Annotated in this window: 108 protein-coding genes, 3 tRNA genes and 1 pseudogene (1 of these 112 running past the window's edge); 20 read left to right on the top strand and 92 right to left on the bottom strand. The window is 46.2% G+C overall.

Going from position 1 to position 115,343, the window contains the following annotated elements; translation table 11 throughout:
* From BN3656_RS08880 to BN3656_RS08820, 16 genes and pseudogenes are all read right to left on the bottom strand, one after another.
* Positions 1 to 654 carry the start of a hypothetical protein gene (locus BN3656_RS08880; protein ID WP_066546853.1) on the bottom strand. Its footprint begins 2,352 nt before the window's first position, so only the first 654 of its 3,006 coding nucleotides appear in the window; its start codon is at positions 652 to 654; its stop codon lies beyond the left edge, outside the window.
* Positions 655 to 743: 89 nt separating this feature from the next.
* The gene (locus BN3656_RS16985; RefSeq protein ID WP_278283957.1) at positions 744 to 878 is read right to left on the bottom strand and encodes a hypothetical protein; all 135 of its coding nucleotides are present in this window, start codon (positions 876 to 878) and stop codon (positions 744 to 746) included.
* Between the two features lie 8 nt (positions 879 to 886).
* Positions 887 to 1,384, bottom strand: coding sequence for a hypothetical protein (locus tag BN3656_RS08875; RefSeq protein ID WP_066546830.1), 498 nt, complete (start codon positions 1,382 to 1,384; stop codon positions 887 to 889).
* A 261-nt stretch (positions 1,385 to 1,645) separates the two neighbouring features.
* Positions 1,646 to 2,542 (bottom strand): hypothetical protein, encoded by an 897-nt coding sequence (locus BN3656_RS08865; RefSeq protein ID WP_066546821.1) that lies wholly within the window; start codon positions 2,540 to 2,542, stop codon positions 1,646 to 1,648.
* The gene (locus BN3656_RS08860) at positions 2,539 to 2,751 is read right to left on the bottom strand and encodes a hypothetical protein (RefSeq protein WP_066546813.1); all 213 of its coding nucleotides are present in this window, start codon (positions 2,749 to 2,751) and stop codon (positions 2,539 to 2,541) included. The genes BN3656_RS08865 and BN3656_RS08860 overlap by 4 nt, the downstream gene beginning before the upstream one ends.
* A gap of 28 nt (positions 2,752 to 2,779) precedes the next feature.
* Positions 2,780 to 3,148, bottom strand: coding sequence for a hypothetical protein (locus BN3656_RS08855; RefSeq protein ID WP_066546811.1), 369 nt, complete (start codon positions 3,146 to 3,148; stop codon positions 2,780 to 2,782).
* Entirely contained in the window at positions 3,149 to 3,325 is a 177-nt protein-coding gene (locus BN3656_RS16670) for a hypothetical protein (protein ID WP_167544871.1), read from the bottom strand.
* 168 nt (positions 3,326 to 3,493) lie between these two features.
* On the bottom strand, positions 3,494 to 4,036 hold the full coding sequence (locus tag BN3656_RS08850; protein ID WP_066546808.1) for a hypothetical protein: 543 nt from the start codon (positions 4,034 to 4,036) through the stop codon (positions 3,494 to 3,496).
* A gap of 56 nt (positions 4,037 to 4,092) precedes the next feature.
* Complete coding sequence (locus tag BN3656_RS16840) at positions 4,093 to 4,299, bottom strand: hypothetical protein (protein ID WP_066546805.1); 207 nt, start codon at positions 4,297 to 4,299, stop codon at positions 4,093 to 4,095.
* Positions 4,300 to 4,410: 111 nt separating this feature from the next.
* Positions 4,411 to 4,491, bottom strand: a pseudogene (locus BN3656_RS16835) (phage antirepressor); the annotation flags it as partial.
* 138 nt (positions 4,492 to 4,629) lie between these two features.
* Positions 4,630 to 4,851 (bottom strand): hypothetical protein, encoded by a 222-nt coding sequence (locus BN3656_RS08840; RefSeq protein ID WP_143331341.1) that lies wholly within the window; start codon positions 4,849 to 4,851, stop codon positions 4,630 to 4,632.
* 37 nt (positions 4,852 to 4,888) lie between these two features.
* Entirely contained in the window at positions 4,889 to 5,659 is a 771-nt protein-coding gene (locus BN3656_RS08835; protein WP_167544870.1) for an ATP-binding protein, read from the bottom strand.
* On the bottom strand, positions 5,619 to 6,338 hold the full coding sequence (locus BN3656_RS08830; RefSeq protein ID WP_081422914.1) for a helix-turn-helix domain-containing protein: 720 nt from the start codon (positions 6,336 to 6,338) through the stop codon (positions 5,619 to 5,621). The genes BN3656_RS08835 and BN3656_RS08830 overlap by 41 nt, the downstream gene beginning before the upstream one ends.
* Complete coding sequence (locus tag BN3656_RS16435) at positions 6,268 to 6,486, bottom strand: hypothetical protein (RefSeq protein ID WP_066546788.1); 219 nt, start codon at positions 6,484 to 6,486, stop codon at positions 6,268 to 6,270. The genes BN3656_RS08830 and BN3656_RS16435 overlap by 71 nt, the downstream gene beginning before the upstream one ends.
* Positions 6,486 to 6,692: a hypothetical protein gene (locus BN3656_RS08825; protein WP_066546785.1), complete on the bottom strand. Its 207-nt coding sequence runs from the start codon at positions 6,690 to 6,692 to the stop codon at positions 6,486 to 6,488. The genes BN3656_RS16435 and BN3656_RS08825 overlap by 1 nt, the downstream gene beginning before the upstream one ends.
* Before the next feature lie 160 nt (positions 6,693 to 6,852).
* Positions 6,853 to 7,053: a helix-turn-helix transcriptional regulator gene (locus tag BN3656_RS08820; protein ID WP_242962975.1), complete on the bottom strand. Its 201-nt coding sequence runs from the start codon at positions 7,051 to 7,053 to the stop codon at positions 6,853 to 6,855.
* A gap of 165 nt (positions 7,054 to 7,218) precedes the next feature.
* Here BN3656_RS08820 and BN3656_RS08815 point away from each other — a divergent pair, with 165 nt between their 5' ends.
* From BN3656_RS08815 to BN3656_RS08790, 6 genes are all read left to right on the top strand, one after another.
* A complete protein-coding gene (locus BN3656_RS08815) occupies positions 7,219 to 7,821 on the top strand; it encodes a helix-turn-helix transcriptional regulator (RefSeq protein WP_066546783.1) in 603 nt (200 codons plus the stop codon).
* Between the two features lie 85 nt (positions 7,822 to 7,906).
* A complete protein-coding gene (locus tag BN3656_RS08810) occupies positions 7,907 to 8,443 on the top strand; it encodes a hypothetical protein (protein ID WP_081422913.1) in 537 nt (178 codons plus the stop codon).
* 53 nt (positions 8,444 to 8,496) lie between these two features.
* A complete protein-coding gene (locus BN3656_RS08805; protein WP_066546780.1) occupies positions 8,497 to 9,045 on the top strand; it encodes a Uma2 family endonuclease in 549 nt (182 codons plus the stop codon).
* A gap of 1,073 nt (positions 9,046 to 10,118) precedes the next feature.
* Positions 10,119 to 11,153, top strand: coding sequence for a site-specific integrase (locus BN3656_RS08800; RefSeq protein ID WP_066546777.1), 1,035 nt, complete (start codon positions 10,119 to 10,121; stop codon positions 11,151 to 11,153).
* A gap of 498 nt (positions 11,154 to 11,651) precedes the next feature.
* Positions 11,652 to 11,723, top strand: a tRNA-Glu gene (locus BN3656_RS08795).
* 51 nt (positions 11,724 to 11,774) lie between these two features.
* Positions 11,775 to 11,846, top strand: a tRNA-Glu gene (locus tag BN3656_RS08790).
* 293 nt (positions 11,847 to 12,139) lie between these two features.
* Here the strand turns inward: BN3656_RS08790 and smpB are convergent.
* The 4 genes from smpB to BN3656_RS08770 form a co-directional block, all read right to left on the bottom strand.
* Positions 12,140 to 12,604: an SsrA-binding protein SmpB gene (gene smpB / locus BN3656_RS08785; protein WP_066546774.1), complete on the bottom strand. Its 465-nt coding sequence runs from the start codon at positions 12,602 to 12,604 to the stop codon at positions 12,140 to 12,142.
* A gap of 80 nt (positions 12,605 to 12,684) precedes the next feature.
* The gene (gene rnr / locus BN3656_RS08780) at positions 12,685 to 14,901 is read right to left on the bottom strand and encodes a ribonuclease R (RefSeq protein WP_347460873.1); all 2,217 of its coding nucleotides are present in this window, start codon (positions 14,899 to 14,901) and stop codon (positions 12,685 to 12,687) included.
* 79 nt (positions 14,902 to 14,980) lie between these two features.
* Entirely contained in the window at positions 14,981 to 15,232 is a 252-nt protein-coding gene (gene secG / locus BN3656_RS08775) for a preprotein translocase subunit SecG (RefSeq protein WP_066546771.1), read from the bottom strand.
* Between the two features lie 120 nt (positions 15,233 to 15,352).
* Complete coding sequence (locus BN3656_RS08770; RefSeq protein ID WP_066546770.1) at positions 15,353 to 16,324, bottom strand: hypothetical protein; 972 nt, start codon at positions 16,322 to 16,324, stop codon at positions 15,353 to 15,355.
* A gap of 436 nt (positions 16,325 to 16,760) precedes the next feature.
* On the opposite strand from BN3656_RS08770, the gene BN3656_RS08765 reads away from it, so the two are divergent.
* Together BN3656_RS08765 and BN3656_RS16665 are read left to right on the top strand one after the other, a co-directional pair.
* Positions 16,761 to 17,900, top strand: coding sequence for an RtcB family protein (locus tag BN3656_RS08765; RefSeq protein ID WP_066546769.1), 1,140 nt, complete (start codon positions 16,761 to 16,763; stop codon positions 17,898 to 17,900).
* A gap of 2 nt (positions 17,901 to 17,902) precedes the next feature.
* Positions 17,903 to 18,079: a hypothetical protein gene (locus BN3656_RS16665; RefSeq protein ID WP_167544869.1), complete on the top strand. Its 177-nt coding sequence runs from the start codon at positions 17,903 to 17,905 to the stop codon at positions 18,077 to 18,079.
* Here BN3656_RS16665 and BN3656_RS08760 read toward each other — a convergent pair.
* The 35 genes from BN3656_RS08760 to BN3656_RS08585 form a co-directional block, all read right to left on the bottom strand.
* The gene (locus BN3656_RS08760) at positions 18,061 to 19,053 is read right to left on the bottom strand and encodes a hypothetical protein (protein ID WP_066546764.1); all 993 of its coding nucleotides are present in this window, start codon (positions 19,051 to 19,053) and stop codon (positions 18,061 to 18,063) included. The two genes, BN3656_RS16665 and BN3656_RS08760, sit on opposite strands and share 19 nt — an antisense overlap.
* 26 nt (positions 19,054 to 19,079) lie before the next feature.
* Positions 19,080 to 19,865, bottom strand: coding sequence for an HAD family hydrolase (locus tag BN3656_RS08755; protein WP_066546762.1), 786 nt, complete (start codon positions 19,863 to 19,865; stop codon positions 19,080 to 19,082).
* On the bottom strand, positions 19,858 to 20,481 hold the full coding sequence (locus BN3656_RS08750) for a Maf family protein (RefSeq protein WP_066546760.1): 624 nt from the start codon (positions 20,479 to 20,481) through the stop codon (positions 19,858 to 19,860). The genes BN3656_RS08755 and BN3656_RS08750 overlap by 8 nt, the downstream gene beginning before the upstream one ends.
* 140 nt (positions 20,482 to 20,621) lie before the next feature.
* On the bottom strand, positions 20,622 to 21,080 hold the full coding sequence (locus tag BN3656_RS08745) for a divergent PAP2 family protein (RefSeq protein ID WP_066546759.1): 459 nt from the start codon (positions 21,078 to 21,080) through the stop codon (positions 20,622 to 20,624).
* Between the two features lie 55 nt (positions 21,081 to 21,135).
* Positions 21,136 to 22,578, bottom strand: coding sequence for a glycogen synthase GlgA (glgA, locus tag BN3656_RS08740; RefSeq protein ID WP_066546758.1), 1,443 nt, complete (start codon positions 22,576 to 22,578; stop codon positions 21,136 to 21,138).
* A gap of 100 nt (positions 22,579 to 22,678) precedes the next feature.
* Complete coding sequence (spo0A, locus tag BN3656_RS08735; RefSeq protein ID WP_066546756.1) at positions 22,679 to 23,509, bottom strand: sporulation transcription factor Spo0A; 831 nt, start codon at positions 23,507 to 23,509, stop codon at positions 22,679 to 22,681.
* 214 nt (positions 23,510 to 23,723) lie between these two features.
* A complete protein-coding gene (gene spoIVB, locus BN3656_RS08730; RefSeq protein WP_347460869.1) occupies positions 23,724 to 25,013 on the bottom strand; it encodes a SpoIVB peptidase in 1,290 nt (429 codons plus the stop codon).
* Between the two features lie 68 nt (positions 25,014 to 25,081).
* Positions 25,082 to 26,758: a DNA repair protein RecN gene (gene recN, locus BN3656_RS08725; RefSeq protein WP_066546752.1), complete on the bottom strand. Its 1,677-nt coding sequence runs from the start codon at positions 26,756 to 26,758 to the stop codon at positions 25,082 to 25,084.
* 5 nt (positions 26,759 to 26,763) lie between these two features.
* Positions 26,764 to 27,216 (bottom strand): arginine repressor, encoded by a 453-nt coding sequence (gene argR / locus BN3656_RS08720; RefSeq protein WP_066546748.1) that lies wholly within the window; start codon positions 27,214 to 27,216, stop codon positions 26,764 to 26,766.
* A gap of 54 nt (positions 27,217 to 27,270) precedes the next feature.
* Positions 27,271 to 28,110: an NAD(+)/NADH kinase gene (locus BN3656_RS08715; protein WP_066546742.1), complete on the bottom strand. Its 840-nt coding sequence runs from the start codon at positions 28,108 to 28,110 to the stop codon at positions 27,271 to 27,273.
* 20 nt (positions 28,111 to 28,130) lie between these two features.
* Entirely contained in the window at positions 28,131 to 28,958 is an 828-nt protein-coding gene (locus BN3656_RS08710) for a TlyA family RNA methyltransferase (protein WP_066546740.1), read from the bottom strand.
* Between the two features lie 18 nt (positions 28,959 to 28,976).
* Entirely contained in the window at positions 28,977 to 30,890 is a 1,914-nt protein-coding gene (gene dxs / locus BN3656_RS08705; protein ID WP_066546737.1) for a 1-deoxy-D-xylulose-5-phosphate synthase, read from the bottom strand.
* A gap of 29 nt (positions 30,891 to 30,919) precedes the next feature.
* Positions 30,920 to 31,831, bottom strand: coding sequence for a polyprenyl synthetase family protein (locus BN3656_RS08700; RefSeq protein WP_066546735.1), 912 nt, complete (start codon positions 31,829 to 31,831; stop codon positions 30,920 to 30,922).
* Positions 31,824 to 32,045, bottom strand: a complete 222-nt coding sequence (xseB, locus tag BN3656_RS08695; RefSeq protein WP_066550643.1) for an exodeoxyribonuclease VII small subunit — start codon at positions 32,043 to 32,045, stop codon at positions 31,824 to 31,826. The genes BN3656_RS08700 and xseB overlap by 8 nt, the downstream gene beginning before the upstream one ends.
* 20 nt (positions 32,046 to 32,065) lie before the next feature.
* Positions 32,066 to 33,331 carry an exodeoxyribonuclease VII large subunit gene (gene xseA, locus BN3656_RS08690; protein ID WP_066546733.1) on the bottom strand — a complete coding sequence of 422 codons (1,266 nt, stop codon included), beginning with the start codon at positions 33,329 to 33,331 and terminating at the stop codon, positions 32,066 to 32,068.
* 21 nt (positions 33,332 to 33,352) lie between these two features.
* Positions 33,353 to 33,871, bottom strand: coding sequence for a transcription antitermination factor NusB (gene nusB / locus BN3656_RS08685; RefSeq protein ID WP_081422912.1), 519 nt, complete (start codon positions 33,869 to 33,871; stop codon positions 33,353 to 33,355).
* Positions 33,872 to 34,040: 169 nt separating this feature from the next.
* The gene (locus tag BN3656_RS08680; protein ID WP_066546722.1) at positions 34,041 to 34,421 is read right to left on the bottom strand and encodes an Asp23/Gls24 family envelope stress response protein; all 381 of its coding nucleotides are present in this window, start codon (positions 34,419 to 34,421) and stop codon (positions 34,041 to 34,043) included.
* Positions 34,422 to 34,657: 236 nt separating this feature from the next.
* Entirely contained in the window at positions 34,658 to 35,668 is a 1,011-nt protein-coding gene (locus tag BN3656_RS08675; protein ID WP_066546720.1) for a GGGtGRT protein, read from the bottom strand.
* Positions 35,669 to 35,695: 27 nt separating this feature from the next.
* Entirely contained in the window at positions 35,696 to 36,388 is a 693-nt protein-coding gene (locus BN3656_RS08670) for a hypothetical protein (protein WP_066546717.1), read from the bottom strand.
* Between the two features lie 290 nt (positions 36,389 to 36,678).
* Positions 36,679 to 48,963: a SpaA isopeptide-forming pilin-related protein gene (locus BN3656_RS08665; protein WP_066546713.1), complete on the bottom strand. Its 12,285-nt coding sequence runs from the start codon at positions 48,961 to 48,963 to the stop codon at positions 36,679 to 36,681.
* Positions 48,964 to 49,301: 338 nt separating this feature from the next.
* Complete coding sequence (locus BN3656_RS08655) at positions 49,302 to 50,432, bottom strand: hypothetical protein (protein WP_066546706.1); 1,131 nt, start codon at positions 50,430 to 50,432, stop codon at positions 49,302 to 49,304.
* A gap of 18 nt (positions 50,433 to 50,450) precedes the next feature.
* On the bottom strand, positions 50,451 to 51,641 hold the full coding sequence (locus BN3656_RS08650) for a TolC family protein (protein WP_066546704.1): 1,191 nt from the start codon (positions 51,639 to 51,641) through the stop codon (positions 50,451 to 50,453).
* Between the two features lie 18 nt (positions 51,642 to 51,659).
* Positions 51,660 to 52,871, bottom strand: coding sequence for an ABC transporter permease (locus BN3656_RS08645; RefSeq protein ID WP_066546702.1), 1,212 nt, complete (start codon positions 52,869 to 52,871; stop codon positions 51,660 to 51,662).
* A complete protein-coding gene (locus tag BN3656_RS08640; protein WP_066546700.1) occupies positions 52,840 to 53,607 on the bottom strand; it encodes an ABC transporter ATP-binding protein in 768 nt (255 codons plus the stop codon). Before BN3656_RS08640 ends, BN3656_RS08645 begins: the two co-directional genes overlap by 32 nt.
* Before the next feature lie 2 nt (positions 53,608 to 53,609).
* Positions 53,610 to 54,971, bottom strand: coding sequence for an efflux RND transporter periplasmic adaptor subunit (locus BN3656_RS08635; protein WP_066546693.1), 1,362 nt, complete (start codon positions 54,969 to 54,971; stop codon positions 53,610 to 53,612).
* Positions 54,972 to 55,134: 163 nt separating this feature from the next.
* The gene (locus BN3656_RS08630) at positions 55,135 to 56,724 is read right to left on the bottom strand and encodes a potassium/proton antiporter (RefSeq protein WP_066550640.1); all 1,590 of its coding nucleotides are present in this window, start codon (positions 56,722 to 56,724) and stop codon (positions 55,135 to 55,137) included.
* 148 nt (positions 56,725 to 56,872) lie between these two features.
* Positions 56,873 to 57,826 carry an ROK family protein gene (locus tag BN3656_RS08625; RefSeq protein WP_066546692.1) on the bottom strand — a complete coding sequence of 318 codons (954 nt, stop codon included), beginning with the start codon at positions 57,824 to 57,826 and terminating at the stop codon, positions 56,873 to 56,875.
* A gap of 39 nt (positions 57,827 to 57,865) precedes the next feature.
* Entirely contained in the window at positions 57,866 to 59,509 is a 1,644-nt protein-coding gene (locus tag BN3656_RS08620; RefSeq protein ID WP_066546690.1) for a hypothetical protein, read from the bottom strand.
* A gap of 15 nt (positions 59,510 to 59,524) precedes the next feature.
* Complete coding sequence (locus tag BN3656_RS08615; RefSeq protein ID WP_066546680.1) at positions 59,525 to 60,361, bottom strand: carbohydrate ABC transporter permease; 837 nt, start codon at positions 60,359 to 60,361, stop codon at positions 59,525 to 59,527.
* Complete coding sequence (locus BN3656_RS08610; RefSeq protein ID WP_066546670.1) at positions 60,361 to 61,248, bottom strand: sugar ABC transporter permease; 888 nt, start codon at positions 61,246 to 61,248, stop codon at positions 60,361 to 60,363. The genes BN3656_RS08615 and BN3656_RS08610 overlap by 1 nt, the downstream gene beginning before the upstream one ends.
* Before the next feature lie 24 nt (positions 61,249 to 61,272).
* The gene (locus BN3656_RS08605) at positions 61,273 to 62,376 is read right to left on the bottom strand and encodes a glycoside hydrolase family 88 protein (protein WP_066546667.1); all 1,104 of its coding nucleotides are present in this window, start codon (positions 62,374 to 62,376) and stop codon (positions 61,273 to 61,275) included.
* 234 nt (positions 62,377 to 62,610) lie between these two features.
* Positions 62,611 to 63,933, bottom strand: coding sequence for a sugar ABC transporter substrate-binding protein (locus BN3656_RS08600; protein WP_066546664.1), 1,323 nt, complete (start codon positions 63,931 to 63,933; stop codon positions 62,611 to 62,613).
* Between the two features lie 169 nt (positions 63,934 to 64,102).
* Positions 64,103 to 67,321, bottom strand: a complete 3,219-nt coding sequence (locus tag BN3656_RS08595) for an alpha-mannosidase (RefSeq protein WP_066546661.1) — start codon at positions 67,319 to 67,321, stop codon at positions 64,103 to 64,105.
* A 34-nt stretch (positions 67,322 to 67,355) separates the two neighbouring features.
* A complete protein-coding gene (locus BN3656_RS08590) occupies positions 67,356 to 68,510 on the bottom strand; it encodes an MFS transporter (RefSeq protein ID WP_066546659.1) in 1,155 nt (384 codons plus the stop codon).
* Between the two features lie 19 nt (positions 68,511 to 68,529).
* Positions 68,530 to 71,589, bottom strand: a complete 3,060-nt coding sequence (locus BN3656_RS08585) for a glycoside hydrolase family 2 TIM barrel-domain containing protein (RefSeq protein ID WP_066546656.1) — start codon at positions 71,587 to 71,589, stop codon at positions 68,530 to 68,532.
* A gap of 173 nt (positions 71,590 to 71,762) precedes the next feature.
* Here BN3656_RS08585 and BN3656_RS08580 point away from each other — a divergent pair, with 173 nt between their 5' ends.
* Both BN3656_RS08580 and BN3656_RS08575 read left to right on the top strand, forming a co-directional pair.
* Positions 71,763 to 72,704: an AraC family transcriptional regulator gene (locus BN3656_RS08580; RefSeq protein WP_081422911.1), complete on the top strand. Its 942-nt coding sequence runs from the start codon at positions 71,763 to 71,765 to the stop codon at positions 72,702 to 72,704.
* Between the two features lie 145 nt (positions 72,705 to 72,849).
* Entirely contained in the window at positions 72,850 to 74,616 is a 1,767-nt protein-coding gene (locus BN3656_RS08575; RefSeq protein ID WP_066546650.1) for a phosphatase PAP2 family protein, read from the top strand.
* A gap of 115 nt (positions 74,617 to 74,731) precedes the next feature.
* Here BN3656_RS08575 and BN3656_RS08570 read toward each other — a convergent pair whose 3' ends face one another.
* From BN3656_RS08570 to BN3656_RS08525, 10 genes are all read right to left on the bottom strand, one after another.
* Positions 74,732 to 76,222, bottom strand: a complete 1,491-nt coding sequence (locus tag BN3656_RS08570; protein ID WP_066546642.1) for a D-alanyl-D-alanine carboxypeptidase family protein — start codon at positions 76,220 to 76,222, stop codon at positions 74,732 to 74,734.
* A gap of 215 nt (positions 76,223 to 76,437) precedes the next feature.
* Positions 76,438 to 78,060, bottom strand: a complete 1,623-nt coding sequence (groL, locus tag BN3656_RS08565) for a chaperonin GroEL (protein WP_066546631.1) — start codon at positions 78,058 to 78,060, stop codon at positions 76,438 to 76,440.
* Positions 78,061 to 78,105: 45 nt separating this feature from the next.
* Positions 78,106 to 78,390 (bottom strand): co-chaperone GroES, encoded by a 285-nt coding sequence (locus BN3656_RS08560; protein ID WP_066546627.1) that lies wholly within the window; start codon positions 78,388 to 78,390, stop codon positions 78,106 to 78,108.
* A gap of 247 nt (positions 78,391 to 78,637) precedes the next feature.
* The gene (locus BN3656_RS08555) at positions 78,638 to 79,849 is read right to left on the bottom strand and encodes a tyrosine-type recombinase/integrase (RefSeq protein WP_066546624.1); all 1,212 of its coding nucleotides are present in this window, start codon (positions 79,847 to 79,849) and stop codon (positions 78,638 to 78,640) included.
* A 188-nt stretch (positions 79,850 to 80,037) separates the two neighbouring features.
* Complete coding sequence (locus tag BN3656_RS08550; RefSeq protein ID WP_066546621.1) at positions 80,038 to 80,232, bottom strand: hypothetical protein; 195 nt, start codon at positions 80,230 to 80,232, stop codon at positions 80,038 to 80,040.
* Positions 80,233 to 80,367: 135 nt separating this feature from the next.
* Complete coding sequence (locus BN3656_RS08545) at positions 80,368 to 81,396, bottom strand: hypothetical protein (protein ID WP_207653715.1); 1,029 nt, start codon at positions 81,394 to 81,396, stop codon at positions 80,368 to 80,370.
* 203 nt (positions 81,397 to 81,599) lie between these two features.
* The gene (locus BN3656_RS08540) at positions 81,600 to 82,358 is read right to left on the bottom strand and encodes a hypothetical protein (protein WP_096807414.1); all 759 of its coding nucleotides are present in this window, start codon (positions 82,356 to 82,358) and stop codon (positions 81,600 to 81,602) included.
* A gap of 10 nt (positions 82,359 to 82,368) precedes the next feature.
* Positions 82,369 to 83,163, bottom strand: coding sequence for a hypothetical protein (locus BN3656_RS08535; RefSeq protein WP_066546618.1), 795 nt, complete (start codon positions 83,161 to 83,163; stop codon positions 82,369 to 82,371).
* Positions 83,163 to 83,519, bottom strand: a complete 357-nt coding sequence (locus BN3656_RS08530) for a hypothetical protein (protein WP_066546615.1) — start codon at positions 83,517 to 83,519, stop codon at positions 83,163 to 83,165. The genes BN3656_RS08535 and BN3656_RS08530 overlap by 1 nt, the downstream gene beginning before the upstream one ends.
* The gene (locus tag BN3656_RS08525; protein WP_066546612.1) at positions 83,516 to 83,860 is read right to left on the bottom strand and encodes a hypothetical protein; all 345 of its coding nucleotides are present in this window, start codon (positions 83,858 to 83,860) and stop codon (positions 83,516 to 83,518) included. Before BN3656_RS08525 ends, BN3656_RS08530 begins: the two co-directional genes overlap by 4 nt.
* A gap of 303 nt (positions 83,861 to 84,163) precedes the next feature.
* Between BN3656_RS08525 and BN3656_RS08520 the strand changes: the two genes are divergently transcribed.
* Both BN3656_RS08520 and BN3656_RS08515 read left to right on the top strand, forming a co-directional pair.
* Positions 84,164 to 85,222, top strand: a complete 1,059-nt coding sequence (locus BN3656_RS08520; RefSeq protein ID WP_066546607.1) for a helix-turn-helix transcriptional regulator — start codon at positions 84,164 to 84,166, stop codon at positions 85,220 to 85,222.
* A gap of 57 nt (positions 85,223 to 85,279) precedes the next feature.
* Entirely contained in the window at positions 85,280 to 86,038 is a 759-nt protein-coding gene (locus BN3656_RS08515; RefSeq protein ID WP_066546599.1) for a transglutaminase-like domain-containing protein, read from the top strand.
* Positions 86,039 to 86,453: 415 nt separating this feature from the next.
* Here the strand turns inward: BN3656_RS08515 and BN3656_RS08510 are convergent, their stop codons facing one another.
* Complete coding sequence (locus BN3656_RS08510) at positions 86,454 to 87,884, bottom strand: glycoside hydrolase family 2 TIM barrel-domain containing protein (RefSeq protein ID WP_066546596.1); 1,431 nt, start codon at positions 87,882 to 87,884, stop codon at positions 86,454 to 86,456.
* 150 nt (positions 87,885 to 88,034) lie between these two features.
* Here BN3656_RS08510 and BN3656_RS08505 point away from each other — a divergent pair, with 150 nt between their 5' ends.
* The 3 genes from BN3656_RS08505 to BN3656_RS08495 all read left to right on the top strand — a co-directional run bounded on the left by BN3656_RS08505 (position 88,035) and on the right by BN3656_RS08495 (position 89,656).
* A complete protein-coding gene (locus BN3656_RS08505) occupies positions 88,035 to 88,319 on the top strand; it encodes an AraC family ligand binding domain-containing protein (protein WP_066546594.1) in 285 nt (94 codons plus the stop codon).
* Positions 88,320 to 88,364: 45 nt separating this feature from the next.
* Entirely contained in the window at positions 88,365 to 88,853 is a 489-nt protein-coding gene (locus BN3656_RS08500; protein ID WP_066546583.1) for an AraC family transcriptional regulator, read from the top strand.
* A 140-nt stretch (positions 88,854 to 88,993) separates the two neighbouring features.
* Positions 88,994 to 89,656, top strand: coding sequence for a hypothetical protein (locus BN3656_RS08495; RefSeq protein WP_066546580.1), 663 nt, complete (start codon positions 88,994 to 88,996; stop codon positions 89,654 to 89,656).
* Positions 89,657 to 89,707: 51 nt separating this feature from the next.
* Here BN3656_RS08495 and BN3656_RS08490 read toward each other — a convergent pair whose 3' ends face one another.
* The 3 genes from BN3656_RS08490 to BN3656_RS08480 form a co-directional block, all read right to left on the bottom strand.
* Positions 89,708 to 90,583 carry a hypothetical protein gene (locus BN3656_RS08490; protein ID WP_066546574.1) on the bottom strand — a complete coding sequence of 292 codons (876 nt, stop codon included), beginning with the start codon at positions 90,581 to 90,583 and terminating at the stop codon, positions 89,708 to 89,710.
* A 45-nt stretch (positions 90,584 to 90,628) separates the two neighbouring features.
* Entirely contained in the window at positions 90,629 to 92,032 is a 1,404-nt protein-coding gene (locus BN3656_RS08485) for a PLP-dependent aminotransferase family protein (RefSeq protein ID WP_331467850.1), read from the bottom strand.
* A gap of 127 nt (positions 92,033 to 92,159) precedes the next feature.
* Complete coding sequence (locus tag BN3656_RS08480) at positions 92,160 to 93,854, bottom strand: glutamine--tRNA ligase/YqeY domain fusion protein (protein ID WP_066546569.1); 1,695 nt, start codon at positions 93,852 to 93,854, stop codon at positions 92,160 to 92,162.
* Between the two features lie 212 nt (positions 93,855 to 94,066).
* On the opposite strand from BN3656_RS08480, the gene BN3656_RS08475 reads away from it, so the two are divergent.
* The 3 genes from BN3656_RS08475 (at position 94,067) to BN3656_RS08465 (ending at position 95,277) form a co-directional block, all read left to right on the top strand.
* Positions 94,067 to 94,771, top strand: a complete 705-nt coding sequence (locus tag BN3656_RS08475; RefSeq protein WP_066546562.1) for an AzlC family ABC transporter permease — start codon at positions 94,067 to 94,069, stop codon at positions 94,769 to 94,771.
* Positions 94,768 to 95,109, top strand: coding sequence for a branched-chain amino acid transporter permease (locus BN3656_RS08470; protein WP_066546559.1), 342 nt, complete (start codon positions 94,768 to 94,770; stop codon positions 95,107 to 95,109). Before BN3656_RS08475 ends, BN3656_RS08470 begins: the two co-directional genes overlap by 4 nt.
* 95 nt (positions 95,110 to 95,204) lie before the next feature.
* Positions 95,205 to 95,277, top strand: a tRNA-Thr gene (locus BN3656_RS08465).
* A 99-nt stretch (positions 95,278 to 95,376) separates the two neighbouring features.
* On the opposite strand, the gene BN3656_RS08460 is transcribed toward BN3656_RS08465, so the two are convergent.
* The 8 genes from BN3656_RS08460 to BN3656_RS08425 all read right to left on the bottom strand — a co-directional run bounded on the left by BN3656_RS08460 (position 95,377) and on the right by BN3656_RS08425 (position 101,610).
* Positions 95,377 to 96,621, bottom strand: coding sequence for a tyrosine-type recombinase/integrase (locus tag BN3656_RS08460; protein ID WP_066546556.1), 1,245 nt, complete (start codon positions 96,619 to 96,621; stop codon positions 95,377 to 95,379).
* A gap of 358 nt (positions 96,622 to 96,979) precedes the next feature.
* A complete protein-coding gene (locus BN3656_RS08455; RefSeq protein ID WP_066546553.1) occupies positions 96,980 to 98,050 on the bottom strand; it encodes a hypothetical protein in 1,071 nt (356 codons plus the stop codon).
* A 145-nt stretch (positions 98,051 to 98,195) separates the two neighbouring features.
* Entirely contained in the window at positions 98,196 to 98,924 is a 729-nt protein-coding gene (locus BN3656_RS08450) for an ATP-binding protein (protein ID WP_066546551.1), read from the bottom strand.
* On the bottom strand, positions 98,917 to 99,702 hold the full coding sequence (locus tag BN3656_RS08445) for a hypothetical protein (RefSeq protein ID WP_066546549.1): 786 nt from the start codon (positions 99,700 to 99,702) through the stop codon (positions 98,917 to 98,919). The genes BN3656_RS08450 and BN3656_RS08445 overlap by 8 nt, the downstream gene beginning before the upstream one ends.
* Before the next feature lie 18 nt (positions 99,703 to 99,720).
* Entirely contained in the window at positions 99,721 to 100,065 is a 345-nt protein-coding gene (locus BN3656_RS08440) for a hypothetical protein (RefSeq protein ID WP_066546547.1), read from the bottom strand.
* Positions 100,066 to 100,155: 90 nt separating this feature from the next.
* Complete coding sequence (locus BN3656_RS08435) at positions 100,156 to 100,428, bottom strand: hypothetical protein (RefSeq protein ID WP_143331339.1); 273 nt, start codon at positions 100,426 to 100,428, stop codon at positions 100,156 to 100,158.
* A gap of 155 nt (positions 100,429 to 100,583) precedes the next feature.
* On the bottom strand, positions 100,584 to 101,045 hold the full coding sequence (locus tag BN3656_RS08430) for a hypothetical protein (protein WP_066546541.1): 462 nt from the start codon (positions 101,043 to 101,045) through the stop codon (positions 100,584 to 100,586).
* Between the two features lie 238 nt (positions 101,046 to 101,283).
* Positions 101,284 to 101,610 (bottom strand): helix-turn-helix transcriptional regulator, encoded by a 327-nt coding sequence (locus BN3656_RS08425; RefSeq protein WP_066546538.1) that lies wholly within the window; start codon positions 101,608 to 101,610, stop codon positions 101,284 to 101,286.
* A gap of 195 nt (positions 101,611 to 101,805) precedes the next feature.
* On the opposite strand from BN3656_RS08425, the gene BN3656_RS08420 reads away from it, so the two are divergent.
* Positions 101,806 to 102,888: a hypothetical protein gene (locus BN3656_RS08420; protein ID WP_066546536.1), complete on the top strand. Its 1,083-nt coding sequence runs from the start codon at positions 101,806 to 101,808 to the stop codon at positions 102,886 to 102,888.
* Here the strand turns inward: BN3656_RS08420 and BN3656_RS08415 are convergent.
* On the bottom strand, positions 102,856 to 103,110 hold the full coding sequence (locus BN3656_RS08415) for a helix-turn-helix transcriptional regulator (protein ID WP_081422909.1): 255 nt from the start codon (positions 103,108 to 103,110) through the stop codon (positions 102,856 to 102,858). The genes BN3656_RS08420 and BN3656_RS08415 overlap by 33 nt on opposite strands.
* A gap of 189 nt (positions 103,111 to 103,299) precedes the next feature.
* On the opposite strand from BN3656_RS08415, the gene BN3656_RS08410 reads away from it, so the two are divergent.
* Complete coding sequence (locus BN3656_RS08410) at positions 103,300 to 104,052, top strand: hypothetical protein (RefSeq protein ID WP_066546533.1); 753 nt, start codon at positions 103,300 to 103,302, stop codon at positions 104,050 to 104,052.
* Positions 104,053 to 104,585: 533 nt separating this feature from the next.
* Here the strand turns inward: BN3656_RS08410 and BN3656_RS08400 are convergent.
* From BN3656_RS08400 to BN3656_RS08335, 14 genes are all read right to left on the bottom strand, one after another.
* Positions 104,586 to 104,897, bottom strand: coding sequence for a Uma2 family endonuclease (locus BN3656_RS08400; protein ID WP_066546526.1), 312 nt, complete (start codon positions 104,895 to 104,897; stop codon positions 104,586 to 104,588).
* A 182-nt stretch (positions 104,898 to 105,079) separates the two neighbouring features.
* Positions 105,080 to 106,024 (bottom strand): L-lactate dehydrogenase, encoded by a 945-nt coding sequence (locus tag BN3656_RS08395; protein ID WP_066546516.1) that lies wholly within the window; start codon positions 106,022 to 106,024, stop codon positions 105,080 to 105,082.
* 78 nt (positions 106,025 to 106,102) lie between these two features.
* Complete coding sequence (locus tag BN3656_RS08390; RefSeq protein ID WP_066546506.1) at positions 106,103 to 107,164, bottom strand: PilT/PilU family type 4a pilus ATPase; 1,062 nt, start codon at positions 107,162 to 107,164, stop codon at positions 106,103 to 106,105.
* Between the two features lie 15 nt (positions 107,165 to 107,179).
* The gene (locus BN3656_RS08385; protein ID WP_066546494.1) at positions 107,180 to 107,653 is read right to left on the bottom strand and encodes a hypothetical protein; all 474 of its coding nucleotides are present in this window, start codon (positions 107,651 to 107,653) and stop codon (positions 107,180 to 107,182) included.
* Between the two features lie 25 nt (positions 107,654 to 107,678).
* Positions 107,679 to 108,089, bottom strand: coding sequence for a hypothetical protein (locus BN3656_RS16830; protein WP_066546492.1), 411 nt, complete (start codon positions 108,087 to 108,089; stop codon positions 107,679 to 107,681).
* On the bottom strand, positions 108,086 to 108,616 hold the full coding sequence (locus tag BN3656_RS08375) for a DUF4860 domain-containing protein (protein WP_066546491.1): 531 nt from the start codon (positions 108,614 to 108,616) through the stop codon (positions 108,086 to 108,088). Before BN3656_RS08375 ends, BN3656_RS16830 begins: the two co-directional genes overlap by 4 nt.
* An 11-nt stretch (positions 108,617 to 108,627) precedes the next feature.
* Positions 108,628 to 108,960 (bottom strand): hypothetical protein, encoded by a 333-nt coding sequence (locus tag BN3656_RS08370; RefSeq protein WP_066546482.1) that lies wholly within the window; start codon positions 108,958 to 108,960, stop codon positions 108,628 to 108,630.
* A gap of 12 nt (positions 108,961 to 108,972) precedes the next feature.
* On the bottom strand, positions 108,973 to 110,031 hold the full coding sequence (locus BN3656_RS08365; protein WP_066546480.1) for a type II secretion system F family protein: 1,059 nt from the start codon (positions 110,029 to 110,031) through the stop codon (positions 108,973 to 108,975).
* A gap of 17 nt (positions 110,032 to 110,048) precedes the next feature.
* Entirely contained in the window at positions 110,049 to 111,017 is a 969-nt protein-coding gene (locus BN3656_RS08360) for a transglutaminase-like domain-containing protein (protein WP_066546478.1), read from the bottom strand.
* Positions 111,018 to 111,040: 23 nt separating this feature from the next.
* Entirely contained in the window at positions 111,041 to 111,784 is a 744-nt protein-coding gene (rlmB, locus tag BN3656_RS08355) for a 23S rRNA (guanosine(2251)-2'-O)-methyltransferase RlmB (RefSeq protein ID WP_066546476.1), read from the bottom strand.
* A 14-nt stretch (positions 111,785 to 111,798) separates the two neighbouring features.
* Positions 111,799 to 112,254: a ribonuclease III domain-containing protein gene (locus BN3656_RS08350; protein WP_066546474.1), complete on the bottom strand. Its 456-nt coding sequence runs from the start codon at positions 112,252 to 112,254 to the stop codon at positions 111,799 to 111,801.
* Positions 112,239 to 113,648 (bottom strand): cysteine--tRNA ligase, encoded by a 1,410-nt coding sequence (cysS, locus tag BN3656_RS08345; RefSeq protein WP_066546472.1) that lies wholly within the window; start codon positions 113,646 to 113,648, stop codon positions 112,239 to 112,241. Before cysS ends, BN3656_RS08350 begins: the two co-directional genes overlap by 16 nt.
* A gap of 38 nt (positions 113,649 to 113,686) precedes the next feature.
* Complete coding sequence (gene ispF, locus BN3656_RS08340) at positions 113,687 to 114,235, bottom strand: 2-C-methyl-D-erythritol 2,4-cyclodiphosphate synthase (protein ID WP_066546470.1); 549 nt, start codon at positions 114,233 to 114,235, stop codon at positions 113,687 to 113,689.
* A gap of 76 nt (positions 114,236 to 114,311) precedes the next feature.
* Positions 114,312 to 115,238 (bottom strand): diacylglycerol kinase family protein, encoded by a 927-nt coding sequence (locus tag BN3656_RS08335; protein ID WP_066546463.1) that lies wholly within the window; start codon positions 115,236 to 115,238, stop codon positions 114,312 to 114,314.
* Positions 115,239 to 115,343 lie beyond the last annotated feature (105 nt).

The raw sequence follows: 115,343 nt of genomic DNA, 5'->3' as shown, positions 1-115,343 counted from the left end.
TGTCTGTACAAATTGCAGCCTTAATGCAACTTTCTCCTGCTCCGTCATTTCATTTGTCGTTTTTCCAACCCCATTGGCAAGGGCATATTGATCCAGCGCTGTCTGGGTCATAACAACCCCCAGCTCCTTCAAGGTTTCCGTTTCCCCAGTAAATACGCTTTTTAATTTGGTATAAGCCTCTTCCTGAGATAAATTATAAAAAGATGCCACATCCCCAGTCAGTCCCGTCAGGGCTGTTGCCATATCATAGGCCGCCTTTTCTGAGTAGCCGAATGACTTTGCCATACTTCCAAATGTACCAACATATTGCTTTGCCATTGTCTCAGACAAACCAAATGAATCTGCTGCGCTTCTGGCGAATTCCTCGACCTGTGCACTCATTTCCGGAAATGTTACATCTACAACATTCTGTACCTCCTGCAAGTCCGATCCAAGCTCCAGGCATTCTTTCCCAAACTGCACGATCTGTTTTACTGCAAATACCGCCGCTATCGCAGAACCTACCTTCTTTGCAGCTCCTCCCAGCCTGGATATAGAATCCTGTACATCGCCGATTTTTCTTGTCATTGAGGTTTTAAGCTCGTTTACCCCAGCTTCCACACCATCTGTCTCGATATTGGTGTTGATAATAATACTTCCATCAGCCTTACTCATTCTGTCATTTTCCTATCTAATAAAAAAAAGAGCCGCCAACCTGCATCCAGCAGGCTAACAGCTCCTCTCAGCTCTTAATAGGTACCTTTTTACCCATTGTCCTGATATGTAATTTTTCTGTTTACTTCAAGAACGATTATTCCGTCCTTTCTCTGTTTGACTTCTGCGGTATTCCCGCGTTCTAATATTTCCCGAATCGCCTTAAGCATACGTTCATTATCCATACTCTCATTTACTCCACCGGAAACGGATATTTTTTCCCATTCATCTCTGCTTTTTTATAAGCTCCGCTATATTTTGCTGCTCTATCCTCCATACTTTTTGCAGCTTCCTCCAAACGTTCTTTCACGGCCTCCAGCGCCGATTCTAAAAACACCTCAAATAAAAAGCGGTTATCCCTGCCGGACAAAGACAGCGGGGACTGCCTTCCAAAAGCTGCACTTGTCACATCCGCATTAAAAATATAATTCAGCTTCTGATTGATGGATTCATTAAACTCCTGCAGCCTCCTTGCATTCTCTGAAAGTTTTGAATGCTGCATTTCCGCAAGACTCCCGTCCGCTCTGACCTCAATATCCGATATACTGGAGCTCTCTTCCTTCAATTCCTTCATGCTTTTTTCAAAACGTGCCAAGATGTTCACATCCTTGGGATTAATGCGAATAACCCGCTGTGGATCGCCATTGATTGTAAATTCTTCAAACCCATCATCAAAACGAATATCAGCCATTTCCGCATCCCTCCCTCTCGTTTTCCTGTTCCCTGCAAGCCATGCTTTCACACATAGAAGCCAATCCCAAACGCATAATTTCTACCTGATGCTCTGCCTTCTCTAAAGCATTCTCTGATAACTTTGCGCACCCACATACACAGTCCTTAATTATTGATATCTCTCTGCTCATTTTTCATTTCTCCAATCTTCTCATAAATTGCCGCCAATTCACACACAATTACAAACAGCAAAATTCCTATTATTATCACTGTCGCCCCCCTAATCTACATTCGGGCGTATTGGAAGCGCCTGAACACTTGTTACAACCTTCTCCGCCGCCTCATTAAACGCCTGCTCATAAGTCGGGGACATACCCTTATCGCGAATGACTTTTGTGGCAAACTCCCGCAGATTATCAAAATATTCCATCTCTGTCTTTCTGCCATGGTTAATATAATATTCAAGGGTCGAAATCAGATCGGAGCGCAGCCCATTTTTTTTAGCATACTGTATCAGTATACGGAGCATAGTAGGATTATCTGTATATCTGGCAGCCAAACGGTCCAATTCCTCTTTTTTAAACGGGAATCCAATATTCAACAGCTTCATTGTCATATCATCAATCCGGCTTCCGTTAGGATCATAAAAATCATTCAGATGCTCCTGTAACTGCTCCCTCACATTGTCAAATGCCTTACCCGCTTCGGATTCCAAATCTGCAATACCCTTCTTAAAATTCTCTTCCTCCTGCAGGTACTCTGCTTTCCAGGATGCCTTGGAAACCTCGCTTGCGTCCCTATCATTACATACCTTTTCCCATTTAGACCGGGCATTCTCCACTGTGCTGCGGATTTTCTCAGCCCTGGGCCTCATATCTGCCTCTATCTTCTGTACATCCCGCATATATTCAGAAAAATCCTTGTGTATCATCGTTTTGTACTCCTTTCTGCCGTCCCTTGAAGAATAATATTCCCTGATTTCTGCTTTTACCTGTTCTGTAATCTCCTTACATCGGTTTTGAATCTCCGGATATTCTTCCAGATCCCTAGAATTTGCATAAATAATTACCGTTTCAAGCGGCAGGTTTTTAAATTCCTGTGTAACATCATATCTCCTTGCCGTGAATGTTTGGTACAGTTCATCGTCAACCGTAACCCCCGCCAGCATCCTGCTCATAAAATAAGCTCTCCTTTTTCATTGAATCTTGGTAAATTGTTAATAATGGCTACCTCTGCCCCACACCCATGCATATAATCCTTTAAGTCTGCAATGGGTTCTCCGTCAACATAATATTGACCCTTATAAAACCGCGGAAAAACAATATACTTCCGACGTTTCCTCTCCTGTTTTTCTTCCAGTTTTTCTATTTTCTGCCTTAAATTCATTCTGCATAGCACCCCCTAAGTCCGTCAATTATTCCTCTTGGCTCTGCCTTTCTAATGCTTCTACCCGTTCTGCCAGATCTGCCGTTTCTGTCCAGGACTTACACTGTGACATCATAATCTGAATTGCATTCACTCTTATTTGGGGAGAAATGCTGTCATCAGCGATAATGCGATTCAATACGTTCACGCAGTCCGTCAATGACTGCTGCATCTTCTGGACGCTTCTTCGGATAACCTGAACCCTGCGCTGATTTAAAATATCCTGAAATTGTGGATCATCCCGGTACCGCGTCACAGTATTCCGGCTTAAGCCTGTTGCCCGCATAATATCTGAGATCTTATCATGTTCCAGAAAGGCCGCTATCATACTCTCTGTAAAAACCCGTTTTCTTGCCACTCAATCAACCTGCCTTATCTCTCCGATTGCCCTCAATATTTCCTCTCTGCGTTTTTCCGGGAGTTCATGCCGCATCATTCGGTAAAATGTACTTTCAGCCACATTGAGCGCATCTGCAAGCTGCCAGCAATAAATACCTGACCGCTTCATTTCCTGACGAATTTTTTCATTGCACATGATTTTCCTCCTTCAACTTCTGCCACTACTACTATTTTACTACCTTTTCAGTAATCATCCATCCCCACATTTTCAGAGAAAACAGGGCCAGATTCACACTGTTTTAAGTATTTTCACTTATACAGCCAGAATCCGGCCCCATAATATCCGTGCTACGTCTATCAGCCGCTATTTAATAATATCTTTCAGCGCTCCTGATCCCAGGAGATATCCAAAATAAAATTCATACATATTACCATAATTTGTTAGCCTGTTTGGAGTGGGTCTGTTGAGGTCATATCCCTGTTTCCATATTTCATGGGCAAGAAATTCGTCATATTTCACTATCGGATTTTCGTTATTTATTTCCTTTTCAATCAATGGGATAATCTTTCCGGCGGTTTCCGCTGCCCGCCTCTTCTCTTTCTGCTCCATACGCCACGCATGGGCCTCTGTTAATGCCATGTATACATAATGTCCATATTTTTTGTACACATAATCAAGGATTTTTCCTGTTGGGGATTCATCATCACACACCCAATATTCAGGAAACGTAATTATCTTTACAAAGCCGTCAATATCCCTCTGCGGAACCTCTTTATTGACGAACAGAATTTCTTTCCTGTCATCTACCATCACGATAAATTCGCTTAATTCCACATGATAGCGATATTCTAAATAAAATACATACTCTGATGGAAGTTCTTCCGGTGCTATTCTTTTTATATACATTTTTTTCATCCTTTCTCTGATCCAGTTAATAAGGCATCTCCAATGGGGCCTCATACTTAATTGTTTCTGCCTGTATTGCTTGTCCTTTCTGACTGCTCGCTGTTGGTTTTTGTTACTCTTCTCATCCCTGAAACTCTCATAACCTGCTCCTGCAGGGCATATGCAACTTTCTTACGCTCCTCAGGGGTAAGAGAATCCATAGGAACGTCATTCCCCGTGTTGCCTATATCAATGTAATTCGTAAATCCGTATTCCTTCACCATAATCACCTCCTTCCTAAATTTTATGCGTTGTAGGTTGTTTTTGCGGATTGCCGGAAGGACCTCAGATGTTACCCAGCGTTTAAAGCGTTTAGCTGATTCCAGTTTGCTTCCAAAGATTAAAGAATAAAGGCCGGATTCGTTAATGATATACATTTGTCTGTTCTGACCTGAGTCGGCAAAACACCGAGTCAGCTTATCCTCATCGCTGACATGGTTCGGGACTGCATTTCTTGCATTTGCCTAACGCTTCTGCAGCATCCTTGCCAACGAAATAATTTTCTCCATCAACCTCAATTTCAAAGCTATATCGTCCATTTATAAAGCCTTGTTTTATCCTCTGCCTAATAACCATAGTGGATTGATAACCGCAGCCATACAAGCGGCAACGTAAGCCATCAGGAACGCCACAAGGCCATCAGCCTGAAATACCATTGCCGTTACCATAAAAGCCACTGTTCCAGCCCCGGCAGAGGCCAACAGCGTGTTAATAAATAATCCTGCCTTTTCTTTGCTTCTTCTCTTCTCGTTTCTGATCCGTGAAATTCTGTCCATAATATCCTCCTTCCCCCCTCCTGCATCAATGGGGGCTTTATCCATTCTGCAATATGCTCTGTATAAAGTTCCGATTTTCTTCCTCTGCCGTTTTGGCCCTTATGCTTTCCTCCGGGAAATGCAGAGGGATGCAGAGCCGGTTTAACCGGTCTGAAATCCTTGTATCGCATTTCAACTCCGAAATTGGAAGATTAGAGGTCACAATCAGCAGTTTCCCGTGATTCATGCGGTAATCAATCAGCCGGAATAGTTCCTGATCCTGCCACTCTCCCCTTTTTTCACTCCCAAAATCATCCAGCACCAAAAGGTCGCAGTTCATATAGGCGTATAAGCCATCCTGCTGCCATGGCTCCCTTTTGTACGCTTCGGAAACTCTGGAAAGGTACTCCGGGGAAGAAATGAACTTTATACGCCGCCTGTATTTCACCTGTACAGAGGATGAAAGGCAGCAGGCCAGAAGCGTTTTCCCACTCCCCCTCGTTTGGCTCCAAAGGTACAACCCCTTATTTCTCTGTTCCCAGCGTTCAAACTGTTTCCAGAAGCTGGAGGTTACTTTTTCAAAGTTCGGGTTAATGGCTTTATACCGCCCGAAATCAAAATGCCTCATATCTGCCTCAGAAAATACAGCCGGGATTCCCGTTGCATCATCCTGACAATGCCCTTTGCATACCGGGCACGGATCACCGATCTCTACTGGCGTTTTAGGATCGTACTCCGGTACGATTGCCGACCGGATAACGTAACCTGTATCATGGCAGAGGCGGCAGTTATATGTATGAATCAATGTATCCCTGTTTGTTTTCTCCACTGCGTACTCCTGTCTGCTGGCCGTTTGTGCCTCTGCTCTGGTTCTGGCTCCGATCCAGCCATGAGTTAATAAACTTTGTAACACCCCTTCGGGTTTTCCTCTTTGTGGGATTGGCATCACACCAGGCAATTATCTTTTTCAGTTCCTGATCTATGTTTACAGCCGGATATGCCTGCTTCCATAGCGGTATTTTATCCTCTGGAACGTCAAAATAAGTGCCGTCTGCTAACGGAATCATAATTCCGGTTCCGCTCGGAGCAGATTTTTCCGGCTCTGAGCAAATAGTATTTATATTATTATTATTTGTATTGTTATTATTTATAGTATTATTATTACTACCCACATTTTCTACACTTAGGTTTTCTACACTTTCATTTTCTACGGGTTGAAAATGGATATTTGGAGTTAAGACATAAAGGTTATTTGACCTTTTTCCGTTTTTTCTACATATCTGCTTTTCTACAATTCCTGCACCTATCAAAAGATTCATGTGAGTATAAAAACGTCTTTCGCTGATTTGTAATGAATTACAGATAAATTCTACACTTGGGTAAGCTGTTCCGCCTGTTCCAGCATAACTACACAACATACCATAAATAGCCTTTGCTTCAATGGTGAGGTTGTCCATCAAATAAACATCCTGATAAGTCAAACCCCATCCCCCTTTCTTTTCTTTCATTCATTGCATGATTTCCTTTCTGATTTGAATACACTACCTCTGCAAATCCCGGCCACGTAAGCTCATAGCCATAAATTCGCAGAAAAAACCATTTATCAAGCCTCATATCTGGCCCAATGCTCTGCAACAGTTCTTCACGGCTTGCCATCAGTATTTCCCCTTTGCTTCTTTAAGCATTGACTGCACTTTAAGAATCAAAGCGCCGTTTACGCTGCTGGGATTCCGGCGCATATTGCCGACCGTCCGGGCCGTAACTCCTAAACGCTTCCCCAGTTCTTCATCTGTCCAACCTTTGTACTCTTTCAATGCGTACAGATCCACTTTAAACTCTATCGCCCACGCTGGCATTTTCATGTAATCACTCCTCGTATTCTGCCTGAGTTATATTTTAAATTCTTTATCTATCAGACCGACCAGAACGGCCAGCCCTTACCCGATCGGGAACCGACACAGAGTTGCACCGGTACGATGAAGGGATGTTTCTTCCCCTCATCCATGCGCCCCAGCCCGGAGCTTATTCCGTTTCTAAAATCTCAGTCACATCAACCCCAAGGGCCTTGGCAACCCTACCGATGGTTCCTGGCCTAACATTTCGACCAGAAATAACTCCATTAAGTGTGGGTCGAGGAATTCCTGCCTTTTTTTGCAAGTCCTCAGTGTTCATACATACTTGTGCCATTGCAATTTCTAGTTTTCTTCTGTCTGCTCTCATCATTTCACCTCTCATTCTCAGTAGAGTTATTACACTCTGTTTTATTGCATTTTAAACGATAGTTTTGACTCTGTCAAGAACAAAAATAAATAGTTTTGACTCTGTTAAAACCTTTCGGATTATGTTATACTGAATTTATTTAATAAATTGTAAGTAAGAGGTTCTTATATGAGTATAGGAGAAAATATCCGATATTTAAGAAAACAAGCCAAACTCACACAAAAGCAACTAGCTCAAATGGTAGGGGTTAATGAAGTTACTATTAGAAGTTATGAAAGAGGAAAGTACGAGCCTAAAACAGATGTATTGTACCGTCTAGTAAAAGTTCTTGATTGTAACATCAACGAACTTTTAGATAAACCAATTATCCCTCCTGACTTTTTGATGGATAATTTTGAAAAACTTGAAGGTACAGAAGGTATAATGATTAAAAAAAATTTTCCATCAGAAGAAAAAGAAGAAATCAAAAAATTATTTTTAAAGCCTACTCAGGAAATTGACAAATCTGTGCCCAAACTATCATCTAAACCACTCGTACAAAAACAAGATATACCAAACAAATATCTTAATGCCTCAAAAGTCAACAAAGGATCTACACATACAATAGCCACAAACTCTAATTTCACTGGTGATTTAATAATAAAAGAAGAGGATGAAAATTTCAAAAAGCGCCTAATTGAAGCACTTGCAAAAATGAATGAAGATGAGTTGAAAGTTCTTGAAAAGTTAGTTACACAATTAAGCAAAAAACAGCCAGAGGAAAATCCTTAGAGCCATAACATCCTAGTGAACCGATATGCTAATCCAAGAATTTCGATATTACAAAAATTTCAAAAATAAATAAAAGGGGGAGAAAATGAGTATTAAAGGCAAATCGCAGGAACTCTTTATTGGGAAAACAGAAATAAATATACGAGATTATCAATGGACATACAAATTGAAGAAGTTCCGTTATGAAGATATTTCCCGTATAGAATACTGCTTCCGTACTATGACAGAAGGGGGATATATGGATTTTCATGATGAATATGGGCATTTTGAACGTTTCTTCTTTCCTCAGAAATCCAATGCTGCTATACAACGGGCTGTTGATTTTATATCTGAGCATTATCCAGATCTTCCCGTAGAAATGCATGATTTGTCAGAAGACCCGTTTTACTCTAAAAATGTTTTTATCGGGGTAGTATCATTGTTTATTTTCTGGCCCGCTGGTTTAGCGTTATACTGGTGTACTGGAAAAAGAACACTAATGGAACGAATAGTTTTTACTAGTGTAATTCTTCTGATACACTTTTTTGCTTTTTGTATCGCCTATTTAAATGCCACTATACAGATTCAAAACGCATTCGACGAAGCTCGCTATTTTATCGATCAAATCAGAACATTAAATTAAAAACTGCCCCTGCGCCAACAGGAACGGTTCAAACAAAGAAAGGACGGTACTTCATGCCATTACCCAAAGAACAGTACACCTCAAAAGACTATTGGGCTCTGCCGGAAGGTTCACGGGCTGAGCTGATTGATGGACAGCTTTACAGCATGGCCCCACCCAGCCGAATCCATCAGGAAATCACATTCCAGTTAGCTCGTAAACTAGCGGATTATATTGATTCAAAAGAAGGAAACTGCAAAGTATATCCCGCCCCCTTTGCTGTAAATCTGGATGCTGATAATAAAAATTGGGTGGAACCGGATATTTCTGTTATCTGTGATCCTGATAAGCTGACTGACCGGGGATGTTCCGGTGCTCCTGATTTTATTGTTGAGGTGGTATCTCCCAGCAGCCGCCGCATGGATTACGCCCATAAAGTTTCCCTTTATCTGGATGCCGGGGTCCGTGAATACTGGATTATAGATCCCTTAAAAAAATATACTACTGTATACCTCAATGAGCAGGATCCGGCAGAGTTTGCCCCCATTATCTTCCCGTTTGAAAGCAGTATAAAGGTCGGGATCTTCTCCGATCTGTCTATCAATATCAGTCAGCTGCTGTGATTGTTGCGACGTCGCAACACCATGGAGTAACAAAACGTTACCCCGTCGAGAAGATCTACACCCTTTCGCAAATGCGGCGCCACTGAATAACAAAACGTTATTGAGCTGTCGTGAAACGCGACACCTTTTTTGCTGAGGTTGCCATATGCCCCTACCGTTTTGGTGCCTGAGGCTGCCAGAACGAAACGTTATAGCCCTGTTCTCCTCCAAGGGTAGGACATTTGTGGGACACCCTTTAGAAAACGAACCAACTCAATTTTGAGCGGGTTGATTCTGAGGGGCAGAGGCCTAAAAGTGGCAGCTGAATTTTCAGCCGAGCGCAATTTTGCGTCCAAGTGCGAAACCTTACCACCAGTAGCAGGCTGAGCGAATCGTTCACCCAGTCGAATCCAGAAATGGACAGAGCTCTATACCTGTACCCCAAAACAAGGGACAGGTATTGCAGATCCCGGAAGTTGGTTCAACCAACCTCCCAAAGGGTATACGGTATTTTACCGCATACTTTAAAGTCGGTATTCCAGACCTTAGACTTTCGGATGGACTAATAGTAACAGCTCAGCTGTCAATACTGTTGACACCCCAAGAGGGTCCAAGATCTGGACACCCGACACATTGACAATATAATATACTTAACCAGGGAGCTGCTGGGGCGTTATGTCAGCCGCCGGACGTTTTTACAGAAGGAGGCTGGTGCTGATGGTTACATACTCCGATTTATTTCAGTTTGTAATTATGCTTTGCGCTGTTATAACTCTTGTGATCTACCTTACACGCAAAAAATAGCGCCCTCGTCCTGGTAAGATAAGGCGCTATTTTTCATAACTCTTTATTTTGCCGGCGGTCAGGTGTACGCTGACCAGCAGCTCTCTTGTTAAGTATATTATATGCTAATCATACTTATTTGTCAATTTTGTTCTTCCTTCCATCCATGCGCCCCAGCCCGGCAGAGGATCAGGAGGAACCGCATTGAAACACCATTACAACGTATACAGGGGGCCTCTGCCCTTTTGTAGAACTATTACGCTGTCTTTGCCGTCCTGTGCGGCTCTCCCGATCAGAAAGGAGCAACGCACATGACAAACGCAAAGAAAAAGAACACTCTTCCATCTGGAAACTGCCGGGTACAGGTATACGATTATACAGACCTGGACGGGAAGAAGCATTATAAGAGCTTTACAGCTCCCACTAAGAAGCTGGCGAAAATGGCTGCTGCTGAATGGAAGGCAGCCAAGGAGCAGAACCGCATCACGCCGGACAATCTAACGGTATATGATGCCGCAGGGCGTTATATCGCAGCCAAAAAAGGCGCGCTTTCCCCTTCAACCATAGTCGGGTATGAAAAGATACGCCGGAACTATTTAAAAGGCCAGATAGGCATGACACGGCTTCCGGAGATAGACAGCGCAACCGTGCAAATATGGGTAAGTGAATTATCTGCCTGTTTAAGCCCCAAGAGCGTAAGAAACGCCTACGGCCTTCTTTCTGCTGTTCTGGATATGTTTTCCCCAGATACCCAGCTGCACATCAAACTGCCAGCCGCCAAAAAGCCGGCCCTGTACTGTCCAAATGATACGGATATAAAAAAGCTGCTTGCCAGTATCCAAGGGACCGATCTGGAACTTGCTGTACTGCTGGCAGCCTTTGGGCCGCTTAGACGGGGTGAGATCTCTGCTCTTGATTCGGATCATATCCGGGGGAATACCGTAACTGTAGAGTTTTCTATGGTTCTGGACGAAAACAAAAGCTGGGTTATCAAGCAGCCTAAAACCTCCGGCGGGTATCGCACCATTGAAATGCCATCCTTTGTCATTGAGCGTCTGAAGCAGAAAAAGGGCCGGGTGGTAAACCTTACCCCGAACCAGATCACGCAGCAGTTTGGGCGCAGGCTTAAACAGCTTGATGTACCTCACTTCCGCTTTCACGACCTCAGACATTACGCCGCCTCGATCATGCACGTGATCGGCGTACCGGATCAGTACATACTACAGCGGGGCGGCTGGGCTTCTGATAACGTAATGAAAACCGTATACCGGAATGTGATTGATCTGGAAACTGCCCGGCAGAATAAGAAGATCAATGAGCATTTTAAACAGTTCAAAATCATGTAAGTATCACACGAAATATCACACGCGGCCCAGAAATGCTGATAAATACTAGGGGTTTTTAGGGGTTCGATTCCCCTCAGCTCCACTTTTTAAAAACCGCGTAAATGCTGGAAAAGCCAGTGTTTAGGCGGTTTTTTCGTAGCCCGTTTTCCAGATCTGCCAAGGTTTTATCCTGCATTTCAGACCTCTCACAATTTCCATTCACAAACTTCTTACACTCTGTTCATAATTCTGTTACAGATTGATCAAACTCTCTTCATGTTTGCTTTCTATACTGAACATTGTAAAGAGTTAATGCTATTAAACTTTTTTTCATAATACTCGGCCGGCTGAAAAGAATTCAGCCGGCCTCCTCCTTTTTTAACAAAATGAATTTTCTGAATATTGTCTTTATTTTTATCAATTAAACATCTTTATTTTTTTTACAAAAAACACTGGACAAATCGAAAAACTCATGGTAGACTATACGAGTTCTCAGCGATGAGGATACAGTATTAATAAGGCCTGATGGTCAAGCGGTCAAGACGACGCCCTCTCACGGCGTAAACCCGGGTTCGATTCCCGGTCAGGTCATTTGAAAGTGTTTTATAATTATACTTTCGTATTTATGTGTCAATTTAATAAGGCCTGATGGTCAAGCGGTCAAGACGACGCCCTCTCACGGCGTAAACCCGGGTTCGATTCCCGGTCAGGTCATTTGAAACAAGCAGTGTAATTTTCTGCTTGTTTTTTTGTGTTTTTACCATCTACAGATAAGAGGACGTGAAAAAGGTCAGCGCCTTCAATATTCCCATGCTGTTTCTGTTAAATGCCGTCTTTGGCATGTATGGCCTTGTCTGGTCTCAGTTTACAGCTGATATATTTACAGTAATCCTGTCCTTCCAGGTCTACAGAAAACATTTTAATAAACTGTAAACAAAAACGTACAGCCTTTCGGAGCACAAGCTTCCTGCAGCTGTACGTTTTCATTTGCATAAACTCTTTTCAGATTAATACAGATTCCTCACCTTGAATTCTTTTTCCAATTCTCTGCGCTGATCCTTTTTGGCAATATCCGCTCTCTTATCGTAAAGCTTCTTTCCCCTTGCCAGTCCGATCTCCACCTTTACCAGACTTCCCTTAAAGTATACCTGAAGGGGCATCAGGGTGTATCCTTTTTCGGATATCTTTCCATTCAGCTTCATAATTTCTGATTTATGAAGAAGAAGACGGCGGATCCGCAAAGGATCTTTATTGAAAATATTTCCCTTTTCATAGGGGCTGATATGCATTCCGTAAATGTAAACCTGTCCCTTATCAATCTTTACAAAAGCTTCCTTCACACTGCACTTTCCCATGCGGATCGATTTGACCTCTGTACCGAAAAGCTCAATTCCGGCTTCATATTTATCATCAATAAAATAATCATGGTAGGCTTTTTTATTATTTGCTACCAGCTTAATACGATCGTTCACCTTTTACCTCCCTCTGCCTCTCTTTTGCTCAGACAGATGTTATTATCATACCACAGGCCCACAGTGAAGTAAAGAAATTGTTACAGATCTCGATCCAGCACAAAATCCACCGTTCGAAGCATCCGGTCCGTCCCTGATACGATCACGCGCACCGGCTGTCCCAGCTTGTATGTTTTCTTTTTCAGTTCTCCTGTAAGCTCATATCGGCTCTCATCAAAAATGTAGTAATCATCCCGGAGCTCGCTGATATGAACCATTCCCTCCACCGTGTTGGGCAGCTCCACATAAAAGCCCCAGTTGGAAACGCCGGAGATCACCCCCTCAAAGGTTTCTCCTATATGCTTTGCCATATACTCGCATTTCTTTAATTTCTCCGTTTCCCGCTCTGCTTCCTCTGCACGGCGCTCTAACGCAGATGTCTGGACTGCCACCTGAGGAAGAAGCTGCTCATAATGCGCCTGTCTTTTCTCCTTTAACTCTCCATGGATCGCTTCCTTTATAATGCGGTGGATCTGAAGATCCGGATACCTGCGGATAGGAGAGGTAAAATGGGTATAGTAGCGGGCCGCCAGTCCAAAATGGCCCGAACATTCCGTTGTGTATTTTGCCTGTTTCATGGAACGCAGCGTCAGCCTTGCTAAAAGCGGTTCCTCCGGTGTTCCTTCAATTTTGTCCAAAAGTTTCTGAAGCTCCTTTGGATGGATTTCTCCCTGCTGCATACGGATAAAATAGCCGAAATTATTGATAAAAACACTCAGCTGCTTCATTTTTTCCGGATCCGGCGTATCATGCGTCCGATAAAGAAAGGGTACGGACTGCCAGTAAAAATCCTCTGCCACCGTTTCATTTGCCAACAGCATGAAGTCCTCTATGATCTTTGTAGCTGTATTGCGCTCATAGGGACGAATCTCCAGAGGGCGTCCTTTTTCATCCAGAAAAATTTTACTCTCAGGGAAATCAAAGTCAATAGCCCCTCTTTTCCTGCGCCGTTCTCTCACAATTCCCGAAAGCTCTTCCATCCGTTTAAAAAGCGGTACAAGCTCTGCATGTTCCTCCTGAAGCCCTTCCATTTCTCCAGTCAAAATTCCGTTCACCGCAGTATAGCTCATCCGCCTGTCTACGCAGATTACTGTTTCGCAGATTCTGTGGTCTGTCACATTCCCCTGGCCGTCTATCTCCATGATACAGCTTAACGCCAGACGGTTCGTTCCCTCATTTAAGGAGCAGATTCCATTAGAAAGCTTGTGCGGCAGCATAGGGATCACGCGATCCACCAGATACACGCTGGTTCCTCTCCGAAGCGCCTCCCGATCCAGAGCGCTGTTCTCCTTTACATAGTGGCTTACATCCGCAATGTGGACTCCCAAAATATAATTACCCTCCGGTGTCCGTCCAAGCGTCACCGCATCGTCCAGATCCTTGGCGTCTTCCCCGTCAATGGTCACAGTCTGAAGCCCGCGAAGATCCAGCCGTCCTCTGCAATGCTCCTTCCACCCGTCATTAGAGACCAGATCATCCAAATAATACGGCATATCCTCACGAAAGCGTTTTCCTTCAGGCGCTGCTTCTGTCTCCAGCTCATCCGGTATCGTTTTTAATTCCTCCATCACATCCTCAGAAAATGATTCTGCAAGCCCATAGGCCCGCACCAGGGATAAAATATCCGTGCCGGGATCATTGACATGTCCCAGGATCTCTGTAATCCGTCCCTCCGGCTTTCTTCCCGGACCGCCAAAATCTGTAAGCTGCACCACTACCTTATGGCCCGTTACAGCCCCCTGGCTGCAGCCCTGAGGGATAAATATATCCCTGGAAAGCTTCACATTATCAGGCACAACAAAGCCAAAATTTTTACTTTTCTGAAAATATCCTACAATCTCACGGTTTGCGTGCTCCAGCACCCGGATCACCGCCCCTTCCGGACGGCGTCCTTTCTGTCCATCGGATGTGATCACGATCTGCACCCGATCTCCATGCAGGGCAGCCCCGGTCTTGTCCTCTGGAATAAATACATCCCTCTCCATTCCCTCAACTGTAACAAATCCGAACCCTCTGGAATGGCCGCTAAAAAGGCCGTTCACAGAAAAAGTCTCTGATCTAGCATATTTCCCCTTTTTTGAGACTCCGATCACACCATCCTCCACCAGCTTATCAAGGACCTCCTGAAGCTCCTCTCTTCTGGATTTTGGAATATCAAGCAGCATGGCAAGCTCTTTTGCCTTCATAGGCACATATGCTTTGTCATTCATCAGCTCTGTCAGCATTTTCTTTCTCTGTTCCAATTGTTCTTTTTCCATGTATCCTCTTTTCTGTCTATTCATTTAAAAAAACACCCTTCAATGCGATACATGAAAGGGTGTTTTTGTGTCCGTATTATTATCCCTGAACCTTTAAAATAATATTCAGGATCAGTGTGATGATCATAAATACAATAGCGCCGTATCTTGTAAAGTGCTCTAATGCACCCTCCATGGAACGGCCTTTATTTTTGCTCCAATAGCTCTCAGCCATGCCGCCGATAGCGCCGCCCAGTCCATTGGACTTACCCTCCTGCATCAGAATTACGATTGAAATAGCGATGCCAAGGAGTACATATATGATCGATAAAATAACCTGAATCACTGCCATGACCTGTACCTCTTTCCGTTTCCTTATAGTCAAACAAAATTAATATATCATACTTTTTCTGTAAACTCAAGGCTTTTCTTGCGGTTTTACCCGAAAAGACCGCCTTATATCCCGAAAAAGCTATGGAAGGATCTTAGCGCCGTCTTCTCCTACCGAATATCCATCCGGCGTTGTACAAGATACCAGCATAGCTCCTGATTCGCTGCAGAAATAGGATTTTCCGTTCCAGTCAATCCATCCTGTTTTCATATAGCCTTCACTGTCAAAAAAGTACCAGTCTGAATCGATCATCTGCCAGCACTCCTTCGGCCAGGAGCCGTCCCTGTTTTCATACCACCAACCGCGCTCATTCTGCTTCCAGTTTCCCTTCCACTCAGATAAATCCTCCTCTGTCACCTCAAACCATGGAGATTCTTCCCAATCGCCCAGATTGTCCCTGATATCAACGGCTCTTACTTTAAAATAATAATTTCCTGCCTTGGGAATCTGCTCTGCAAAATCAAAGCTGTTTTCTGTCACCGTATGAACCGAGCCCACGCCATCCTCCGTGGAGCTTCCTCCCCGGCCCCGGCACAGACGCACCTTATATTTTTTTGCAATCCCATTCTGATCCCAGTGAGCAATGGCATTGTCCTCATCCCAGATAAGTCCTGATACCTCCAGATCCTCATCCTCTTCATCCAGCTTGTCAAGCGTTACCACCAGACGCATCATTTCCCTATCATACTTGGTAGAGCTTGAAACATACTTTACATCATCCCCCGTAAAGGTAAACGCACTTTTTCCTGATTTTTTAAAATAACAGTCGCTGTCTGCCTCCAGCCATATTTCCACTTTGGGGCGAACGCCTCCTGCCCAGTATTCCTGCTCATTGACAAAATCTGCGCTTTCCACGGAGCAGCTTCCATCTTCTACCGATACATCGATGTACGCCTCTGAGTCTCCCGCCTGAATATCCGCGCTAAAATTCAGCGTAATGCGGCCTACCGGCGTCCTCTCCTCTTTCGCCGATGCCGGAACAGCAAGAAGACAGGATAATACTGCTGCCGTAAAAATCCCTTTCCACAGTCTATGCACGTTTACTGCTTTCATTGTGTTTTCCCCTTTCCATTTCTTATGTATTTTTGCTTTTCTAAGTATATCATAATCCACTCATTTAAGCTACCTTAACCCATTTCATCAAAAACCGAAGAGTTCTTTCAATCATAACGCATTTTTGTTTTGCCATTTTCTCATATTGACAAATCCTATCTTTCCCGCGTATAATGAGGCCATAAAACAGGAGCACGACTGTTTGCAGCTATCAACCCGGACGAAAGGAGGATTTACTATGAATGCAGCTATAAACAACGATACAGCAGTCAAATTTCTCAGAGGTTCTAAACTCCATATCTGATTGGATATTTCTGTATTCACAGGCAAAGTCCATTCCAAATATTTCCAGTTTCCCGCCTCTGAGCCTAACCGTTTATGAGGTGTTTTTTGCGCCCTTTTTCAGGCAAAACACCCTTACAGAGAAAGGAATACAATGAAAACAGTAACTGGAATCTATACATCCGCTATCATTTATCACACAAATAACCCCAAAACCTCCATTGAGCCATATGCTCTGGCCCAGATCCAGATGCTCTGTGACAATCCAGCCTTTGAAGGCAGCAAGATCCGCATCATGCCGGATGTCCATCCCGGAAAGGCAGGCACCATCGGTTTTACTGCCACTGTCGGAAAACAGATCTTGCCGCAAACGGTAGGAATTGATATCGGCTGCGGAATTACCATGGCCAGACTGTCCGGCAAAGTCCGAACGGATCATTTTCCCAAGCTCGACTCACTCATCCGGGAACAGATTCCCTCTGGCTCACAAATCCGCAGAACACTCCACCGATACGCAGATCACTTCCATCCGGAAGCCTTCTGCTGCAAAAACAGCATCAATGAGGTAAAAGCCGTTTTAAGTCTGGGAAGTCTGGGCGGAGGAAACCATTTTATTGAACTGGATCAGGATGAAAATGGCTGTTTTTACGTTATCATTCATTCTGGAAGCCGCTGTCTCGGAAAGAATATTTTCGATCATTATATGAAAAAAGGCCAGAAATACTTAAAAAAACAGGGCCTTCACGTTCCATATGAGCTCACATGGCTGGAAGGCGGTTTAAAAGAGCAGTATTTAAATGATCTTGAACTGACACAGCAGTTTGCCGCACTGAACCGGAAGGCTATTCTGGATGAACTTCTCCGCGGAATGAAGTGGAAAGCGGATACGGTCATTTCCTGCCAGCATAACTATGTGGATCAGACCCAAAATCCCCCCATCCTGCGCAAAGGCGCCATTTCGGCCCAAAAAGATGAACCTGTTATTATTCCCATTCATATGAAAGACGGGGTTATTCTCGGAAAAGGTCTGGGAAATCCTGACTGGAACTGTTCCGCCCCTCACGGCGCAGGGCGGATCATGAAAAGAGTAGATGTGGGAAAACACTGGACTCTTTCTGATTACAAAAAAGAAATGAAAGGGATCTATTCCCCCAGCATCTCCAGGAGGACATTAGATGAAGCCCCCTTTGCCTACCGGTCTCTGGAGGAAATCCGTTCGGCGGCGGCTGATGCCGTATCCATAGAAAAAATCCTGCGCCCGGTATACAACTTCAAAGCAGGAGAGGAGGCGTAAAAATGGCTAAGTACAGAGAAATCCCCTGTAAGTATTATGAAGCGTTTGGCCTCTGCCAAAAAGGGCGGAACGCCTGCCACAAAACCTACTGCCAGCACTGCGGCAAATATGTTCCCCGGGCAAAGGTTCGCTGTATCAACAAAAAGAAGGAATTTCGCTTTCATTCCCCCATCTCATGATACAGCTGAAAAAAATCATCGGAGGTGCACTCTTCTCCCTGTGAAAAGTCCACGCCCTCCCAAATCCCGTTTTTTAGGCGGATCGGATGGTTCTGAATAAACGGCATATAAATCTGGTCAAAGGCTCTGGCTTTTTTTTCTTCCAAAAGCCGGAGCTTTCTGGCAGCTGTAGCTTCCTCATCATAGGCCGATATGCATTTTTGAATATAAAATTTCCCTTCCCAGGAAATAATTTCGCTGATCTGATCCTGTTCCAGAGAAAAAGCCGTCTCCTCCAAAGCATTTAATGTATCGCTCCACTCCAGCTGAAACTCGACCTGGCTGCCGCCCGACTCTTTTTCAGCGATAGAAGCAAAATCAGCTTTTGGCTCATTGACCTTTTTCCACAGCGTCTCCGCCTTTTCTTCTGTATCTGTTTCAATCTGCAGGATCCGGATCACTTTTGCCTCTGCGTCACTTACCTCCAGCGCTTTTTCATCTGTCAGCTGAGATACGGTTTTATCCGCCAGATAATATTTGCTGTATAAATCGTAGATTTCATCCTTGGATACCTTCATATAATCCAGATCCTCCGGTGTAAGGGATGAAAAATAGGTATCCGTCAGGCTCTGCACCTGCGTCTTTTCCTGATTGGTAAGCTCAACCCCTTTTTCTTCTGCCAAAAGATTTATGGCTGCCAGTTCTGTCAAAAACTGCTCCATCTGGCCTTTTAAAAGGGATTCAAAAGTGGTTCCCGATCCATCAGCCGCAACAGACCAGAGCTGTCCGGTGTAGATGTTCTGATAGCGGTTGCGCTCCGTCGCCGCAACAGTCATGATCTGCCCCGGCGTGTACTCTGCTGCAGAACCCTTTGCGTTCTGATAGGATGCCGTCTGTCCGCAGGCCGCCAGACATCCCGCTGAAAACGCGATCAGAAATCCCTGCTTTAAAGGCCGGAACCATTTTCTTTTTTTATCCTTCCTTCTCTGGTCCAATGAAGTCTCCTTTCCAGTCGTACATTCTACAGAAGATATTTAAGAATTTTCAAAACTCCGTCATTTACATTGCTATCCGCCTGAAATCTGGCAGCCCGGCGCACTTCCTCTCTGGCATTTGCCACAGCAAAGCTGTAGTATGCCTGATCAAGCATCTCAAGATCATTGAGCTGATCGCCAAACGCCATTGTTTCTTCCGGGCGGATATCCAGACTCTCCTGAATGGTTTTTACAGCATTTCCCTTATTTACCCCCAAAGCCATGCAGTCCATCCACATATCTCCGGCACAGGCAAGCTTAAGCTCTGTTCCAAATTCATCAAACACAAAACGGGTGGCCTCCTCGATGCCGTCCGGCTTGTAAATAGATATTTTTACAGGGGGCTCCTCAAGATCTAATAAATCTTCCACCCGGTTCAGCTTAAATTTATACCCATCAACAAGCCAGCGCACAAGGTCTTCATTTTTTGAATCCACATAATCTCCTCCGGCACAGGCATAAACAAGCTCAAGCTCCGGATGACGGCGGACGGAGCGGATCACCCGTTCTGCCAGTTTCTTATCAATCGTATAGGTATAAAGACTGCGGCCATGGCAGCCAATATAGGAACCGTTATTGGAAATATAAAAAATCTTTTTCTTTACCGGGTCAAAGGTATGCTCTACACTGGACCAGGGCCGTCCGCTGGCTATGGCAAACTGAATCCCCTTTTCTCTCAGTTTCAGGATCACCTCAAACAGTTCCGGATTGATATCGGCAGATCCGTCCTCTACCAGTGTTCCATCTACATCGGATACTATAAGTTTAATCATCCTGTGTTCCTCCATTTTCTGTCAAAAGTGTGTTCATCTCATGGACCAGACGCCCTAAAGGCAGTCCTACCACATTGGTATAATCTCCCTGTATCCCCTTTATATAGGCCGCAAAACTGCCCTGTATCCCATATGCGCCTGCCTTATCAAGCGGCTCCCCGCTCTGTGCATATGTAGAAATTTCATCCTCTGTCATGGGCCAGAGTTCTACATTTGTGCGCTCCGCAAAGGATGTTCCGTGCAGTTCTCCATTCTCCATACACAGGATTACCGTAACACCGGTATAAACCTGATGTTCCCGGCCCTGAAGCTTCTGTATCATTTCGACAGCCCTCTCCGGGGTCTGAGGCTTTCCAAGAATTTTCTCATCCAGGACAACCACTGTATCGGCTCCAATGACTAAGGTTCCAGACTCACAGCCTGCGGCAATATCCTGCGCCTTTACAGCGGCCAGTTCCATCACCAGCTCCTCCGGCGTCTCAGCCTGGGACTTTTCCTCCTGCACGCTGGGCCTGATCCGGGCTTTGATCCCAATCTGTTCCAAAAGTTCTTTTCTTCTGGGAGAACCGGAAGCTAAAACCACCGGATGACCCTTAAAATATTCTGTCATTTTCATTTCTATTCTCCTGCTCTTATCTGTAAATATGGGAATATGCCTGTACGCGGGAAAATACCTACGACGCAAAAGGGGCCATGGCAAAAGCCACGGTCCGCATCTGCTGGTTCATATGAATGTAAGGGGCTGCTGATGATCTCTCAATAATAGGAATCCAGAAGCAGAGACAGGCCAATTCCCAAAATCGCTCCGGCCAGAACCTGAAGGGGCGTATGGCCCACATACTCCTTAAGTTTCTCCTGAAGGACCTCCGCATTGAGCTTCAGAGGATTTTCCATCAAAATGGAATTTAAAAGCTTTGCCTGTTTTCCCGTCTCTCTGCGCACTCCGATGGCATCATACATGACGACCATGGCCAGAACAAAGGATACGGCAAATTCAAAGGAGCCTGCGCCGTATTCCAGCGCCGCAGCCGTCGTCAATGCACAGACCGTAGCTGAATGGGAGCTTGGCATACCGCCCGATCCCACCAGACGTTCCGCATTAAAGCTTTTGTTTAAAGCGCAGTCGATGAGCGTCTTTAAAACCTGGGCTACTGTCCAGCCTACTACGGCACTTACAAGGATCTGATTGCCAAGCATATCGTTCCAAACATTCATAGTGTAGTTTCTTTCCCCTTTCTTCGGGTATTTATCTGTTTAAATGCAGTGTCTCTCAGCCGATCAGCCAGTCATAAAGCTCCTGATACTTAGCTGCTGAGGTCTTCCATGAAAAGTCTGCCGCCATGGCACGGTCGATTATCTTGTTCCACTCCCGGCGTCTGCTGTAATATACATACTTGGCATAGCGTATGCTGCCTAGCATCTCATGCGCATTGTAATTGGCAAAGGAAAATCCCGTTCCAGTACTCTCATATTCATTATATGGCTGAACCGTATCCTTCAAACCGCCGGTTTCCCGGACAATGGGTACCGTTCCGTAGCGCAGGGCCATAAGCTGGCTTAAACCGCAGGGTTCAAACAGGGACGGCATCAGGAATGCGTCACAGGCTGCATAAATCTTGTGAGACATGGCCTCAGAATAATAGATCTGGGCGGAAACCCTGTCGTGATACTTCCAGTCATAGTGACGGAACATATTTTCATAGCGTTCATCACCCGTTCCAAGAACCACCAGCTGCATGTCGTCACTGCAGAGCTCATCCATCACACACTGGATCAGATCCAGGCCCTTCTGGTCTGTAAGACGGGATACAATACCCACCATAAACTTCTTCTCATCCACAGGAAGTCCCAGCTCCTGCTGGAGCGCCTTTTTGTTTTTCGCCTTTTCCTTGCGGAAATTCTTTGCATTATATTTCTGGGCGATAAAAGGATCGGTCTCCGGATCAAAATCATCATAATCAATTCCGTTTACGATTCCCCGAAGACTGTTGGCCCTGGCCCGCATCAGGCCATCCAGGCCTTCTCCGTAAAACGGCATCTTGATCTCCTCTGCGTATGTATTGCTTACCGTGGTAATGGCATCCGCATATACAATACCGCCCTTTAACAGATTGCCGTCCTTATAGGCCTCCAGCTTATCCGGAGCAAAATAGTAATCTGGAAGCTCTGTAAAACGCTTGATGGTCTTTACATCCCACACCCCCTGGAACTTTAAGTTGTGGATGGTGATAACAGACTTCATATTGCGGAAGAAATCACCTCCCCGGAAAGTATCCTTTAATAGTACAGGAATCAGGCCTGTCTGCCAGTCATGGCAGTGGACCACATCCGGCTGGAAGCCGATTACAGGCAGGGCAGAAAGAGCAGCCCTGCAGAAAAAGCAGAACTTTTCCAGATCCCAGTACCAATCGCCATATGGCTTTTCTCCGTTAAAATAGCTTTCATTATCAATAAAATAAAATGTGATCCCCTCATGGACATACTGTAAAATGCCTACATAACGGCTCTGTCCCAGATAATCCATGTAAAAATGATCCACATACTGCATCCTGTCTCTCCACTCCTGCTTGATGCACAGATATTTGGGAATCATGACTCTTACGTCAAAATAATCCTTATCAAAACATTTTGGCAGAGAACCTACTACATCTGCCAGTCCCCCGGTTTTAATAAATGGTACTGCTTCAGAAGCTGCAAATAAAATCTTCTTCATCCAAACCTCCCTCTCCTGACGTATCCAGACGGCGTTTTGCCTTACCATATAGTATAGCGTACTTTTTCAAAATTAGGAAGCTGTTTTCTTAGGATTTGTCTTAAATTTTTTTGTATTCCAGGAATATTTTATCAGAAATCAGAGCAATGAATTCAGAATTGGTAGGCTTTCCTTTTCCCGTACTGATGGTGTATCCAAACAGCTCATCAATCGTTTCCATTTTACCTCTTCCCCAGGCCACTTCAATCGCATGGCGGATCGCGCGCTCTACGCGGCTGGCTGTAGTCTGATTTTTCTTGGCAATCGCTGGATAAAGAATTTTTGTAACAGAACCCATCATTTCCTGATCCTTTACAACCATAATGATCGCATCTCTTAAATACTGGTAGCCCTTGATGTGGGCGGGAATTCCCAGTTCATGAAGCATCTTTGTGATATCTGCTTCCAGATGTTCTTCCATATACTCTTCCTTTGTAACCGCAGGTTCTTCCATCACAGCCGGCCTTGGCACTTCCATCATCTTTCCTGCCGTGATCCGGCGCGGAAGATGGCCTGCGTGACGGATCTTCCTCATGAGGATATCCCGGTCAAAGGGCTTCATCAGATAATAATTTACTCCGGCCTGAAACGCTTCCTCCGTAACCAGCTCACTTCCGGCAGCACTGAGCATGATAAAAACAGGATGCTTGCGAAACGTGTCTCTGTGATTGAATTTCTCAACAATTGTAATCCCGTCTACTTTTGGCATAACCATATCCAGAAGCACAATATCTGGTGTAGTGTCCTTTATCATATCAATGGCATCCTCTCCATTGTCAGCTTTTCCAATGACCGTCAGCCCGTCCTCGGCATTGATCATCTCATCCAAAGTACTTAATACCATGGGATTATCATCCACAATTACCACGTTTAATTGTTCCTGCTTTTCCATTTTTCCTCCTTATTACATCAGGACCGGGAGTATTATCCCCCCCTTGTCCAAACTAGCACAAAGGAGCCGCCCATTTACGGCCCCTTTGTCTTTAAAAGTAACATTTTATATTATACCGTTACTTATTGTCATTTGACAATATATGGTAATCGCAAATTTAGACACAAAATTTCGACCATTTTTAGTGTTTTTCGACTATTTGTAACCCATCTTTTCATTCTTCCCCATATTTCATCATATCATCTGCCAGTATTCCATAGCCTCTTGATGGATCCTGGACAAACACATGTGTTACAGCTCCGGCCAGTTTTCCATTCTGAAGAATGGGAGTACCGGAAAGTCCCTGGACAATACCGCCTGTAAGCGAAAGAAGCTCTGGATCTGTTACCTTAAGAACCATTGCCTTATTTCGTTTGGACGGGCTTTGATCCACCTTCTGTATTTCTACTGTATAGTCCTTTACTTCACCCGAAACAGCCGTTCGGATGACTGCCGGCCCCGGCTTTACCTCCTGACATCTGGCGACCTCCATCGGTTCTCCCTGGATCTGCTTTTTAAGCTGCTGATCGACCATTCCAAAAATACCGTCCTCCGTATTAGCGGTAATCTCTCCCCTGCAGGACTGCGGACCATAGTAGATCACCCCCGAAAGAAGCCCCGGCTTTCCCGCCTCTCCCTTTTCCACTCCCATAATCTTAGCTGTGTAGAGAGCGCCTGTCTCTATTTCCACCAGTTCTCCCGTATCACTGTCGCTTATCCCATGGCCCAGGGCTCCGAAATGTCCGTTGGGATCCACATAAGTGATAGTACCGATCCCCTGGGTATCATCCCTGACCCAGGCCCCCAGCTTATAGCTTCCGTCCTCTCCCTTTACCGGAGACAGGGCTACCTCCATGTTTTCTCCTCTGCGCCGTATGGTAAGACTTGCTTCTCCCCCGTTCCACTTCCCCACTTCCCTAACCAGATCCTCCTTGGTTGACAGCGGCGTTCCGTTAAACGCTTCAATGTAATCCCCTGATTTTAATTTGCCGAAAGCCGGCTCGGTCTCCCGGCCGTCTTCCCTGGTAATCCGTCCGGTTCCTACCACCATGACTCCCTGAGATTTCAGATAGATTCCGATGGGACTTCCGCAGGGTATGGCATACCTGGTATCCACTACATCCACCTGTATTTCTTTCAGCTTGATCAGCCCCAGAAGCTTCAGATTCATCTGATAACTTCCCTTTTTTCCCGAAAAAACATGAAATGGCTCGCTGCTGTTTACAGTGATCTCATCCCCCGGAATATTGCTTTCATTTCCCAGGGATACCTCTGCGCTTTCGCTGGAAAGCGTAGCCCGCCAGGGCAGAGAAAATGAAAATTCCTCTTTCTGGTTTTCAAGCATACTGATCTGATCGGGTACTGCCCGGTATGCAAGATGCCACACAAAGGCCCCTCCGGCTATGGCTGACAGCCAGAACCCCAGGGCCAGCTTCCGGTAAAATCCCCCTGTTCTCCTCATCATATGCCCTGCCTCCTTTTCTAATGATCCTGTCATTAGTATGAGTCTGCATGGCATATTTCAATCTGGTTTTATCTTTCCATCCATGGCTTTTTTGTCTGGTCTGCCAAATCCTTCATTTCGTGTGCATTTTTAAGAACTGCCTCTGTGATCTGCGCGCCGCCTAACAATCTGGCAAGCTCTCTTATGCTTTTCTCCCGTCCAAGACGTTCAATGGTGGTAGCAGTGGAACCCTCACTGGCCGATTTAAGTATTTCAAAATGGATATCCGCCATAGCTGCGATCTGAGGCAGGTGGGTGATACAGATCACCTGGTGGCTGCCTGCAATATAAGAAAGCTTTTCTGATACTTTCTGGGCTGTGCGTCCGCTGATGCCTGTATCAATTTCATCAAAAATAAGCGTGGGGATCTCATCTGAATCCGCCAGCACCGTCTTGATCGCCAGCATAATACGAGAGAGCTCGCCTCCGGAAGCCACATCCTTTAAAGGACGCATAGGCTGTCCCGGATTGGTGGAAATAAGAAACTGAACCTCATCCCAGCCATCCGGCGTAAAATGATCCAGCGTTTCAAATTCCATATCAAATTCCACATCCAGGAAATTTAAATCAAGAAGCCCGCTCCGGATCCGTTTTACAAGCTCCACCGATGCTTTTTTACGTATTTCTGATAAGTCTGTACAGAGTCTGCAAAGATGATCCGTGGAAATTTTCAGCTTCTTTTCCGTCTGTTCCCTAAATGCATCATAATTTTCCAGTTCTTCCAGGCGTTTCCTTTTTTCTTCCAGACTGGCCTGGATTGCCAAAACCGAAGCTCCGTATTTGTTTTGGAGGCTGTGGATCTGATCCAGACGCTCCTCCGTCTGTCTCCAGCTTTCCTCATCAAACTCCATACTGCTTATATAAGCTGAAATTTCCCTTCCGGCATCACTTAATATGGCCTCTGCATCATAAAGCTGATCTCTTATGCTCTGCAATGCTTCATCATACTCTGTCACCTGCTCCACCGACCGAAGGGCTCTTGTAACTGCATCTGCCTGAAGGCTGTCATAGGCTTCATTCAGATTTTCAGCAATGCGTCTTGCATGGGAGAAACGGCGGTAACGAGCGGTCAGCTCCTCCTCCTCCCCTTCTTTTATATTGCCCTCTTCAATCTCCTGGATTTCAAAACGCAGGAAGTCCGCTTCTCTGAGTCTGGCGTCATGATCCATCTCAAAGGAGGATAGCCGTTTCTTTAGAATACAGTAATTTTTGTATTCCTCTTCCATCTTCTTTTTTGCCGGTTGGGTTTGAGCCTTGACATAGGCATCCAGGATTTCAAGATGTTTTGATTTATACAGCAGAGACTGATGCTCATGCTGACCGTGAATATCTAAAAGCAAGCCTGTGATCTGTCTCAGCCTTGCTGCCGTAACTGTCTCATCATTGATGCGGCTGATACTGCGTGACGGGGTGATTTTCCTTGAGATGATCACCAGGCCATCCTCGGTAGGTTCTGTATCCAGTTCCCGCAGCGCCCGCAGCCTGTCTTCTCCCTTGACTGAAAAAACGAGCTCTATATAGGCATAATCGGCTCCGTGGCGTATGCTGTCTCTGGAAGCCTTTCCTCCCAGAGCCATACTCACGGAGCCGATTATAATGGATTTACCGGCGCCGGTCTCGCCGGTAAGAATATTTAGGCCCTCGCCAAACTCCACATCTGCTCTTTCAATAAGGGCCAGATTTTTAACGTGCAGCTCTAATAACATATCGATCAGTCCTCCACCATCTTTTTGATCTTTTCCATCACGATGATCGTGTCATCCACACTGCGTACCGCACACATGATGGTGTCATCCCCTGCAATACAGCCTACTACCTCCTGAAAATGGATGGCGTCCAGGGCGGCCGCCACTGCCATTGCCATACCGGCTACGGTCTTGATCACAAGAATGTTCTGTGCCATATCCATGGACATAAAACCATCCTTTAAAATACGGATATATTTGATCGCAGAGGTTCCTCTTGGACTTTCAAGAACCATATACCGTTGTCTTCCGTTTTCTCCCTGAATCTTTGTAAGCTTTAATTCACGGATATCTCTGGAAACAGTCGCCTGAGTCACATTAAAACCAGACTGGTTAAGCTTTTCAGCCAGTTCCTCCTGCGTTTCGATCTCATATTTCCCGATCAGTTCCACAATTTTACTGTGGCGTTCTACCTTCATCTATCTTTCCTCCTTGTTAAGCTCTGCAAAGCGCAGAGCTTTTGTGGCTGTTTCTCAGATTCCGCTTAAATGATCGCTTAAATTCTGCATAAACGACTGCTTTTTCCTTCGGATCATCACTGTCTCCAAAGCGGAACGCTCTGCGATCAGGCAGTCCCCCGTCTCCAGATCTGCCCAGGAATCTCCGTCAAAGGAAACTCTTCCGCTGCTTAATACCCCGATCTGGATCCGATCCTCTGCTGCGAGCACAATGCTTCTCGCATTTAGGGAATGAGGACACACCGGAGTCAGGGCCATCATCCGGCCTGCCGGAGCCATCACTGGCCCACCGGCGGACAGGTTGTAGGCCGTGGAACCGGTGGGCGTTGCCACCAGGACTCCATCTGCGCTGTAATGGTTTAAGTATTCATCATTCACTGATACCTGATACCGGAGTACCCGCAGGGGAACCCGGCTGGTAACAGCGATTTCATTTAGCGCAATATCTTGAAATACGGGTTTTCCCTGATGAAACACTGTTCCCCGTATCATCATTCTCCGCTCCAGCTCAAAACGGTTCTCGATCAAAGAAGCAATGGCTTCTTCAATCTCATCCTGAGAGCTGATCTGGTTTAAAAATCCCAAATGGCCCCGGTTTACTCCCAAAAGAGGGATATTCCTGCCTGCCAGATCTCTGGCCGCCTGGATCAGGGTGCCGTCTCCGCCAATGGTTATCACACATTCTGTATCCTCCGGAACCAACTCAGAAGGCGTATGCTTTCCGTATTTATTATGCTGAGCCAGGGTGAGAAAACGGCACTCAGCCCCTCTTTTTTCCAGGCATTCCCGGATATACGCCCTGGTTTCAGGAACAAACTCTTTCGCCAGATTGGCAATCAAAAAAAATCGTTTCATCTGCCACTTACCGCCATTTCCTATGAACGATCCAGAGTTTGATGTGCCTCAGCTACCACTGCCTTCGGATCGGCAGCCGCTTCCCGGCGCACCGCATACTCTGCCTCCTGATCCTCTGGATGCTTCTGAAGATAGAGCAGGTACTCAATATTTCCTTCCGGCCCCTTGATCGGAGAAAATTCCAGATTCAGGGCCTCAAATCCGATGGAAAGCGCATAATCGATCACCATGTCGATCACTTCCAAATGAACGGCCGGCTCTCGAACAACGCCTTTTTTTCCTACTTTTTCCCTGCCTGCTTCAAACTGCGGTTTAATCAGGCAGACGATCTGCCCATTGTCCTCTAAAAGAGCCTTCACAGGTCCCAAAACCTTAGTAAGTGAAATAAAGGACACATCAATACTTGCAAAGCCAATAGGATCTGCAATATCCTCCGGAGTCACATAGCGGATATTGGTTTTCTCCATGCAGACCACACGCTCATCATTGCGCAGCTTCCAGGCAAGCTGTCCATGGCCCACATCGACAGAATACACCTTCACCGCTCCATTCTGCAGCATACAGTCTGTAAAGCCGCCGGTGGAAGCCCCTACATCCATGCAGATCTTTCCATCCAGGCGGACGCCAAAACGATCCATGGCCTTTTCCAGCTTCAGCCCTCCGCGGCTTACATATTTTAAAGTACTGCCTCTGACCTCAATGGGCGCCGTTTCCTCAAAAGTCGTTCCGGCTTTATCCTCCTTCTGCCCATTTACATACACAATACCGGACATGATCAAGGCCTTTGCCTTTTCCCGTGACTCTGCCAGATTACGCTTTACAAGCAGTACGTCTAATCTTTCTTTCATCTGTATTTCTCCTGTCTTTCATTCAGACGGTCTCTGCCGTTCTTCTCCGTTTTCTTCCCTGTGGATACCGGAAAGCCAGCCCTCTTCCTTCAGTCTTCGGATAATGGAATCGCTGTCAATTCCCAGTCCTTTCCGAAGAAGCGATACATTTCCATGCTCCACATATGCATCCGGAAGAGCAATATTCACAACCTTAACCTCCGGATAATGGCTGTGGATATAGGCAGTCACTGCAAGGCCATATCCGCCCTGAAGCACATTTTCCTCCAGGGTCACAAGCAGACGGTGGTTTTTTGCCAGGCGTTCTGTCAATTCTTTATCAAACGGTTTTACAAAACGGCCGTTTGCCAGGCTGCAGGAATACCCCTCTTCCTTAAGCTTTTCCCTAATATGCTCTGCCGTACTTACCATGCTTCCAACCGCCAGAAGCGCAATATCACTTTCCTCACAGAGCAGCTCTCCCTTTCCGTAGATAATGGGCTGCCTGTATTCCCTAAGCCCCCTGTAAGCGGTTCCTCTGGGATAACGGATCGCAAGGGGTGCATTGTAATCCATGGCAAATTCCATCATAGCGCGCAGCTCCCAGAGATTTTTCGGAGCCATTACCGTCATATTGGGGATGGAGGTCAGATAGGAATAATCAAAGATTCCCTGGTGGGTCTCTCCGTCGCTTCCCACCAGTCCTGCCCGGTCTACGGCAAAAAGGACCGGAAGATTCTGGATACATACGTCATGAAGCACCTGATCGTATCCTCTCTGCAAAAAGGAGGAATAGATTGCCACCACAGGACGCAGGCCCGCAGCCGCCATGCCCGCAGCGCTTGTCACTGCATGAGCCTCCGCAATTCCCACATCAAAAAAGCGGTCCGGAAACTTTTTTCCAAAAGCTGCAAGTCCCGTACCGTCAGGCATAGCCGCTGTCACGGCTACCAGCTTTGGATGGGTTTCCCCAAGCTGGCACAGCTTTCTGGAAAATACCTCTGTATAGGAGGGTTCCTTCTTTTTCCCATTTTCTTTTCCCGTTGCAATATCAAAAGGACCCACACCGTGAAATATGGAAGGATTCTTCTCCGCAGGTTTATATCCCTTTCCCTTTTTTGTGATCACATGGATCAGAACTGCGTGGTCTAATTTCTTAGCCTCTTTAAGAACCTTGCACAGGGCAGGTATATTGTGGCCGTCCACAGGACCCAGGTAGGTGATCCCCATATTTTCAAAAAGCATTCCAGGAATAAACAGCTGCTTAATGCTGTCCTTGGTGCGCTTTAGCTTGTCGATCACCGCATTTCCCACCAACGGTACCCGCTCTAAAGCCTCCACGATATTCTTTTTTAAATCATTGTAGCCGGTTCCGGTTCTGAGTCCGCTTAAATACCTGGACATACCGCCTACATTTTCTGATATAGACATTTCATTATCATTTAAGATAACAATGAAATTCTTTTTCATACGGGCAGCATTATTTAAAGCCTCGTAAGCCATGCCGCCGGTGAGCGCGCCGTCTCCGATCACGGACACCACCCGGTAATCCTCTCCCAACAGATCCCGGCCCTGGGCAATACCAAGGCCGGCAGAAATAGAGGTAGAGCTGTGGCCCGTGTCAAAGGAATCATAGGGGCTTTCCTTTCGTTTAGGAAAGCCGCTGATCCCTCCATACTGGCGCAGCTCATCAAACTCAGCCATGCGTCCGCTTAATATCTTATGGGTATAAGACTGATGGCCCACATCCCAGATAATCTTATCCTGAGGCAGATCAAATGTTTTAAACAGAGCAATTGTAAGCTCCACCACGCCTAAATTAGAAGCCAGATGGCCTCCCGTACGGCTGATCTTTTCGATCAGAAAGGTGCGTATCTCTTCTGCCAGAATGGCCAGTTCACGGGATGAAAGCTGCTTTAATTCCTCCGGCCCCTTTATCTGTTCCAATATCATAGGCTCGCACTTCCTTCATTTTTATTTCATTATCTCTCTCTGTTTACCAGAAGGCGGATCAGCTGCTCCAGAAATTCATTATTTCCGGGAAGCTTATCCAGATCCCCAATAGCGGCTGCTGAAAGAGCCTCTACCTCTTTCCTGGCCTTTGAAAGCCCTTCTAAAGTTACATAAGTGGTCTTCTGGTTCTTCTCGTCGCTTCCTGCCGCTTTTCCGGTGACAGAGGCATCTCCGGTCACATCCAGAATGTCATCCTGAATCTGGAAAGCAAGTCCTACCTTTCCAGCCAGATCCTCTACAATCTTACAGTCCTCATCTGCGGCTCCTCCAAGAACAGCTCCTATGAGCATCGCTGCCTGAAGCAGGGCTCCCGTCTTTAAGCGGTAGATAAAATCCAGCTTATCCTTGGGAACGGGACCTCCTGCCAGCTCTACATCTACCGTCTGGCCTCCGATCATACCGTAAACGCCCGTCTTTGCTGCCAGGATCCCCATTGCCTTTCCGGCTCTCAAAAGCGCATCTGCATCCTCTGCCGCATCAAAGGCCTTGGATGCCGTCTCAAAAGCGTACATCATCAGAGCATCTCCCGCAAGGACGCCAATGTCCTCGCCATACTCTGCCCAGGTACTGGCTTTGCCTCTGCGGATCATATCATCATCCATACAGGGCAGGTCATCATGGACCAGAGATGAGGTGTGGATCATCTCAATGGCAGCCATAAAGGGCTTTACAATCTCAGACACCTCTCCTGTAAAAAGACGGCACACTTCCTGCATCAGCAGCGGGCGCAGCCTCTTTCCTCCTGCATTCATGCTGTAGTTCATGGCCTCAAAAATCGTCTTCTGGCAGCCCTTTTCCTCTGGAAGATACCCTGCAATGCCTGCATTTATCTCTTTTACTCTCTCTTCCAGTTCTTTTTTAAATGCTGTATTATCAATCATTATCTTCACCCTCGCTCAATATCTGAATCTGTTTTTCTACTTTATCAATCTGTCCGTTTAAGGACTGTACAAGCTTCATGCCTGCTTCATAGCCCGCAAAGGTCTCCTCTAAGGACTCTTCTCCTGCTTCCAGCCTTTTTATAATTTCCTCCAGCCGGGCGAAATTTTCCTCGATGCTGGCAGCTTCCTGCGGCTCTGCTTTCTTTCGCGGCACGGTCATCCCTTCCTTTCCTGCTATGAATATTCCACTCTTTTTACGATCCCGTCGATCCTGCCGTCTGCGGCATAGATCCGTATCTCTTCCCCTTCTTTTACCTGGCCTGCGGAGCGCAGGCACTTTCCCCTCTCATCCTGAATAAAGCCATAGCCCCCACCCAGCTTTTTTAAGGGCGAAAGGCCGTCTAAACGGCTGGATGCCAAAGCCAGCCTATGTTTTTCTTTTGTAACAGCGGTTTGCGTCAAACGTTCCAGAACAAGTCTGTCCTTTTTTAAACGAATTTTTTCCGTTTCCAGCAGATCCTTCATCTTACGCTGCAGCGCCTGCTCCAAATCAGCCAGCCTCTGCCTCTTATCATTTACCATACGGACCGGATCCTTTAACTGCAGACGCATCCGGCACTGCTCTAAAAGGAATCGCGCCTTTTCAATCCTGCGGTAAACGGAACGTTCCAAAACCCGCTTATAAAGAGCTGTCTGTTCCTCAAACTGGCGATGATCAAAAACCGCCAGCTCTGCTGCCGCAGAAGGCGTAGGCGCCCTTAAATCTGCCACATAGTCTGCAATGGTAACATCTGTTTCATGGCCCACAGCCGATATCACCGGAGTCGTACAGTTAAAGATGGCTCTTGCTACGATTTCCTCATTAAAAGCCCATAAATCCTCAATGGAACCTCCGCCCCGGCCTACGATCAGAAGATCCAGTCCCATCCGGTCCAGAGTCTCGATTCCCTTTGCAATACTGTATTTGGCCTGCTCTCCCTGCACCAGAGCAGGATACAGCACCAGCTGTACATAGGGATTGCGTCTGGCCGCAATATTCATAATATCCCGGATGGCAGCTCCGGTTCTGGCTGTCACGATTCCAATCGTTCTGGCATATCTGGGAATGGGGCGCTTATAACAGGAATCAAACATCCCCATTTCTTCTAATTCCGTGCGCAGCTTTTCATATCTGGCAAAAAGATCACCGATTCCTTCTCTTGTAATCTCTCTGGCATAGAGCTGATAGCGGCCGTCCCGTTCATATACGTCTACCGTTCCCTTTACCACTACCTCCTGGCCCTCCTGCAGTGTAAAAGAAAGTCCCTTTCTCTGTCCTGCAAACATGACGGCGGCAATCTGAGCGCCGCCGTCCTTTAACGTAAAATATATATGACCGGAGGTATGGTATTTACAGTTGGAAACCTCGCCCCGGATGGAGATCCGGTTCAGGGCAAAATCCTGGGTAAACATATTTTTGATATATGAGGTCACCTGGGATACGGTAAATACACTTGCCATCTGCTCCCTCTGCTTTCTTTCCTACGCTTCTGTTTCCTGAGCCTGCGCAGTCTTCTCATTCGCCGGTTCAGTCTCTGTCGTTGTCTCTTCTTTGCGGATAAACTTTGCAAGTACACCATTTACAAAAGCCGGAGAGTCACTTCCTCCAAACTTCTTAGCAAGTTCCACCGCCTCGTTCACCGCTACCTTTGCAGGAACCGTATCATCATAGTCCATCTCGTAAAGGGCCAGACGAAGAATAGTAAGCTCCACCTTTCCCATACGTCTTGTCTTCCAGCCTGCAGCCACCTCATCGATCCGGCTGTCGATTTCCTGGATCTTATCTACTATATTTCCTGTTTTTGTCTGCAGATATTCCATATCCTTATCTGTAAGCTCTACTTTATGAAGGATCGTAAGGCTTCCCTCATCATTTGCCTCATATTCCTGAGGAGACTGGAAATACTGCCACATCTGCTCCTTTGCTTCCTCTGTGGTTTTATAAAAATCCGCGGAGAACAGCATTTTAAAACAGTGTTCTCTTAATTCTCTTCTGGTCATATCTTCTGCTTGTACGAAAAGCCTGGGCTCTCGAATACATTTTCCTTTCTCTATTCTGATCCGCTAACTGTGATTATACCAAAGGCGCCGGATAAACACAATAAAAAATATCAAAAGGTGCTGCAGACCCTTATTCGGACCTGAGCACCCAAACGCATTAAACTTTCTGTCAGTTTTCTTCCATATTCACGCCTGCAATCCGGATATTCACATCCAGCACTGTAAGCCCCGTCATATTTTCGATGGCAGCACTGACCTTTTCCTGCACCTGCTCGCTGACAGAAGGGATATTGAAGCCATAACGGATATTTAAGGAAAGATCCACAGATACATGGTTCTCTGTCACATCCACCTTTACTCCCTTGCTAAGATTCTTCATGCCAAGCTTTCCTACCAGCTCATTGGTAATATTGCCTGCCATAGAGTCTACTCCCTCAACCTCTGTAGCTGCCAGCCCTGCAATAATGGCTACCACCTCATCTGCGATCTGAACCTCTCCGATCCTGTCTTTTTCATATAATTTATGGGTACCGCGATTTTCCTCAGACAATCCTCTTTACCTCCTGTTCCTGAAGCTTGATTTTTATTACTCTTTATTATAACAAATCGTGGGAAATCTGTATAGGGGGATTTCTCTTTGAATAGGCGGCAATTCCTCCCGTAAGAAGTCCAAATGGTAGACAAAACCGCATCTATATCCCAAAAGCCACAAAAGAGGAACCGTCAAAAGACGATTCCTCTTTCTGTTTAAAAGTTCATTTTTCCTTGTAAATCCAAGGTTTTTTATTAGAACTTGCCTTCCTTAGCAGCTTCCTCGATCGAAACAGCTACAGCTACGGTAGCGCCAACCATTGGGTTATTACCCATACCGATCAGACCCATCATCTCAACGTGAGCCGGAACGGAGGAAGAACCTGCGAACTGAGCATCAGAGTGCATACGTCCCATGGTATCGGTCATACCGTAGGATGCAGGACCTGCTGCCATGTTGTCAGGATGCAGGGTACGGCCTGTGCCGCCGCCGGATGCTACGGAGAAGTACTTCTTGCCCTTCTCTACACACTCCTTCTTGTAGGTGCCTGCTACCGGATGCTGGAATCTGGTTGGGTTGGTGGAGTTACCAGTGATGGAGACGTCAACGCCTTCCTTCCACATGATAGCAACGCCCTCTGTTACGTCGTTAGCGCCGTAGCAGTTAACCTTTGCTCTTAAGCCCTCAGAGTAGGACTTTCTCCACAGCTCCTTAACCTCGCCTGTGTAGTAATCCATCTCTGTCTCAACGTATGTAAAGCCGTTGATTCTGGAGATAACCTGTGCAGCGTCCTTTCCTAAACCGTTTAAGATAACGCGCAGAGGCTTCTGACGAACCTTGTTTGCCTTCTCTGCGATACCGATTGCACCTTCAGCAGCTGCAAAGGACTCATGGCCTGCCAGGAAGCAGAAGCAGTCAGTCTCCTCTTCCAGAAGCATCTTGCCCAGATTTCCGTGGCCTAAACCAACCTTACGCTGGTCAGCTACAGAACCGGGAATACAGAATGCCTGAAGGCCCTCGCCGATGGCAGCAGCAGCGTCAGCAGCTCTTCTGCAGCCCTTCTTGATCGCGATGGCTGCGCCTACAGTGTAAGCCCAGCATGCATTCTCGAAGCAGATCGGCTGGATCTTCTTAACCTGAGCATAAACGTCAAGGCCTGCATCTTTTGTAATCTTTTCAGCTTCCTCGATAGAAGCAATGCCATAGCTGTTTAATACGGAATTGATCTTATCAATTCTTCTCTCATATGATTCAAATAATGCCATCTTCTTTATCCTCCTAATTGGTCCTCATCATTCTTTGCGTGGGTCAATGATCTTAACAGCGTCATCTACACGGCCGTACTGTCCCTTTGCTTTCTCCCATGCAGTGTTAGGATCGTCGCCCTTCTTGATGAAGTCGGTCATCTTTCCAAGGTTTACGAACTGGTAACCAATAATCTGATCTTCTGCATCCAGAGCGATGCCTGTTACATAACCCTCAGCCATCTCCAGATAACGCGGACCTTTCTTAAGAGTTCCATACATAGTACCAACCTGAGAACGCAGTCCCTTGCCCAGATCCTCCAGGCCGGCGCCTACAGGAAGTCCATCCTCAGAGAATGCACTCTGTGTTCTTCCGTAAACAATCTGTAAGAACAGCTCTCTCATAGCAGTATTGATCGCATCACATACCAGATCAGTGTTCAGTGCCTCAAGCAGGGTCAGTCCCGGAAGGATTTCAGATGCCATAGCTGCTGAATGTGTCATACCGGAACATCCGATGGTCTCAACCAGAGCCTCCTGAATGATACCCTCTTTTACATTCAGAGTCAGCTTACATGCGCCCTGCTGGGGAGCACACCAGCCCACACCGTGTGTAAGACCGGAAATGTCTGTAATCTGCTTTGACTTTACCCATTTTGCTTCTTCTGGAATTGGAGCAGCGCCATGATGAACGCCCTGTGCAACTGTGCACATTTCTTCTACTTCATGTGAATAAATCATGTGTTAAAACTCCTTTCAAATTGAAATTTGATGTAACAGTTTAGGACGGCGTGATAGCAGAAACAAAAACAGACGTCAAACTTGCTTGTACGCACAATTTTTCCCCTGCCTTCACATCGGATGGACATCCGATTTCTTCAGTCGGACTGAACATCCGGCTGAAGGATGCCGTCCTGCTCCATACAGTTTAATAAGTATCGTGTTCCTTGTTAATTTTATCACGTTATACTCGTGTTTATTTTCTCACAAAATACGACATTTGTCCAGTGATTTATCCCTGTTGCAACTGCCTATTTTTGACTCTTTTTTACAGAAAAATCAGCAATTTTTATAGATTCTCTTCCCTTTTCTGACTCTTCATGGGGAATGATGGCATGCAAAACCAGGCGCTTTCCCCAACCGTGACAGGTAGAAAGGGTCAGAAAATCTTCATTTTCATATTTTTTAATCCCCGTATCATAAAGAGACTGTTGGGACATCGCAGTAAAATAGGCTTCCCGCTCTGTTTTTGTCATCCCTGCCTGATACGGTGAATGATCATTTTCCTGAACCACATGGCAGGAAAAAATAGGGCAGACAATCCATTTTCCCTGCCTGAAAATCCGAATACAGGGCGATTTTCTAAAAAACTCCGAATCCATATAGGCCTTAAGGCCTCCAAACATGGAGCCGTCTTTCATATTATGGCCATAGAGAACCGTGTGGCCGGACGCAAACGGTTCCGTAAACGGATCTGTAAAAATTACTCCCGATACGCTGTCCTTCCCCTCAAAGCTGTGGTTCAGATAAAAGGAAGTGTCTTTTCCCCTGACTACAGGATAATCCATCTCTGTTTCCGGAATATGGAGCCAAAAGGAATACTCTGGATTCATCATCCGCAGCATTTCTTCATCCGGCACTCCCCCATTCTGTTCCCCTTTCTGAGAAATGCCGTTTCCATCTGCCAGAACGATATTTAAATCCCCGTCTTTCTCTGCAAATGCGTTATTCCGGAGAATCTCATAATCCCTCCTGGCCTGATGATAAAGCTTTGATACCGAAAGAAAATGAAAAAGACATACGACGGAAACAACCAGAAACAGTATCGGAACAAAATATCTCCTGCACGGCTGTTTTTTTAGAAAAAATCTCCGCGCACAAAGCCCCAGAAAAAGGGCAACCGCTCCCAAAAGCAGCAAATCCATCAAAAAAATGGACTTTCCTGCTCTGATCCCTTCTGTTATCACACTGTTTTCTGCTAAATTCTGCCCCTGATTTTTAACAGCCGCTCCATTTTGCCCGGCATGTACCAAACCGCCGTACTCCACCCGGCAGTCCCAGACCTTCCTCTTTCCATAAGCAGTCAGCTTCCTGTTTTCATCCCCTGAGCTCGTATCTTCTCTCCGGATCCCCTGAATCTCATAATCTGCCTCTGAAAGTCCGGCTGCCTTAAGGAGCTGTCCGCCCCGGGACAGAAAACCCTCCGGCTCTCCATCCCAGATTACTTCCTCTCCCAGTACATATCCCTGAACATTTTCTCCTAAAACAGAAAGCTCCAGTTCAAAATCCTCCTGCCAGCGCTCATTGCCATATTCTCTGCGGATCTCCGGAAAAATTCTCTCTTCTGTTTTACCTGTCTGAGGATTTTTCACTGATATACGGGCCGTTTCCGGAAGAATCTCCCTTTTCTCTACCGCTTCATACAGAATCGTCTGGGAAATATTCTCCGTATTTCCCTCACAGACCGTCTCCGCATGGGCGGAAACAGAAAACAGCAGACAGGCCCCCGTCAAAACGCCAATCACTGCCAGCATTTTCATTGTTCCAAAGCGTCCCTTTCTCTTTCCTTCACGCTCAGGCAGAGTAAGGAACATTCCTGCAAAAAACAGCAGTGACAGAACCATCCATTCCCGGTACGCCATGGTATCTCCGGTGCGTATGCTCCCTGAGCCGCTGCCTGAACCATACGTAAAATTGCCAAACCGTTTTTTCGGCTGATACACCGCCCGTATCTGTCCCAGGGTCTTCTTTCTCTTAAAATTATAAACCGTAAGACTTCCCTCTGTACCTCCGTCCTCTTTTATGGTAAATTCACAATAGCTTTCCGTTCTCTCATAGCCGTCAGGCGCCATTGTTTCATAAATACGGTACGTGCCGGGATGGGGCGCATGGAACACAAATGTACCCTTTCCTTCTGGATTTTCTCCTGAAATTCCCTCCTGTACGATATGCTCTGCGCCCGTCTGCCCTTCCACGCTTCGGATTTGCAGAGCGGCTCCATCCAGAGCTTCCTTTGTATCTCCGTCCAGTTTTCTTATAATTACCTTCATTTCCCTGTCTGTTATCTCATAATCCCCCCGGTATATCTCCCCCTGGCTGACTGTAAAGCTGTGAAGTACCGGATCCAGTCCATAGCCCTGAGGCGCTTTTGTTTCCCGGAAGGTATAGGTTCCATCAGAAGGCTTCGGGATGGAAAAATATCCCTTTTCGTCACTTACTGCCCGATCCATCTCATTTCCCCACTGGTCATAAAACGTAAATTTCGCTCCTGGTACAGGCAAATGATTAACATCTGTCTTTTTAAAGGAAATGTACTCCTTTTGAGGCCTGTGGCTGCCTCCGCCGCCGGAAGAAGTGATTCTCGTATTCGCAAAGGAAAATGTCTGAATTTCAGCGGATTGATCCTCTATTTCAATTTCCATATCCTCTGCCCTTTCATAGCTCTCAGGCGCATACAGCTCATGGATCCGGTAGCTTCCCGGCTTAAGCCCCACAAAGGTCTTTGGGGTGTGCTCTTCAGAGGTCCACTCCTCTATCACTTCCCCTGTATCCGTTTGGATCAGCTGCAGCCTGGCTCCTGCCAGAAAAGCTCCGGAACTACGATCCGTCTTGGCAATCTGTACAATGACTGTATAATTTTTCATCACCAGCTGCAAAGCCTCTTTCATACCGTCCGCAATGGTAAAATAAACAGGCTCTGCCAAAACATTGCAGCCCTCCGGCGCTTTCTGCTCTGTAAGGCGGTATTCTCCTTCTTTAAGCCCCTTTTCTAAATGAGGCTGATCTCCGCTGATCCACTCTGCCGCTGTTTCCCAGCGGATTTTCCCCGTATGGCCTCCGTCCTCCGCAGATATCTTTCTCTCTAACCGAAGCAGGGCGCCTTTTAACTGTTCTCCCGTATCTCCCAGTTGTTTTTCCACCTTCACCCGATTACTGTCGTTTTCCGGATCATGCTGCACGTTCAGGATCTTCGTCCTTTCATCCTTATATTCAAACTGAAATTCAAAGTCCGGAGCTGAAAGCATATGGCCGGGAGCTGCCTTTATTTCTCTGCACACATAGGTATAGGGGGCAAAGCTTCCGTTAGAGGCCAGATACCCGGCAGGCTGCTTTTCAAACACAGCCCTTCCTCTGAAATCGGTGACTGCCTTCTGACAGGAAATTCCCAGCGTTTTGTTAAAGAGCTCAAATTCTGCTCCTTCCAGTAAAAGTTCATGATCGTCCCCATCATGCTTGATAACCTGCAGCACCCCATCGGGGATTTCATCCTTCATTTCCAGTTTCTGAATTACTCTGGAATCTATAACAGAAAACGGCAGATCTACGGACTGTAAAAAACCATAGGGCGTCATTTCTTCTCTGAGAATATAATCCCCGTCCGGAATATACTCAATCAAATGCGGCTTTAAATCCCCTTCTTCAAAACCCTCCGGGATGGTTCCCGCCTCTGCCTCTTTCTGTGTATATTTTCCATCATTTCCTGAAATCCACCTTGCTTCTTCCTCACGGCAGCTCCCATCCTTTTCCGGGATATGGAGGATCAGCGCTTCACTGGATATCCTTCCATCTTCTGATACCGGATAAATGGAAAGCTCCGCTCCGGCCACCTCTTTCCCGCCGGAAATCACACGTTTGGACACAGAAAGCTTTAATGGCTCATCCTTCATAGACCACTGTCCTACGGATACCATATGACCCTTATCGGGAATCTCAATCAGGATTGGATCTGCTGTGGCATACCCTTCCGGCGTCTGAGTCTCCGCCAGTACATAGCTTCCCACCGGCAGATATTCCATCCGGATCGATGCATTCTCTGTATAATAATACCTTCCCTGAAAGGTTCCAGGGATATCATTATACTGATAATCATATTTCATAATAGGGTGAAGTCCTGCTGCATCCGTTTCCACCCGTCCGGTAGCTGCCACTTTCTGTCCATCCTCCCATGTAGCTGCCCGGAAGGTAAATACAGCCAGATCCTCCCGAATGGCCGGATGGCCCTCTTCCATCACCGGCCTTCCCTCTGCATCCAGAAGGGCTCTGTAAAGGGTAAGTCCTGTTTCTGTATCACCGCAGAGCACCTCGTCCCGCTTTCCATCCAGTTTCCAAACCTCAATGGCTGTAAAATCGTCCTCCATTTCAAAGCTCTGAACATGGCCTGTTTCCTGTATTTCCACATTGACAGACTCCGACTGTACATAGCCCTGGTCATAAGGACAAAGCGTTTCCTCCAGCACATAAAATCCAACGGGAATGTGGTCGATCCAGTGAGGTTCATCCGTAAGGATGGGATTTCCCTGTGAATTCTTTTTCATCACGCCTTTATCATCATACGCATATCCGCTGATCCAGGCGGCCCAGGGCTCCCCCTTTTTGTAAATACCGGTTTCTTCTGTTTCCGGTCTCCCATTTTTATCCAAAAGAGCTCTGTAAAGGGTCATCTCTGCCCCTTTGATCTCCTTTTGTGTGCGGATATCAATTTTTGCAAAGGCAGCTTTTGTAAATTCATCCTGATGGAAATATTTCTGAGGTCCTTTCCTATCCTCAAGGATCAATCCCTGATACGGAGCCTGGACATATCCCTGCTCAAACGGAACGCCTTCCTCCTGTAAAATGTACGCTCCAAAGGGAAGGCGGGCGATCACATGAGCTTCATCCATCCCTTCTTCCTTTCCATCCGGGCCTGTGCTTTCTCCTGTAACCCAGCGTTCTTCTTTCCATACCGGCTCTCCGTTTTTATAATATACCGGAAGTCCGTTTTCATCATCTGCGCTCTGCTTGTCCTTATAAATAGAAGGCGCTCCTCCGTTTTCTCCCACGCAGATCGAACGCACCGGGATTTTTTCTCCCTTTTCATCTGCCCGATATGCAATGATCCTTCCATAATCATCCCTGACATAGGCCATACCGGAGGCTTTATCTGCAAAGCATATAACATTTCCTCTCTCATCCAGTACCTGCAGTTCTCCTGTGTGGATATCCTCCCGCAGCCGTCCCTGGCTCTTCTCCTTCTCTAAATCGTAAAAATACAGCTCTATGGGTTCATTGGGCTGCTTTTGATCCTCCCAGAGATCCAGCTTGCCCGGCCCCAGATCTGTACCGCTTTTTAACAGCTCCCTGTGGGTACCTGTATGCGTATTTACTATTTTTTCTGTCCTTCCCTCACGGCTCAGGACTGTAACACCCTCATACCCGCCGTTTTTCTTTGGCTCCAGACAGCTTCCTTCATAAAGCACCAGCTCTGCCCCGGAAACCGGCCAGTCAAAACGGATGCCTTTTCCCGTAAATGTACCATCCAGCTCATACAGAAGCTTCACCCGGTCCATAGCCTTTAATTCCTGCTCGGTTCCCTCTATTATGTGTTCGGAATATGAGTCAAAGGCCTTTGTTACATAGCCGGTCCATATTTGCTTTTCCTGATCAAAGGTAATTTCCCTAACATCCCCTCTGGCCTCCAGCTTTTCCTTTCGCCCGCTTACTTTATAGAGGAGCAGATCGCCCCTGTCATTTACATAAATTTCCTCCTGATTTCCTGTAAAGCCTCCGCTTGCTTCTTCTTTTCCCTGAGCATCTGTCTTTTTTAGGCCGTTCCCATTTCCAACCAGAGAATCGCCGTCCTCCGTCTTGTAAATCCAAAGCTCTGATGGGTAATCCTGTACAGGTACCTCACTTACCTTCTCAGTGCCTCTGCGGTTTTCCTCCCCGGTTACAGGAATGGCATATTCATACTGTCTGGCCGTTTTTCTCTCCCAGCCATTCCCTTCCTTTAAGGTGTTTTCCTCATAGTAAACGACCTGGTCTCCGTAAATCTCAAAGGCTACGGGCCGGCTCTTTGTATATCCCTTCGGGGCCTGAACCTCTACCAGCACATAGGCTCCCGCTCCCAGAGGACGCGCCGTTTCGATATAGCCCACAGGTACCTCACACAGTCGTCCGTCAATCACCAGCTCCTTTAAGGTAGAATAGGATCTGAAAATTCCCTTTTTTATCCCATTTTCATCTAGCTGGCTGATCCTCTGGCTTTCATCATAAAGGGGAATCCCATCCTCATCCAGCCGGATGGGAACATCACTTTCAGAACTATTGTCTGCTCCCACTCTTGGGTAAAGAATCTGCTTCCCGTTTTCATCTTTCACCGGCTTTCCCTCTGCATCCACAGCCGAACCGAAGAGGACCTGTCCGCTTCCTCCTGCCGTGCCGGTTCCTGTCTTTTTTACATCCCGCTTGGCAGCATAGATACGAAAAAGAGCCCCGTCATGGAAAATAGTTTCTCCCGTTTCTGCATCCATCTTTTCGATCCGCAGCCTGGAGCTGAAATAGGTATTTTCAACATCCTCCTGAGCAAAGGAAACATAGTTAAAATTGGCTCCGCTTCCTGACGGATAAAGCGTTTCAATGCTTCCCGTATCCGGATTGACCCGGTCTGTGGCAGGGGCAAGAACCGTCCAGGGTACAAGCATGGGAGCAAATTTACCGTGAATTGCAGTGCCTTCCCCTTCCATTACAGGAACCTGATCCCGGATCTGCACCTGTCCGTTTTCCGTTTCATTTCCATCATAGACAACCCCATCCATGATTCCCTTATTCTCACTTTCACTGGTATAGCCACTGTAATAAGCCTTTACCGCCGGATTGGCTCCATCCATATATTCTTCTTCATAAGGTTGTGAGGAAGTAAGGCTGTGACCGGGACGGCTGTTTAGATCCAGACCGTATTTATATACCTCAAATTCCCCATCCTGACCGTTCGCCCGGATCACATGGCTTTCTCCGTTAAAACGGATCTTATACTTACGGACCAGTTCCTCGGCAGAATCTGTACTGTTATAACGGAAATAGGAACTTCCTGTTTCATCCAGAACATTTTCTTCCCCGGTCTGCTCATTTTCCACGATTTCAGGCACAAAAGGAAGCGTAATTTCTTTTGGTTCCTCAATCCGATAATGACGGTTTGCCAGCTCCCCTTCAAAGGCAGAAGGCTGCTGCTCAACCATCACATATTCCCCGTAAGGCAGCATGATAGAGGTATCAAAATAATCATCTTTCCCATTCCGTGTGCTGCACTGAAGGGTCTTTTTATCCCGGTCTGCACCCCCTGACGGATCCCGATCCCAGGCAATCGAAAGCTTCTCATCCAGTCCCTTAAACCGCTCTGTATAAGCTTTGGCCTCCTCTTTGGCCTGTGCAAGAGCCTGCCTGTAGGCCCTGTCTTCGTTCAGATCTGGCTGCTGCTTTAAAATCTCCTCCTTATATGCTTTTACATCCACATAAGACAATGCAAATTCTGTCAGCTTCTGTTCTTCTGCCTCAGTTCCCGGCCTTTGGTCTGCTGTATACAGTGCATCAAAAAACTTTTTATAATTCCAGCTTCCGTCTGCTTTTTTCTCTAAAAGCTTCTGCCCGCCGCCATCCTTTGGCGGCAGAAAATGAGCCTGAACTGCCTCTGTAAAATCTTTGCTGCTGATATCCTCTGACAAAAGATTTCCTGCCTCATCTGCATAGAGATTTACAAGATCGCTCTTTAAATATAACCGGAATTTAAACTGATCCAAAAGCTTTGTTCCTCTTCCGGAACCACCGAAAAGTCCCAAAAGCGCTGTCATGGGATCATTGTGGACCGAACCGTATGTGTTTACATTTTCATAGGATTCCTGTGAAATGTCTTTGGAAACCCTCACAGACTGTTTAATCGCCCGTTCCAACACCTGAACCGGTTCTTTTTGCGTCTCCCCATCCTGTACCGGCTGATTCTGGCCCGGATAAGACAGCAGCACCGGCTTTATATAGCTTCCCGGATCCTGTTTTATGATAGAAGAAGCCACATCCACAGCCGCTCCCATTTCATGGATCAGATACTGATTATACGGGATTGCTGTTCCGTGAAGCTCGATGGTCTTTTTATCCGTAACCGCCCGAAATACATCCTGTACGTTCTGTCCTTTGACCGATTTCGGAATAAAATGGATCGTATAGCTGCCTGCGGATGCATCCCACACGGCCTCCACAGGCTCCTTTGCCAGAATCTGGTATACGACCTCTTTTTCTTCATAAACAGGCACCTGCTCCATCTCAGGAATCGGATTTCCCTGAACGTCAAGCAGGATTTCCCCCTCCTTATAACGCTCATAAACCGGCTGACAGCAGACTGCAGCATGATCCAGGGTGTTTTCCTCTAAAAGTACCTCGCCTTCAAGCTCTCTCTTTTCTTTCAGCGTCACTGTACGGCTTTTGAGGCTGTAGGTTCCCTTTTCGTATTCCAACCAGTAAATTCCCTGCTCCGCTTCCTTTTTTACATACATCCGTTGATCTGCCCGGTCATAAATACCGCTCATAGGAGGAATGTTTCCCGAATGATCGTAATGCAGACGGGCAAACCACTCTCCCTCTTTTTCATAGACCGCTCCCACTCCGGCGCAGTCATAAAACCCATGCTCTGTATACCAGTCCAGTATCTGACTGGCCGCTGTGGAATTATCCAGAAAAGAATTTTCTTTTTTCAACGGGATATTGACCCAGGGAGCACCCATTTCTTCCGCTGTCAGATGATAACCAAGCTGAGCCAGCATGGCCTCTGCCTGCTCCTTTAAATAATCCTCTTCCACAGGCTGATCCCATAAGGAGAGATCCTCCGGCTCTGCTGTGCCAAAAGGATAGGGAGCTGTGCGGAAACGGTAGGGAAGCGTCTCTTTTAAAGGAAGCTTTTCCTCTTCTGAACTATCTTCTTTTAATATAGGATTTCCATGCTCGTCTGTTTTCAGTTCACCGCCTGCAGCCTTTTTATAAACAGGCGTTCCATGTTCATCCACCTTTTGCTGCGGTACTGTATTTACAATCTGCTTTACATTTTCCCTGCGTTCCTCCGAACTCAAACGGTAAAACCGCGTATGCTCCGGATAGCCTGTAATTGTAATATCATAGCCATTTTCTGCATCATACGATTCGATGGTAAAGTCATTCCAGGAGCCGTCCGCTTCCATACTGTTGTGATCAGAAAGGCCATTTTTCACCCAGGCTGAACCGGAAGAAATCACTGTAACGCTCTCATCTGCCTCCCGGTTTGTCTCTGCCTTATTAAGGCCCTGCACAGAAAGCTCATATCCCTCCGACCGGCTCAATTCCATAACGTAATAGCTGCCCATGAGAAGGGGACGTCCAATCCAGACCGAGCCGTTTTCTGACTTATAATCCGGATAGATTTTCGTTCCAAAGCCATGATCGGATGAGGTAATCTGACTGCCCTGATACAGATTTTCAGGCCCCGTAAATGCAGAAACCTCTGTACCGCTGCCATTCCACAACGTACCCGGACATTCAGTGTATGCTAAAAATGAGGCGTTCCCCTCCTTGTCTGTGGCAGCGATGGCTGTCAGCTGATCCCTGCCATATACGACACCGCTTTTCCCATCCGGATGAATAATGTCCTGAGCAGCAAAAAGACCGTATACCGCTCCCTCTAACGTGGCATTTCCCTGAGTTTTTCCATAACTTCCTTCGGGATTTCCTTTATAAAGCTCCAAATCCCGCTTATTGATATGAATCCGTCCCTCTGTCCGGTGATCCCAGATTTTGAAACGATAAAGACAGCGAAGAGGATCCCCATAATCGGAAGGATCCATTGGCTCCAGATCATCATCTATGAAATCCGGAAGTACAGCATAAAGACTGTCCCCCTCTTCCTCATCCTCTGACAGAAATGAAAAAAGTGCTTTTAAGCTGAATGGGTGTTTCTTCTGATCCTCTCTGATTTTTTCTCTGGGAGCAGAGGTATATTCCGGTTCGGATAGAGGGAAGGGGGCAACGGGATGTTTTATGTATTCAAACTGCTCCGTAACCGGCATATCTTCCTCCTCCGGCAGCAGTCCTTCCTCCTGTTCCCCCTTCTCTGGCAGCTCTTCCTCCCGTTGTGCATCATTGGATGTAGCCAAAAAGTGTATCGGAGCAGAGGAAAATGGACTTAAAAGACGGCTGCGCAAATGAGGACTTATGGCAATTTCGGCAATATCCGGATCCCTTTTCTCTGCTACGCTGCCGGATTCCTGGCTGCCCGGCTGGTTCCCGGCTTCTTGTCCGCCAGTTTTCTGACTGTCTGGCGGATTTTCTGAGACTTCTCCACCGACTTCCTGACCGCCCGATTGATTTCCAGCTTCTTCTCCGACATTGTCCTGCTTGTCTGACGGATTTCCCGAACTTTCTCCACTACTTTCCTGCCCTTCCGGCGAATTTCCGTTTACTTCTCCGCCGGTTTCCTGCTTATCTGACGGATTTCCGGCCTCTGTTCCTTCCATTTTCTCATCTTCCGACGGATTTTCGACCCCTTCTCCTTCCGTCTCATTCCATCCTGACTGTCCTCCCGCCTCTTCCTTATTCCCGGCTTCTCCACCAGTCTGCTGACTGTCTGGCCGACTTTCCAGTCCCTCCTTATCCGGTTCCTGTGCGCCGGCCTGCTCCTGACCTGACGCACTCTGGGTCTCCTGAACACCAGTCGTTTCCCCGGCACTTTCCTTCTTTGCCGGTTCTGTACGTTCCTGTTCCCGGATTTCAAGGATGCTCCGAAGCTCTTCCAGATCCATTTTCTCCCCTTCCGGGAGCAGACAGCGGTATCCCCGCTCCTCTCCCAGCGCTTCTAAGCTCTCTCCATACGTTTTTAAAGCTGGAAGCCCCATTTCACCGGAAACCTCCATCTCACCCTGCCGTACATTGCCTTCTGCCTGGGCAGACATAAGAACTACGGTTTCAATCATGGGGTCATCGCGGTGCGTTCCGTGAATGGTATACCCGTTTCTGGCCTTTTTCTCCTCTGCGGTGTACCCATACTCCAGACGGATAAAATTTTCATACGTCTCATCCCTGTCCTCCAGCATTGCTTCCATGGCTTTTGTGCTCTGGCTATGGTTATCTTCGTCCTCATTTCCCACATGAAAGTCACAGGTTCTGCTGCAAAGCTCCTGTTCTGCCAGCCACTGGCTGCGCAGTCTTTCATTTTCCTCCTCACAGCTGCATTCCTCTGCCTCGTCTCCTTCCCCCTCTCCCTCATGGTCGCATTCAACCCATTCCGGCGCAGGATGGCCCATACAGTAGGTTTTGCTGTAATGATAACTGCGGATATCGCTGTGGGAAGCCGTTCCGTTTTCATCTGTGGAAATCACATCACAGAGAATACGTTCCTCCGGTTTTGGAGACATGCAGTTTACATAAACCTCTCCTGTGCTTCCGTCCGGATTTCCCTCCTCATAGCCGTGTTCATTGACCTGACCGAAATCAAAGGTTTCCCATACGTTAAACTCAGCCTCCTCTAAGGGCTTTCCTGTTTCTGCGCAGTATTTTTCCACCTGCACCTTATAATTGGACTCAAATACCTCTTTATGCCTGTAAAGTTCCAGTCCCGGACCTTCCTGAGAGTCCAAAGACGGGCCTGCTTCAAACCAGACCTCTGCATCCGTATCCGCCATATCCAGCCATCCCATCTGCATCTGGTATTTCTCCTCCGGCTGGAAAATGTAAGCGTAATACTTTGTTTTAATTCCGCTTAAAGGCCCGGAAGAAATCCGTCCGGAAGGTGTTTCTCCCTGATAGATAAAGGTAACAGAAGTTCCGTCTGCTCCTATTTCATAGATCCAGTTCCCGTCCGGAAACTGCCACACTGCATTCTTAAGCTGGGGGCAGCTGCTGATATCCAGAGTAAGCTCATATCTCCCATCCTTGAGCTCCATTCTCTGCTGGCGTCCGTTCCACTCCGGCAAGTCCGTATTTCCCTGATTATCGTATTCCTCCAGACCATTTTCCACATATTCCCGCATCTCATGGAAAAATGGGAGCACCTTTCCATCCCGGATCACGCCCTCTAATTTGTGCATCATCTCCTCCTGCACATCCCAGGCCTCCTCATAGCCTGCAAGGCACCCCCAGAGATAGGTCTGCACCATAGCATATCGGGTCTTATCATAATAATTCCCGGACACCATCCACTCATAAGCTAATGTCATAGGAAGATACCGGTCAAAGCTTCCGATGACAGGTACAGATGCTCCCGGCTCTGCGTCATACCGGGTATAGGATGACACCGTATGATTGGGCAGCTTTTTTCCGGGCTGAAGGCAGAAGGCCGGCACATGGCCTTCCACCGGATTTACATAGTAACATGTAATCGAACGGTGGCTGTGTCCGAAAATATTGATGGGACGGTTCTGAAATGCATCTCCCCGGATGATCATTTCCACCGTGTTCTCCTTTGCCGCCGACTGGAAGGGAATCCCCGTAATGAGAATAGCGGCTGCCAGAAAAAGGGCGCAAAAACGCCTCCAATGTCTTTTATTCACTTGTTATGTCCCCCTTGGTTTCTCCTAAACAGTTACATTTGTTTTATAAAATAATCCTACCAGGCCATATATGGACATTCCCCCTTTTCATACAGTCCCCGGATATACGATCCGCAATTACGGGTGCGCAAAATACGCCTCGTCTTTCCAGGCTCTGTTCTGATTCAATTTTTCTGTTTTTGTTCTGAAATGCGGCTGAAACAGCCAATAAAATGAAATTTAGATAAATGATACAGAGAATTCCGTATCGGTTCTTACAGAATAGCATAAGAAACAGGACAAGTCAACTCTCCTGTCCTGTTTTTACAGAAATTTTGCAACCGATTTTCCTGATTGTCCTAATCCATCAATCCCTTTTTCGCCCAGTCATATTCCTCCATTGCGAGAAGGAAACGAATGGATGCCTGTGCCTGATTTCCTTTTTCTTCCATATACTGGCTGTAAATCTCCAGATATTCTCCCTCAGCCATTGTCCCCAGTTCCCTTTTTCTGACCGCAGACTGCCACACTGCCCTTTGCGCCTGTTCCTTCGCACAGGCTGCCTCCCATTCTGCCTGACAGGAACGGATCTGATCCCCCAGAGTCTCAAGGGAAGCGAACATTTGGTTTTCATCCAGCTCTGTCTGTCTCTGTTTTTTGTGAAGTTCCTGGTTGCTTCCTGCATTTCCCATGCGTCCGCTGCGAAGCTCATAATTATTTCCCAAAGCCTGCTGCCTGTCCTCCTGCGGATTCACAAGAGCAGCTCTTGATATATCGGGCAGGGGCATTTTTTCTAAAACAACCGGGCTGTCCGGTGAAAAGCCTGTGAGCAGCAAAAGCTCCTGACGGACCCGCTCCTGCTCCTTTTTAAGCCGTTCATATTCATTTAGGGCGGACTGCCATTTCTGATAAGCCTCCTGTGAATGGTAAGAGGTGCTGCTTCCCAGCATTTCCTGATCTTTAACTTTCTCAGATAAATGCTTTTGTGCCTCTGCCCTGGCGCTGGCCGCGGCCTGCTCCGCTTCCAGACTGTGATACGTTCCCATCAGGTTCTGAGCCGTCCAGAGTATGGTATCCTCCATCCTGCGCAGCTCCATCCGTCCTGCGGCATTTCCAGCCTGACGGATCTGTTCTTTCAGGCTGTCTGCGCCATCCAAAAGGGCCTCTGCCTGCCATCTGTAATGCTCTGCCCCTGCCGCATCCCCGTCCTTTTCCCGGTCAGAGGCCTCTTCTCTCAAAGCCCTCCGGCTCTCTAAGAGTTCTTCCCTTGCATCTTCCAGACGGCCCAGACGCTCTTCAAACTGCCTTCGCTCCATTTCCACCTGCGGACAGGACTCCTTTACCAGATTCTCCAGATCCTCATAGCAAAGCACCATTTCCGTTTCTTCCCCTCTGCTCACACCGGAAGCTGCCACTGTACCGGCCATTATTCCCCCAAAAAGCACAGCCATCACCCTGATAACCGTCCGCCTTCCCGCTTCTTTTTTCATCCCAATCCCCTGCTTTCCTCAACCCTCATACGCTGCCAGCCCTTCGACTGCCCAATGGTAGTCCTCGTATGCCTGCCGAAAAGACAGGCCGCTTACCTCCCAGGCTGCCTTTTTAGATGACAGCTCTGCCTGAGCCGCCATCCGGTCATTGGCAGACAACAACCCCAGCTGATATCTGCGTTCATCAGCCTCTAGCTTCTCCTCTGCCAGACAGTATTCTTCTTTTGCCTGACCGTAATCCGCCTGAGCCTGCATCAGGCTGTTATATTTCGCCTCTATATCTGCTTCTATTTTCTGCTGCCCGGCTTCCACCTTCTGATTAAGCACATCCTTTGCTGTGCCGGGATCTGTATTTTCCAGTCTGCGGCGGTCTGCTGCCAGACTGAAATTCGTAATTAATGCCTGTGTTCGATCTGACTCAGGGTCTTCTTCAAGCAATGCCTCCTCAGGAATGGGAATTTCTCCCAGACGAGGCAGATCATCATATTGCCATCCGGTCATAACAATCAACTGGCGGCGCAGCTCCTCCTGCTTAGTCTTCCCTGAGGCTTCTGCTGCCTGAGCCGTACAGACGGCTGCCTCTGCCTCTAAAAGCTCCGGCTGTGAAAGCATTCCAAGGGCTGCCTTCCGTCTGGCTGCCTGAACTTCTGCTTCCGCCTGCTGCAGGGTTCCCTCAAGAACCGGACGCTCCTTTTCTTTTTTCCAGTATTCAATCATCAGCCCCTGGGCCTTCTGGATTAAAAGAGCCTCCTGCCTGTCGTACTCCAGTTTTTTTACCCTGCCGTCTTCATTTTCCATATCTGCCTGATCTCTGGCCTGCTCTGCCTGAAGCCGTATACTCATGGCCGATGCCTCTGCGGCTCCATATCCGGGCTCATCTTCATTTATCCCGTCCATCATCCGGTCACTGGAGTCCTCTAAACGATCCGCCATTTCAGAATACGTATTGCGGAAATCGTCATTGGATTTTCCCCGGTAATCATCATATTCCAGACGGCTGTTGATCACCTCTGCATTGTATTCGTGGATCAGATCTGCCAGTTCCTCATATTCCAGCACATCATCCCGCAGGGACGCCCATTTTTCCGGCGGGTAGGCAAATTCAGGGCTGGCTAAAACAGTCTGAGCCGCAGCAAAGCCAAAGAGAAATGTCAGGCCGATGATCTTCATGCAGCCCCTCCGGCCGCAGCATATCCCCTGTGTTTTCATCTTGTTCTCTCCCTTCTGTTATTCATACCTGAGAGCGTCAATCGGATCTGCCTTTGCAGCCTTTAAGGCCGGATACAATCCAAAGAAAATTCCAACAACCGCTGAAAATGTAACCGCAATAAGGATCACGGAAGGCTTTATCACTGTTTTTAAGCCCAGAACCGCTCCTCCCAACGCCACAACGCCCGTTCCCAAGATCACTCCGGCAATTCCTCCGCAGGCAGACAGGATGGCCGATTCGGTCAGAAACTGGATCAGCACATCCCTTGTCCTTGCTCCCAGGGCCTTTCGGATGCCGATCTCACGGGTGCGCTCCGTCACCGACACCAGCATGATATTCATAATGCCGATGCCGCCTACCAGCAGTGAAATAGCCGCAATCCCGCCTACTGCTGCAGACAGCCCTCCCATAACAGAATCCACGCTGTTCATCTCATCCATGGCTGTCTGGATATACATATCCTCCGGCTCCCTGCCGTGAAGCCCTGCGGTATAAGTCTTAAATTCTTCAAAAAAGCGGTTCAGATCCACATCCTCCTCTGCAAATACATGGAGCATATAAAACCGGTCATTGGGCCAGGTAAGAAGGGTATAGGGAAGAAAGGCAGAGCCTGTATCTTTCGTTCCTCCCATCATCAGAGCCTGAAATGCATTCACTTCCTTCCGGTAGATCCCTACCACGGTGTATTCATCCGTATTGCCGTAAATGGTGGTCCTGAAGGTCTTTCCCACTGCATTTTCCGTACCAAACAAAAGCTTGGCGCTGTCCGTATCCATAACCACATTTTTCCTTCTTCCAAGCACATCCCCCTCATTGAGATACCGTCCGTAAACCATATTCACCGGCTGTACCTCTTTATAATTGGAATCAATCCCCTGAAAATCAAAGCTGATGGAGGTGCGCTTATATTCCGCATCTGCCGTCGTATAGGCATTGCTGTCAATATAGGCAATTTCATCCGAAAATGCCTCCTTTGCCCGCTCCATTTCATCCAGATTAAAATAATCGCTGTCCCTTACATCCTCTACCCAGTATCCGATCCCCACATAAGCCTGAGTAATACCCACATCCTTATAGAGCTCAGCAAACATTCCCCGCATGGTATCTCCAATGGAAACAATGGCAATCACAGATCCGATGCCGATAATGATCCCCAGCATGGTAAGAACCGAACGGAGCTTATTGGCCCGGATCGCATTAAAAGCCATCATCATGTTTTCCGCTAACATGGACGTCTCCTTTCTCCCACACCGGATGATTGATCCGGTCGCTTAAGATTTTCCCGTCTCCAAAACAGATGATCCGTCTGGCAAAGGCAGCAATATCCTCCTCGTGAGTAACCAAAACCACCGTAGCTCCCTCCTGATAAAGCTTTGTAAAAAGCTCCATAATCTCGATGGAGGAAGCCGTATCCAGATTGCCTGTGGGCTCATCTGCCAGGATCAGCGGCGGTTCATTTGCAAGAGCCCTGGCAATGGCCACTCTCTGGCACTGTCCTCCGGAAAGCTCATTGGGGAAATGATCCATGCGCCCTTCTAAGCCCACCCGGACTAACAGCTCTCTGGCCCGCCTGATTCGTGCAGCTCTGGGAATCCGCGCATAGGTCATGGGAAGCTCTACATTTTTAAGAGCCGACGTACGGGAGATCAGATTAAAGGACTGAAACACAAAGCCGATCTTCCGGTTGCGGATTTCAGAGAGCTGATCTGGCGTCATGTCCGCCGTATCCACTCCATCCAGATAATAATGTCCCAGGGTAGGCCGGTCCAGGCAGCCTAAAATATTCATCAGCGTGGACTTTCCTGAACCGGAATGTCCCATGACAGCCACAAATTCTCCCCGGTGAATCGTCAGGTTGATCTTTTTTAATCCCAGAACCTTAAGTGCTCCCGTATCGTATACTTTTACAAGATTTTCCAGTTGGATAAGGGGCCTTTGTGCAGATTCTCTTTCCTCATATTTCATTCTTATCTGCCCTCCTGACTCCCGGAAACCATAACCTCCATCCCCTCCGTCAAGCCGGGATCCGGAGATGTTACCACAGCCATTCCTTCCTGCAAAACCGTTCCATCTGCCGGGAGCACCTCCACCTTTGTTTCCCCGTCCGCTCCAATGGTTACGGGAATCCAGCAAATCTTTCCATTCTCAACAATCTCTATATAGGAAGCTTCTCCGCTGTCAAATACCGCTGATACAGGAACTGCAAAAGCGTCCTTTGATTCCCTGACAAGCAGCTCTGCACGGGCCGTAATCCCTGCCATCAGCTTTGTATCCGGCGTATTGACGCGGATAATCGTGGGAATGACCCGTTCTGTGGAACCGCCTCCCTTTTCTTCACCGGTAGGAGAGATTTTTATCACCTCTCCCTCCTCTTTTTTGCCGTTTAATATATCCGCTCCAATCAGCGCCTTCTGGCCTTCCTTTACCTTTCCGATGGAAAACTCACTGATCTTAACCTCCAGCTCCAGCTGATCCAGATTTTCAATGCTGAATATGGGCTTATCATCCTCTACCTTGTCGGCAAACTGGCCTACCTTGGAATTGACCCGAACTACTGTACCGTCAATCTCACTTTTAATTTCTGTCTTTTCCAGCTCCTCCTGTTTCTTTTCCAGCTCATAAGCCGCATTTTCCACCTGAAGGCCGTAGGAACGATCCGAAACGCCCCGGCCGTTTTCCACCGTATACTTCTCCATCGCCCGTCTGGCGTCATTTAAGGCATTTGCGCTCTGCTCCATATCTGCCTGTGAAATGTCTCCGGCTGCAAACAGCTGGCTGTTTCTGTCATGATCCGTACTTGCTTTTTGAAAATCCTGCACCGCCTTCTCATATCCAAGCGCCGCTTCCTTATCCTGGGCTTCCTTATTGGCCACTGCCTGCTCATAGGCATTGCGGGCAATATTTACCTCCCGTTCCAGCTCTGTGCGGTCAAGCACGGCCAGAGCCTGCCCCTTTATAACCTTATCCCCTTCCTTTACGTTCATCTGAAGAATCTCTGCATGGATATTCGACACAACATCCACGCTGTCCGTACCGGATACAGGCCCGCTGATGGAAAGCTTTTCCTGTATATCCTGCTTTTCCAGAGGAATCACAGCTACCACGGGAGTCTGGCTGCCTCCCGTGGTAACCATTTTTATACCTAAAATCCCCAAACCGAGAATCCCCGCTGCCAGGATCCATTTTTTCTTTCCGGGCCGTTTCTTTTTCTCCTGTTTCTGATTGTCCATTATCTGTTCCAGTGTGCGGTCAATTTCCTCACTTTCAGATGCCCGCTCCGGCCCCCTGTTTTCTTCCCGTCTCCCCATTTCTTCGTCTCTTTGTTCCATAACTCCTCCTCACCCGCTCTGTCGGCAGCCCTGTCCTTTTCACTGCCGTTCCTGTCTCATATCATACCAAAGCCTCCCGAATATTTACCTCTGATAACTTCCAATTCTTTCTAAATGAAAATGAAAGAATTTCTAAACACGCAAAAAGGCAGGATATCCTGCCTCAAAACTTTGCCAGCACAAGCACATCTCCCTCGCAGACCTTTGTATCTCCTGCCGGGATAATGGTAAAAGTGCCCCTTCGGATCATAACGATCAGCGTCCCCCCAGGAATTGTAATTTCGTGAAGATATTTTCCGTTCCATTTATAATTTTTATCCACCGTTACTTCCTGAAGGGTCATATTTCTCCGGTCTTCAAATTCCTCCGCCGCGGCGATCAGAAGATCCCCCTGCTCCAATATAGTACCTCCGTTTGGAACCAGAAGTTCTTTCCCGCGGATAATCAAAACTACTAAGAGTTCCGGAGGAAGAACGATCTCCTTTAACGTCTTTCCTATAAAGGGGTGGCTTTTATCCAGATGGAATTTCACAAAACTGATGCTGCCCTCTTCCTGATAATCCGTAAAAGTACGGCGCACATCCGCCTTTTCATCTATCATGTTCAGACGCCTGGAAACCCATGGCAGCAGGCTTCCCTGAATGGAAATGGATAACAAAACAATACAAAATACCAGATTAAACAGGTCGTATTTCATCGGTACTCCGCGCAGCACAGCGTAAATGGCAAATACAATGGATGCCACGCCCCGAAGCCCGGCCCAGGAAACAATTCCGATCTGACCCCAGGATGCTTTAAAACCGCCCAGAAGCGCTGTCACAGCCAGAGGACGTCCGACTAATGTCAGAAATACCATGATCACTGCCGAAGGCAGCAACACCACGCCCAGTCTGGATGGAGTCACTAACAGCCCCAGCAAAAAGAAGATCATCATCTGTGCAATTCCTGTAAGCGCATCAAAAAATTGTACCATATTCCTTTTATGAGGCATGGAAGAATTTCCCATAATGATTCCGCAAAGATACACGCTTAAATACCCGTTTCCTCCCAAAAGCACAGAAACGGCATAGGCAAGAACAGCCGCGGCAAATACAAAAATGGTCTTTCCCTCTGCAATCTGAAACTGCAGGCGGTTTAAGGCCCAGACCGCTCCCTTTCCGAAGAGGACCCCAAAAATCAGACCGAAAAAAAGCTGCTGAAACAGCATAACCGGAACACAGATGGACGCGCCCGTGAGAAGCCCTGTCAAGATCACTGTGAGCATATAGGAAATAGGATCATTGGAACCGGATTCCATTTCCAGTAAGGAGGCCGTATGCTCCTTTAAGTTCAGATTTTTAGAACGCAGGATGCCGAACACCGAGGCTGCATCCGTGGAGCCGATGACAGATGCGGTCAAAAGGCTTTCCAGCAGAGAAAGCCCTAAAACGAAATGAATAAAAAGACCCGTAAGCCCTGCAGTAAGAACTACGCCTGCGGTAGATAATACCACAGACCGGGCAATCACCGGCTTTGCCTCCTTAATGTTGGTTCCAAAGCCTCCGTAAAACATGATGAACACCAGGCTGACGGAACAGATCATCTCTGATGCCTCATAATCATCAAAAGGAATTTTAAAAACACCGTCCACTCCAAAGCACATGCCAAGGGCAATAAATGCCAAAAGGGACGGTATGCCAAGACGGTCCGTAAACCGATCCGTCAGGATACAGATCATAATCACAATTCCTGTGAGAAGCAAAAGTTCATTCATAAACCAGACAGCAGCTCCTTTCCCCGCAGTATAATGGGTTTTATTATAACAGCCGGAAAAAAAGCCGTCAAATGTTCCGATGGGCAAAATACAGGATTTGCCGGAACTTTAACGGCTTATTAACGTTTCAGTCTTTCGTTATGTTTCTTTAACTCTGCTCATTTAAGCAGGCAGCTCCGATAATACCTGCCCCGTTTCCAAGCTCCGCAAGCAGGATACGGGTGTTTTTCTCTGAAGCTCTGGAATAAATCTTCGGAGCTGTTTTCTCCCTTACAGGAGCAAGGAGGGCTTCCCCGGCTCCGCTTAAGCCTCCGCCGATGCAAAGCACCTCCGGCTGAAGGATATTGATGATATTGGCAATTCCATCCGATAAATCCTCTGTAAAACTGTCCAATACCTCACAAGCCGTCGGATCTCCTTTTTTAGAAGCCTCAAAGATGATCCTGCCATTTACTTCTGAGAGATTTCTTCCGCAAAGGTTCCAAAGCATAGATGTTTCACAATGCTCCATTGCCTCCTTTGCACGGCTCACCAGAGCGGTAGCAGAAGCATAGGCCTCCAGACAGCCTCTCCGCCCGCAGGTACAGGGGCGTCCATTCTGATGGATCACCATATGGCCCAGCTCTCCGGCTGCCCCATTGTGGCCTTCTAAAATCTTTCCATCTAAAATAATGCCTCCGCCGACCCCGGTTCCCAGGGTTACGGCTGTCATGGAACGGCTTCCCCGTCCCGCACCGGCCAGATATTCGCCCCAGGCGGCTGCCTTGGCGTCATTTTCCCCATAAACCGGGCATGAGAAAAGCTCCTTTAACATTTTAAGAAAAGGAACGTTTTCAAAACCAAAGTTATTGGCATACTCGATACAGTCCGTTTCCTTATTTACCGTTCCCGGAATGCCGATCCCCACACTTTCCACATCCTGAAAGGTAAGTCCCTGTTCCTTTAAAAGCCGGTATGCCAGATGGTAAATAGCCTCTGCCAGCTCTCCGGCAGGCCTTGGCAGGCCCGTGGGTTCCTGAATGGACGGCCCCAGCACTCTGTTTTCATCTACCAGTCCGGCAGCGATTTTTGTTCCCCCAAGATCAATTCCAATTCTCAGCATATTGTTTCCCCTTTATGTATTCATAGATTATGATCTGGTTTATTTTACCATAAGGGAGAAATGCTTTTCAAGAGGGGTATAGCCGTTTGCATACACCGTATAACCGGCGCTGTTAATCTCTTCTCCTGAATAATGCCCCTTAAAAGAGTGCTCTCCAAAACCGGGGCCGATCTCCACGGTTGTTAAACCGTCATGAATTTCCAGATACCCATCCTTTAATATCATGCTCTCTCCGGCACCTGCCTCCAGTGCAAAGGCCGGATGCTCGATGGAAACGCCTGCCGGAATACAGATTTCCAGCCGTAAGGGAAGACGATCCAGGCCCTCTGCCTTTAAGTTAAGCTCCAGACCCTGCTCCTTTTCCCGGATCTCAAGAGTTGTCTTTAACCGGCTGCTGATAAGCTTTTCCCGCTTGCTCTGATCCATTTTCCACCAGTCAGAGGTATCCTGCTTTTCCTTAAAGGGCAGATAATACCAGCTCTGTGCCTCCGCCTCCAGGCGGCAGCCATCGGGCAGCTCCTCTATGGTCTGAGGAATGAAATTGCGGATGTCACAGCAGCTCTCTCCAATTTTTACGCAGAGTGTGGTTCCTTTGGATTTGAAATACAAAAATGCACTCTTTCCGTTTAACACAGTATAAGTATAAGAGGGCTTTCTTACCCGGAGTACGCCTGCATGGCGGAAAAACTTGCGGTATTCCTCCAAAAATCCGTATTCCTCAAAATGATATCCCATCATTTCATCATGGTTCATCACAATATGCAGACAGTCGGGAGCCAGATCTCCGCGCTCCATATTGTCCTTTATAATCTTGTGGGCAGCCCCGTCAAAGGCAGGATTTTTCTCTCTGCTGCACATATAGAGATACTGGTAAAAATATTTATCCGCATATTCCAGCTTTCCCTGATCCTGTCTGGTAGAATTCTGGGTAAAAATGGTATCGTCCGGATCCATGTAGGTCAGCATCATGGAAAGGTTGCGATCCACATAGCCTAAAAATGCCTCGTCACCTGTTTCCTGATACATGGCCATCATGGCATTGTTTACCACTGCATTATAATTTCCCGTGGACCGCTCCGCATACTCTCCGTCCTCGTCTCCGTCAATGCCCTCTGCCAGATACTGTTCTGCCCGGTTTTTAAGCCCTGCGGCAAACTCTTTTTCTGCGGCAAAGAGATTGGAGCCCTGAAGAAGAGCCGCTGCGATCCCCCATCGATGGTTCGGCGTATGGAAGCCCCCCTCACGGATTGCATCCAGAGCCTTATGCATAATGGTTAAATACTTTTCCTTTAAAACTCTAATAGCCTCATCAGCGGGATTCCCATATTTTACCAGAAGACGGTAGGCTGCAATCAGCCGTTTGAAACAGAAGGAAGTATCTGCTGCTGATTTAAAGTTGCAGGAGGGATAGTCAAAGCTTCCGTCCTCTCTCTGGGTTCTGGCAATAAAATCAAGGGCCAGATCCACTGCCTGATACAGCTCCTTACTCTTATAAAAGCAGCTGTCCTCATGGAAATACACAGCCAGGGCAGAAGCCAGGGCATAGATCGTCGGCTTTGCCTCCCAGATATCTCCTTTGATCCCTCCGTACTGCAGGGAGGCAGGATTTTTCACCTGACTTCCCATAAACTGTCTTGTTCTGTATTCTGCTCCCTTCAGCAGATGCGCCATATAACGTTCCATTATAAGCCTCCGTTTTTAGCCCTTTACACCGCTGGCAGCCAGGCCGCCGGTGATATAACGCTGTAAGATAATGAAAATAACGATAATAGGAAGGATAGATAAAATAGAAGCTGCCAAAATGGAGTTCCAGTCCACACCCATGGTTCCGATATAGCTCTTGATCGCGATCTGTATGGTAAAATTTTCCTGGTCGGAAAGCACCATCAGAGGCAGAATATAATCATTCCAACGCCACATAAAGGAGAAGATCGTCAATGTAATGGTAACTGAAGATCCCAGGGGAAGCATGATGGAGCGGAAAATCCGAAACTCGGAAGCGCCGTCCAGTCTTGCAGACTCTGCAAGCTCCAAGGGAATGGACATATAGTGCTGTCTGTACATGAAAATACCTGTTGTGGTGGTTACAACCGGAAGGATGCAGCCCCAGATATTATTGTAAAGCCCCATTTCACTGACTACGGTAAACTGTGCGATGGTCAGGATCTCTCCGGGGATCAAGGTTCCTAACAGGAATACGGCAAATACCTTATTCACATAGGGGATCTCCTTGCGGTAGATGGCAAGAGCATAGCCGCACATGGCACTGATCACAACAGTGATCACGGTACCTACCACTGCCAGAAAGAGACTGTTTTTTACATAGTTAAAAAATCCGTCTGCCACTACGCTGATGTAGGATTCACCGGTAGGAGCCTGCGGGAAAAGATGTAAGGGATAGGCAAACAGCTCGGAAGAAGGCTTAAATGAGCTGAATCCCAGCCAGATGATCGGGAAAACCATGAGTCCTGCTACTGCCAGTCCTAAAACGGTCATACAGATGGTTTCTACTTTGCGCTTTGCTGATCCTTCCATTATACTTCACCTCCGCCTTGGGTTGCTTTAAACTGTATCACTGCGATCACGATAAACAGAAGGCTGATAAGAATGCCTGCTGCGGAAGCGTATCCGTACTTATACTGATTAAAGCCCTGATCAAAAATGTACTGTACCATATATGTAGTCGAGGAGCCGGGTCCTCCAAGAGAAATACCCTGTACCAGCGCGTATTCCTTTAAAAGAGATACGGTAGAAAGAAGGAGTACGATAAAAGTAGTGGGCATCAGAAGGGGAAGTGTGATATTGGTAAATGCCTGGATCTTCTTTGCACCGTCTACACTTGCTGCCTCATACAGCTCCCGGTTGATATTATTGATACCGCCTACATATAAAAGCATATAGTATCCTGCTGAAATCCAGTTGGATGCCACACTGATCACCACTGTTGCCAAAATGGGATTTAAAGACCACTGAAGAGGATCGATTCCCATTTTCTGTAAAATAAAATTGATCAGACCGTATTCCTGTCCGAACATCCAGTTAATTGTAATACCTGCTACCAGAGCCGATAAAAGAACCGGGATGTAGATCAGGGTACGCATCAGTGTCTTTCCCTTTACCAATCTGGAGGTAACAAGTGCTGCTAAAAGCAGGGGAATAGCAATCTTAAAGGGCAGGTTGCAGACTGTATATAAAAGAGTCCGTCCTACTGTCTTATAAAAATCTCCATCCTTTAAAATATCTGTATAGTTCTTTAAACCAATTACATCCATGGTCTTCCAGCCATCATAATTAGTGAATGAAAACCAGATGCTTAAAACCAGAGGCACCAAGAAAAATACTGCAAATAATGCCAGCGATGGAAGTACGAACAGCCAAAAGCTGTGCGTATGGCAGAATGACTGCCTTCTACTCTTTTTCATATCGATTTCCTCCTTGATCCTTCCTTAAAAATCACTTATATGCTTCCTGCATTCCATAAAGAAAAGCATGGCCAGAGCCTGTCCGTATGGCATTGGCTTAAGCTCAATCTCTTTGTAGAAATCCTTTGTTTCACGTCCCATAGGTGTTCCGTAGGATACCTGGTTTACAACGCCGGTCTCATCGGTGTATTCCATAATGGGTTCAAGAGCCTTAAGAGCAGCTTCCACCCAGTCTGTTTCTGCCAGTCCCAGTTCAGCCCCCTTTAAAATGCCATACGCAAATCCACAGGTAGCACTGGACTCTACATAAGAGGTCTTATCATCAATGAGCGTATGCCACATTCCTGTAGGCTCCTGATACTGGATCAGAGCTTCTGCCTGGCGCTTCCAGGTTTCTTTTAAGAACTTTTCCACGCTTGGACTGCAGGGACAAAGATCTAAAAACTCCGGGATCGCCGCTGTGATCCAGCAGTTTCCTCTGCCCCAGAAGGCTGCTGCAAAATGGCTCTTTTCCTTAAAGGACCAGCCGTGATACCAGAGGCCTGTTTTGCGGTCCGTGAGATATTTGATATGAAGCAGGAACTGATATTCTGCCTCATCCTGATATTTCTTTTCTCCCAGGATCCGGCCCATATTTGCCAGGAACAGAACCGTCATAAATAATGTGTCATCCCACAGTTCACCCTCATTTAAGGTATCTGAAGTAATATGCTGAAGGCCGCCCTCTTTTGTCCTTGGAAAATCTGCATAGATCCATGCTGCCCATTCCCGGCAGACCTCCATGTATCGCTCGTTGTCTGTTTCTTCTGCCACAAAAGACATGGCTAAAAGAGGCGTCACCGTATTTACATTCTTGGAAGGAAGCCCGATTTTTAACTGCCTCTCATAATAAGAGGTCAGGATATTCATATATCTCTCATCTTTCGTCTCCTTGTAGAGTTTCCATACTCCATAAAGGCCTACGCCCTGAGTCCACTCCCAAAACTGATACCGCCTGATATCATCGCCGGCCAGACTCCGTGTCTTCATCCCCTCCATAAACTGGGAATCCTCTTCGTAAAGAACCTTTTCAAAGCTGTTAAGATACAGATCAATGTAACGGTCAATATCTGCTGCTGTGTATTTCATCCTCTCGCTCCTTTCATCGGAAGGCGTTCCTCGCTTCCATCACTTTCTGGATTTATCTTAACACTTTGATAAGTCAATTTCTACATTTATTTTGTCTTTTAGGTATAATAATATCGCATATTTTGCTTTATGTGCAGGTTTTTGCTTTTTTATTCTACCAGCAATCCATCCTCTCTGCAACAAAAAAACAGCCCATTCCCCAAAAAAGAATGGACCGTTTTTCGTCTGGTATAATTAGTATGCCATACTCCAGTTGGAAGCCTCAGACAGCTGCTTTGCAAATCCGTCCAGAGCCTCTTTTGCTGTGATCTCTCCGGATACAGCGCGCTTTAATGCATCTCTGTACTCATTATCCTTGTAATTTCTCCAGGAAGAACTCTCATCTGTCATAAATGTATCGGTTACATAAGCGGTCTCGCCCTGCATCAGCGCAAAGTCTTCCTTTGCCTTGTCAGTCTCAGGCTCATAAGCAACATCGTTCATAACAGACAGACCCTTGTGAAGCTGCAGGTACTCCTTGTAGTGTTCCTCTTCAAACAGCCACTGTACGAACTGCTTTGCCAGCTCCGAATTCTTTCCGTTCTGAGGAATTGCAAGAGCTGCGCCGCCGATGATGGAAGACTGGCACTCGCTTCCCTTTGGAGAAGGCATTACGCCGAAATCAAACTTGGAAATTTCATTTGTGAAGGTGTTGTAGTTCCAGGAACCGGATAACAGGATCGCTGCATCTCCGTTCTTGAAGTACTCAACCGGGTTATCTGTGGTGCCGCCTGCCCAGATTGCCTTTGGCATTACTTCGTTGTTCGCCTGCACAAAACGCTCCAGGGTTGCAATGTTTTCAGGGCTGTTTACGGTTACCTTAAAGCTGTCCCCATCCTTTTCTACCAGAGAACCGCCGTTTGCATACATCATGATATCGTAACGTGCTCTTGATACGTCAGCTGCAAAGCCATACTTTACGCCGCCCTTTTCCTGAAGCACTGCGGCATTCTCATACAGCTGCTCCCAGGTCCATGGATTTTCCGGTGTAGGAGCTTCAATGCCTGCTGCAGCAAAAGCATCCTTATTATAGAAGACACAGGTCGTTGTAAACTGCTCTGTAATACCTGTAATCGCGTCGGAAGAATAGGACTTGCCTACGATATTCAGCGCAGACTGGTTAAATTTGGAAAGATCAACCACATCTTCCATGTTTACGAACTCATCCGGATAGATCTGATGAAGGAAAGTAGTGGAAACAATGTCCGGAAGGTCTTTATTCTTAGCCATAGCCGGGAACTTGCTTCTCATATCATCATGGGAAATAATGATCTTTTTGATCGTGTTTCCGCTTTCCTCCGCCCAATGGTTTAAAACGTTTCCAAGAGCATCCTGCTCTCCCGGCTCCTCAGAAAGCATAACAGAAAGAGTCTGTCCTGTGATAGGGCCTGAACTTTCTGCTGCCGCTGCTGTCTCTCCTCCTTTTTTTGCGGAATCAGAACCGCCGCAGGCTGTCAGCGCTGCTGCCATAGACAAGGTAAGAACGCCTGCCAATGCTCTTGCTGCTTTCTTCTTCATAATAATGTCCTCCTTAATACTTCTTGTTTTTGCATTTCCTCGTAACTGCTTTTGATAAACCCATAGTATCATTTTAATCCATCAATTTCAACACTGTTTTTGCCTTTTTTGATATATAATATTGTATATATTGCTTTTTAGTTCTATCTTTGCTCTTATAATCCTGGTTTTACCTGCAGCACTTTGGTGTAAGGCGAATAGAGAAAATTTCATATGGCTTCATCTCAAACTCCAGAGTCTGTCCCTTCTGCACCAGTTCTGTCTCTGAAACAAAGGACTGTGTCTTTTGATCCATCTGCTCCATCAGATCACAGACTGCCGCATCAAAATCAGAAAATAACGGAAATACCAGATGTACCCTGGTACGCATTCCATATGCCTCATACAGCCGAATGATCAGGTCATCGCCCTCTTCTGCCTTCTTTACTGTATCTGCAAAAATATTTTCCTCGGAAATCTGAAGGAAGGACCATTCTCCCTTTTTGATTCCGCTCTGTTTCTGTACGGCCAGAGGACAATTTAAGTCGTACGCCTCCTGAATCACTCGTCCTCTTCTGAAATCTCCCCTGTGGGGATAGAGGGAATATGTAAACTCATGCAGTCCCTGATCTGCCTGTGGATCCGGGAAAATTCCGGATTTGATCAGAGTCAGGCTCATGACGGAATCATGGATGTCACATCCATATTTACAGTCATTTAAAACAGCGGCTCCATACCCATACTCGGACAGATCCATCCACTTATGGGCGCATACCTCAAAACGTGCCTGATCCCAGGTCGTATTTTGATGAACCGGACGCTTCACATTTCCAAACTGTATCTCAAAATCTGCCTCATTGCTCTGTATATCAAGGGGGAACGAAGTTCTTAAAAGAAGCTGGCTCTCTCTCCAGTCTGCCTTCGTCTTAAAATCGATCCTGGCGGTATGGGAATAAAAACAGATCCTCTGCTCTAAAACAGAATCCAGAAAATGACGGCGGATCAAAAGGCTGCCTCTCACAGGCCCGTTTTCTTCCAGGTAAAACTCCGTAACCCCTCCGAATTTCCATTTCTTTTCTCTGTATCCAGCGTCAATATTCCAGGCATCAAACTCCATGGGACGATCCTCATATACAATAAGCTCATTTCCCACAGCACCTTTTTTTAACAGCTCTCTGGATTCTCTCAGATCCCGTATGCGGCTGATCTCTCCCTGTGGGTCAAATTCCATATGGAAAAAGGGTGTATCCAGACTGATGGGCCAGCCCCGTTCATCGGTTACAAGACTGCGGATCACCGGCTCCTCTGCCTGTATATCGAATACACTGTTTTCATATACTCCAAGGCCTTTGGAAGGAGCATCCTTTACCAGAATCAGCATACCGCCTTCCCCTGTTCTCTGTATGATCATTCCCTCCGGACAACCCCCTTTCAGATCATTTTCTGCCCATCGGGCCTCTTCTGCCGAAAGCTCTGCTGCAGAAGTCCGGCGAAAGCTTAATGGATTAAAGACAGCCAATCCCTCTTTATTATTTCCATTTTCCTTTAATGAGGACAAAATGGCTTTTCCTGCCCCTTCTGCAATTCTTCCGGCTGATCTGAGGATTTCTTCATACTGGACAGCTGAGTCCTCATACACATCCTTTATGGATGAACCGGGCAGAATGTCGTGAAACTGGTTTAAAAGCAAAAGCTTCCAGTTCTTTTCCAACTCTTTTTCAGGATACTCATATCCATTTCCCAATCCATTTGCCAAAACAGAATAAAACTCTGCATCTGCCATCATAAATTCACAGATCCGGTTATACTTCTTATTTTTTGCCTGAGAGGTATAGGTTCCTCTATGAAATTCCAGATACAATTCTCCGCTCCAGGAAGGAAGACAGTTTCGGTCCATCTTTTTTTCCAAAATATAGAAAAAATCTTTTACAAAGGTCTGACGTACACAGGGTACACCCACAACGCCGTTTTCCATTCTGCGGCTCTGCTCCAGCATTTCCTCTGTAGGACCTCCGCCTCCGTCCCCATATCCGTAGCAGGTTAAAACATCACAGCTTGTTTCCTTGTTCTGGTATCTCTGCCAGGTTCCCTTAATCTGGCTGGGATTCTGAAGTCCGTTGTAGGTGGTGCTTCCGTTTGGCATATCCTTAAGACTGCATCCGGGAAGATAATTTCTGGTTGTGATCAGATGGGTCAGAACCTGGCTTCCGTCAATCCCCTTCCACATAAAGGTATCATAGGGAAATACATTGTACTCATTCCAGCCAAGCTTTGTTGTCATAAAATAAGAAAGGCCTGATTTTTTCATGATCTGCGGCATGGCTGCACTGTAGCCGAACACATCAGGCAGCCAGAGCACTTCCTGTTTTTGAGCTCCCAGTTCCTTTTCAAAAAAACGTTTTCCGTAGAGAATATGGCGGATCAATGACTCACCAGAAGCCAGATTACAGTCCGGTTCCAGCCACATTCCTCCTTCTGCCTCCCAGCGTCCCTCGTGAATCTTTTCTTTGATCTTCTCAAACAGCTCCGGAGCTTCCTCCTTTACAAACGCATAAAGCTGAGGCTGGCTGGACATAAATTTATATTCCGGGTACTGTTCCATCAGATTCAGTACCGTTTGAAAGCTGCGGACTGCCTTCTGCCTGGTCTGTCTCAAAGGCCATTTCCACGCCACATCAATGTGGGTATGTCCAATGGAGTGAACGGTTACCCGACTGCTGCGGCATATATCTGGCAAATTTTTTTTCACATATTCCCGCACTTCCCTTACAGACTGATAAAATTCCTCTGAACCGGGCTTTCTCAAGTCCAGACCGGAAATGGCGGTATTTAAAAATTTCATGGCCTCAATGCGATCCAGATCCTCCTCGAAACAAAGCTCTGCCGCCTCAAAAGGAACCTTTAAATCATAGTACAGATCTGCGATTTCCCTGTCATAAACAGCGGCTTTCAGATGGAAAAAGTTTGTCGAATTTTCACTGTTGGAATAGGCATAAAATACCAGTTCAAAAACCTCTGCCTCCTCCGCCTCTTCTGCCAAGATCAAATCCTGATGGTTCATATCCATGGTTCCCGATAAAATCCCGTTTTTATATGCCATAATCTGAGGATTATCTGTATTCCATATATCATCTGCACCCGTGTTCAGAGTCACCCGTACTTCTTTTCCCGCCCATTCCTTTCGTATCACAACCTTTGTCCTGAACCAGAAATGTCGGTCCCTTCCTCCCCATGTTTCACAAGCTCCAAAAGACATCCATCCGTCTTTCAGCTGATCTGCATCCAGCTTCTCTGAAAAATGATAATCGCCCGGACGGATTTCCACCTCTGTCAGTTCTTCACTGAAACGGCAGCGCCACTGTCTCAAACTGTCTAAAATCGGCCGTATTCTGTTTCTCATTACATCCATCTGCCCGTTCTCCCTTTTCTATTTTCATTTTTCCTCAATTTCTTTTCAAACTTCCTGCGAGCCTCAGATACAAACCATAAAAAACAGCCATAGCCACAGGAAGGATCATAAAGCTGATGCCATACCCCCACTTGGAGGAAACTGCGCCAAAGAGCAGATTAAACACAATATCTGCTACCGTAGCCGCACTGATGATAACGCCTGTACGGGTGGCTGCGGTCTGAACCGGATAAATCTGCTGGATCAAAAGCACCATGGTGGGATACAAAATCGCCAGCGCAAAGCCTGATGCTCCCAGAACCCATACGCCGCTCTCTCCCAGGATACAGCCGGCGCAGAACATCACCGTTCCGATGCCGCCAAAGAGCTTCATGCTCTTTACCGCGCCCATTTTCTGAACCACGGGAGCAAACATCAGACGTCCTGCCGTCATGCCGCCCCAGAACAGGGACAGGCTTGCAGAAGCGCTGGAGGCTTCCATGGAAAATGCAGAGATACAGTAGGACATCAGCCAGTTCATGATGCCGTGTTCCCCAATAAAATAACAGCCCATCATGGCAATAAAAATCCAGAATATCTTTGAATCCGGCTCTTTTTTAAGAATTTCCTTCTCCCGCTCCTTCTCCTCTCCCTGTTTTGGGATCTTTAAAAAGAAAAACAGGACAATTACCAGAAAGGCCACAATCAAAAGGGCAGCGTTAATCCATTTCCATCCTGCATAGTGGAAGGCGTATCTTCCCAGCAGAAGCTGGCTTCCGCTGGTACCAATCCCCTGGATAAAAAACAGCACATTTACCATAAGGCCCGCATATCCTGCGAACACCGCCGGAGTCAATATATTGACCGTAGTATTTAAAAGGGTGGATGCTCCCAGAGCAAAAAACATGGATACCAGAATCCATATATAGCTGTCGGACACCAGATTTAGGGCAACTGCTCCCGCCCAGACAGCCGTTACCGCCACAGCCACATTCTTTCTGGGAAACAGATCCAGAAGCTTCCCTCCGATGCTTAAAAACAGCAAATTTCCCACATAACTGATAGTAACAATCAACGAAAGCTGGCTCCCGTTTAAATCGTACCGTTCCTGGAACACAGGGGCAAAGATCCCTCGAAAGGCGTCATTTGCTCCAAGACCTGCCATTAAAAAAGCAAAGCATAAAAATGCAATCCACTTTGTTCGTTTCATTTTCTGTTTTCTCTCCTGTTTATTCTTTGCGCTTTCCCGGAGTTATAACCCAGGTTCTGGAAAATTCAGGCTCATTGAACTGATATTTTTCCAGCAGCTGAGGCCCGCAGCTTCCGGATCCGATGCCGCTCTGATTGTGATCCAAGCAGAGAACAGTGCATCCTGCCTCCTTAAGTTCAAAGTCATGTGCTTTTTCGGACAGTTCCTCCTGAGTATACTCGCAGGCCTGGAACATAAAGCCTTCTTTCGATGAAGCCTGAAAGCTCATCTCTTCTCCTGAAATCTCACACCAGCTGCAGTCCCAGTGGGAACCATACTCCTGAGGCTTCAGATAAGGCCTGTGCATAGTGCGCACATCTCCCTCGAAAATACCGTGCCAGGACGCCTGATGCTTATCCGGATAGCTTTCATCCGGCCCCATTCCGCAGTATCGTACCCGGTCAAGACTCTGATCCAGGAACAGGCGCAGGCCGAATCTTGGCAGGAATGGGAATTCCATATCTTTTTTTACATCCAGCTTCACCTGGATACAGCCATCCCTATGGATCAGCCAGCTGGCTTTTATATTTAAAATACGCTGGATATGAACGGCCGACAGAGACAGCTCTGTCACAAGCTCTGCAGAGCCGTCTTCTCTCAAACGAGCCTCTGTGGTATAGGTACGCACCTTGGTGCGGTCATAGCCGGCTCTCTCCCACTCCAGCCGGATTTTTCGGTCATTATCCGTTGGGGCACGCCAGATATTATACTCCATGGGACGGATGAGGTATTCCTTTTCTCCCTTTCTGATCCCGGAGAAAGCTCCTGAGAAGGTATCATACACATAGGTAAAATCCGCCCCGGTTACTGTAATCCGACGCTCTGTCTGCTCCAGTGTGAGTGCGCCGGAGCAGGCTGCAGGCCGGCTTTCACATCCCAAAGCTTTCTCCTGCCTTCCAGCCGCAGTCTCCGGCATCCGGATCTCATCAAAGCCAAGCTCCCAGCCTTCCTTAAGTCCTGGAACCGGAGATTTTAACAGATATCTCACTCTCAAAAAGCAGCTTCCATTTTCAGGGAGCTTCCCTGTATAATACACCGTACCGCACGTATGAGGCAGTACGGACGGCAGTTCCTTCTGTGTAGTTTCCTCTATGATAATCCCATCCTGAACCGCTTCCCATTTCAGATACACATAGTCCTTAAGGTCTGTAAAATCCATATAGTTTTTAAGGATAATCGCTCCCGTTTCCCAGTCTGCGCTCTGGATCCTGACCGGGCGGTATACATTTTTAAATTCCCTTAAGCCCGGATGGGGAATCCGGTCCGGAGACACCAGTCCGTCCACACAGAAATTTCCGTCATGAAGCTCTTCCCCAAAGTCTCCGCCATAAAGAAAGCCTGCTTCGGTTTTTACTGCATGATCGCACCATTCCCAGATAAAGCCGCCGCACATTCCATCATATCGGTGGATCAATTCAAAATAATCCTCCAGGTCTCCCGGTCCGTTTCCCATAGCGTGCGCATATTCGCACATCATAAAGGGAAGATTTTCAGAAAACGTACGGCTTTCCGGCTCTTCAAAATACCGTATGATCTCCTCCTGATCCGGGTACATCCGGCTGTACAGATCCATATTGGAAAAATCATATTTCTTTACATCCGGCACATATCTGGCGCCCTCATAGTGGCACAGTCTGGTGTCGTCTCTCTCCTTCGTCCAGGCCATGGCTGCTTCAAAGGCACAGCCGTAGGCGCTTTCATTTCCCATGGACCACATCAGTACGCTGGCATGGTTTTTATCCCGTTCCACACAGCGTCTTGTACGGTCCAGAACCGCCTCCGTATATGCAGGATTATCTGCAATCGGACGGTTCCACTTCTTTACATGGGTATCCCAGTCATCCACCTTTTTAAATACCTTATCCGTACCGTGACTCTCGTTGTCCGCCTCATCCATTACATAAAAACCCATCTCGTCAAACAGGTGGTAATACTGGGGACTGTTTGGATAATGGCTGGTACGGACGGCATTTACATTGTGCTCCTTCATCAGCTTAAGATCCCGTTCCATCTGCTGTCTGCTTATGGCATAGCCGGTAACAGGGTCACTGTCATGGCGGTTCACTCCGTGGAACTTTACCGGTGTTTTGTTGATAAACAGAACACCGTTTTCCACAGAAATCTCACGGATGCCAAATCGGTCGGTGATCCATTCCTTTTCGGTCTGGATCTCAACGGTATAAAGCCAGGGCGTTTCTGCGGTCCACAGACGGCAGTTTTCCAGATAAAACCGGATTTGATCCCTATCTGCTGTTTCCTTCCAGCTCTGTTCCCAGACTGCCTTTCCCTCCGGGTCAAGCACACGGATCCGGCCATCGGGACGGCTGTTGCCATAAAAGGACAGCTCCATACAAACCTCTGCCCCATTTTCCCGGATATAAGGACGGATAAAGTAATCGCGGACTGCCTCCTTAGGACGTCTCAGCACATACACATCACGAAAAATGCCGCTCATACGTAATTTATCCTGATCCTCCAGATAACTTCCGTCACACCATTTTAACACCAGTACGGTCAGGCGGTTTTCACCCTCTTTCAGATACCGGGTAATGTGAAATTCACTGGTGGAATGGGATACCTGGGAATATCCCACAAAGATTCCGTTGATCCACACATAAAAGCAGGAATCCACACCCTCAAAGTTCAAAAATGCCTCCGGAGCATCGAGACAGCATTTGTACTCAAAACTTCGTTCATACAGCCCGCAGGGATTTTCCCTCGGCACATAGGGCGGGTCAAAGGGAAATGGATACCGGGTGTTGATATACTGGTTTCCATCCCCGCCGTAACTCTGCCATACGGCAGGAACCTGCACCTCTTTTCCCTTTCCTGCTCCCTCCTTCCAGAATTCCTGCGGCAGATCGTATACGCTTTCAAAATACTGAAACTGCCAGGAACCGCTTAAAAGGAGAAACCTGTCTGATTTCTCCCGATCCAGAAAGTAGCAGCCTTTGCCAGAAGCTGGAATATAATACGCCCGGTCCGGCTCTGTATTTACATGTAAATAATTCATATCCTCAAAATAGCCTGGTATCTGCATTATGGTGTCTCCTATGATTATTATTTTTTAACATTATACTACAGTATACCTGCTTTTCAAAGCAATAACTATTTTAATTTTGTCTTTATGATATTTGGGTATTGCATTTTTTGTTTTTCTGTGTTTTACTGAATGAAATATAACTGTTTACTATGTTCAGGGGGAACACACTTATGAAAACCTACCACAACTCTCCGCTTCTCTACGAAGAAGGCTTTTCCATTATTATCAATGAGGTAGCCACACCCATTGAAAACTCTACCTTTTATTACTTTGACTACGATAAACGAAGTCACGCTATCAACATGGATTTTCCACATTTTCACAGCTTTTATGAACTGATGATCCTCTTAAGCCCAAAGGCATACCATTTCGTAGAGGGAAAACGCTATGATATCATTGCCAATGATCTGGTGCTGCTCCCTCCATCGGTGCTCCATCAGTCCGAATATCTGCCCGGCCCGCCCAGCGATCGTATCATCATTGGATTTATGCTGCCTAAACAGATGAATTACGGTGCTTCCGGCTATAAGGAAATCCTTTCCGTTTTTAACAGCTCTGTACCCATTTTTCGTTTTCACAAAGAGGAACAGAACCGTTTATACCAGAAGCTCAATGAAATCGTAATGATTGCCAAAGATACGCCCAATGTCAATATCCGCAATCTTCTGATACACACCAAATTTACGGAATTTCTCTTTCTCCTGTATGAAATGCAGGGGCTAAACCATTACGTTCCTAACGTGGAAAACGGTGTGAAAGAAAAGATTTATACTATTACCAACTATATCCATACCCACTACACGGAAGATATTTCTCTGGCCGCTCTGGCAGAGACATTTTACATCAGTCCCTACTATCTGTCCCACCAGTTTAAAAATGTCACTGGCTACACGGTGGTACAGTACATCCAGCTGACACGGATTAAAAATGCCCAGTATCTCCTGCTCAATTCACCTATGCGTATTACGCAGGTAGCAGAATCCACTGGTTTTTCCAGTTTTTCACAGTTCAACCGGGTATTCCGAAAGTTCTGCGGTATGTCTCCCTCGGACTACAAGCTGACTTCCCACCACTCCTCCTACCGTCCTACGGCCCCAGATGAACAACAGTAATTTTACCGTAATTTTACCCCGGCATTACCAAAACGCATAAAATGCATATTCCCCTTCTCAAAACACGCAAAATATGAGTAGTCTTTGTCTGTTTTTCTTTGTTATGATGAATTTAAAATTGATTCGCGAGGAGGATTTTTTTTCTATGAAACGTTCAAAATTCATCAAGCAGGCAGGTGCTCTTGGAGCAGCGCTGGCAATGACTGCCACACCAGTTATGGCTGCCACTGATCCAGCTGCCATCGAACCAGTTCCGGGTCCCCATGGCTACTTTGTAGATACCTACAAGACAAATGCCATGGAAAACCAGTCCCCTGAGTCTAATGCAGTCGTAGGGGTTCTCTCCCCCTTCTTAAACATCTGGGAGCCAGGATCCAGCTGGGATAACGGAACCAAGCTTGGCGAGGACGGAAAGCGTCTTCTGGACCAGAATATCTTTACCTGCATTACCATGACCCAGAACCGCACGCTGGAGCAGGAAGTTCAGGCTTATCTCACCGACCGCCAGAACCAGAACTGGTCCGCACTGGACGGACTGGGTTCCTATGAAAACGCGTTTAAAAACCTGGCAAATGCGAAAACCTCTCTGCCGGATGCCATCCCTGCTGATGCAGAAACGAAAAAATACAGTGATAAGGGCAATGAAAATGGAGCCTGGGCCGATGAAACCTCCTCTCTCGGCAGCATGGTAGAGCTTGTAAATACAGTCCGCGGCCCTCATGCCAGCGGCAATCCTGCCAAGGTTTATTTTCAGTACATGCGCCCCTTCCGCTGGAGCAGCGACGTATCCCTCGTACCGGCTTTAAAGCCCTGTGTATCCTCAAATCCCATGGAGGACGGCGGTTTTCCAAGCGGTCATACAAACGCCGGTTATCTGGCATCCCTTTCTCTGGCGTATGCAATTCCGGAACAGTTTAAAGAGTGTCTCACCAACGCCTCTGAGATCGGGAATTACCGCATCATCGCAGGCATGCACTCCCCTATGGACGTAATGGGCGGACGCACCATGGCAATGGCCCTGGCAGCCGCAGCCTTAAATGATCCGGACAATGCCCAGTTAAAGGCAGACGCACGCAAAGAAGCAGAAGAAATCCTTCTTAAGAATCCTTCTGCCAAGGAAGTAACCTACTATGATGATGAAGAATTAAACGCCATCCGATACAATGAACGCATGACCTACAATATGCCTCAGACCGGTGATCCCACACAGCCTATGCGTGTTCCAAAGGGAGCAGAAGTTCTTCTGGAAACAAGATTCCCTTATCTGAATGCAGACCAGCGCAGATGGGTTCTGTATTCCACAGGCCTCCCCTCCGGCTATGTATTTCTGGATGACGCCGAGGGCTGGGGACGCTTAAACCTCTATGAAGCAGGCGACGGCTACGGCTCCTTTGATACAGACGTAACCGTAACCATGGACGGTTCCAAGGGCGGCTTTGATGCCTTTGACCAGTGGAAAAATGACATCGACGGAGAAGGAAGCCTTACGAAAAACGGCTCCGGCACTCTGGAACTGTGGGGAAATAACAGCTATACCGGCGGCGTCCATGTAAACGGAGGAACGCTCACCGCAGCTTCTCCTTACGCCTTCGGATACAGCTCTGTAGACAACCATGCAGCCATTACAGAAAATGTAAACGGCGCGCTTAATATCTCCGGCGACTTTACACAGGGCGCTGAGGGTGATTTAACCTTAAAGATCAGCGGTCCTGAAGATATGCTCGCAGTAGGCGGAATTGTAAATGCAGGCGGCGACCTGATCCTTGATTTCACCAATTATTCCCAGCCAGCTTCCGGCATGACCGTTCTGACTGCCGATCAGATCAATGGCAGCTTTGCTTCTGTAAAGACCGTTGGACTGGCGGATGGAAAGACCGTAGAAGTAACTGATCAGGCAGTTATCGTAAAATAATAAAACAGCATGCCATCAGGCACACTGCATGAAGAATGCGGCAGACCCACACAAACAGTCTGCCGCATTTTTATAATCGATTGCCAGTTGATCATCCTGTATACAGAAATATCCCCTACCGGATCCAGGCTCCGTCCGCTCCTACCCGGTATCCGTCCGGGGTTGTGGCATTTGTCATCATCACACCGTCTGCTCCCAGATAGTACCAAACTCCATCCTGGCTTTCTTCCCAGTAGTTTTTTGCCATAGCACCGTTGGAACGCAGATAGTACCACTTTCCATCAATCTGGCGCCAGCCTTTTGCCATAAATGTATCTTCATCGATCCAATAGGTTCCTTCTGCATCAGAAACCCATTCCCCACTGGCTTTTGCTCCGTTATCCTTGACAAAATTCCAGCCTTTTTCCGTCTTTGCCCAGCCGTGCTGAGAAGAAACACCAGGTCCGCCCTCTGTACCTGTGACCGGAACACCCGTGCTTCCCGGGTTCTGGGGAGCACCCGTATTTCCCGGTACAACCGTTACTCCTGATGCTCCTGTACTTTCGGGAGCACCGGCTGCTCCCGATGGGCCGGCACCAGCTCCGGGACCGTCGCTTCCCGCTCCTGTCTGGGAAGAACCTGCATTCTGTCCCCCAGTCTGGTTTGTTTCAAGCGCTCCTGCCTTTGCCAGCTCAAATCCATAGTCCAGCATGGCCTTTGTATCCACATAGTGGGTGGAACGGCTCTTCATCACTACCGCGATCATGCGGACTCCATTCCGTTCTGCCGCCGTTACCAGTGTATTTCCTGCCTTGGAGGTATAACCCGTCTTCCCCCCGATTATCCCCTCATAATAACGGGAATCATTGGGATTTAACATCTTATGTCCCATTGTGACCGTAAGCCCGGAAGGATTCTTTTTCGTAGCCGGAAGACTGTATGTCCTGGTGGACGCTACTGTCCTTACCACCTCATTCTGAAAAGCAGCTCTGGCGATCAGCGCCATGTCCTTTGGCGTGGTATAATGCTCCGGATCATTTAATCCATGGGGATTCGTAAAATGGGTGTTGGTACAGCCAAGTTTAACCGCCTTCTCGTTCATCCTGTCTGCAAATGCCTGAACACTGCCTGAAACGTGTTCTGCCAGCGCATTTCCTACTTCGTTAGCAGACTTTAAAAGCAGGGCATACAGACACTGGCGGACCGTCATGGTATCGCCCTCCACCATACCGATGGAAACAGCTCCTGATTCCAGATTTGTAGTAGCTGATGCTGAAAATGTCACCGTATCATCCAGGCTGCAGTTTTCTGCCACTAAGAGAGCCGTCATCAGCTTTGTAATACTGGCCGGATAATAGCGGGTGTCTCCATTTTTGGAAAACAGCACCTTTCCCGAAGCCCCGTCCATGAGCACCGCCCCCTCAGAGGACACAACCGGCTGGGCAATATTTAAACGTTCTGTATTTTCCTGTGATGCAGGTGCTCCCGTTCCAGAAGGCTCTGAGGAAGAGCTTTGTCCTGTTCCCGGATTTAAAGGCGTAATCGTTACCGCATAAGCCGGAAAAGACAGCCCCAGGACCGCAGCTGTACATATACCAAGAACCCGCTTCCATCTGTATGGTTTCATATATCAAGTACCTCGTTTTCTATCCAATGTATTTTTCCAGTATATCACAGTTTTCTTTTACAAAAAAGCACAGAAGTATTACATTTTCATTAAGGCTGTACCCGTTTCTTTTCTCAAAAACCCTCATTTATGCAAAAATCCCCCTGGTTCTGAGAATAAATTCCAGATCCAGAGGGAATCCGTAGTTTTATATTTTACCAGTTTTGGCAGGGAAATTAGTACATTCCGCCCATGTCAGGTGCTGCAGGAGCTGCGGGAGCCGGCTCCTTGATCGCTGCTACAACAGACTCTGTTGTAAGCAGAGTAGATGCAACGCTGGTAGCGTTCTGCAGAGCGCTTCTTGTAACCTTTACAGGATCCAGGATACCAGCCTCGATCATATCTACAAATTTCTCATTGTATGCGTCAAAACCGCATCCAACCTCAGACTCTTTTACCTTATTTACAACAACAGCGCCTTCCAGACCTGCGTTGGAAACGATGTGGAACAGAGGAGCCTCCAGAGCCTTTAAGATGATCTTAGCGCCTGTCTTCTCATCACCTTCCAGACCGTCTACTACCTTCTGAACATCTACGGTAGCATGTGCGTATGCAGAACCGCCGCCTGCGATGATGCCTTCCTCAACTGCCGCACGGGTTGCATTTAATGCATCCTCCATACGCAGCTTGGCTTCCTTCATCTCTGTTTCGGTAGCAGCGCCTACACGGATAACAGCTACGCCGCCTGCCAGCTTAGCCAGACGCTCCTGCAGCTTCTCCTTATCGAACTCAGAGGTAGTCTCACCGATCTGCTTGCGGATCTGAGCCACTCTTGCTGCAATCGCTTCCTTATCGCCCTCACCATCAACGATGATGGTGTTTTCCTTCTGTACCTTAACAGATTTTGCACGGCCTAACTGATCTAAGGTAGCATCCTTCAGATCCAGACCAACCTCTTCGGAAATAACGGTACCGCCGGTCAGGATTGCGATATCCTGAAGCATCTCTTTTCTTCTGTCGCCGTAGCCCGGAGCCTTGACAGCAACTACATTGAAGGTACCTCTTAACTTATTTACGATCAGAGTTGTTAATGCCTCTCCCTCAACATCCTCAGCGATGATCAGCAGTCTTGCGCCCATCTTTACGATCTGCTCTAACAGAGGCAGCAGATCCTGGATATTGGAAATCTTCTTATCAGTGATCAGAACGTATGGATCATCCAGATTTGCTTCCATCTTATCCATATCGGTGCACATATATGCGGACAGGTAGCCTCTGTCAAACTGCATACCTTCTACCAGATCCAGCTCTGTCTTCATGGTCTTGGATTCCTCGATGGTGATAACACCGTCCTTGGAAACCTTCTCCATGGCGTCAGCTACCATTGTACCTACCTCATCATCCGATGCAGAGATAGCTGCTACTCTTGCGATCTGAGCCTTGCCGCCTACAGGCTTGCTCATAGCCTTGATCGCCTCAACAGCTGCGTCTGTGGCCTTCTTCATACCCTTTCTTAAGATGATCGGGTTAGCGCCTGCTGCCAGGTTCTTCATGCCTTCATTTACCATAGCCTGTGCCAGAACGGTTGCTGTGGTAGTACCATCGCCTGCTACGTCATTTGTCTTGGAAGCAACTTCCTTGATCAGCTGTGCGCCCATGTTCTCAAATGGATCTGCAAGCTCGATTTCCTTTGCAATAGTAACACCGTCATTTGTGATCAGCGGTGCGCCAAAGGACTTGTCAAGAACTACGTTGCGTCCCTTAGGGCCTAAGGTTACGCGAACGGTATCTGCTAACTGATTTACGCCTGCTTCCAGTGCCTTGCGGGCATCTACGCCATATTTAATCTGCTTTGCCATGTCAATCAACCTCCAAATTTATAAATAAGTCCGTATTTTTAATGATTACTCTACTACTGCCAGAATGTCGCTCTGCTTAACGATCACATACTTCTCGTCATCCAGCTCTACCTCTGTTCCTGAATACTTGGAATAGATTACAGTGTCGCCGGCCTTTACCTGCATAACCACTTCCTTGCCGTCAACCACACCGCCTGGTCCAACTGCGATTACCTCTGCCTGCTGGGGCTTCTCCTTTGCTGCTCCCGGAAGAACGATGCCGGACTTGGTAGTCTCCTCTGCAACTAACTGCTTTAATACGACCTTGTCAAATAATGGTACTAACTTCATATCTGGATTCCTCCTTGTGATCATTCATTATTTTCTCTCAGCTTTTGCTGTTTCCTGCTTCTTTTGTTCACAATGTAAGTTATACCACTGCTTATTAGCACTGTCAAGAGTTGAGTGCTAATTTATTTGTAAAAAATTTGTGAAGCTTCAAAATTCCTTTATTTTGCGTACTTCACGGCCTCTTGTTTCTTCTTCAATTTTTCTTTTTAGGGCTTACTACACCACTACTACACCAATTTCAACACGATTATACCACCTGCACCATATTGATTTTTGTGATCTCACTTTCAATTCTTGCCCACTCCGTTATGTGACTATACACATCCAAGGTTATGGAAACATTAGAATGTCCCATGATGTACTGAACCACCTTCAAGTCCATCCCACTCTCAATCATCCTGGTACAGCTTGTGTGCCGCATGGTATGAGCAGAGATCGCCGGCATCAGCTCTGCTTCCCGCTTCTCCTTTCTAGCCGCTTCTACTTCCTGCTTATTATATGCGTTCTTTATATTTAATAACACATTATTGAGGGCACTTGGCATAAGCGGTCTGCCATTTTTACTCATAAAAATAAAGTTCGTACATCCGTCAATCTCCACAGTTCTGGGAATCCCCTGCATGAAGTTAAGCCGTTTCTGCTTTTCAAATGCCTTATAAACAACCTCGCTCATAGGGATCGTACGAACCCCTGCATCTGTCTTAGGCGATACTATATGCAGCCGATAACCGTCCCCAAAATCCTTGTAAATCAGCTGATTTTCAATCAATATGCTCCTGTTTTTCATGTCTACATTATCCCAGGTCAGGCCGATCAGTTCCCCGCAGCGAAAGCCGGTTCCTATCATGATCTGCAACATGGGAAGATATACCTTATAAATCTCGCTCTGTTCTACAAACGCTAACAGCCGTTTTTGTTGAGGCATGGTAAGTGCTTCCTTTACCTTGGGTGCCCTTCCATTATCTCCCAAAGCATTCTTAGCCGGATTTTTACGGATAATATCGTCCTCTATTGCCATTTCAAAGCTGGGATAAAGAAGTGTATGCAATAGCTTAATCGTGTTTCGGGAATACCCTTCTGCTGTTAGCTTGGCATAAAACAAACGGATGTGAGACGGTCTGACCTGTACCACCTTCATCTGGCCGATCTCGTCTTTCACACGGTTATTCCACATAGATACATAATTTTTCCGTGTCTGCTCTGCCAGCTTCCGTGCTTCCAGATAACGCTCAAACAAGCCGTTGACCGTGAGTTTTTTTACAGCCCGGTCTGTCATGATACCGTCATCCATTTCCCTGGCAATTATCCGTTCCTTTTCCCTAAGTCCGGCAAGATCTGCATCATAAACCGCAATTCGCTTCCCTGTCTTTTCATCCGTATAGCGGTACATATACAAACCGTCTTTTCTCTGGGATTCTCCTATCTTTAAATTTCTTCCTCTGCTATCTTTTCTTGTCATATTATCATTCCTTCCCGCACACTCTCCCTCCTTGTTTCGTAGGAATGACTTTTGCCTTGTATGATACAGTATAGCATACCCACAGCCAAAAAGGGAGCAGCCTCAGAAATCTTTCGCTTCTTCTTAATAAAATTTAAGAAAACCGGCAGCCATCCGCCGCCGGTTATCCTGTCTCTGTATGTAATTATTTACTCAGCAATTAAATCTACATAGCGCCGGATGCGGTCTACCGAATATAAAACCCTGCGGCCTATACAAATCTTAGCCCCCGCATCCTCTGCGATCTTCTTCGCTGTGGACTGCCCACAGGAAAGAAGTGCGGAAAGCCCTTCAATATCTACCGCTACCTTCTGCTCCGCATATCGTTCTTTTGTCTGTCTCAAACTCTATTCCTCCATTTAAGATCAGACTGCTAAGTATACATTATTTTCAATATTTAGGTTATTTTTTCTTCAAACGGAGCAAGCATCTATTACTGATCACTTGCTTACAATAGCAGCTGTCTCTAAAATCAATGCTTATTTGTCATTAAGGAATGGGTTCCCATCCTGCTCTTTTACTGGCTGAAAACGGTTAAAGTATTCTTCCTTGCTATATTCTACATACGCATCACGCCCGGTATACTCCCGCACTTTTTTAATCCGGCGTAAAAATGCCGCCCAGGAACTTTTATGTTCTAGCTGCTCATCATGGTACTGATCTTCCAGCTTCCAGTTAGATACCAGGTATACATAATGGTAACAGGCCGTCTTATTGTTATACCGGGCCGGGAGCTGCAACGGATAAATATCCATGTAATCCAACATTGCGCCTATGGGCAGATCGGAGCGAAATTCATCGAATACAAGAACATCCTCCATCGCATAGTGATCAAACGGATGCTTATAATCCGTAACCCGACATACATTCTCATCTCCATGCTCATCTAAGATCGTCTTGGTTTTTCCACATTCGGTCTCCCCAAACACATAGATGCACTGTAGATCAAGCCGTCTTGTTCCCTTATATTTTTCTATCAAAAGCTCGTTTCTTGTCCGGTCAATATAGGATAAGCGCAGCATATTATCCGGGTCATTTTCAAGCAGTTCCGCATTCGTATATCCTGCCTTGATCTGCTCATACAGCTGGTTCAGATCATTTCTGCGCCCCTGTCCCTCCTTCGGGATAAAGCCATATTCTTCAAAGGTTCCCTCTACTACAGTCTCCGCCTTGGCCGTTTCCGCCCACTTACCATCTTTACGGATATAGGCACGGTTACTTTCCGGGCTGCCCTTAGCCACCTCAATATGGGCTGAGGGGTAGGAATCTTTGATGCTGCTGAACCGAACTGCATTCTGATAGCAAACAAACATATGCGTGTGAGGTGTTCCAGTCTCCCCTATCTCGTCTGATAAGCAATAATACACAACGCTGTCTCCCCATTTTTTCATTAAAATTTCTTTCAGTTTATCATGGGTTTCTCCCCTATCCTGGGGATTGTTCCAGGTAAGCTGATATTTTCTGCTTCTTGTATCTTTTTTCATGTCTTTTGTTGTATGTTTTTCCATAAAAGGTTATCTCCTGTTTGCAAATGGCACTGATTGCACATTTTTGATCTGTCTTAGGAAACCCACTTATTTCCTTGCTTTTTTAGACCTTTGACACATTTGACGGAGGTTATGAGGTAATACTACCTCATAACCTCCCGGGCAGCGCTGCTGCCCGCAGCGGGGAGTCTCCGCCTTGTGCTTCGCACCGGTTGCGCCTCCCCTTACAGTTCTTTCAGCTGGCTCAGCTTGGGCTGTTCTTTCAATTTCTCCTGGATTCGTTCAAGAAGCCTGTCCTGTTCTGGTATCCATGGTACAATGATTTCCTCTGCCTCTCCCTGCCCATCAACCAGGGCAATTCCCTGCCCAGCACTGAAATTTCGCATCTTCTCTGTTTCATAATCTGGAAACAGCATCTGCTTCTGTTCCTTGCTGCACCGGCCAAAAGAAACGATATTCTGGAACTGCTCACGGCTTCCGGCACTAAAATTACTACTATCCGCACGCTGTACCATAAGGGCTATTCCGATTCCGTTTCCAATTCCCCGTCCCAGAGCCAGCATTTCCCCAACTTTTCCCATTAAGTCTGCTTTCTGCTTCTTATCCTTGCTTTCGATATAATTTAATAGTACAGACCATTCTTCAACCGCAAGGGTTAAATGGGGGCACGCCGGATTTGCTTCTTTTCTGAACTTTGTATAAACCTCATAGTAATCATAAATCATCTGAACCGCCTGATCTGCGTATGCGTAAGCATGATTTCCACGGAGCTGTCCATATTCTTTTCCACCCTTAAAGTCTGAAAAATACAGCCAGCTTTCCTTTTCCATTAACATCTGATACGCATACCAGAGAAAGGTCTGGGATTTTCCGCTCCCGGATTTACCGCTAATTAAGGTATGAGGGCAACGCACCAGATCAGTCAGTATGGGGCGTTTAATCCCATACTGTTCAAAATCCGGCAGACAATATCCAAGCTTCATCTGACACCCCTTAAATATGCTCAATCAAGCTATGGGGGCCTGTCCCTGTTCCATTTCGGTCTTTTAGCCGACGATAGGCCTCGCTGTCCAGAGCCAGCACGATCACAGCGGTAGAGCCTCGGTCTTTCACGGCATCGACATAAATCGGCTGACTAATTTCATCTTTCAGCGGAGGGGTAACGCCTTCAATTCCATATCTTCTTACCCGCTCTGCCACATAGGAGGCAAGCAGGTTTTTTACATATTCCGTACCCTGGCTGAACGGCGTGACCTTCTCCTTATAAATCTGGAAGTTATAATAAATAACTCCTGCCCTGCCATCAACCGTGATCGGTGTTGTAGGCTCCAGTTGATTGGGTGTGATCGGCTTTACAAATTCCAACAAACGGCAAAGCCTGTCATCCAGTAGTTCATACATGAATACCCGAAGGGAAGCATAGGTGTCTAACGCCTTCTGTTCCTCTCGCAAAAGTGTCTCTTTCCGCTTGGCATCCCGCTGCTCCCTATGGGAATACAGCCAGTTTGTTACCGTGCCCACAATGGATGCTATTATCAACACCAGAAAAAGAATTGCCTCCTGGTTTTCTGTCCAAAAATGCACTAATTTTGCCAATGCCCACAATACAAGCTCCACTGCAATCTTAATGCCCAGCACCGCCAACAGGAAAATAATGGCTCCTTCTATCACACGCTTTAACAGCAGCCGTTCTTTTTCAGAGAGAGCGGGCGGGGATACCTTGATCCCCGCAACCTTCTCTTTCACGAAACAGCTGGCCTTTTCCAAAAAAGCTCTGAATCGTTCCATTATACCCGCTTTTCCTCCTTTACTACCGTGAACCCGCTTGCCTTACAGCTCAGACGATACTCGGTTTCTCCTTTCAGCCGATACCACTTGCCGATGAAATCCTTCACATCTGTAATCTTGACATGAGCTGTAGGAGAATTCTTAAAGAAATCCGGCTCAATTAACGCTGCTCCGTTTACAGTCAACCTAATCTTCTCAAAACGGCGGCTCGGGATTGCCACCTCATAAGTATATCCGATCACGGCACCGGCTTCGCCGGTGCTGTGATCTCTCGCCTCGTTCATATTAGTTACAATGCCTTCCCCATCCGGGGAGATAGAACGATAATCCGCAATATGAATATCTCTCGGTGTCAATGTACTGATTCCTCCTTTGTGTCTTCGATAAATTCCGTAAAGATCGCTTCAATATCCTCCATAATTCCGCAGGTCTTGGCTGCCTTTGCAATCTCAGTGATCAAGTTATCATCATGAAAACGATGCGCCTTATAACCAATATGCGTATCAGAATCACGGAAATAAACCCTCAGACCGGTCTCCTCAATATAAAAATTACAAACAGGCCGATTGCCTACGGTAACATTTCCCTTCAAGGGTTCGCTGCCGTAAACCTGTACATTGCCCACGAACATACCGGCCTTGCCGCTGCGCTCATAAGTATTCTTGATTGCTTCTTTAACTTCAAAAATTTTATACATAATATTGCTTCCTTCCTATAATTTCCTAACGAGGCTTGGTGCGCTCTCATGGTCATCGCGATCACTTCGCCGCCTCTACGGTGTTTTTTGTTGCTATGTGATTTTCAATGTGCTGTAAGCTGATCAACTTATGTGTCCATTATAGCGAACTTGCGCCCTCCTGATAATTCCACATAATTTCTATAATCGGATTTTACTTATATTGCAAAGAACCAAATTCTTGTGAATATCAATTGAATATAAAATATCCTTATGATATTATAAGAATAAATAAGTATGAAAAGGCAAAGGAACATTTAAACCATGCATGACATACAAAAGTTAGAAACTTACTCCCAGGATTTTACAAATACCCTTTTTCAAGTTTTTACCAGGGAAAGAAACAATAGGAATATTACACTAGATGATGTCTATTCTAAATTAGAAATTCATCAAGCAACATACTATCGTTGGAAGAATGGGCAGACCCCCCTATCAAATTCAATTATTGAAAAGCTTGCAAGCGCCTTAGATCTCAGTGAATACGAATTAAAGGCTCTTACCAAGTGCCAAATGGATTTAAATGAAAATGGTATCATTCATCCTAATACGGCTCTCAACTTAGAAATTTCAAAAATATCAACGAGTGTGAACCAGCTAAGCGAAGGCGTAGCGAGATTTGAGACAAGTTTCTTTCGTTTTTTCCAAGGATCGGCAAAATCTCTTCTTCTTAAAGAATTTGATGAACTAGGGAATGAAACAATAAACAATTATTCTTTTCCCTATTATTGTCTTGAGAAAATTGCCGATAATGTCAATAAAAACGATAAAGACGCTAATGTCAATAAAGACGATAAAGGCGATGTGTTCTTTGAATTTACCCTTGCATTAAATTGGGCTTTTTCTGAGTTTTCAGATGACATTGATATGAAAAAGGATATAGAAAAACTCATTACAAAACACCTTAAAGCAGCTACGATTCCATCCCGCTTTAAAAAATGGACGACACTCAACATATTGGTTCAATTAAGAAATTATTATATATATTATGAGCCTGTAGAATACAAAGCTGATTCCTTAGATCCAACATCTATAAAAAGCAAAGTTAATTCCTCAAATTATAAGTCTGTAGAATGTGTAATTAAGCCCTTTAAGCATAAGCTTTACAAATGTAATAATGCCATAGTAGACGAATTACCTTCTACCTCCAAAAAGGAAATTAAATATGAGTTACTATTGCTTGCATTTTATTTCAGCCAATTTTCTGAAAAAGATTTAGAAATTATATTTAATTGCCTATTTGGTTTTATACTGTTATCTAAAACAAAACAGGAAAAATTGACCTCAGAATTATTTTCATTTTGTTCAGACAAAATTGGTTAAGAATCAACGGATTCTTCTGATGAATCTACTACCTAAAAATTAAAGGAGGAAACCCAAATGAAAAAGAGAATCATTATCACAGCATTATCCGTAATGCTCGCATCATCATCAATCATCCCAGCTTATGCTGCGGAACCGATGAAATGGAATATCGACCCAAATACATACAATCCCAAGGATCATGGTGGTATAAACTGGATGTTAGCTGAATCTTTAGTCGCCACTGAAGTCTGGGCAGAAGGCTATAGAGAGCAGCTTACTGGACTGACTACCGATACGGATAAATTTGATGCCGTTGTTAAGATTGTATGTGATACTATTACATACGATGAGACATACGCTACACTTGTGGATAATTACACTTATCGAGATGGCAAGGGTGTGTGCGAAGACTACGCCCGCAGTGTTATGGCGCTGTGTCAGGTAGCAGGTATACCTTGTACTTACGAGACTGGATATGCCTATGGATATGCCCATGGCTGGAACAAGGTAACTCTGAATGGTACTGATTACTATAGTGACATCACTAGCTACGATAAACTTGGAGATGCTTCTTTAAAGATGTCGACAACCTTATGGAGTGATCATGTGTACAGATCTAGCATTACTGAAATTGATGTTAACACTGTAGCCAACTCATTCAATACTACCTACACCGATGGCGGAGATATGCCTGATCCTGGAAGCAACCTCACACGCGTTACTACAGCTTCCGGTAGGGAAGTGTTTATAACAATGGAGGACGCAGAGGCACTAGGTTATGGCACTATTACCTGGGATGCACTTTGCGCTAAGTATCCTGAACTTAAAGGATGATTAAGCGTTTTGTAGCATTTACGCTCGCATTTGCGCTAGCGGTAATCTCACCGCTCAGCGCACTTGCAGAAACACCTGGTGGCTGCTCTACCATTGGCAGATATCCAACGCCTAATAGTTCCTCAGCAGGATATAAGGCAGATCATGGTACTTATAAAAATATGGGATTCAGAGTGACGATTACTACACCATTTTCTACACCATTCTAAATTCTTTTGACACATTTTGACACTCCCAGATAAAAAGTAAAAATGCTGCAAAGCCCAGTAAATACGGCTCTACAGCATCAGATAACACAAGACAAAAGTCATACCTTTCTAACAAGTGTTGAGTGCTAATATTTTCTAAAATATTTGTGAAGTATCATTAGATCATACAGCTCCGCTTACTCAAATATGACTAAAACAACGCCATTTTACTCAATTTCGCAGAACACCTCATAGGAAGGCTTTTCATTTCCATACAGATCCGTCGACCCATGGATCCGCTGCTTCATTTTCCCCTCCCCATATTCCCCATAGTGAGTTCGATAGTCATTTAAGGAAAACCATACATAGCCTGCCATTTTTTCGAGGCTTTTATATACCGGGATCCGCTCTCTTAAAATCTGCGCCCTTCTCTCATCGCCCCCTTCAAAAGCTGGCTCACACAATCCAAATTCCGTAACCATGGACGGCATACCGCCAAACTTATCATACGTCCTTCGGAGCACCCCTTCTACATCCTCACAGGGCTGCCAGAGACCCAGATACTCATTCCACATGGCAATATCGCCATACATGGCCGCATCATCCAAATCAACATTTGCATCTCTGGAAACCGTATTGGAAACATAATTCACCAGCCTGCTGCTATCCAGTTCTTTAAAATACCGGTACATCTCCTTTACATACGCAATGGTTTCCGGAAGTTCTCCCCCAAGCTCATTTCCAACGCCCCAGCAGATAATGGACGGATGGCTGCCGTGATAATGCACCATTTCCCCGGCCTGCTGCTTTGCCAGCGCAAGCTGCTCTGATCCGGCTTTCTTTGGCTGTTCCCAGAAAGGAATCTCCTCCTGAACCATAAGTCCGTTTTCATCGCACCAGTCCAGGATCTTTCTGTCCTGCTGCCAGTGGAAACGGGTAAATACGCAGCCAGCCTGTTTTAACTGAGACAGGCATTTTCTGCTGTGCTCAAAGGGCTCTGGCTGGGGATGTTCCGGCGCCCATAGCTTAAGGCCCTCAAAGGGGATACGGACCAGCGTGTCTGTATGGATCGTTTCAGACAGCACTATGTGTCCGGTTTTGTACTCCGACACCTGAACCAGGGCCTCTTTCGCTGTTCCTTTTATATAAAACTCCAGATAACCGCTGCAGGTCTGTCCGCTTATGGATTCAATGGCATACCCTGTTTTCATTTCCATAATATCGTCCTTTTCCATCCGGATCAGACATACATCCCGGAGCAGCCCTCCGTCATCCGCCCAGTCATAATCCAGTCCATGAGGGAGCATATCCTCTTTTTTACTGTTGTCTGCGACTACACAGATCTGGTTTTTCCCCCGTACTGCCAAATCAGTTATATCCAACTCAAAGGGCGTATATCCAGAGCCTGTATGGCCTCCTGCCGCTATTCCGTTTACAAATACCCTGGCCGTATGAAATACACAACCAAAATACAGCACTGCCCTGTCCCATGGCATTTCATCCAGTTCAATTTCTGTTGTATATTCTGCCGGTCCTCTGTAAAGCTGTACCGGCCGCTCATTTTCCACATTCCATGTATAAGGAAGCGTCACTCTTTTTTCAAATCCAAGCTCCGGGATTTTAAAATCCCAATCCTTTAATTCTGTAATACACTTCATCTCTGCCACCTCTGTTATATAGACTTAAAGATTCACAGGCTGATTGATTGACCCCTGTTCTGTTTTAGTATACAATGAAGCAGTGGAAATTTCTTTTGAAATACCGCCGAATAATTTCAAAATCCTGCTGTATGGCAGAGTAGGAGGAATATGCAAAAAGGTATCTTACAGTCATCCGAGCTTTTTTTCTATTCCGGCGCTTTTAATCCCAGGCTCTTTTTTTACCCTTTAAGCGCAGGCCATTTTTACTGTACCAGGGGATACCGGATAGACCGTAGCTCCTTTGACAGTATTTTAATCGCTTACATCGTCCGCGGTACCTTTTCTTTTTTATATCAGGGACGTGAGCTCACAGCAAAAGCCGGAGAAATCGCTCTGGTAGACTGCTTTGGACCTCACATGTACTGCACCCACAATCATCTGGAAACATACTGACTCCATATCTCCGGCAGCAATACAAAAGAGCTTTTTGAGGAGCTCATGATCAAAAGAGGCTGCATTATTTCCCCAGCTTCTGTAATTCCTGCCCATATCTGTGAGCTTTTTGAGCTTATAAAAGCCAGAGAAGCCATAAGCATCAGCCGCTTATCCTCCAGGATATATACACTGATCACAGGCCTGTTTGAAGAAACCATGGATTCTGAGGGAGAAAACAGTTTGTCCTTTGCAGCGGTCCGCTATATGAAGGCACATTATTCCGAAAAAATAACGGTTGAACATATGGCAAAGGCAGTCAGCCTGAGTCCTTCCCAATTTTCCAGACAGTTTAAACGCCAGACCGGTGTTCCGCCCTATGAATACCTGCTGTCTCTTCGTCTTTCCAAAGCAAAAGAGCTTTTAAAAACCACCGAACTTCCCGTTCACGAAATCGCCTGCCAATGCGGCTTTGGAGGAGAATCCAGTTTTATCAGCTTTTTTAAAAAACAGGAGGGCATCCCGCCTTTAAAATTCAGAACCGTTTTATTCTGATAAAAATTTTCTTTCTCTGGATGATTTTCCTGTAATTTAATATTTTTTTTATGATTTCATGTTTATTTTTTTTCCCATTCGTATTACAATAATAGCAAACAGTCATAATCAGACAACTTATCAAAGAAAGGGGAATTTATATGGCAAAAAAAGGTTGGGGAAAACTGGTCGCTTTAGCCGCCGTATCCGGAGCTGTGGCAGCCGGTGTTTCCTATGTACTCCAGTATAAGACCTATCACAAAGAGCTGGAAAAGGATTTCAGGGAATTTGAAGAAGATGAGGATAGTGAATTAAAAAAAGATGGATCTGAAGACAGTACCTTTGAATCAGCGAAAGTAAACCGCAATTATATTTCTCTTACCTCCAGCAAAGACGAATTTAAAGTAGCTGCCAAGGATATGGCTCAGGCTACAAAAAATGTGCTCCGGGACGCAGGAAGCCTGTTCTCTGATACGGCCCATGAGGCTGTATCTGCCGCTGTGGACACCGCACATATAGCACTGAATTCCATGAAGTCAAAAAAAGAGGAATGGAAGGAGGAGCATGAAAAGGAGGATGAGCCCGAAGAGGTACACATGGAGGAGGACGGCTTCCTAGATGACGATTATGTAGACGATGATGATCTCTATGACTATGAACGTCTGGATGCCGAACCAGTCTATGCGGAAAAACAGCCTTCTGAGACCGAAGATGGGGGTTCTTCGGAAGAAGATGATGATGAAACAGAGGATGTAGTTTCAGTGGAACTTGCAGAAGATGAAGAGGGAACCATTCTCACTGAGGATGATGAGCCGCTGGTTTAGGTTTATATACGGGACAAAGCTATTTTCAGGCTTTGTCCCTTTATTTTCCCCTTATACTTCCCACCCCAGCAGGTTCATCCACATCACTTGACCAGCCTGTTCCTCGCTAATGAAGTAGCCATGGCTCTGGGCATCGGCAGACATAAGCTGATACTCTTTCTCCTCCTCCATCCAGGTCCAGCGGGTATCGATCACTGTCGCCCCTTCTGATGCCGCCATATACCAGTGGGATACCGTTCCGTCTGCACCAGTAGTTTCATAGGAAATTTCCCCTTCTAATAAATCATTTTTAAAATTCCCCTGCTTTACTGTTTTAGCCATCTCTCCCTGAGGCACATTTTCATAATAACAGTATCCTGTGCTTCCATAGCCCGTCATCCTGCCGTTTCTCCAGATTCCATAGGAATAATTGTAACGGGGGCTGTCTACATTGATAAACTGAAGAGCCAGACATTCCCCCCTGGGCTTTCCATCTTTAAAATAACCATAAAATACCGTTCCCGGCATGGTAAATACCATTCCTTCTCCCTCGATCTGAGCAGTAAAGCCAGATGGTGTGTACAGATACCGTTTTCCTCCCATTGTCTCATAAAACAGGCCTGCCAGAACGTCCTGCTCTCTGTCCATGAGCCGGGCCGCCTGTTCCAGATCCAGGCTTTCAAGGGAAGAAAAAACCGCCTCTGCCGCGTCAAGCTGCTCTGCCGTAAGGCTTAGTTCTCCAAAAACAGTCTCCGAACCGGTCGGATTTTCTTCATTCTCTTTCACTGCGCCCTGCTTATTTACCGGCTCCACCTCTCTGACCGATTCGCTTTGCATCCGGGCATTTTGGCGATTCTCTGTCATTCCCATCAGTCCGCTTACCGGCAGCACCACTGCATACAGCACTGCAACAGCAGCCCATAACCTGTATCGTTCCTTTCTCTTCATCTTGCGCTCCTTTCTCTGCTTTCCTCAGGCTCTCTGTCCATGTACTCATTTCCAGGCTCTTGCCAGACGCATACAGCCCTCCTGTATTTCCTTTTCCTTTAAATTGGCATATCCCAAAATCACTGTAGACGGCACCAGATCCTTATTTTCCCCTATCACGGCTTCCGACATGCCATAAACCCGTACGCCCTCACCGGCAGCCCGTTCGATCAGCTCTTTTTCCGGCATCTGCCCTTTATGTGTGAGAAGCACATGGATCCCCGCATATTCTCCCCTGATCCAAAACATATCTTCCAGTTCTTTAAGGCCGCTTAACAGAACATCATGCTTCCCCTTATACACGGCCCGCATCCGGTTTAAATGGCGCTCATAATACCCGCCTGTAATAAAATGATACAGCACCTTCTGATCGATCCGTGAAACCGTACAGGCATAAAATCCGGCCTGGCTCCGATACCTTGAAAGGAGCTCTCCAGGAAGCACCATAAATCCCACGCGGATCGCCGGGGCAATGGAACGTGAAAATGTCCCCATATAAATGACCCTCCCCCCCTGGTCCATGCCCTGAAGTGCGGGGATCGGACGTCCTTTATAGCGGAATTCACTGTCATAATCATCTTCGATCACATACCTGTTTTCTCCTCTGTAAGCCCAGCTTAAAAGCTCCTGTCTGCGCTTTACAGGCATGACTATCCCTGTGGGATACTGATGGGACGGCATTACATAAGCAGCCTGAGTTTTGCTCTGTTCCAGATCCAAAACATCCATGCCATACCGGTCCATTTTTACGGGAACAACTAGATGTCCCAGGCTCTTTAGTACCCGGTAAGCCTGACGATAGGTTGGATTTTCCAGGGCAATTCCCGTCTCTCTCCCCAAAAGCTGCGACAGCAGCATGAGAAGATACTCGCTTCCTGCTCCAACCAGGATCTGCTCCGGACGGCAGCTTACCCCTCTGGCCGAGTGAAGATAATCGCGGATCGCTGCTCTGAGCTCATATTCTCCCTGCGGATCCCCCACGACAAACATTTCCTTATTATCGTCCACCAGCGTATTGCGGCTTAACCTGCGCCAGGTATTAAAAGGAAAGCTGTCCAGATCAATACCTCTGGTGGAAAAATCCACAGCATACGGCATTTCTTTTTCAGACCTGTTTTCCGCAAATTCCTCATCTGCGTTTTTTTCCACCCGAACCAGTTCTTCGATCCTGCATACAAAGTATCCTTTACAGGGCAGCGCTTCGATATACCCCTCAGAAAGAAGCTGTTCATAAGCCATTTGAGTGGTACTGCGGCTGACCTTCAGATTTTCTGCCAGAATCCGTGTAGAAGGAAGCCTGCTTCCTGCAGAAATCCGCCCGCTCTGTATCTCTTCCTTCATATATTGGTAAATCTGTTCATACAGAGGAAGTCTGCTCTGATTATCAATAGGCACCATCAGTTCCATCATTTTCTCCTTTCATCAGGGACGTACAGAAAAAGGCCCCCTGTTTCCAGAGAGCCTCCTCCTGCTTTTTCCGGCAAAGCCGATTTTATTCTTTTTATAAAATCTTATCGTTTCTCACACAGCTGCTGCATTATTTGGGAAGCTTAAAGGAGCTCTTTAATGAAACAATCCGGTTAAATACAGGCTTTTCCTTTGTGCTGTCCTTGCAGTCCACGCAGAAGTAACCATTGCGCACGAACTGGAAGCTGTCATAGCTTTCTGCCTCTCCCAGTGCAGGCTCTACATAGCAGTCCGGCAGTACGGTCAGTGAATTGGGATTTAAGTTCAGGCTTCCGTCTTCATTTAACTTGCCCTTTTCCTCATCCACAATATTTTCATACAGACGGCACTCTACCTTCTTTGCAGTAGGAACAGCTACCCAGTGGATGGTTCCCTTTACCTTTCTTCCCTCAAAACCGGAACCGCTCTTTGTCTCAGGATCATAGGTTCCATGTACCACTGTCACATTTCCATCTGCATCCTTCTCACAGCCGGTGCACTTTACAAAATAAGCGCCCATCAGGCGGACTTCATTTCCGGGGAACATGCGGAAATATTTCTTCGGAGGCTCTTCCATAAAGTCCTCTCTCTCAATATAAAGCTCACGGCCAAAGGGAACCTTACGGCTGCCAAGCTCAGGATTTTCCAGATTGTTCGGCACATCCAGCTCTTCCATCTGACCCTCAGGATAATTGTCGATCACCAGCTTTACAGGGTCAAGCACAGCCATCATACGGGCTTTTTTAAGCTTTAAGTCCTCACGGATGCAGTATTCCAGCATCGCATAATCTACCGAGCTGTTTGCCTTGGAAACGCCTACCAGCTCCACAAAACGGCGGATAGACTCCGGTGTGTATCCTCTTCTTCTTAACGCTGCAATGGATACCAGACGGGGATCATCCCAGCCGTCCACAATATGATCCTCAACCAGCTTCTTGATATAACGCTTACCTGTAACTACATTTGTAAGGTACAGCTTGGCAAACTCGATCTGGCGGGGCGGATTCTCAAACTCGCACTCCTTTACGACCCAGTCGTAAAGAGGTCTGTGATCCTCAAATTCCAGTGTACAGATGGAATGGGTAATATGCTCAATGGCGTCCTCAATGGGATGGGCAAAGTCATACATGGGATAAATGCACCACTTATTTCCCGTATTGTGATGCTCCATATGAGCCACACGGTAAATAACCGGGTCTCTCATGTTGATATTGGCTGAAGCCATGTCGATCTTGGCACGGAGCACCTTTTCACCGTCCTTGTACTTTCCTTCCTTCATCTCCTCAAAAAGGCGCAGGTTTTCTTCAACGGAACGGTTTCTGTAGGGGCTTTCCTTACCGGGATTGTTAAAGTCGCCGCGGTACTCTCTGATCTCCTCTGCGGAAAGATCGCATACAAAGGCCTTTCCCTTCTTAATCAAGAAGACAGCGCATTCATACATCTTTTCAAAATAATCGGATGCAAAAAACAGACGGTTCTCAAAATCAGCACCCAGCCACTTCACATCCGCCTTGATGGATTCTACAAACTCTACCTTTTCCTTTGTAGGATTGGTATCGTCAAAACGGAGATTAAAGGTGCCGCCGTACTTCTGAGCCAGTCCGTAATTTAAAAGAATGGACTTAGCGTGTCCGATATGAAGATAGCCGTTTGGCTCCGGCGGAAAACGGGTATGGACATTATTATAAACGCCCTCTGCCAGATCTTTGTCAATCTCCTGTTCTATAAAATTCTTGGAAACAGTTTCTTTCTCCTCTGTCTCCAATACCATGTCTTTTTCTGCCATGATTGCTCCTCCGTACATTTCTCTTCCATCATGGAACCCAAATGATTCCCGTGTATTGAATAATCATATCACATTTTTTTCAGGGAGAAAAGAGGGAAACGTTAAGAAATAAGAATCCCTGACACTTAAGACTGGAAATTTTTTCTTTCGTCTGCTATACTAAATCAACGTGCAAAAGTGATTGAACTATTTCAATCCGGAAAGGAGCATCTATGAAAAAAGCAGCTGGATTTGCCCTGATAAAAACAATCCCTGTTTTTCTGGGATATATTTTTCTTGGAATTGCCTTTGGCCTCCTTCTCCAAAAGGCCGGTCTTGGAGCCGGCTGGGCCTTTCTCATCAGTCTCTTTGTCTATGCCGGTTCCATGCAGTTTGCCCTTGTAGGGATTCTCACAGAAGGGCTGAGTTTTGCCGCAACAGCCATCATGACGCTTTTGATCAACAGCCGACACGCATTTTATGGCCTGACCTTTATTGAACGTTTTCGTAAAATGAAAGCAGCCGGCCCCTATATGATCTTTTCCCTTACAGACGAAACGTATTCCATCCTGTGCTCCGCCAAAAAGCCGGATGATTTTACAGACCGTGAATGGAAGCTTTCTTCCCTTTTTATCTCCCTTTTTAATCACTGTTACTGGGTGGCCGGTTCGGTGGCAGGAGCCCTCATCGGACAATTTCTTCCATTTGACACCACAGGCATTGATTTTGCCATGACTGCTCTCTTTATTGTAATCTGTGTCAACCAGTGGCGGGAAACAAGCTGTCATCTGCCGGCTAAAACAGGTTTTTTCTGCGGTATGCTCTGTCTGGCTCTTTTCGGCCCCTCCGGCTTTATCCTGCCGGCCCTTATTGCCGTATCAGCCCTGCTTCTTATATTCAGGCATACCATACAAAGAAATATGGAGGATTTCTCATGATACATTCTTCGCAAAATACTTCCTATATAATCATCACCCTTTTAATCTGTGTTCTGTGCACCCAGGCAACCCGCTGGTTTCCTTTTCTTCTTTTTGGAGGGAAACGGCAGCTTCCGGAACTGATCCGCTATCTGGGAACCGTGCTTCCTCCGGCCATCATGGCGGTTCTGATCGTCTACTGCTTAAAAGGCGTCACTCCCCTAACCTGGCCCCATGGGCTTCCTGAGCTGATTGCATCCGCTGTGACAGCAGGTGCACACCTTTGGAAAAAGAATACTTTAATCAGCATTTTTACAGGAACTTTATGCTATATGATCCTGATACAAAAAAATTTTTAATTTTTTTAAAAAAAGTATTGCAAAATACAAAAACATATGATATTATATCGAAGTCGCGTGAGACAAGAGTTCTTACGGGACAGAAAAAGAAAGTTGCTACTGTGGCTCAGTCGGTAGAGCGTCGCATTGGTAGTGCGGAGGTCACGGGTCCGATTCCCGTCAGTAGCTCTCTCTAAAGTGTGCCAGAACCTTAATTTTAAAGGGGTTCTGGCGTTTTTTATTTTTGTTGGTTTGGGGTCGAGCAGGGTCGACCTCTTTTTTATTCTTTTATATAGCTAATGCCCTTTCCATATCTGCCTCATTCTGCAACGGATCCACACGATTAAATGCATAATTGTGCAGCGTGGTGCGTTCATCTTCATGCCCTACCTGCTTTCGGATCTCATTGATATTGATTCCGGCATCCAGCAAAGCTGAGATATAGCTTTTGCGGATTTTATGTACCCCCTTCTGCTTTGTATCAATATGATTACAGTATTTGCGGAGCCGAGTGATAATAGCTGTAGGAGTGATATGTTTACCTCTTTGGAAAAATAGGAAATCATCCTCATGCAAATGATTTTCTGCATTGTAATCCATAATAATTTTGATGATCCTCCGTGCTTCCTTTGTCAAATATACATACCGATCCCCGGCAGATGATTTTACATGATCTACCGTAGCCCATGAAGTCGGATACCAGGTTCCATCTGGCCGCTGGCGTTCCACCTTCTGGGCCATGCGCTGAATATGGATATACTTTCCATCTCTGCAAAGATCTGTTGTCTTAAGCGCTGTTAATTCCCCTAACCGTACTCCGATCTGGAAAGCAAGAGGAATTGCCAACGCTGTTGTATACCCGTTCTCATAGAAATCCTTCCAAGCCTCAGCCTCAATCATTGGCTGCTCTGTGATCAAAAAAACCTGTGTTTCATCCTCAGGCTTTTTTACCTTGCGAAATAACTTTCCCTCTATCTTGAAGGACTTATAAAGATTTGTCGGAATCCACTCATTTTCTACTGCATATTCCAGTATATGGCGAATGATTACCGCCATATTATAATACTGCTTCTTTGTAAGAGATTTTTCGCGGATCTTTGACAAAGCCCATTCTTTCAGATATGCCTTTGTAAATTTTTTTATATCTTTATCAATAATGGGATCCGCTTCATAATAGCGCTTCCAATCATTATCTATTCGCCGAATATAAGTAGAGGCCGTGGTTTCCAATGATTTAATTTTTAACCACTGAGGATACAGCTTACGCAAAGTAATTGCCCCCTGTTCCTCTTCCTTTTTCTGTTCAAGATAAAAATCTATGATCTTTCGTTCCAAACGCTCCTGTGTGGAAGCAGATACGGCTTTTCGGCCCTTGGGCTTGTCTTTTGCCGGAAGATAGGTTAAGTACACACCCTTATCGTTCTGCCAGATATGGTAAAAATTTTCAATGTGCTCTTTTAAGATCGCTTTCTCTAATTTTTGCTGTTTTGTCATTTCTATCAGTTCGGAAAGCTCTCCCGTATCAAGATTCATTATACCACTCTGCTCTAGGAAAGACCATATGGTTTCAGCTTTTTCATTGCTAATTTTATGCACAAAAAAAGTACCATCCTTTCAAAGATGATACAGCTTGCGGATAATTCTAATAAAAGTTTTCTTATGTGAATGTATGCTTATTTTTAATAGATCGATTCGTTTGTATTCTGATTAAAAAGTATGTTTATTTATATTATTTCAAGTAAAAGCAAGTTGTATCTTTTATGTATCAATTTGATAAGTAACAGGTATCCTGATCCCTTCATCTGTGATCTGATAAGGAATAGAACCTTCACGGATCCTCTTAAAAATTTCTTCTATGGAAATCCCTGTCACATTTGAATATTGTGTCGGACTAAAATATAATACTATGTTTTCCATTCTGTACCTCTTTCTTTTCTGTAACAAAAGGCGTATCAGAAGAATCACAGAAAACAAATGGATTCTCTATCATCCCGTCAGCCTCAACCTGTAAATATTCCTGTACACTGTAATCTCTGTATTTTCCTACATCATAATAATGCCGTACAATTTTTATACGTGCCAACAGTGCTTCCCAGCTTTCCGGTTCATCCCTTTGTATCTCTTTATGCTGCTGTAATAACGAAATATTGCTTATAATATATACAGTATCATGCAGGCACACCCTGTTTGAATATCGGCATCGTAAAGTGTGGGGCTGTCCATCACAGATTGCAAGGAGCTCCGAGATTTTCAAAGAGCTTCTGTATTCATCCAGCAGGAGAACCCTTGTCCGGGCTGTATCGTATTGATCCCAGACCCCTGTACCTTTATAGTCCATCACAGAGCAGATCTCAGAGGGATCATGGTTCGCATAGACAGAGCTGGTTTTTCCTGTTCTTGTGCGGCCATAAATATAAATAGTAGTAACATCCCTGTACTGTTTTCCCTGTTCTTCATAGAAAGCCTGCCGGTACTGATCCAGCGCAGAAATCTTTAGGGCCATAGAGGGAACCGCCTGAACAATTTCTACATTAGAAGCTCCGTCCTGGACTAATGAGATCATCCGTTCAATATCTGTGCGTCTGCCCTGTATTTCTTCGGATTCGTCGGGACACTCTGTAGATTCATAAAATGTCTCAATATGATTCGTTTCCTTTTTTTCAGAATCGAGATATGCCCCTTCCTTGCGTATGTAATCCCGATTTTGACTGCTGGAAGATGATCTAATGATTTCCACATGGGCATTTCCAAATGCCTTGCTTAATACTCTGGTTGACTGGGGATTGACAAATTTGACATACAAATGAAAATGATCCGTTCCCTGTTCCCCAGTTTCAAAACAAAAACAGTAATACTCTGTTTTCCAACGCTGCATGATCTCTTTGATCCTATCAGAAGATAGCCCTTTTTCTTCTGGATTATTACAGGTAATCTGCATACGCCTTGTACGGGCTGTTGACATACAATGATCACTCCCTTTACTTTAGTAGTGTAAAATGCTAAAACACATAACACATATGTGCCCTAAAGGTTAATACTAGCCTTCAGGGCTTGCCAGAGCTTGCTTGCCATGCTCCGCATGGCAGCGCTCTGGCACCTTTGTGTTGTTATCGGTTGACTGCATCCCATAGATCCCTGTGCATAGCTTCAATGGCCCTTGGAAATGGCACACGGATCTTGGTAAGATTAGTGTCATTTACAGTACAATATCCTACTCCGGTAGGACAGGTTTCTATATCATCCTTGAAGTTAGGCATAATCATGTTGATGGTTTCCTTGGATGGAGCCTGCAATAATACTTTATGGGAAAAGGACTCTCTGGATCCGCTGCTGAATAATTCTCCTAGCGGCTTCTGGCAGCTCACAACAACATGGATTTTCTTTGCACGGCTCAAATTAAGAAGTCGGGCCATTTTCCCCATAATGTCTTTCTGCTCTTTGGATGCCATTGAACCGATCCAGCTTGGATATTCGTCTATGTAAAGTACAAGCCAGGGAAATTCGTCATTTCGTCTTAGCCGATCTTCAAAGATAGAATAGAACTCTAAAAATCCATCGGTGGTGTCATCAAACACAAAATATCGCTTGGCACCATCCAAATATGCAAAATCTATGTTCTTATAATCTAAAACATAAATTTCACACCCGTGTAAATGGCGGGCAATGCGGGAGAGCAGCCCTTGGGCCAAAGTTGTTTTTCCAGAGCCGGACGGCCCAGATAATAAAATCCGGTAACCGTCCTTTGCCATATCCCACTGGATCCAGTTTTCTACCCCATATTGAAAATGGTTCTCATCAACAAATGGGTATATGATCCCGTTTCTCTCCTCAGTCATAGTCCCGATCCCTTAATACGCTGTTGTTTCCAGACCGCCCAAGCACCTCAGCCATAGCATTGTCATAGGCGATTTTCTGGATATAGCTATCACTGTAATCCAGAGCAAAAGTGACATGGATGTAAGTTTTCATATCCTCTACTTTATCAACATAAAGGAAATGATCATCCCCTACGCTTATCAATGGCGGCAGTCCTCTGGTTCTGATCTTTTGATCGACAAGCCCTTGAAGAACTGATTTAACCATAGTTACATCCAAGGGCTCTACACATACTTTAGGAAGTGCATAGCGCAGATATATGATTCCGCTCCTAATATAGGAATCCAATGAAGGAGACCCCATATCCTCTACCCGGATCGGTCTGTCGCAGGAACACAGCTCTTTAAAATTAGGTGCATTAGCAATTTCTGTGAACAGGAATCGCCCAACAATGGTGTAAGCACCTTTCGCAAAACGCTCTTTCTGTGCATCAGTGGCCCGGTTCATCTCCATTTGCATCCGTGCTTTTTCCGCCTTCTTCTCGTTGTGGCGGTAGATCAGATAGCTGCCCCCGGCACAGGAGGCAGCCAGACCGAAAAAATGCCGATCTACGAAGCGATAAATGGAATCAAACAATATTCCCATGGCTTTCAGAAAAACAATCAGCACCGCTACAATAGCTATAATCGCAGCAAAGCCAAGCAATGATTTGCGGATGATCCCCTTGGAACGGGCCGTTTCCAGCCCGATCCGCAAGGATTCTTTTACTTTCCGTACTGCTTCTTTCAAAGAATCCATCTTATGTACTCTCCTTTCTTACTCCATGATGGCCTTATCGTTATTCGCAACTCGCTTAATTGAATCATAAATCACACGATCCCCTCGATCGCGAGTTGTCCGCTTCGTACCACGGAATTCATACACCACACCTTTTTCAAGAGCTGCATAGACTTCTTCTGTGACTCTTTCTTCGCCAAATTCAGAATCATCATTCTGGCTGACAATCACTCTAAAAGTCTTTCCCTGTTTTCCATCAATCACATAGGGAATTACCTTCTTACCCATAGTTTTCATTACTGACATTACTCTCATTGAATTTACCTCATCTTTCCATTTTTTAGGGGTCGGGATAATCGCCCGACATTCTCTTATGATTTTCATAAAATTCCTTCCTATTTTCTGTACCTAGGATTTCAGAAAATATTTTAGAATATGCTGGGAGGCAGGAACGCCCTGTCCTCCCAGTGTTTTTTATGATCCGTTACTTCCTTCTAACGCCGGACAATATAAATATGGTTGAAACAGATTTTGCAGTGTTATCGCCTTGGTAAGATACGCATCTAACTCACTTAAATATTCTTGCAGTGTACAAAGAATGTTTGGATCAGTTTCAATCAATACTGCTTTCTTGAGAGCTTCCTGCAAAACCTCAAGGTCTGTAAAAATAAGATGAAACACTTCATAAGCATAACATGAACTAAGACGTTCGCCATTCTTTAAATAAACCAATGCTCTTTCCATCATAGCGATATCTTTTTTATCCCTTGAATCTTAGGTGCAGAAAATGTAAGTAAATTGATATTTTTTAAACTATTACTATCCATATTTATAAATTCCCTTCCTACTGTTTAATTGTTTTGAATGGAGGAGCTCCCGAAAAAGGAGCCCCTTCGCCAAAGTCATCGGCCTGTTTTTTCGACTATGTCTAAAAATCTATTTTTAAAGGTTTCCCTATCTATCAGTATCGGTTTCGCTTTTACCCGGATACGGTTTCTTTGTGCACACCCTACCATAATCTTCTTTTGCTCTTTGATCTTTTCATAAAGCTCTGTTGCCTCTGTTACAATCACTTGTAATTTATGAATTGTATCCTCGCTCAAATGGGCAGCTTCTAAAAACTCCTCATTATTCAGACTATTTGCAAGATGTAAACGGTACTGATTCAAATACGGATTCAGAATTTTATTAACCTTGTGCTTCCATTCAAAAACTGTCTCCTGAATTTCATATGGCGAACAAGTTTCCAACGAATCATTGACATTCTTCATTTCCTGCAATGTTTCTTCAACAACGGGTTTCTGTCCAGTCCAGTCCCGAATCATAATTCCAATATGCTCGTCTGTTAATATCATTACAATCATTATTTCACCTCATATTACATATGTTTATTTACGCTGCCAAAAGCTTGATCGGAGCCTTTGGCATTTATTTAAATAAGCACGCGTGCTTTTGTTGTTTCTTTGTATGTTTAAATGATACAGTACTCTTTATATTTTTTATATAGCATGCACGATAATTTCTTTGCATCTAACGATAATTTTTCATACAAACGCAAAAGGAGCAGAAACCTAATAAAGCTGGTTCTGCTCCTAAAATTAGTTATTTTTGAAGTAGATGAGATATTTTTGTTCTAAGTTCGATATCTTTTTCTTCTTTACCTGTTAATAAGTATCTAACATCACACTCGAAATAGTGAGCGAGAACCCAAAGAAAATCGCTAGGAATCATGGATTCTCCAGTTTCATATTTGCTGATTGTTGCTACAGATGTTACATATCCTACTTTACTAAGATCATCACAAAATTCACGTTGTGATCTAGGCAGACGAAATTTTCGTATCCTGTCTCCGATGTTTTCAGCCTCCTCTGAATACTTACAATCTACTGCTCTACTCGTTAATTTCTTCATCTGTGTAGAAGTTTTCATATCGCTCCTTTGCCTAGTGTGTGCGCACCCATTAGGGCTTTACGTTTTTTTGTAGCTAGCGTAGATATATCGTACCTCAAACCCCTTCAAAAAGATTCAGACAATCCAAGGAAGAAAAAACAAGAAAAAATGGGACTATACAAATCACAATTTTTAGAGTATAATATTTAACCACCATTTTCAAAGGAGGGACAAATGAGCATAAAAAAGAAGAATATTCAAATCAGCACCAATAAAAAAAAGCCCTTAAGATATGGGCTAGGTCAAGTATTAGAATTACGTTTTAAATCTCCATCTTTAAAGGAACGTCTTGAAATATATCGGCTTGATAAGAATTACTCCCAAACGCAAATGATAGACGAAATGAGTTCTGCATTAAATACTTCAACTGATAATATAAAAAAATGGCTTTCTGGATCTAGCAGGCAAATACCACAAGAGTATGTAGAAGACATTTTAAAGTTATACAATTTACCATCTAATCCTACATATCACGAAAGAGTTATTTATACAGAACTTTTAACAACATATGGAAGTATACATTCTATAGTAAGCAAAGACCAAAAAAAGCCAAATAAAAAACTTTCAAATACTGAAAAAGAAGAGCGCCGTAAGACTGCTGCTGATTCCGTAACACAATACGATATTGAACAAGAACAAGCATCATACGATGATGCAATAGGGTGGGATAATTATATTCCTGTCATTTTTGAAAATTTTACGGAGCTTTCCCCATTAAAAAAATATATACTATGTACTTTTTTTGAGGTCTATAATAGAATACCACAAATGGCATGGGAATTTGCAAAAGAATACTCATGCCTTAATGATCAAGGACAAACTCTAATATTTGATTATATGAAAAGGAAATTTTCCATTATAGAAAAACAACGAGTTACATTTTCGCAAGAAGAAAAGATGAGTTTGTCTCTTTTTAAAAAAATGGCAAAATTCGATTTTTATAATTTAAAAGAATTTCCAAAAAATACAGATATTGATTCAATAACAGATTCATTTTCAAAGAAGTTATTAGATTTAAATATACCGGCACCGGCTTACTTAGAAGATATGGTGTTGTATTCCGAAATTGAGACAGATGAATGGGAAATTATCCTTTATTTTATTCAATTAGGTACTCGATATAACCCATGTGATACAACAGAGCTCTCTCCCGTACAGCAAAAAGCCTTTGAGTTGATAAATATTTTATACAATGAGTTTGAATTAGGCTTTAATATTGATGAGTTATCCCCTACAGGACAATCCGAAGAGTTCTAATAAAGAAACATCTAATATTTTAGAAATTGCAACAAGCTCATATGCCGTAATATGTGCTTGTTCTTTTTCGTACTTAGAATAAGCCTGTTTGGTGGTTTTACATCCCAGTAATTGTAATTCACGCACCATATATGCTTGTGTATATCCACGCTGTTCTCGGAGCTGCTGTATATTATGGCCTAAAGCTATATGATGATCTGATTTTATTTTAGTTTCAGACATTAAAATACCGCCCCTTCCAAAAATCTATAATACAGTCATTATAGAAATCTTTATGGGTGAAGCGGTCGCAAATAAAGGACTTTTTTATTAAAATCTCTTGTAATTATATATTATATGCTATATAATAAACACTAGAAAATGAAAATATTTATATTTTAAATTTCAATAATGCAAAAGGAGGAAACCCAAATGAAAAAGAGAATCATTATCACAGCATTATCCGTAATGCTCGCATCATCATCAATCATCCCAGCTTACGCTGCTCTACCGGCTAACGCTTCTACTGATGTGGAGGCTGGTAATGGATTCAAAGATACGGAAGCTTTTAATTACTGGGCAGATCAGTACACAGACGAACTCAATAAAATTGAAAATCCGAAAGATAGGTATCGTCGTATCGTCGAGTTAGTCGTAACTAGCTGGGATCCAGTTAAAGAGATGGTTGGCGGTCAAGACGCTGTGGATGCTTACCTGCGCGGTGAAATAGGAGGTGATCAGGCATCCTACGTGGTTAAACGTATGTGTGATAATACTGGAATTGAAGCGACGCAAGGAAGGTATCTACAGGATGGGTATCCGAACTCGACAGCTTATGTTAAAATCGATGATACTGTGTATTGCTACAGTCGGTCGGCATTAGAATTATGGGGAATGGATGATAAATATATGTTTATAGACCATAATTTTAATGGTATAGAGATTGGTAATCCATTTGCTCCAAGAGAACAAGAAGTTGAAGTAGCTAAGAGTACTTTTTATAAGTTCACTGATATGGTTAATTATGTTTACATGCACGACACAGATGGCACACTATACAGTGTGGATCCCGCAATCATGTCTGATACTCTAGCTGGTACAGCCAAATTCTATAAGTGTGTAGCTGGAAAGCTGATAGCCATAACAGAGGAAGAGGCTGTCACATTGGGATATGTTGAGGAGTAAACGTTTACTAGCTTTTATACTTTCAGTGTTGCTCTTATGTGGCAATACAGTAACCGCGTTCGCGGATAATCTAGGTAATAGTTATGTACCTGAAACGCCACCACCAATTATAGGTGGTGGTGGAGGTAATCCGACTTTCGCTACATATAAGAACTGGGGATTTCGTATCACCATGGCGCCGGCAGATAAGTGTTGCAAATATGCAATCAAGCCAGAAAGACAATTTGTCCTTTCTGGCTCATTTAATGATGGGAAGTAATCTCATCTTTAGATCAGGAGGTCAAGGGCAAGCGTTGTGCCTTTGGCACCCTTGACTTCCTTATTTCCCTACTTTTTATTTTCATTTTTGTGGGGTCGAGTTTGGGGTCGAGTACGGAAGAGCTTCCCTCAAACCTCCTGTTTTACTGGTTTTTTTGAGCCGATCTGGGTCCGATTCCCGTCAGTAGCTGTAAAAAACCCTTGTGTTTGCAAGGGTTTTTTCTTTTATCAAAAATGCCCGGTACAAAACCGGGCAAAATTCCCATCGGCAGCCGTCACAGTAATTGACTGATGTTGATAGACAGATCGGCGTAGATTCCCACCTTGATATTACTTTCAAAAGGAAAAATAATGGGAGCAAACTCTGACGGATCCTGTTCATTCAGATATACTGTTGTACATTTTTTTAACGGATCAACAATCCAGTATTCCCGGACTCCAGACTCCAGATACAGGGAAACCTTATGGGCGTAATCCATCCGACGGCTTCCGGGCGATACTACTTCTACGATAAAGTCAGGAGCTCCAGAACATCCGCGGTCTGTCAGCTTGTCGGGATCACAGATGACGGAAATATCCGGTTCCACCTAGTTTTTATCATCAGCGCCCAGTAATCCTTTGAGGTATACCGTTCTTTCAATAATGGCATAAAACCATCCTTTCTTTATGGGAAGACAATGATGTTGATACCTCTATACAATAACATAAACATTGCATATTGTACAGGTATGCCCTTCCCAAACGCTGCATATGCCGCGGCCTGCTTTGCTCACACAATCCCCTCAAAACTTTCCCTCAGGGTTTTACAGGATTTCCCAAACTTTTCCATCTCCTGTTCCGACAATGAAAGCTCCAAAACACGCTGGACTCCATTTTGATTGATGATGCAGGGAACGCCTGTATAGATGTCTCTCTGACCGTAATCTCCCCGAAGCATAGCAGATACGGTAAGGACACTGTGCTCATCTCCCAAAATAGCCTTGGTAATTCTGGTAAGAGCCATTCCAATGCCGTAATAGGTGGCCTGTTTTGCCTCGATAATCCGATATGCTGCCGTCCGCACCTCTTCTTCAATATGATCCAGACAGCTTCTCAACTCATTTTCCCCATTTTTTCCCAACTCTAAAATAGGCTTGGTTGCAAGAAAGGCCTGACTCCAGGGGACAAATTCGCTGTCTCCATGCTCTCCCATTACATACGCATGGACATTTCTGGGATCAACCCTCAAATATCCTCCCACCAGATACCTAAGACGTGCCGTATCAAGAGCCGTTCCGCTTCCCAGAACCCTTCCGGGATTAAATCCCGACAGTACACAGGTAATCCTTGTCATAATATCCACCGGATTGGTAGCCACCAGAAAGATACCGTTAAAGCCAGAGGAAATCACAGGTTCTATAATCGAACGGAAGACCTCTGTATTTCGCCTTAAAAGATCCAGACGGCTTTCTCCCGGCTTCTGGGCCACTCCCGCCGCTATGACAACAATATCTGCATCACGGCAGTCCTCATAATTTCCTGCTGATATTTTCATATTGGAAGCTGCAAACGCAAGCCCGTGGTTTAAATCCATGGCTTCTCCCTCCGCCCTTGTCTTGTTGATATCGATCAGCGTTAATTCATCGCAGACAGACTGGTTTAAAAGACTGTAAGCATAACTCATACCCACCATTCCCGTTCCGACAACTGCCACTTTTCTTTTATCCGACCTCATGCAAAGCTCCTTTCCAGATTTAAAAAAGAAGATACCTCATTCAATAAATGGTATCTCCTTTTCATAATGATTTTATGCTTATCTGGACAGCTTTCGTTCCATTAGTTCTCCGTTGCTGCTGTAGGTCACAGCCGTTTCCCTGCTTATAACTCCCTGGCGGAACAGGCGGATCAGGCTGTTGTCCATGGAAATCATTCCCTCCTCCTGAGAAGTGGCGATAATGCCGTCAATCTGATGGATTTTGGATTCGCGGATCATATTGCGGATCGCATTATTTAAAAACATGATCTCAAAAACAGGCTGTACGCCTCCATCTACAGTAGGTACCAGCTGCTGGGAAATGACCGCATTTAAAACCATGGAAAGCTGGGCGCGGATCTGCTGCTGCTGAGCCGGAGGAAAAGCGTCAATGACACGGTCAATGGTATTGGCCGCGCCGATGGTATGAAGGGTAGACAAGATCAGATGGCCTGTCTCTGCAGCCGTCATTGCGATGCTGATAGTCTCATAGTCACGCATTTCTCCCAGCAGGATCACATCCGGAGCCTGACGCAGAGAAGCTCTCAGGCCGGTTACATAGCTGCTTGTATCTGTAGCGATCTCTCGCTGCGTTACTACGCTCTTTTTGTGGCGGTGAAGATACTCAATGGGATCTTCCAGGGTAATCACATGTGCTTCTCTTGACTCGTTAATGGCGTCAATGATACAGGCCAGAGTGGTGCTTTTGCCGCTTCCCGCCGGCCCTGTAACCAGCACCATTCCCTTCGTCATCCTTGAAACATCCATAATCTCCTTTGGAAGATGCAGCGCATCCGCATCCGGAAGCTCAAATCGCACAACACGGATAACGCCGGCCAGAGAACCTCTCTGACGGAAAATATTGGCGCGGAAACGCGATACCCCCGGTACAGCAAAGGAAAAATCATCATCTCCCTCATTCAATACACGTTCTTCGCTCCGGCCGCCGGCCAGCTCATAGATCTGACGGATCATATCGTCCATTTCATCCGGCATGATCTTCTCTGTTCCCTCGCAGATGATCCTGCCGCCAATCTTATAGGAAAAAGGACGGCCCGGTATCAAAAAGATATCAGCTGCCTCCTGCTCCACTGCCGCTGTAAGAAGCTCCATTACCTTCATATCGTTTCCTCCTTATTATGTACCCGAACGATCTTTGCCGTCCCAGACCTTCACTGTATCATCAATTTCATATTCACCGCTGTCATATACATACCAGGACCGGATCTCATACCGTTTGTCCCCCTCTTTTAACTCCAGATCAATGTGCAGGGACTGTCCCCGCTCCATGGGAATTTCTGTAAAAATAAGGCCGGTCTGCTCATCATAACCATTTCCCGGCTTGGCCGCCAGAGCCTCCAACTTTTCCTCTAAAGACCGCCCTGCCATCTGCTGCAGCATCCGGTCTGATCCAGCCAGCCACTGCTGTCCTTTGGAATCTGCTTCATAAAATTCCTTTGCAGCCTGAGCGCCCCTCTCTGCCAGCTCCAGATCGCCTCTGGCACTGCTTAAAGAAAGAAGGCCGAAGGTAGACAGACAAAGCACGATAAAGATCAGGATCAGCGATGACAGCCCTATATTCACTTTATTTCTGGATGTTTGTTCCGCCATGGCTTATTTCCTCCCGCTTCTTTTTTCAAGGCTCATACTGGCTGCCTTCCAGGCTGTAGATCACAGTACCGTCTGTTTCTTTATCCCCTTTTGTCACATCCACCCGGATCTGCTTCATAGAATCATCCATTTCTACTGTGATCTCTGCCTCATAGGCCAAAACAGCTCCTGACTCTGCCGCCTCCCTTTGCGTATATGCCTTCCAGTCCTTATCCCAGACCGTCTGAAGCTCTTCCTCTCGTTTCCCGGATTTCAGCTCTTCCATCAGGCTCTGGGCCGCAAGCACAGCATGATTCAGATCATCTGCCTTCCGGCTCAACCGGTCTGCTCCTGCAAATACGGAAACACAGATGGAGGCACAGACAATAAAAAAACCGACGACTGCCAGCATCTCCATCAAAAACGGTTCTGAACCGGACCCGCTTCTTCTGTTCATCCTTCTATCCCCCCGCTTTCCGACTCACCAAAAACAGGATTTTCAGCCAGACTGCCGCTTCTAAGAGAAAGAGACAGAGTTCCCCCGTTCTCCCCTTCCGTACGGATATGGAGAACATTTCCCTCTCTGGAAAAAGACAGTCCTTCACATTCCAAAATTTCCAGACCATCCTCCAGTCCAAGGCCGCTGCCGGTATCAGTAAAAAGCTCCCTGATACTGCCGTCCAGCCAGTAAATCCAGGTCACATAATCTGTCCCGCCAATCTGCTGGCGAAGCTCCAGTACCTGTGTTCCTTCTATTTCTTTTATGTCTGTCATCCCGGCACGGTCTCCCTGACGCACCTTATTTGCTATATAGCTTAAGGCAGTGGAGCTGCTGAAATTTTTATCGCTTCTGGCAGTGATATTTTCATACACGCGACTTCCTGTCAGAACGGTAAAAAGAGCGCTTAAAATAAATACCAGAAACAGCAGCATGGTAAAAAGGCCGCCCATCAGCTGGCCTCTTTTCCCCGTTTTCCGCTCCATACGTTTCCCTCCTATTCCATAACAGGCACTACTGTGATATCCGGCATCACATTGGAGGCAAAGCCATCATAAAACACATTGTATTTTTTCCGGTTGATCATTACCCCGTAATGCTCCTCCAGATACTCGATACTTGGCGGATATCTCCCCTCAATGGCATAGCACTGCACGCTTGCTCTTGCTATGGCCTTTTTCAGGGTTTCCTGATCTCCGGCTGTGGTCCTCTCTCCAAACTGTACAGAGAACAGGGTAAGAAACAGGATTGCTGCCATCATAAGGAGCATCGAGCCGATCATGCCCGCAAGACCCCGTCCTCTTCGGTCCTGCCCGCGTTTTACTCTCATATCCAGCTCCTCCTAACCGATTGCAGAAAGCACGCCTACCAGAGGCAGCATCACGGAAAGCAGCACCAGTCCCACTGATACAGCCAGCACAGCTACGATCGTAGGCTCAAACCGGGCGATCATTCCGTCAATGGCAGAATCCGCCATTTCCTCATAATCCCCGGAAATTTCCTCCATTACCTGATCCAGATGGCCGCTGCGGCTTCCCACCTTAATCATCTGAATATAAAAACCGGAAAAAAGCCCTGCTGCCTTCATGGCGTCATAGTAGCTTTCTCCCTCTTCCAAACGTCTGGAGCAGTCATCGATCTGACCGGCCACTGTTTCATTTTCAGCCAGCTCTTTGGCTAATTCCATACTCTTTTCCAGTTCCAGCCCGCTCTTTAAGGTCAGAGCCAGCACAGAGGTAAAGCGGCGCAGCGCAACTGCTCTGGCAATACGGCTGCGGTTTTTTACTGCTGCGACGCCCTTTTCCACCAGTGAAAAACGCTTTCCGAAACGGGCAGCAATCCATATCACGGCCGCAGTTGCACCAGTTACAGCTGCCAGAACCAATGCTGCGCCGCTTAAAATGCCTCCCAGACGGATTGCTGCTGCAGCCGCAGGCGGAAGGCTGGCTCCCAGCTGCTCATATACCCTTGAAAACACCGGCATTACCTTTGTAAAAAGCACGAATAGAACCACTAACAGCATGAGAATCATCATTGCGGGATAAGTGGCCGCATTTTTTACCGCCTTTAAAAGCCTGGCTTCTTTCTCATAATAATCAGAAAGGGATTTCATCATCTGATCCAGCGTACCTGTCTGCTGCCCCAGTCTGGCCATACGGACGATATAGGGGGGAAACACGCCTGTATCCTCCAGCACCTTAAAGAAAGGATCTCCAAGTTCTGCGCCCTCTGCCATATAAAGAAGCATGGCCTTTTCTTTTTCCTCTGCCGCATCCTCTGCCATGATCGTCAGCCCTTCCTCCAAAGGCACAGCCGCCTCCAGCAAAAGGGCAATCTGTAAGCAGAAGGCGGACAGCTCCTCATAGGAATACCGATCGTATTTCTCCCCCTGTTTTTCCATTTTCTCTGTCCTCCTGACTAATAGCTGTATTTCGCCTGGTAATTGGCTCCGTTTCCTATATACTGCATAATCTCCTGGCTCTGGTTGCCGGAGGATGCAAAGGTCGGATCCATCAATTTCCAGCTGGTTCCGTCAAAATAAATGATATTGTCCACCCAGCCCTGGCCTTCCAGATATACATTGATCCAGGCGTGATACAGGTTTCCTGTATATCCCACCACCAGCTTGGTGGGAATGTCCTGAGAACGGAGCATGGCCGTCATAAGAGCCGCATAGTCAAAGCAGATCCCTTTTTTCTGGGCCAGCACCAGATCCACATTGGGAAGATAGCCGGACTGTACGGAACTGGCCTTTGCCGTATCATAAGTCAGATTCTTAACCACATAGTTGTAAACAGCCGATACCACGCCAAGCTGATCTGTAACGCCTGCCGAAAGCTCTGCTCCCTTTTGAACTGCCGCACTGGCAGAATTAAAATTCACATACTGGTTGGGATACAAAAAAGGACCGAAGGGATTGGAAATGGATACGTCCAGATTCTGGCTGAAGGCCTGGGAATACTGATTCCCCTGAATATTTTCAAACACCTTTACCTGATAGGAGCCGTTTCCCTCCGAAAGAGGAAAAACTTCATAAACACCGCTGTTATTTAAATCATATGTATATGTTTCTGAACCGTTTTTGGAAATCTGAACCTTAATTTTTCCTACACTGCCGGTATATTTCACCATTAGATAGCCCTCAGATGTATTGGACACATCCAGAGTGGCCTTATCATTTTTATATACCGTCACACCGGAAGCAATGGGAGTACGCACATAGCTTCCGGCAGGCTTATCATACAGCGGCACCTGTGTATCCTCGATCACTGCTGTCTGAGACGCTTTTGCCGGAAATGCTCCAAAAAGGCCACAGACACCTACCACAGCGGCTGTCAGAACCGCTGCCCCGGAAATGTTTCTTCTGTTTTTTCGGATTCTCTCCATTCTTTCTTCCTCTTTCCAAACTGCTATTTTGCCAGCCTCTGGCGGACAATCTCATAGGCCAGAACACCTGCTGCCACAGAGGCATTTAACGAATCAATATCTCCCTTCATGGGAATGGAAGCTGTCATATCACAGTGCTCCCGAACCAGCTTGCTGACGCCCTCGCCTTCATTTCCGATCACAAGGCCGATGGGACCTGTAAGATTCATGCGGTACATCACGTCCCCTCCCATATCGGCGCAGACAAACCACAGCCCCTTTTTCTTAAGATCCTCCATCACTGCGGTAAGGTTCGTCACCTTTGCCACAGGGGTATAATTAAGCGCACCGGCTGAGGTCTTGGCCACCGTGGCAGTCAGCCCCACTGCCCTGCGCTTTGGGATAATGACGCCGTGAGCACCAGCCAGATTGGCTGTACGGATAATCGCTCCCAAATTATGGGGATCCTCAATGCCATCCAGCAAAAACAAAAAGGGCGGCTCTCCTTTTTCCTCTGCCAGCTTAAGCATATCCTCCACCTGGGCGTATTCATAGGCAGCCGCATAAGCGATCACTCCCTGATGCTTTCCCGTCTCAGAAAGCTGATCCAGACGCTCCTTAGCCACATAGTTGATAATTGTGTCGTGTTTTTTCGCTTCCCTTACGATGGTGCGCACCGGGCCGTCCTGGCAGCCGTCCAGCACAAACAGCTTGTCAATGGTCTTTCCGGAACGAAAGGCCTCCAGCACTGCATTGCGTCCCTCGATGGTCAGTTCTTCGTATCTCATGAAATGTTTCTCCTTTATATTTCCTCAAAGGCTCCTATTTTTTCAAGCCCCAGGCTGATCAACTCTGCAAGACGCTCAAATCTCTCTTCCAGAAACAGCCAGCCCACCAAAGCCTCCATGCCTGTAGCAGTACGGTAATCTGCCATAGTAGCGTGTTTTGCCATGGTAACGGATTTGGCATTGCGCCCCCGTTTATAGACCGCGTGCTCCTGAGGCGTAAGCTCCTCTTCAATGGAGCGGATAAGCTGTGCCTGCGTGCCTGCGTTTACCAGCATCGCGCTTCGTTTATGCATCTTATTTACCTGCATACTTCCACGGTTAATTACTCTGGCGCGGATCATCACCTCATACACCGCATCTCCAATGTAAGCAAGAACCAACGGAGAATAGGAACCGGCATCTACCGGTTCCAGTCTCATGGTCTTTTTATAGTATGCAAGGAAGTCCTTTAATGTTATGCTCTCTTCCACTTTACGCCCTCTCTGGTATCCTCCAGCACGATTCCCATATCCAGAAGCTTTCCGCGGATCTCATCGGCAAGAGCAAAGTTTTTCTCTTTTCTGGCCTGCTGTCTGGCTGCGATCATGGCTTCGATCTCCTCGTCCAGCACCTCTGTCTTCCGCTCTGTGATAATACCAAGCACCTCGCACAGACGTGAAATCAGATCTTCAAGGCCCTTTACATAAGCTGCGGTGGAATCAGCATCTGCTGTAGAGTTAGCAAGCTTTACCAGCTCAAACACAGCGGAAACCGCATCTGCCGTATTAAAATCATCCTCCATGGCAGCCTCAAATTTCTCTCTGAGCCTGTCAGCCTCTGCCATTTTCTCTGTCTCGGCTGCTGTCATATCACCGACCTGAGCCTTTGCCTTCAGTTCCCGCAGCTTATCCATGCAGGTCATAATGCGTTCCAGGCCGTTTTTGGAAGCCTCCATCAGCTCGGCACTGAAATTAAGAGGACTGCGGTAATGGGCGCTGAGCATGAAGAAACGCAGTACCTGCAGATCATATTTCTCCGCAATATCCCGGACAGTGAAGAAATTCCCAAGGGATTTGGACATCTTCTTATTATCAATATTTAAAAAGCCGTTGTGCATCCAGTATGCGGCAAAGGGCTTATCATTGGCGCACTCACTCTGTGCAATTTCATTTTCATGGTGAGGGAAGATCAGATCTTCACCCCCTGCATGGATATCAATAGAATCTCCCAGATAGCGCTTTGCCATCACAGAGCACTCAATATGCCAGCCCGGACGGCCCTGGCACCATGGAGACTCCCAGTAAGGCTCTCCCTCTTTCTTGGGCTTCCAGAGCACAAAATCATTAAGGTCTTCCTTGCCTTCTTCACCCGTTACCTTAATCTCACGAAAGCCAGACTGAAGCTCATCCAGGTTTTTGTGGGACAGCTTGCCGTATTCTGCAAAGGAACGCGTCTTAAAGTACACCGTGCCGTCCTCTGCCACATAGGCGTGTCCCTTGTCGATCAGAGTCTGGATCATATCGATCATTCCCTGAATCTCCTGAGTTGCCTGCGGATGTACCGTAGCAGGCTCCACATTCATATCCTTCATATCCTTTTTGCACTCTGCAATATAGCGCTCGGAAATAATATGGGCATCTACGCCTTCTTCATTGGCCTTTTTGATGATTTTGTCGTCCACATCCGTAAAGTTGGAAACAAATTTCACCTTATATCCCTTGTATTCAAAATACCGGCGCACAGTGTCAAACATGATCATGGGACGGGCATTTCCGATATGGATCAGATTGTATACCGTAGGGCCGCACACATACATTTTCACCTCTCCCGGTGTAATCGGCTTAAATTCTTCTTTTCTCCTGGTTAATGTATTAAATATTTTCATACGATTTCTCCTCGCTTATGATCATTCAGAAACACTGTTCACTTCTGCTCGCAGCCGCAGCCTGAGCAGCCCGGACAGCCTTCTGTCATTATTTTATTATCATAGCAGTAATCCGCTGTTTCCGTCAATAATGTAATTGCCTGAGAAGCAATTCCCTCTCCGCTTCCCGTAAATCCCAGCCCCTCCTCTGTAGTGGCTTTTACGCTGACTCTGGACGGATCCAGATGAAGGGCCTCTGCAATATTCTCTTCCATCTGAGGACGGTAGGAGGCCAGCTTTGGCCTCTGGGCGATGATCGTAGCATCAACATTTTCAATCACATAGCCCTTTTCCTCCAAAAGTGCACCTACCTTACCCAGAAGCTCTATGCTGGAAATCCCCTTATAAGCAGGATCTGTATCCGGAAAATGCTGTCCGATATCTCCCAGAGCCGCTGCCCCTAAGAGCGCATCCATCACGGCATGGATCAGCACATCTGCATCCGAATGGCCTAAAAGCCCCTTTTCATAAGGTATCTCCACGCCTCCCAGAATAAGCTTACGGCCCTCTGTGAGCCTGTGAACATCATAGCCTTGTCCGATTCTCATGTTTCTGTCTCCTCTATTTCGTTCTTTTGATCACAATTCTTTTTAACAGTTCATATTACCGGCCGGAACAGCCGTATTATATCCCCATTCGGATCTGCCGCGAAATGCACTCTGCCCGCAGGTCTGTCTGAGTACCGCAGAATTCTCCATCCACATGAATGGGAAGAGGGGCGTCTGTGTGAATGGAAACCTCTCTGCATTCAAACATCCGTGCTCCCTTATGCTTCTTAAAACGGCCGGTCAAAGCCTGCAGCATCACAGGGATCAGCCGTTTTCTGGAAGAATGGCTTACCACACAGACATTCATCCTGCCGTCGCTTCCGTCTGCTCTGGGAGCAAAAACAAAACCGCCTCCCTCTGATGGCTGAATGTGACAGGATATAAACAGGATATGATTAAATTCCACTTTTTTTACACCATCCAAAAGGATATATCCCCGGCTGGACCGGCATCCTGCCGCCTGACAGAGTCCAAGAAGAAAACAAAAAAGTTTTCCAAGACCCAGCCGCCCCATAATGCCCCGCAGCCTGGAAGCGGATGCCGCACAACACACAGCAGCATCAAATCCCATACCGGCGCTTACCATAAATCTCCGATGAGAAATCTCACTGGAACCCAGAGAAAGCACCCCGTAATCTACCATGGAAAAATGTCTGGGATACAGCTGTTTTTTCAGACAGCATACGGTACGTTTGGGAATGTGGAGACAGCGGGATAAATCATTTCCCGTGCCTGCCGGAATATAACCCAGATCAAAAATCCCATGAAGGACAGCTCCATCAAGAACCTCATTAACCGTTCCGCTTCCGCCGACCACGATCAACAGGCCTGGCTGGCGTTTCTTCTCCGTCAGTTCTCTGGCAGCGATCCTCGCATCACCGACGCTGCCGGTAAGTACCGCTTCATATTCAATATTGTGCAGATCCATATAGCAGGCAATGGCTTTCCACACTCTCCTGCCTCTGCCGGAGCCTGCACTGGGATTTACAATAAAATAGTACATAGGGGCGTAGGGTCCTTTCCTTTCGTCCACACAGCGGAAAGCACAAGCCTGCGCCCGTCCGCCGATGGCAGCATCTACTCTGGAATAAGTATACCACGCCCGTCC

The organism is Clostridium sp. AT4, from assembly GCF_001517625.2.
Taxonomy (GTDB): domain Bacteria; phylum Bacillota; class Clostridia; order Lachnospirales; family Lachnospiraceae; genus Enterocloster.
Note: the sequence above shows the minus strand (reverse complement) of the source record. Positions and strands in the feature narration are given on the sequence as shown.

Excerpts from the sequence above, each read along its gene's own strand:
- BN3656_RS08650 (WP_066546704.1), bottom strand. The coding sequence starts at position 51,641 with ATGAAAACACAGGGGATATGCTGCGGCCGGAGGGGCTGCATGAAGATC.
- BN3656_RS08765 (WP_066546769.1), top strand. The coding sequence starts at position 16,761 with ATGAAAACAGTAACTGGAATCTATACATCCGCTATCATTTATCACACA.
- spo0A (WP_066546756.1), bottom strand. The coding sequence starts at position 23,509 with ATGGAAAAGCAGGAACAATTAAACGTGGTAATTGTGGATGATAATCCC.
- argR (WP_066546748.1), bottom strand. The coding sequence starts at position 27,216 with ATGAAGGTAGAACGCCACAGTAAAATTGTGGAACTGATCGGGAAATAT.
- groL (WP_066546631.1), bottom strand. The coding sequence starts at position 78,060 with ATGGCAAAGCAGATTAAATATGGCGTAGATGCCCGCAAGGCACTGGAA.
- BN3656_RS08560 (WP_066546627.1), bottom strand. The coding sequence starts at position 78,390 with ATGAAGTTAGTACCATTATTTGACAAGGTCGTATTAAAGCAGTTAGTT.
- BN3656_RS08370 (WP_066546482.1), bottom strand. The coding sequence starts at position 108,960 with ATGAGAGTAAAACGCGGGCAGGACCGAAGAGGACGGGGTCTTGCGGGC.
- BN3656_RS08700 (WP_066546735.1), bottom strand. The coding sequence starts at position 31,831 with ATGATTGATAATACAGCATTTAAAAAAGAACTGGAAGAGAGAGTAAAA.
- BN3656_RS08385 (WP_066546494.1), bottom strand. The coding sequence starts at position 107,653 with ATGGCGGAACAAACATCCAGAAATAAAGTGAATATAGGGCTGTCATCG.
- BN3656_RS08455 (WP_066546553.1), bottom strand. The coding sequence starts at position 98,050 with ATGTCAACAGCCCGTACAAGGCGTATGCAGATTACCTGTAATAATCCA.
- xseA (WP_066546733.1), bottom strand. The coding sequence starts at position 33,331 with ATGGCAAGTGTATTTACCGTATCCCAGGTGACCTCATATATCAAAAAT.
- BN3656_RS16840 (WP_066546805.1), bottom strand. The coding sequence starts at position 4,299 with ATGGTGAAGGAATACGGATTTACGAATTACATTGATATAGGCAACACG.
- BN3656_RS08610 (WP_066546670.1), bottom strand. The coding sequence starts at position 61,248 with ATGAAAAAGAGTAGAAGGCAGTCATTCTGCCATACGCACAGCTTTTGG.
- BN3656_RS08575 (WP_066546650.1), top strand. The coding sequence starts at position 72,850 with ATGAAACGTTCAAAATTCATCAAGCAGGCAGGTGCTCTTGGAGCAGCG.
- BN3656_RS08655 (WP_066546706.1), bottom strand. The coding sequence starts at position 50,432 with ATGAAAAAAGAAGCGGGAAGGCGGACGGTTATCAGGGTGATGGCTGTG.
- BN3656_RS08540 (WP_096807414.1), bottom strand. The coding sequence starts at position 82,358 with ATGAAGCTTGGATATTGTCTGCCGGATTTTGAACAGTATGGGATTAAA.
- BN3656_RS08585 (WP_066546656.1), bottom strand. The coding sequence starts at position 71,589 with ATGCAGATACCAGGCTATTTTGAGGATATGAATTATTTACATGTAAAT.
- BN3656_RS08395 (WP_066546516.1), bottom strand. The coding sequence starts at position 106,024 with ATGAGGTCGGATAAAAGAAAAGTGGCAGTTGTCGGAACGGGAATGGTG.
- BN3656_RS08875 (WP_066546830.1), bottom strand. The coding sequence starts at position 1,384 with ATGGCTGATATTCGTTTTGATGATGGGTTTGAAGAATTTACAATCAAT.
- BN3656_RS16830 (WP_066546492.1), bottom strand. The coding sequence starts at position 108,089 with ATGAACAGAAGAAGCGGGTCCGGTTCAGAACCGTTTTTGATGGAGATG.
- BN3656_RS08495 (WP_066546580.1), top strand. The coding sequence starts at position 88,994 with ATGGCAAAAAAAGGTTGGGGAAAACTGGTCGCTTTAGCCGCCGTATCC.
- BN3656_RS08480 (WP_066546569.1), bottom strand. The coding sequence starts at position 93,854 with ATGGCAGAAAAAGACATGGTATTGGAGACAGAGGAGAAAGAAACTGTT.
- BN3656_RS08810 (WP_081422913.1), top strand. The coding sequence starts at position 7,907 with ATGAGTATTAAAGGCAAATCGCAGGAACTCTTTATTGGGAAAACAGAA.
- BN3656_RS08770 (WP_066546770.1), bottom strand. The coding sequence starts at position 16,324 with ATGAAAGCAGTAAACGTGCATAGACTGTGGAAAGGGATTTTTACGGCA.
- BN3656_RS08525 (WP_066546612.1), bottom strand. The coding sequence starts at position 83,860 with ATGTATAAAATTTTTGAAGTTAAAGAAGCAATCAAGAATACTTATGAG.
- BN3656_RS08625 (WP_066546692.1), bottom strand. The coding sequence starts at position 57,826 with ATGCTGAGAATTGGAATTGATCTTGGGGGAACAAAAATCGCTGCCGGA.
- BN3656_RS08515 (WP_066546599.1), top strand. The coding sequence starts at position 85,280 with ATGAAAAAGAGAATCATTATCACAGCATTATCCGTAATGCTCGCATCA.
- nusB (WP_081422912.1), bottom strand. The coding sequence starts at position 33,871 with ATGACCAGAAGAGAATTAAGAGAACACTGTTTTAAAATGCTGTTCTCC.
- BN3656_RS08425 (WP_066546538.1), bottom strand. The coding sequence starts at position 101,610 with ATGAAAACTTCTACACAGATGAAGAAATTAACGAGTAGAGCAGTAGAT.
- BN3656_RS16665 (WP_167544869.1), top strand. The coding sequence starts at position 17,903 with ATGGCTAAGTACAGAGAAATCCCCTGTAAGTATTATGAAGCGTTTGGC.
- BN3656_RS08755 (WP_066546762.1), bottom strand. The coding sequence starts at position 19,865 with ATGATTAAACTTATAGTATCCGATGTAGATGGAACACTGGTAGAGGAC.
- BN3656_RS08335 (WP_066546463.1), bottom strand. The coding sequence starts at position 115,238 with ATGTACTATTTTATTGTAAATCCCAGTGCAGGCTCCGGCAGAGGCAGG.
- BN3656_RS08470 (WP_066546559.1), top strand. The coding sequence starts at position 94,768 with ATGATACATTCTTCGCAAAATACTTCCTATATAATCATCACCCTTTTA.
- BN3656_RS08635 (WP_066546693.1), bottom strand. The coding sequence starts at position 54,971 with ATGGAACAAAGAGACGAAGAAATGGGGAGACGGGAAGAAAACAGGGGG.
- BN3656_RS08805 (WP_066546780.1), top strand. The coding sequence starts at position 8,497 with ATGCCATTACCCAAAGAACAGTACACCTCAAAAGACTATTGGGCTCTG.
- BN3656_RS16670 (WP_167544871.1), bottom strand. The coding sequence starts at position 3,325 with ATGTGCAATGAAAAAATTCGTCAGGAAATGAAGCGGTCAGGTATTTAT.
- BN3656_RS08570 (WP_066546642.1), bottom strand. The coding sequence starts at position 76,222 with ATGAAACCATACAGATGGAAGCGGGTTCTTGGTATATGTACAGCTGCG.
- BN3656_RS08595 (WP_066546661.1), bottom strand. The coding sequence starts at position 67,321 with ATGGATGTAATGAGAAACAGAATACGGCCGATTTTAGACAGTTTGAGA.
- secG (WP_066546771.1), bottom strand. The coding sequence starts at position 15,232 with ATGGCAGTGATTCAGGTTATTTTATCGATCATATATGTACTCCTTGGC.
- BN3656_RS16985 (WP_278283957.1), bottom strand. The coding sequence starts at position 878 with ATGGATAATGAACGTATGCTTAAGGCGATTCGGGAAATATTAGAACGC.
- BN3656_RS08715 (WP_066546742.1), bottom strand. The coding sequence starts at position 28,110 with ATGAAACGATTTTTTTTGATTGCCAATCTGGCGAAAGAGTTTGTTCCT.
- BN3656_RS08365 (WP_066546480.1), bottom strand. The coding sequence starts at position 110,031 with ATGGAAAAACAGGGGGAGAAATACGATCGGTATTCCTATGAGGAGCTG.
- ispF (WP_066546470.1), bottom strand. The coding sequence starts at position 114,235 with ATGAGAATCGGACAAGGCTATGATGTTCACAGGCTCACAGAGGGCCGT.
- BN3656_RS08505 (WP_066546594.1), top strand. The coding sequence starts at position 88,035 with ATGCAAAAAGGTATCTTACAGTCATCCGAGCTTTTTTTCTATTCCGGC.
- BN3656_RS08750 (WP_066546760.1), bottom strand. The coding sequence starts at position 20,481 with ATGAAAATGACAGAATATTTTAAGGGTCATCCGGTGGTTTTAGCTTCC.
- BN3656_RS08545 (WP_207653715.1), bottom strand. The coding sequence starts at position 81,396 with ATGGAAAAACATACAACAAAAGACATGAAAAAAGATACAAGAAGCAGA.
- BN3656_RS08415 (WP_081422909.1), bottom strand. The coding sequence starts at position 103,110 with ATGTCTGAAACTAAAATAAAATCAGATCATCATATAGCTTTAGGCCAT.
- BN3656_RS08850 (WP_066546808.1), bottom strand. The coding sequence starts at position 4,036 with ATGTATATAAAAAGAATAGCACCGGAAGAACTTCCATCAGAGTATGTA.
- BN3656_RS08840 (WP_143331341.1), bottom strand. The coding sequence starts at position 4,851 with ATGGACAGAATTTCACGGATCAGAAACGAGAAGAGAAGAAGCAAAGAA.
- BN3656_RS08590 (WP_066546659.1), bottom strand. The coding sequence starts at position 68,510 with ATGAAACGAACAAAGTGGATTGCATTTTTATGCTTTGCTTTTTTAATG.
- BN3656_RS08500 (WP_066546583.1), top strand. The coding sequence starts at position 88,365 with ATGATCAAAAGAGGCTGCATTATTTCCCCAGCTTCTGTAATTCCTGCC.
- BN3656_RS08520 (WP_066546607.1), top strand. The coding sequence starts at position 84,164 with ATGCATGACATACAAAAGTTAGAAACTTACTCCCAGGATTTTACAAAT.
- BN3656_RS08535 (WP_066546618.1), bottom strand. The coding sequence starts at position 83,163 with ATGGAACGATTCAGAGCTTTTTTGGAAAAGGCCAGCTGTTTCGTGAAA.
- BN3656_RS08615 (WP_066546680.1), bottom strand. The coding sequence starts at position 60,361 with ATGGAAGGATCAGCAAAGCGCAAAGTAGAAACCATCTGTATGACCGTT.
- BN3656_RS08645 (WP_066546702.1), bottom strand. The coding sequence starts at position 52,871 with ATGTTAGCGGAAAACATGATGATGGCTTTTAATGCGATCCGGGCCAAT.
- BN3656_RS08710 (WP_066546740.1), bottom strand. The coding sequence starts at position 28,958 with ATGAAAGAAAGATTAGACGTACTGCTTGTAAAGCGTAATCTGGCAGAG.
- BN3656_RS08605 (WP_066546667.1), bottom strand. The coding sequence starts at position 62,376 with ATGAAATACACAGCAGCAGATATTGACCGTTACATTGATCTGTATCTT.
- BN3656_RS08675 (WP_066546720.1), bottom strand. The coding sequence starts at position 35,668 with ATGGCATTATTTGAATCATATGAGAGAAGAATTGATAAGATCAATTCC.
- BN3656_RS08420 (WP_066546536.1), top strand. The coding sequence starts at position 101,806 with ATGAGCATAAAAAAGAAGAATATTCAAATCAGCACCAATAAAAAAAAG.
- BN3656_RS08860 (WP_066546813.1), bottom strand. The coding sequence starts at position 2,751 with ATGAATTTAAGGCAGAAAATAGAAAAACTGGAAGAAAAACAGGAGAGG.
- BN3656_RS08430 (WP_066546541.1), bottom strand. The coding sequence starts at position 101,045 with ATGATTGTAATGATATTAACAGACGAGCATATTGGAATTATGATTCGG.
- BN3656_RS08830 (WP_081422914.1), bottom strand. The coding sequence starts at position 6,338 with ATGAAAGAAAAGAAAGGGGGATGGGGTTTGACTTATCAGGATGTTTAT.
- BN3656_RS08485 (WP_331467850.1), bottom strand. The coding sequence starts at position 92,032 with ATGATGGAACTGATGGTGCCTATTGATAATCAGAGCAGACTTCCTCTG.
- BN3656_RS08360 (WP_066546478.1), bottom strand. The coding sequence starts at position 111,017 with ATGGAGAGAATCCGAAAAAACAGAAGAAACATTTCCGGGGCAGCGGTT.
- glgA (WP_066546758.1), bottom strand. The coding sequence starts at position 22,578 with ATGAAGAAGATTTTATTTGCAGCTTCTGAAGCAGTACCATTTATTAAA.
- BN3656_RS08555 (WP_066546624.1), bottom strand. The coding sequence starts at position 79,849 with ATGACAAGAAAAGATAGCAGAGGAAGAAATTTAAAGATAGGAGAATCC.
- BN3656_RS08800 (WP_066546777.1), top strand. The coding sequence starts at position 10,119 with ATGACAAACGCAAAGAAAAAGAACACTCTTCCATCTGGAAACTGCCGG.
- BN3656_RS08865 (WP_066546821.1), bottom strand. The coding sequence starts at position 2,542 with ATGAGCAGGATGCTGGCGGGGGTTACGGTTGACGATGAACTGTACCAA.
- BN3656_RS08600 (WP_066546664.1), bottom strand. The coding sequence starts at position 63,933 with ATGAAGAAGAAAGCAGCAAGAGCATTGGCAGGCGTTCTTACCTTGTCT.
- recN (WP_066546752.1), bottom strand. The coding sequence starts at position 26,758 with ATGTTATTAGAGCTGCACGTTAAAAATCTGGCCCTTATTGAAAGAGCA.
- BN3656_RS08435 (WP_143331339.1), bottom strand. The coding sequence starts at position 100,428 with ATGATGGAAAGAGCATTGGTTTATTTAAAGAATGGCGAACGTCTTAGT.
- rlmB (WP_066546476.1), bottom strand. The coding sequence starts at position 111,784 with ATGAGATACGAAGAACTGACCATCGAGGGACGCAATGCAGTGCTGGAG.
- BN3656_RS08640 (WP_066546700.1), bottom strand. The coding sequence starts at position 53,607 with ATGAAATATGAGGAAAGAGAATCTGCACAAAGGCCCCTTATCCAACTG.
- BN3656_RS08820 (WP_242962975.1), bottom strand. The coding sequence starts at position 7,053 with ATGATGAGAGCAGACAGAAGAAAACTAGAAATTGCAATGGCACAAGTA.
- cysS (WP_066546472.1), bottom strand. The coding sequence starts at position 113,648 with ATGAAAATATTTAATACATTAACCAGGAGAAAAGAAGAATTTAAGCCG.
- BN3656_RS08440 (WP_066546547.1), bottom strand. The coding sequence starts at position 100,065 with ATGAAAATCATAAGAGAATGTCGGGCGATTATCCCGACCCCTAAAAAA.
- BN3656_RS08445 (WP_066546549.1), bottom strand. The coding sequence starts at position 99,702 with ATGGATTCTTTGAAAGAAGCAGTACGGAAAGTAAAAGAATCCTTGCGG.
- BN3656_RS08490 (WP_066546574.1), bottom strand. The coding sequence starts at position 90,583 with ATGAAGAGAAAGGAACGATACAGGTTATGGGCTGCTGTTGCAGTGCTG.
- BN3656_RS08375 (WP_066546491.1), bottom strand. The coding sequence starts at position 108,616 with ATGGAGCGGAAAACGGGGAAAAGAGGCCAGCTGATGGGCGGCCTTTTT.
- BN3656_RS08510 (WP_066546596.1), bottom strand. The coding sequence starts at position 87,884 with ATGAAGTGTATTACAGAATTAAAGGATTGGGATTTTAAAATCCCGGAG.
- BN3656_RS08460 (WP_066546556.1), bottom strand. The coding sequence starts at position 96,621 with ATGAATCTTGATACGGGAGAGCTTTCCGAACTGATAGAAATGACAAAA.
- BN3656_RS08630 (WP_066550640.1), bottom strand. The coding sequence starts at position 56,724 with ATGAATGAACTTTTGCTTCTCACAGGAATTGTGATTATGATCTGTATC.
- BN3656_RS08390 (WP_066546506.1), bottom strand. The coding sequence starts at position 107,164 with ATGAAGGTAATGGAGCTTCTTACAGCGGCAGTGGAGCAGGAGGCAGCT.
- BN3656_RS08825 (WP_066546785.1), bottom strand. The coding sequence starts at position 6,692 with ATGAAAATGCCAGCGTGGGCGATAGAGTTTAAAGTGGATCTGTACGCA.
- rnr (WP_347460873.1), bottom strand. The coding sequence starts at position 14,901 with ATGGAAAAAGAACAATTGGAACAGAGAAAGAAAATGCTGACAGAGCTG.
- BN3656_RS08580 (WP_081422911.1), top strand. The coding sequence starts at position 71,763 with ATGAAAACCTACCACAACTCTCCGCTTCTCTACGAAGAAGGCTTTTCC.
- BN3656_RS08410 (WP_066546533.1), top strand. The coding sequence starts at position 103,300 with ATGAAAAAGAGAATCATTATCACAGCATTATCCGTAATGCTCGCATCA.
- BN3656_RS08450 (WP_066546551.1), bottom strand. The coding sequence starts at position 98,924 with ATGACTGAGGAGAGAAACGGGATCATATACCCATTTGTTGATGAGAAC.
- BN3656_RS08815 (WP_066546783.1), top strand. The coding sequence starts at position 7,219 with ATGAGTATAGGAGAAAATATCCGATATTTAAGAAAACAAGCCAAACTC.
- dxs (WP_066546737.1), bottom strand. The coding sequence starts at position 30,890 with ATGATATTGGAACAGATAAAGGGGCCGGAGGAATTAAAGCAGCTTTCA.
- spoIVB (WP_347460869.1), bottom strand. The coding sequence starts at position 25,013 with ATGATGAGGAGAACAGGGGGATTTTACCGGAAGCTGGCCCTGGGGTTC.
- BN3656_RS08620 (WP_066546690.1), bottom strand. The coding sequence starts at position 59,509 with ATGGAACGTTATATGGCGCATCTGCTGAAGGGAGCAGAATACAGAACA.
- BN3656_RS08475 (WP_066546562.1), top strand. The coding sequence starts at position 94,067 with ATGAAAAAAGCAGCTGGATTTGCCCTGATAAAAACAATCCCTGTTTTT.
- BN3656_RS08745 (WP_066546759.1), bottom strand. The coding sequence starts at position 21,080 with ATGAATGTTTGGAACGATATGCTTGGCAATCAGATCCTTGTAAGTGCC.
- BN3656_RS16435 (WP_066546788.1), bottom strand. The coding sequence starts at position 6,486 with ATGGCAAGCCGTGAAGAACTGTTGCAGAGCATTGGGCCAGATATGAGG.
- BN3656_RS08670 (WP_066546717.1), bottom strand. The coding sequence starts at position 36,388 with ATGATTTATTCACATGAAGTAGAAGAAATGTGCACAGTTGCACAGGGC.